Annotated in this window: 73 protein-coding genes and 9 pseudogenes (1 of these 82 running past the window's edge); 37 read left to right on the top strand and 45 right to left on the bottom strand. The window is 68.8% G+C overall.

Annotated elements, in window-relative coordinates:
* Positions 1-890: 890 nt before the first annotated feature.
* Entirely contained in the window at positions 891-1451 is a 561-nt protein-coding gene (locus ACF09J_RS30245; protein ID WP_392308644.1) for a hypothetical protein, read from the bottom strand.
* Positions 1452-1750: 299 nt separating this feature from the next.
* Here ACF09J_RS30245 and ACF09J_RS30250 point away from each other — a divergent pair, with 299 nt between their 5' ends.
* A complete protein-coding gene (locus tag ACF09J_RS30250) occupies positions 1751-2386 on the top strand; it encodes a hemolysin III family protein (RefSeq protein WP_392308725.1) in 636 nt (211 codons plus the stop codon).
* Between the two features lie 96 nt (positions 2387-2482).
* On the opposite strand, the gene ACF09J_RS30255 is transcribed toward ACF09J_RS30250, so the two are convergent.
* The gene (locus tag ACF09J_RS30255) at positions 2483-2821 is read right to left on the bottom strand and encodes a MerR family transcriptional regulator (protein WP_392308645.1); all 339 of its coding nucleotides are present in this window, start codon (positions 2819-2821) and stop codon (positions 2483-2485) included.
* Between the two features lie 1065 nt (positions 2822-3886).
* On the opposite strand from ACF09J_RS30255, the gene ACF09J_RS30260 reads away from it, so the two are divergent.
* Together ACF09J_RS30260 and ACF09J_RS30265 are read left to right on the top strand one after the other, a co-directional pair.
* Positions 3887-4246 (top strand): hypothetical protein, encoded by a 360-nt coding sequence (locus ACF09J_RS30260; protein ID WP_263232858.1) that lies wholly within the window; start codon positions 3887-3889, stop codon positions 4244-4246.
* A 176-nt stretch (positions 4247-4422) separates the two neighbouring features.
* Positions 4423-5601: pseudogene (locus ACF09J_RS30265) on the top strand (IS30 family transposase).
* Positions 5602-5657: 56 nt separating this feature from the next.
* Here ACF09J_RS30265 and ACF09J_RS30270 read toward each other — a convergent pair.
* The 4 genes from ACF09J_RS30270 to ACF09J_RS30285 form a co-directional block, all read right to left on the bottom strand.
* Positions 5658-5984, bottom strand: coding sequence for an SCO5918 family protein (locus tag ACF09J_RS30270; RefSeq protein ID WP_392308646.1), 327 nt, complete (start codon positions 5982-5984; stop codon positions 5658-5660).
* A gap of 49 nt (positions 5985-6033) precedes the next feature.
* Positions 6034-6435 carry a CBS domain-containing protein gene (locus ACF09J_RS30275; protein ID WP_392308647.1) on the bottom strand — a complete coding sequence of 134 codons (402 nt, stop codon included), beginning with the start codon at positions 6433-6435 and terminating at the stop codon, positions 6034-6036.
* A gap of 45 nt (positions 6436-6480) precedes the next feature.
* Complete coding sequence (locus ACF09J_RS30280; protein WP_392308648.1) at positions 6481-7977, bottom strand: DEAD/DEAH box helicase; 1497 nt, start codon at positions 7975-7977, stop codon at positions 6481-6483.
* A 348-nt stretch (positions 7978-8325) separates the two neighbouring features.
* A complete protein-coding gene (locus ACF09J_RS30285) occupies positions 8326-8529 on the bottom strand; it encodes a cold-shock protein (RefSeq protein ID WP_014145516.1) in 204 nt (67 codons plus the stop codon).
* A 507-nt stretch (positions 8530-9036) separates the two neighbouring features.
* Here ACF09J_RS30285 and ACF09J_RS30290 point away from each other — a divergent pair.
* A complete protein-coding gene (locus ACF09J_RS30290; RefSeq protein ID WP_392308649.1) occupies positions 9037-9390 on the top strand; it encodes a hypothetical protein in 354 nt (117 codons plus the stop codon).
* A 27-nt stretch (positions 9391-9417) separates the two neighbouring features.
* Here the strand turns inward: ACF09J_RS30290 and ACF09J_RS30295 are convergent, their stop codons facing one another.
* The 3 genes and pseudogenes from ACF09J_RS30295 to ACF09J_RS30305 form a co-directional block, all read right to left on the bottom strand.
* Positions 9418-9660: a DUF5302 domain-containing protein gene (locus ACF09J_RS30295; RefSeq protein ID WP_134028265.1), complete on the bottom strand. Its 243-nt coding sequence runs from the start codon at positions 9658-9660 to the stop codon at positions 9418-9420.
* A gap of 205 nt (positions 9661-9865) precedes the next feature.
* Positions 9866-10237, bottom strand: a pseudogene (locus ACF09J_RS30300) (RNA helicase); the annotation flags it as partial.
* A 293-nt stretch (positions 10238-10530) separates the two neighbouring features.
* Positions 10531-11583, bottom strand: coding sequence for an IS110 family transposase (locus ACF09J_RS30305; RefSeq protein ID WP_392308650.1), 1053 nt, complete (start codon positions 11581-11583; stop codon positions 10531-10533).
* 418 nt (positions 11584-12001) lie between these two features.
* Between ACF09J_RS30305 and ACF09J_RS30310 the strand changes: the two genes are divergently transcribed.
* The 7 genes and pseudogenes from ACF09J_RS30310 (at position 12002) to ACF09J_RS30340 (ending at position 18410) form a co-directional block, all read left to right on the top strand.
* Complete coding sequence (locus tag ACF09J_RS30310) at positions 12002-12208, top strand: hypothetical protein (RefSeq protein ID WP_392308651.1); 207 nt, start codon at positions 12002-12004, stop codon at positions 12206-12208.
* 209 nt (positions 12209-12417) lie between these two features.
* Entirely contained in the window at positions 12418-12828 is a 411-nt protein-coding gene (locus ACF09J_RS30315) for a hypothetical protein (protein ID WP_392308652.1), read from the top strand.
* Positions 12829-13126: 298 nt separating this feature from the next.
* The gene (locus tag ACF09J_RS30320) at positions 13127-14761 is read left to right on the top strand and encodes a hypothetical protein (protein WP_392308653.1); all 1635 of its coding nucleotides are present in this window, start codon (positions 13127-13129) and stop codon (positions 14759-14761) included.
* Between the two features lie 58 nt (positions 14762-14819).
* Positions 14820-15908 (top strand): hypothetical protein, encoded by a 1089-nt coding sequence (locus tag ACF09J_RS30325; protein ID WP_392308654.1) that lies wholly within the window; start codon positions 14820-14822, stop codon positions 15906-15908.
* Entirely contained in the window at positions 15909-16925 is a 1017-nt protein-coding gene (locus ACF09J_RS30330; RefSeq protein WP_392308655.1) for a hypothetical protein, read from the top strand. It abuts the gene before it with no gap.
* A complete protein-coding gene (locus ACF09J_RS30335; protein WP_392308656.1) occupies positions 16915-17424 on the top strand; it encodes a hypothetical protein in 510 nt (169 codons plus the stop codon). The genes ACF09J_RS30330 and ACF09J_RS30335 overlap by 11 nt, the downstream gene beginning before the upstream one ends.
* Positions 17425-17829: 405 nt before the next feature.
* Positions 17830-18410, top strand: a pseudogene (locus ACF09J_RS30340) (GNAT family N-acetyltransferase).
* A gap of 17 nt (positions 18411-18427) precedes the next feature.
* Here ACF09J_RS30340 and ACF09J_RS30345 read toward each other — a convergent pair.
* Positions 18428-19294, bottom strand: coding sequence for an abortive infection family protein (locus ACF09J_RS30345; protein ID WP_392308657.1), 867 nt, complete (start codon positions 19292-19294; stop codon positions 18428-18430).
* A 518-nt stretch (positions 19295-19812) separates the two neighbouring features.
* On the opposite strand from ACF09J_RS30345, the pseudogene ACF09J_RS30350 reads away from it, so the two are divergent.
* Positions 19813-20244, top strand: a pseudogene (locus ACF09J_RS30350) (hypothetical protein); the annotation flags it as partial.
* Positions 20245-20275: 31 nt separating this feature from the next.
* Here ACF09J_RS30350 and ACF09J_RS30355 read toward each other — a convergent pair.
* The 5 genes and pseudogenes from ACF09J_RS30355 to ACF09J_RS30375 all read right to left on the bottom strand — a co-directional run.
* Positions 20276-20803, bottom strand: a pseudogene (locus tag ACF09J_RS30355) (transposase).
* Positions 20800-21339, bottom strand: coding sequence for a winged helix-turn-helix domain-containing protein (locus ACF09J_RS30360; protein ID WP_392308658.1), 540 nt, complete (start codon positions 21337-21339; stop codon positions 20800-20802). Before ACF09J_RS30360 ends, ACF09J_RS30355 begins: the two are co-directional and overlap by 4 nt.
* A 386-nt stretch (positions 21340-21725) precedes the next feature.
* A pseudogene (gene dmpG, locus ACF09J_RS30365) lies at positions 21726-22383 on the bottom strand (4-hydroxy-2-oxovalerate aldolase); the annotation flags it as partial.
* Between the two features lie 326 nt (positions 22384-22709).
* Positions 22710-29474 carry a DUF4011 domain-containing protein gene (locus ACF09J_RS30370; protein ID WP_392308659.1) on the bottom strand — a complete coding sequence of 2255 codons (6765 nt, stop codon included), beginning with the start codon at positions 29472-29474 and terminating at the stop codon, positions 22710-22712.
* Positions 29475-29887: 413 nt separating this feature from the next.
* Positions 29888-30096 (bottom strand): annotated as a pseudogene (locus ACF09J_RS30375) (VapC toxin family PIN domain ribonuclease); the annotation flags it as partial.
* 244 nt (positions 30097-30340) lie between these two features.
* Here ACF09J_RS30375 and ACF09J_RS30380 point away from each other — a divergent pair.
* Complete coding sequence (locus tag ACF09J_RS30380; RefSeq protein ID WP_392308660.1) at positions 30341-33718, top strand: type ISP restriction/modification enzyme; 3378 nt, start codon at positions 30341-30343, stop codon at positions 33716-33718.
* Between the two features lie 172 nt (positions 33719-33890).
* Here ACF09J_RS30380 and ACF09J_RS30385 read toward each other — a convergent pair whose 3' ends face one another.
* The 6 genes from ACF09J_RS30385 to ACF09J_RS30410 form a co-directional block, all read right to left on the bottom strand.
* Positions 33891-34547, bottom strand: coding sequence for a transposase (locus ACF09J_RS30385; protein ID WP_392308661.1), 657 nt, complete (start codon positions 34545-34547; stop codon positions 33891-33893).
* Positions 34548-35402: 855 nt separating this feature from the next.
* Positions 35403-36443 (bottom strand): 2,3-diaminopropionate biosynthesis protein SbnB, encoded by a 1041-nt coding sequence (sbnB, locus tag ACF09J_RS30390; RefSeq protein WP_392308662.1) that lies wholly within the window; start codon positions 36441-36443, stop codon positions 35403-35405.
* A gap of 200 nt (positions 36444-36643) precedes the next feature.
* Positions 36644-38065 carry a condensation domain-containing protein gene (locus ACF09J_RS30395; protein ID WP_392308663.1) on the bottom strand — a complete coding sequence of 474 codons (1422 nt, stop codon included), beginning with the start codon at positions 38063-38065 and terminating at the stop codon, positions 36644-36646.
* A 48-nt stretch (positions 38066-38113) separates the two neighbouring features.
* The gene (locus tag ACF09J_RS30400) at positions 38114-38869 is read right to left on the bottom strand and encodes a thioesterase II family protein (protein ID WP_392308664.1); all 756 of its coding nucleotides are present in this window, start codon (positions 38867-38869) and stop codon (positions 38114-38116) included.
* Entirely contained in the window at positions 38866-40527 is a 1662-nt protein-coding gene (locus tag ACF09J_RS30405) for a condensation domain-containing protein (protein ID WP_392308665.1), read from the bottom strand. The genes ACF09J_RS30400 and ACF09J_RS30405 overlap by 4 nt, the downstream gene beginning before the upstream one ends.
* Complete coding sequence (locus ACF09J_RS30410) at positions 40520-45088, bottom strand: condensation domain-containing protein (protein ID WP_392308666.1); 4569 nt, start codon at positions 45086-45088, stop codon at positions 40520-40522. The genes ACF09J_RS30405 and ACF09J_RS30410 overlap by 8 nt, the downstream gene beginning before the upstream one ends.
* A gap of 445 nt (positions 45089-45533) precedes the next feature.
* Between ACF09J_RS30410 and ACF09J_RS30415 the strand changes: the two genes are divergently transcribed.
* From ACF09J_RS30415 to ACF09J_RS30425, 3 genes are all read left to right on the top strand, one after another.
* Positions 45534-48692 (top strand): amino acid adenylation domain-containing protein, encoded by a 3159-nt coding sequence (locus tag ACF09J_RS30415; protein WP_392308667.1) that lies wholly within the window; start codon positions 45534-45536, stop codon positions 48690-48692.
* 4 nt (positions 48693-48696) lie between these two features.
* Positions 48697-49986 carry an MFS transporter gene (locus tag ACF09J_RS30420; RefSeq protein WP_392308668.1) on the top strand — a complete coding sequence of 430 codons (1290 nt, stop codon included), beginning with the start codon at positions 48697-48699 and terminating at the stop codon, positions 49984-49986.
* Between the two features lie 133 nt (positions 49987-50119).
* Entirely contained in the window at positions 50120-53341 is a 3222-nt protein-coding gene (locus ACF09J_RS30425) for an amino acid adenylation domain-containing protein (RefSeq protein WP_392308669.1), read from the top strand.
* On the opposite strand, the gene ACF09J_RS30430 is transcribed toward ACF09J_RS30425, so the two are convergent.
* The 4 genes from ACF09J_RS30430 to ACF09J_RS30445 are packed head-to-tail and all read right to left on the bottom strand — an operon-like array spanning position 53334 to position 61547.
* Entirely contained in the window at positions 53334-54767 is a 1434-nt protein-coding gene (locus tag ACF09J_RS30430; RefSeq protein ID WP_392308670.1) for a hypothetical protein, read from the bottom strand. The two genes, ACF09J_RS30425 and ACF09J_RS30430, sit on opposite strands and share 8 nt — an antisense overlap.
* On the bottom strand, positions 54764-54976 hold the full coding sequence (locus tag ACF09J_RS30435) for an MbtH family protein (RefSeq protein ID WP_392308671.1): 213 nt from the start codon (positions 54974-54976) through the stop codon (positions 54764-54766). Before ACF09J_RS30435 ends, ACF09J_RS30430 begins: the two co-directional genes overlap by 4 nt.
* Before the next feature lie 50 nt (positions 54977-55026).
* Positions 55027-60300: an amino acid adenylation domain-containing protein gene (locus ACF09J_RS30440; RefSeq protein WP_392308672.1), complete on the bottom strand. Its 5274-nt coding sequence runs from the start codon at positions 60298-60300 to the stop codon at positions 55027-55029.
* Positions 60297-61547 carry a cytochrome P450 gene (locus ACF09J_RS30445; protein WP_392308673.1) on the bottom strand — a complete coding sequence of 417 codons (1251 nt, stop codon included), beginning with the start codon at positions 61545-61547 and terminating at the stop codon, positions 60297-60299. The genes ACF09J_RS30440 and ACF09J_RS30445 overlap by 4 nt, the downstream gene beginning before the upstream one ends.
* A gap of 209 nt (positions 61548-61756) precedes the next feature.
* Between ACF09J_RS30445 and ACF09J_RS30450 the strand changes: the two genes are divergently transcribed.
* Positions 61757-62257 carry a DinB family protein gene (locus ACF09J_RS30450; protein WP_392308674.1) on the top strand — a complete coding sequence of 167 codons (501 nt, stop codon included), beginning with the start codon at positions 61757-61759 and terminating at the stop codon, positions 62255-62257.
* 63 nt (positions 62258-62320) lie between these two features.
* Here the strand turns inward: ACF09J_RS30450 and ACF09J_RS30455 are convergent, their stop codons facing one another.
* A complete protein-coding gene (locus ACF09J_RS30455; RefSeq protein ID WP_392308675.1) occupies positions 62321-63022 on the bottom strand; it encodes a hypothetical protein in 702 nt (233 codons plus the stop codon).
* Positions 63023-63363: 341 nt separating this feature from the next.
* Here ACF09J_RS30455 and ACF09J_RS30460 point away from each other — a divergent pair, with 341 nt between their 5' ends.
* The gene (locus ACF09J_RS30460; protein ID WP_392308676.1) at positions 63364-64515 is read left to right on the top strand and encodes a glycine amidinotransferase; all 1152 of its coding nucleotides are present in this window, start codon (positions 63364-63366) and stop codon (positions 64513-64515) included.
* 209 nt (positions 64516-64724) lie between these two features.
* Here the strand turns inward: ACF09J_RS30460 and ACF09J_RS30465 are convergent, their stop codons facing one another.
* Together ACF09J_RS30465 and ACF09J_RS30470 are read right to left on the bottom strand one after the other, a co-directional pair.
* Positions 64725-67940 (bottom strand): amino acid adenylation domain-containing protein, encoded by a 3216-nt coding sequence (locus ACF09J_RS30465; protein ID WP_392308677.1) that lies wholly within the window; start codon positions 67938-67940, stop codon positions 64725-64727.
* Between the two features lie 144 nt (positions 67941-68084).
* Positions 68085-71495 (bottom strand): amino acid adenylation domain-containing protein, encoded by a 3411-nt coding sequence (locus ACF09J_RS30470; protein ID WP_392308678.1) that lies wholly within the window; start codon positions 71493-71495, stop codon positions 68085-68087.
* A 409-nt stretch (positions 71496-71904) separates the two neighbouring features.
* On the opposite strand from ACF09J_RS30470, the gene ACF09J_RS30475 reads away from it, so the two are divergent.
* Positions 71905-74088 (top strand): amino acid adenylation domain-containing protein, encoded by a 2184-nt coding sequence (locus tag ACF09J_RS30475; protein ID WP_392308679.1) that lies wholly within the window; start codon positions 71905-71907, stop codon positions 74086-74088.
* A gap of 47 nt (positions 74089-74135) precedes the next feature.
* On the opposite strand, the gene sbnA is transcribed toward ACF09J_RS30475, so the two are convergent.
* Positions 74136-75104, bottom strand: coding sequence for a 2,3-diaminopropionate biosynthesis protein SbnA (gene sbnA / locus ACF09J_RS30480; RefSeq protein ID WP_392308680.1), 969 nt, complete (start codon positions 75102-75104; stop codon positions 74136-74138).
* A gap of 725 nt (positions 75105-75829) precedes the next feature.
* On the opposite strand from sbnA, the gene ACF09J_RS30485 reads away from it, so the two are divergent.
* A complete protein-coding gene (locus ACF09J_RS30485; protein WP_392308681.1) occupies positions 75830-78316 on the top strand; it encodes an AAA family ATPase in 2487 nt (828 codons plus the stop codon).
* A gap of 121 nt (positions 78317-78437) precedes the next feature.
* Here the strand turns inward: ACF09J_RS30485 and ACF09J_RS30490 are convergent, their stop codons facing one another.
* Positions 78438-80498: a M20/M25/M40 family metallo-hydrolase gene (locus ACF09J_RS30490; RefSeq protein ID WP_392308682.1), complete on the bottom strand. Its 2061-nt coding sequence runs from the start codon at positions 80496-80498 to the stop codon at positions 78438-78440.
* A gap of 694 nt (positions 80499-81192) precedes the next feature.
* Positions 81193-81714: a DNA-binding protein gene (locus ACF09J_RS30495; protein WP_392308726.1), complete on the bottom strand. Its 522-nt coding sequence runs from the start codon at positions 81712-81714 to the stop codon at positions 81193-81195.
* A gap of 482 nt (positions 81715-82196) precedes the next feature.
* Between ACF09J_RS30495 and ACF09J_RS30500 the strand changes: the two genes are divergently transcribed.
* Positions 82197-82769 carry an MFS transporter gene (locus ACF09J_RS30500; RefSeq protein WP_392308683.1) on the top strand — a complete coding sequence of 191 codons (573 nt, stop codon included), beginning with the start codon at positions 82197-82199 and terminating at the stop codon, positions 82767-82769.
* Between the two features lie 101 nt (positions 82770-82870).
* Positions 82871-83437, top strand: a complete 567-nt coding sequence (locus ACF09J_RS30505) for a hypothetical protein (RefSeq protein WP_392308684.1) — start codon at positions 82871-82873, stop codon at positions 83435-83437.
* Here ACF09J_RS30505 and ACF09J_RS30510 read toward each other — a convergent pair.
* The 7 genes and pseudogenes from ACF09J_RS30510 to ACF09J_RS30540 all read right to left on the bottom strand — a co-directional run bounded on the left by ACF09J_RS30510 (position 83382) and on the right by ACF09J_RS30540 (position 89019).
* Positions 83382-83720: a helix-turn-helix domain-containing protein gene (locus ACF09J_RS30510; RefSeq protein ID WP_392308685.1), complete on the bottom strand. Its 339-nt coding sequence runs from the start codon at positions 83718-83720 to the stop codon at positions 83382-83384. The genes ACF09J_RS30505 and ACF09J_RS30510 overlap by 56 nt on opposite strands.
* Before the next feature lie 1231 nt (positions 83721-84951).
* Positions 84952-85260 (bottom strand): SCO5918 family protein, encoded by a 309-nt coding sequence (locus ACF09J_RS30515; RefSeq protein ID WP_392308686.1) that lies wholly within the window; start codon positions 85258-85260, stop codon positions 84952-84954.
* Positions 85261-85350: 90 nt separating this feature from the next.
* A complete protein-coding gene (locus ACF09J_RS30520; RefSeq protein WP_392308687.1) occupies positions 85351-85710 on the bottom strand; it encodes a CBS domain-containing protein in 360 nt (119 codons plus the stop codon).
* Positions 85711-85755: 45 nt separating this feature from the next.
* Positions 85756-87249, bottom strand: coding sequence for a DEAD/DEAH box helicase (locus tag ACF09J_RS30525; RefSeq protein WP_392308688.1), 1494 nt, complete (start codon positions 87247-87249; stop codon positions 85756-85758).
* Between the two features lie 340 nt (positions 87250-87589).
* A complete protein-coding gene (locus ACF09J_RS30530) occupies positions 87590-87793 on the bottom strand; it encodes a cold-shock protein (protein WP_042169227.1) in 204 nt (67 codons plus the stop codon).
* A gap of 465 nt (positions 87794-88258) precedes the next feature.
* Positions 88259-88429 (bottom strand): annotated as a pseudogene (locus ACF09J_RS30535) (GNAT family N-acetyltransferase); the annotation flags it as partial.
* Between the two features lie 95 nt (positions 88430-88524).
* Positions 88525-89019 carry a substrate-binding domain-containing protein gene (locus tag ACF09J_RS30540; protein WP_392308727.1) on the bottom strand — a complete coding sequence of 165 codons (495 nt, stop codon included), beginning with the start codon at positions 89017-89019 and terminating at the stop codon, positions 88525-88527.
* A 20-nt stretch (positions 89020-89039) separates the two neighbouring features.
* Here ACF09J_RS30540 and ACF09J_RS30545 point away from each other — a divergent pair, with 20 nt between their 5' ends.
* The 7 genes and pseudogenes from ACF09J_RS30545 to ACF09J_RS30575 all read left to right on the top strand — a co-directional run bounded on the left by ACF09J_RS30545 (position 89040) and on the right by ACF09J_RS30575 (position 95610).
* Positions 89040-90080, top strand: a complete 1041-nt coding sequence (locus tag ACF09J_RS30545; RefSeq protein WP_392308689.1) for a SagB/ThcOx family dehydrogenase — start codon at positions 89040-89042, stop codon at positions 90078-90080.
* Positions 90080-91189, top strand: coding sequence for a cupin domain-containing protein (locus tag ACF09J_RS30550; protein WP_392308690.1), 1110 nt, complete (start codon positions 90080-90082; stop codon positions 91187-91189). Before ACF09J_RS30545 ends, ACF09J_RS30550 begins: the two co-directional genes overlap by 1 nt.
* Before the next feature lie 109 nt (positions 91190-91298).
* A pseudogene (locus tag ACF09J_RS30555) lies at positions 91299-91946 on the top strand (JmjC domain-containing protein); the annotation flags it as partial.
* 562 nt (positions 91947-92508) lie between these two features.
* The gene (locus ACF09J_RS30560; protein WP_392308691.1) at positions 92509-93552 is read left to right on the top strand and encodes an MFS transporter; all 1044 of its coding nucleotides are present in this window, start codon (positions 92509-92511) and stop codon (positions 93550-93552) included.
* A gap of 123 nt (positions 93553-93675) precedes the next feature.
* Positions 93676-93885: a hypothetical protein gene (locus ACF09J_RS30565; RefSeq protein WP_392308692.1), complete on the top strand. Its 210-nt coding sequence runs from the start codon at positions 93676-93678 to the stop codon at positions 93883-93885.
* A 252-nt stretch (positions 93886-94137) separates the two neighbouring features.
* Positions 94138-95379 (top strand): Ig-like domain-containing protein, encoded by a 1242-nt coding sequence (locus ACF09J_RS30570; protein ID WP_392308693.1) that lies wholly within the window; start codon positions 94138-94140, stop codon positions 95377-95379.
* 63 nt (positions 95380-95442) lie between these two features.
* Positions 95443-95610, top strand: coding sequence for a hypothetical protein (locus ACF09J_RS30575; protein WP_392308694.1), 168 nt, complete (start codon positions 95443-95445; stop codon positions 95608-95610).
* Between the two features lie 68 nt (positions 95611-95678).
* Here ACF09J_RS30575 and ACF09J_RS30580 read toward each other — a convergent pair whose 3' ends face one another.
* The 3 genes from ACF09J_RS30580 to ACF09J_RS30590 form a co-directional block, all read right to left on the bottom strand.
* Positions 95679-96524 carry an alpha/beta fold hydrolase gene (locus ACF09J_RS30580; protein ID WP_392308695.1) on the bottom strand — a complete coding sequence of 282 codons (846 nt, stop codon included), beginning with the start codon at positions 96522-96524 and terminating at the stop codon, positions 95679-95681.
* Positions 96525-96675: 151 nt separating this feature from the next.
* A complete protein-coding gene (locus ACF09J_RS30585) occupies positions 96676-97347 on the bottom strand; it encodes a response regulator (protein ID WP_392308696.1) in 672 nt (223 codons plus the stop codon).
* Complete coding sequence (locus ACF09J_RS30590; protein ID WP_392308728.1) at positions 97344-98573, bottom strand: sensor histidine kinase; 1230 nt, start codon at positions 98571-98573, stop codon at positions 97344-97346. Before ACF09J_RS30590 ends, ACF09J_RS30585 begins: the two co-directional genes overlap by 4 nt.
* Positions 98574-98752: 179 nt before the next feature.
* Between ACF09J_RS30590 and ACF09J_RS30595 the strand changes: the two genes are divergently transcribed.
* A complete protein-coding gene (locus ACF09J_RS30595; RefSeq protein ID WP_392308697.1) occupies positions 98753-99376 on the top strand; it encodes a hypothetical protein in 624 nt (207 codons plus the stop codon).
* Between the two features lie 284 nt (positions 99377-99660).
* Entirely contained in the window at positions 99661-100122 is a 462-nt protein-coding gene (locus tag ACF09J_RS30600) for an HIT family protein (RefSeq protein ID WP_392308698.1), read from the top strand.
* Positions 100123-100137: 15 nt separating this feature from the next.
* Here the strand turns inward: ACF09J_RS30600 and ACF09J_RS30605 are convergent, their stop codons facing one another.
* Complete coding sequence (locus tag ACF09J_RS30605; RefSeq protein ID WP_392308699.1) at positions 100138-102057, bottom strand: ABC transporter ATP-binding protein; 1920 nt, start codon at positions 102055-102057, stop codon at positions 100138-100140.
* Positions 102058-102388: 331 nt separating this feature from the next.
* Between ACF09J_RS30605 and ACF09J_RS30610 the strand changes: the two genes are divergently transcribed.
* Positions 102389-103672, top strand: a complete 1284-nt coding sequence (locus tag ACF09J_RS30610) for a M14 family metallocarboxypeptidase (RefSeq protein ID WP_392308700.1) — start codon at positions 102389-102391, stop codon at positions 103670-103672.
* Between the two features lie 127 nt (positions 103673-103799).
* Here the strand turns inward: ACF09J_RS30610 and ACF09J_RS30615 are convergent, their stop codons facing one another.
* On the bottom strand, positions 103800-105287 hold the full coding sequence (locus ACF09J_RS30615) for an MFS transporter (protein ID WP_392308701.1): 1488 nt from the start codon (positions 105285-105287) through the stop codon (positions 103800-103802).
* A gap of 337 nt (positions 105288-105624) precedes the next feature.
* On the opposite strand from ACF09J_RS30615, the gene ACF09J_RS30620 reads away from it, so the two are divergent.
* Positions 105625-106638, top strand: coding sequence for a YihY/virulence factor BrkB family protein (locus tag ACF09J_RS30620; RefSeq protein ID WP_392308702.1), 1014 nt, complete (start codon positions 105625-105627; stop codon positions 106636-106638).
* Positions 106639-106701: 63 nt separating this feature from the next.
* Complete coding sequence (locus ACF09J_RS30625) at positions 106702-107556, top strand: DUF2127 domain-containing protein (protein WP_392308703.1); 855 nt, start codon at positions 106702-106704, stop codon at positions 107554-107556.
* A gap of 137 nt (positions 107557-107693) precedes the next feature.
* Here ACF09J_RS30625 and ACF09J_RS30630 read toward each other — a convergent pair whose 3' ends face one another.
* Positions 107694-109910 carry a S8 family serine peptidase gene (locus tag ACF09J_RS30630; RefSeq protein WP_392308704.1) on the bottom strand — a complete coding sequence of 739 codons (2217 nt, stop codon included), beginning with the start codon at positions 109908-109910 and terminating at the stop codon, positions 107694-107696.
* A 362-nt stretch (positions 109911-110272) separates the two neighbouring features.
* On the opposite strand from ACF09J_RS30630, the gene ACF09J_RS30635 reads away from it, so the two are divergent.
* The gene (locus ACF09J_RS30635; RefSeq protein ID WP_392308705.1) at positions 110273-112468 is read left to right on the top strand and encodes a penicillin acylase family protein; all 2196 of its coding nucleotides are present in this window, start codon (positions 110273-110275) and stop codon (positions 112466-112468) included.
* 12 nt (positions 112469-112480) lie between these two features.
* On the opposite strand, the gene ACF09J_RS30640 is transcribed toward ACF09J_RS30635, so the two are convergent.
* Positions 112481-113197: an acetate uptake transporter gene (locus tag ACF09J_RS30640; RefSeq protein ID WP_392308706.1), complete on the bottom strand. Its 717-nt coding sequence runs from the start codon at positions 113195-113197 to the stop codon at positions 112481-112483.
* Between the two features lie 381 nt (positions 113198-113578).
* Between ACF09J_RS30640 and ACF09J_RS30645 the strand changes: the two genes are divergently transcribed.
* Together ACF09J_RS30645 and ACF09J_RS30650 are read left to right on the top strand one after the other, a co-directional pair.
* Positions 113579-114217 carry a DUF3558 family protein gene (locus tag ACF09J_RS30645; protein ID WP_392308707.1) on the top strand — a complete coding sequence of 213 codons (639 nt, stop codon included), beginning with the start codon at positions 113579-113581 and terminating at the stop codon, positions 114215-114217.
* 183 nt (positions 114218-114400) lie between these two features.
* On the top strand, positions 114401-115343 hold the 5' portion of the coding sequence (locus ACF09J_RS30650) for a hypothetical protein (protein WP_392308708.1). It continues 605 nt past the right edge of the window; the window shows 943 of its 1548 coding nt (coding positions 1-943); it begins with the start codon at positions 114401-114403; the stop codon falls past the right edge of the window.

Genomic DNA, 115343 nt, shown 5'->3' on the forward strand with positions numbered 1-115343 from the left:
TGCTCGAAGACGGTCATGTTGCGGCCGATCTCACCCAGGCCGCCCAGGGCGATGACCCGCAGCCCTCCTTCGGGAAGAGGCGGGGCGGCTTTCAGTTCGGGGTGCGGATGACTCATACCCTGACGGTACCTGGAGAGCGGGACAGGGTGATCCATCGCCTGTGTGATCTCTTCCTCCCGACAGGGTCGGGGCACCACAACGGGTGTCCGGGGACGATCCGATGACGCCGGCGGCCGGACAGGGAGGGGTAAAGGCGGTACCGCCTTCGGTGGGTCAGCCGTGCGCCCGGTGGTGCCGGCGAAGATCTCGTGCCCCTTGTCGTGGTGGCCGGCCTCCGCGGCCTCCTGGTGCGCCTCGCCGCTGGGCCACTCGGTGTACAGCAGTGCCCGAGTGCCGTCGGCGCTGTGCGGGAGGTGCGCCCGATCTTGCCCCGGGTGCCCGCCGCCCCTCGGCTGGGCGGCGATCACGGCGTCCGTGAAGGCGCGCTGCCACTCGACTCCATGACGTCCAAGGCCGCGGTGACCAGGCAGTGGCGTGTGAGTCTCGTCGGCTACGGCGAGACCGAGGTACCGGCGGCATCGAGACGGCCCCGCGAGGGCGGCTGTCAAGCCGCTGCCCCCGCAGGTACGGGTCGTAGGCGGCGTCACCGGCCCTTTGTGCGCAGGTCAGCACAGTGTCACCGTCGGTGCTCAGGAACCAGGACAGTGCGGCGAGCCCGTGCGCCCACGGGCCGCAGCCATGCCATTACGAACCCGTCCTCACGGCAAGGGCCAACTGACCGACGCCTCCCACCACCACCGTCCGAGTCGTGCCCGGATTCGTTCGATCAAAGGTCACTGCTCGAACGTCCCGAATAATTCGGATGCTTGTGTGTGCCGGCGCGGCCGGGGTCAGACACTCGTCCATGCTTCGATGAAGGCGTTACGTCCGGCCGCATCGGGCGACTTGTGGCCCGCGTGAAGGACGCGCCAGGCGGTGAGTTCCAGGTCCCGGAGCCAAAGTTCGCCGATGACCTGTGTTTTGAGATCAGGGAGGTAGTCGGACTCGGCGAGCGCCTGGCCGATCACCTCTGCGGCCGCAACGCGCTGGGGAGGCGTCATCTCGTCTACGGCCGAGAGGATCTGTCCGGCCAGACCGGTTCCCTCTCCGGCCAGCGAACGCAGCACCAGGTCCTTGATATTGGTCGGCAGCAGGTAGGCGGTGCCCGAGGATCTCCACAGGTTCGACCAGAAGCGTTCTCCTGCGTCGGTGGGGGCGGGGAGCGCAGCCAGCAGTCCGAGGAGATGCGCGGTGCCCGCGTAGCCATCGGAGTGGGCCGCCGCGAGGACCGCTATGCCGGCGACACGCTCCACGTCGAAACGGCCGGTTTCGAACTGTGAGGGCAGCCCCAATCTTTGATCCAGCTGATCTGCGAGGGGGGCGGATGCCTGGGAGGGGAACTCGGGAAGCATCGGCGGTCCTTGGGCGTAGGTGGGCGGAGATACGCGCTCGGGAACCTTGGTCCTTCCCATGGCCAGGCGGCTTACACGGCTTCCGGAGGTCCAGTTGGTGGCGAGACCGACCTTGAGGGACGCTGTCACGGGCAGGCTCTTAGCATGATCGGATGGTTGCCGATGATGCCCAGAAGAACGAGACAGGACGGGAAGTTGTGTCTGGGGACGCCGTAGCCGGTCTCCCCGGCGGATCACATCATGGCCATGCCGGGGAGGAGTTTCACCCGGTTGCCGACCTGGTCGAGTGGGCGGCCGACCTGGTCGAGCCGGTCAAGCCGAAGCTCCGTGGCTGGCTCCATGGCGCGATGGTCCCTGCCTCGGTGAGCGCCGGCATCGTCCTCGTCTGCCTGGCCCGGACCCAGCAGGCGGCCCTGGCCTGCACCGTGTACTCCGTCACCGCCTGGCTGCTGTTCGGGACGAGCGCCGTCTACCACCTGGGTACCTGGGGGCCAATGGGCGAGGCCGTCCTGCGTCGCCTCGACCACGCCAACATCTTCCTGATCACCGCCGGGACCTGCACCCCTCTGGCCGTGCTCCTCCTCCCTCCTGACCGGCGAACCCTGCTGCTGTGGATCGTATGGACGGGCGCGCTGACCGGTATCGCCTTCCGCGTGCTGTGGGTCAACGCTCCCCGCTGGCTGTACACCCCCTGCTACCTGGCCCTGGGATGGGCACCGGTGCGTTACCTGCCTGACTTCCTGCACACCGGCGGTGCGGCCGTGGTCACCCTGACAGTGACCGGCGGTCTCCTCTACAGCGCGGGCGCGGTGGTCTACGCCGTCCAACGCCCCGACCCCTCGCCCCGCTGGTTCGGCTTCCACGAGGTGTTCCACGCCTTGACCGTGGCGGCCTTCACCGCGCACTACATCGCCATCTTCCTCGCCGTCTACTGACGGTGGAGCCGTTCGGACGCGAGCACCATCTCTGCGCGCCGCAGCCCGGCCACGCGCGAGTGTGACAGCCCGCCGATACCGGCGGGCCCGCTCAGCTCAGGCTGCGGCCGATGGACTGGACGATCCGCCGGTGCGCCGGTATTCGGCGTTGATGCGCTGGGCTTCTTCGAGCTGGTCTTCAAGGATGATGATCCGGCATGCGGCCTCGATCGGGGTGCCCTGGTCGACGAGCTCACGCGCGCGGGCCGCGATGCGCAGTTGGTAGCGGGAGTAGCGGCGGTGTCCGCCCTCGGAGCGCAGTGGTGTGATCAGTCGCGCTTCGCCGATGGCGCGGAGAAAGCCGGGAGTGGTACCGAGCAACTCGGCGGCCCGGCCCATCGTGTAGGCGGGGTAGTCGTCGTCGTGGAGACGGCTTAGCGACTCGTCTGCTGTCATCTCACCTCTCTGTGGAACGAGTAGAGGGGCCTTGGTGCCGTTTGGCACCAAGGCCCCGAAGGAACTGCAACACCATCTGCCGGCCCTAGTGCTGCGCCGGCCTTCTGTTTCCGCCCAGCCGCCTGATACTCCGACGGAGGTGCGGGGATCGCGGATGCGTGACCGGAGACCACCTACCTATCGATGTCCTGCGGTACCCGGGCTCGCGTCTTCCGCCCGGGCGATCCTGATGGTGCTCGACTCCTCCGTTCTTCCCTCGGAACCAATCACTTGCAAACAGGGACTGCGTACTTCTTGGTACTGCAACCGCGTCAACTGCGGTCCTGCTCGCGGCGGCCCCTCATCACTTCGGGCCACCCGGTCCGGTCGTCAGTCCCGTCGCCGTCGTACAACAACCTGGCTTCGGAACTCCACCACCGCACCGTCATACGTGGACTGCTGCCCGGCAGTTCGTGTCTGCCGGGCCTTGCCCGATCTCGGCTACGAAAGAAACCATAATCACCGAGACATCGAATGTCTACTTCAGCGAGCATAGATTTGCTGCGGCTCGACGATGAGGTCTCCCGCTGAGCCGATCTGCGAATACTGGGGGCCGTCCGCAGCGCAGGTCGACGCACGGATGAGACCCAGAGCCGCCCGCGGAGCTTCCCGTGGCGGCGTCGACCGGCGCGGCGCGTCGACCGCGATTCTCAGCCCCTCCGGCGAGCACGGTGGCTCGGGTGGGTTGGCGGGCGGGGCGCAGGGTCGGGTAGGCAAGGGCCGGGCATGAACGATCCGCAGACGAGGGCGACCCTGATGAACACAATGTCCGTCAACGCCACAGCTGCCCCGTTCCACGCGGCCCTTGCCGACGCACGCGATACCGCGCAAGCGTTCATCGAAGACCTGCGGCAGCCGAACGGCAGCAGACCACTGCCGTCGCCGACAACGCCCCTGGCTCGCAGCCGCCGCACATGCGCACCCCCGGCCTGTAGTGCGGCACCAGGGGAGCCGTATGCGCCCGTCTCGCCCGGTTGCGCCATCGTCCAAGCCGCCCGGGCGGGCCGGTGCATAGAATCCGACCCCATGCCGAAGCTTGACGAGCTGCTCGTTGCGATAGCTGCCCTTGTGGAGTCCGGGCAGAGCAATCAGATGTCCCTGACAGTGGTCACCAGTGGTGCTGTCATCACCGGTCGGCTGGCTCCGGAAGCCATGTGGAGGCAGAGGGTGTCGGAGGTGCTGACGGACTCCGCCGACCTGGGCGAGTTCTCCGCCGTCTTCGACAACCCCGCGAGGAAGGACGGACCGCCCACGCATCTGCATTTCCACGTCGCCCGGATCCTGCAGGGTACGGTGGGGATCCCGGAGACAGGCGGGATGTACCGCGTCGCGATCGAGGACGTCAGTGCCTGGACCGTGGGCGACTTCAGCTACTCCGACCATTGACTCACCGACCCACGGCACACAGAGGCCCCACCGGCACGCTTCCGTTCTAGTGGTCGTCGCAACACCCCAGTCCAAGGGGTGCGATGGACTTCGAGATCCGGAAGGATCGACGGCCTCAGGGGCTCAGGAGGTCGGACCCTGAGCGGGAGGAACACCTTCGGCTCGTGGATCTTGGAATAGGGAACACGGAAGCCTGCCGGATCATCGGCATCAACCGCCGCACCGGCAAGCGTTGGCTCTACGGCCGGCAGGCATCCGGGAGGTACAGGGCAGCCCCGCCCCTCGTGGACACGGGGCTGCCCTGGCAAGCGCCCGAACCCCCGGCTCGCCCTGAGGAACCCGTCGGCCCGTCGCGCTACCTCAACGAGGCCGACCGCATCCACATCGCTGACCGGCTCCGGGAGACGGCGTCCGTCCGGGCCATCGCGGCCGAGCTTGGCCGCAGTCCCTCCAGCGTAAGCCGGGAGATTGCCACAACCGCACGCTCATGCCCAACGGCGGCTGGTCCTACCGTCCGTACGCCGCCCAGCGCCGCGCGGACGCCCGCGAACCGCGCCCCAAGCCCGGCAAGATCGGCCAGAACCCCAGGCTGCGGGACTTCCTCCAGGACCACGTGACCCGGCGGTGGAGCCCGGAGCAGATCTGCCACGCTCTACGGGCACGCTTCCCCGACCAGCCGGAGATGCACGTGGTCCACGAGACGATCTACCAGGCGCTTTCCGACCAAGGCCGCGGGGAACTGAGGCGCGAGCTGACCCGGGCCCTGCGGACCGGACGCGCGATACGCCGCCCGCACCGGCACTCGGCGGCTCGCCGATCGCGGTTCGTGCACCCCATGGCCATGATCAGCGAACGGCCCGCCGAGGCCGCCGACCGGGCTGTCCCCGGCCACTGGGAAGGCGACCTGATCGTCGGCAAGAACAACGGCTCCGCCATCGGCACCGTGGTCGAACGCAGTCCACCCGCCAGCACCCGCTACCTGATGCTCGTGCACCTCCCACGCGATCACGGCGCCGCCGCTGTCCGCAACGCGCTCACCGAGACCGTCCAGACCCTCCCGCCTCACCTGATGCCGTCCCTGACCTGGGACAGGGCATCGAGCTGGCCTCCCACCGCGCCTTCACCATCACCACGGACATCCCGGTCTACGTCTGCGCCCCGACCAGCCCCTGGCAGCGCCGCTCGAACGAGAACACCAACGGCCTGCTGCGGCAGTACTTCCCAAGGGCACCGACCTGTCCCGCCACACCCGCGAGGACCTGGACGCTGCCGCCACCGAACTCAACAGCCGCCCACGCAAAACGCTCGACTGGGAGACCCCAGCCGAGCGTCTGTCTGAACTGCTCGCGGCTTAATCAACTCACCGCCTGGACTTCGCCCACGCCGGTGGGGCCTCACGGTTCGGTTCGGCTCACACCTGTCCGTAAGTCAGGCGGACAGGCGGAGTGCCGAGCGTTGCGGAAGCCGGCCCGTACGGGTCGGCCAGGGGCGCAGATGCGGCGGTAGGGCGGGTGCGGCAGGTGAAGCCGAGTTGGGTCATGGCCCTGAGGACTTCGCCGGTGCTGAAATCACGCCGGTCCTGGCGGGTGACGACCTGGCCGACCTGCTTGGCGGGGTAGTGGCGTCGTCCGATGATGACGAACTCACCGGTGACCAGCTCAGGTGTGACACCCTTCATCGATTCCACCACGCCGCTCTTGGTCAGGTCGAACGGGAAGCGAGCGATGACACAGCGCATGATGCCTCCAGGGAGAAGAGAAGACGGGGCCGGGTGGGGTGACGGCGGTTCAGCGAGAGAGGGCGAGGACGCCCAGAGCGTTGCCGTGTCCGTCGACCACGGGCGGGGCCCCGAGTCGGCGGCAGCGCATCGCACGCTCGGCTTCGGCCGTCGTGGCCAGCGGCGAGGCGAAGGGCCCGATGACGTCGGCGATGTCACGCAGGCGGATCCGGTCCGTATATCCGGAGCCGTCACGAACGGCCGTGAGCCGGTCCCGGGTGACGAGGCCGGTGCACATACCGTCCTCGTCGCAGACGACCAGCTGACCTGTACGGGCGGCGGCCATCACGGACAGTGCCACCTCCACGGTCATGTCCTCCCAGACCTGCGGTCCGGCCGCGTCCGCGGGATCGGCCGCCGTCTGCACGGCGTTGGTACGTGTTGAGCGGAACTGCGTCTGGTCCAGCGTCAAAGGGTGCCTCCTGCGAAGTTGGGCGGGCTTCCTGACACGAAGGTTCTATGCCGCCGCACCGGCGGTGGACTGCCGTACGGGCGCGCGGCGGGCCGCCGAGACGGGGCGGCGTCGGCCGCGTGAGGTGGCGCCGCGCTTCTTGGGGCGTTCGACCACCGGTGCGGTGATGACGACCGGGATGCCGGAGGGGGCCTGGGCGCCGGTGATGCGGTGCAGGGCCTCTTCGCCGACGCGGACCTGGGTGGTCTGCGGGACGATGCCGGCCGCTGCCATGAGGCGGGTCATGCCGCGGCGCTGGTTGGGGGTGACCAGGGTGACGACGCTGCCGGACTCTCCTGCGCGGGCGGTGCGGCCGCCGCGGTGGAGGTAGTCCTTGTGGTCGGTCGGCGGGTCGACGTTGACGACGAGGTCGAGGTTGTCGACGTGGATGCCGCGCGCCGCGACGTTGGTCGCTACCAGCACATTGACGTGTCCGGTCTTGAACTGTGCCAGCGTGCGGGTGCGCTGTGGCTGTGACTTCCCGCCGTGCAGGGCGGCGGCCCGTACCCCGCTGTTCAGGAGGTGCTCGGTGAGGCCGTCGACGGCGTGCTTGGTGTCGAGGAACATGATCACGCGGCCGTCACGTGCGGCGATCTGGGTGGTTGCCGTGTGCTTGTCGGCGCCGTGAATGTGGAGCACGTGGTGCTCCATCGTCGTGACCGCGCCGGCCGAGGGGTCGACGGAGTGCACGACGGGGTCGCTGAGGTAGCGGCGCACGAGCAGGTCGACGTTGCGGTCGAGAGTGGCGGAGAACAGCATGCGCTGGCCTTCGGGGCGGACCTGGTCGAGGAGGGCGGTGACCTGCGGCATGAAGCCCATGTCGGCCATCTGGTCGGCCTCGTCGAGGACGGTGATGGAAACCTGGTTCAGCCGGCAGTCGCCACGGTCGATGAGGTCTTTGAGGCGTCCCGGCGTGGCGACGACGACCTCGGCGCCAGCGCGCAGCGCGCTCGCCTGCCGGCCGATCGGCATTCCGCCCACCACCGTGGCCAGCCGCATCCTCACGGAGCGGGCGTACGGGGCGAGCGCGTCGGTGACCTGCTGCGCCAGCTCACGCGTGGGTACGAGGATCAGCCCCAGCGGCTGCCTCGCCTCGGCGCGCTGCCCGGCCGTACGGGCCAGCAGCGCCAGCCCGAAGGCGAGGGTCTTGCCGGAGCCGGTGCGGCCACGGCCCAGTACGTCCCGGCCGGCGAGGGAATTCGGCAGGGTCGCGGCCTGGATCGGGAAGGGTACGGTCACGCCTTGCGAGCTGAGCGCGCCCAGCAGCGCCCCGGGCATGTCGAGGTCGGCGAAGCCCTCCACGGCGGGGAGCGCGGGAGTGATCGTCTTGGGCAGCGCGAACTCCCCCTGGACCGCGGCGGGCCGGCGGCCGTAACCACCGGAACGGCTCGATCCGGCAAAGCGGCGACTGGCCGACGAACCGAATCGGCTGCCGCCCCTTCCGGATTCGGCACTGCCGTTACGGGTGCGGTTGAAGCGGTCGTTCGTGCGTGTGCGGTTCATGCGGAACCTTCCTCGATACGGCACATATCAAGGAATTCCCGCAGCGATCAGCAGCACAGAGAATTGCAAGAATGGACCGGTGGAATGCGACAGCGAATCTGACCGACGGAAAATCCGTGCGGGCACAGGCGCTGGAATGAGTGGCGCGAAGCGGACGCAATGTCCGGGCGTCCGCCGCGATGAAGCCATAAAGGGATGCGTGCACCCCCTGAAGGATGCCCCGTATGCGGTGAGCCTACGGGTTTCCTGGTTGTCGTCCGCAGGCGAAACCACTGCGGAAAATGCGAGTAGCTGGGGCCCGCACCCCGAAGGACGCGGGCCCCAGCTACAACTACGCGACAGTCAGCGTCAGGCGAGAACGATGTTCTCGGCCGTCGGACCCTTCTGGCCCTGCGCGATGTCGAAGGTCACCTTCTGGCCCTCCAGCAGCTCGCGGAAGCCCTGGGCGGCAATGTTCGAGTAGTGGGCGAACACATCAGCGCCGCCACCGTCCTGCTCGATGAAGCCGAAACCCTTTTCCGCGTTGAACCACTTCACAGTACCAGCAGCCATATCATTTCTCCTTTGGGGCAGTGCATCGGGATCCGCACTGCACGGACCCCGTGTCGCCGCGATGATCACCCCGCCGGGAAAAAGACCGGATAACAAAAGTGCTTCCAGTGGCACAGGCGCCGCCCGGAGGGCACTTGAAGTTTTGGGAACCACAACTGCAACTGAGATCGACAGTAGCACGCCGAAGCGGCCTGTGTACGGTGAAGAATCCCACCCCCACTTAATGCGGTAGAGAATCTGTCTGCCTGTCCCGTTGAAAACCTCAGCTCGCGGGCACAGATTTTGACCCAGCCGGAGCGCAACGTTTCGGGAAGCTTTGGGGGCGCGCCCAGCGTAAGGGCTGCTCCCCCAAGGTATGGTGCGGGCGGGCGTGGAGATCAGGGTGGCTCAGGCAAGCGTCACGGCCCGTCTCCGGCGCACGCACGGGAGCGGCCATATCGAAGACCATCAAGGACCAGACCGTCGATCAGCTCGGTGGAAACAGCAGCATCCTGGTGCGGCAACGCCGTGAGCACGAGGAAACGGCGGCTGACGGATCAGTACCTGACCCTCGACGACCTTCAGCAGCGGGAACGCGTTCTGAAGCAAGCGGTGCAGCTGGTTTTCAGCCATGCCTTCGTGGAAGAGACGGTGCTGTGGCCCGCCGTACGAGCCTCAGGCCCGGACGGCGAGGAGCTGACGGCAGCCGCAGTCGTTTTCCCGGAATTCCAGTTCGGCCGCGCCACCGACCCGAGCCAACCGCATCTGGGCCATTCCCCCAGGCGAGTCCGCCGGCTACGCCCGCCCGCGACGCGCGCACGGGCATGCGCACGTCGCGGGCCGCTGGACGGGACGCGCGAGTGGATAGCGCGATGCCGCTGAAGCGGTCAGATCACGGGACTCATCGACTCAGCCGCCGCTCTTGCGCCTGAACGACCGCTGGCTCGCAGCCGGGCCGTGCGCCGAACGCACCTTCGACGCATCGGACTTGGCGGCAATATCAGCGGCGTCCGCCTGCGCACCGCGCTTGCGCGCCAGGGCTTCGCGGAACTTGCGCTTGAGGTCGTAGTTGCCGTCGCTGTCCGGCTCCAGAGGGGACGTCTCCGGGGCAGCCGGCTCCGAACCTTCCGTAGATACGGGCTCTGCGGTCATGGTGACCTCCTGGGTTCGGGGGTGGGCAAGCACAGCTTGTCATGCTGGGCGCAGTGCGAGGCGCCGGCAACATCATTCTGCTCCGTTTCGGCGGGTATCCCTCTCGCGGCCAAAGGCGTTGACTTCGTAGGTGAGGCGCACATGACGGCTTCGGGTCGGGCCGAGGGTTGTCGATCCCGTGGCCAGGCTGCCAGGGCAACGGCTCTCAGCCGTTGCGATGCACGAGGGCGGCCCTGCGGGCCTCGGCGAGCTTGCGGGCCTCGCCCGCCTTTCGGGACTTGCCGCCGGCGCCGCAGGAGGTGCCCTTGCTGGTGCCGAGGCCGTGGAAGGGAGCGTTGGTGTTCTTGGGTCGGGGGACGGCGGGCCCGCCGTCGAGCGGGATCCCGGAGGGAGTCTTGGCGCCGGTGATCCGGCTCAGCTCCGCCTCGCCCGAGCGCACCTTGGTGACGGTCGGCTCGATGCCGGCCCCGGCCATCATGCGGCTCGTCTCGCGGCGCTGGCCCGCCAGCACGAGCGTGACCACGCTGCCGGACTCACCGGCGCGGGCGGTGCGGCCCGCCCGGTGCACATAGTCCTGTCGCAGCTTCCGCGACCATGAACAGCCTGCGGACGAGAAGCCCGTGCGCCCCTCGGCGGGGGCAGGCATCGCCTCAGACGCCTCCAGGGGCGTTCGACTTTGCAGGGGCGAAGGCTATGACTGTTGGTCGCCAAGGGCCCCGGCCGGATTTGCCGAGCACTCGACGCGAGGGCGCAGGGAGGAGAACCCGAGGGCAACGGTGCCGACGCCGGAGCTGCAGCACACCCGCCCGAAAGCCCCCGCCGGCCGCGTCTGCAGGGGCTTGCCTTCGAACGCCTCTCTCACAGACGCCCCTATAACGCGGGATCGGTAGATGCCGTCCTGACCAGGTTGAAGACCTCTCGGGCGGCATATCGCTTGAGGCATCGGATGATCTCACGCCGGGTCTTGCCTTCCTGGGTGCGGCGTTCGTAGTACGCCTGGGTACGAGGCTCGTGGCGCAGCCGGGTGAACACGATGCGGTGCAGGGCAGCGTTCGCCTGCCGATCGCCGCCGTAGTTGAGCCGGCGCTTGCTCGGCCGGCCAGAGGAGTACTCGACGGGGCTGACTCCGCAAAGGGCAGCAAAGGACGCCTCGGTGTTCAGTCGCTCGGGGTTGTCTCCCATGGTGATCAGTAGAGTGACAGCGCTGTCCGGGCCGATGCCCACCGGTACGAGCAGCTGGGGGGCGTGGCGTTCGACGAGCCGGGTCAGGCGCTGGTTCAGCTCATCGATCTGCCCGGTGAGCTGCTCAATGCGCTCGGCGAGCATGCGCAACGTCAAGTGGGTGGCCTGGGTCACTGCGTCCTCGTCTCCCCCACCGCCGGGTAGGCCGAGGCGTGCGCAGGTGCGGAACAGCTCGCGGTTGCCCAGGCTGGACAGCTGTTCCCGAAGGACGGGGTCGGCGATGACCAGGACGGCTTTGAGCTGGTTGATCGCCTGGGTACGGGCCTTGACCGCGGAGTCCTTGGCAAGTTTCAACATCCGGGCGCTGTGCACCGGACCGTCGCCGGACTTGGCCCGGGCCCGGGCGCGACCGCTGAGCACAGCCCGCGCGGCGGCCTGCGCATCGAGTGGGTCCGACTTCCCCAGCAGCCGGCGGGCCGAGCGGTCGGGCCGGTTCACCTCATATACCTCGACCTGCTGCGCCAGCAGGTAGCGGGACAGGCCCGCGCCGAAGGTGCCCGTGCCCTCCACACCGGCCCGGCGCACCGTACCCCGCTTGCGGGCCCACGCGAGAAGCTGCCGATAGCCGGCCGCTGTCGCCGGAAAGGACGCGGTCCCCAAGATCTTCCCCAGCGAGGAGATCACGGCGGCGACGTGAACCTCGCCGTGCGTGTCCACACCCAGTACGACCTCTTTCCGCACGGGAGGGTCCGTGCTCGAGGAGGTGCTGCGCTGTCTGGTCGTCATGGTGGTTCTCCTCCCGCGTGGTGACGTGCTGGGTGGATGGCACCGGCCTGCTCGGGCGGTCTGAACCGTGATGGCGCCTGAACTCGGCAAGGCCCCTATTGGGACACGCCCTGTGGCTCGGTGGCAGGCAACATCCCGCAACGGCAGTCGACAGGTCCGTGACTGGACACTTCGGTCATAGATCTCACGAGTCAGACCTCCGCCCGGGACGGCACTGCACAACCGTCCCATCGATCCCGGTACGGCGGTATGACTCGATCACTGCCGGATGACTTCGGCCGAACCGATGCTCAACCTGACTGAGCGAGCTGACAAGGCGTTGACTCTCGTCCGCTCCTGACCGGGTATTGGCAGGGAGACGTCACGCAAGGAGGTGGTGCTCACCGGCTGCGGCAGCTGCCGCTCGTCCCCCGTGATCAGCACCCCGATGGCCCACTCACCGGAAGAGGACTCCTGGATCTGCTTCGACTGCGGATCGACCCACGAAGGCGTCTGTACCTTCTGCGGCCAGGCCGCCGCCCTCGTCTCAAATATGGGCATGTACAGCGACTGGTACCAGATCCGCCTCGCAAAGTTCTGACCTCGACGTGCAGCCCCGGCTCACTCGCCACCAGGGCCACCACGCCGATGATCAGGCCCAGCACGTCGACGGCGACGGAATTTCCTACGCCTGATCTGCACCGAGCTGCCGGTTCCATCGGCTCAGGGGGACTTGGTGTGTCAGCGCAGCCCTCTACGCTGAGATCCGACACGCGCACGGTGGGGCGGCAGGACGGTCAGAGGACGGCAGTGGCATCGAACGACAGCAGGGCACACAACTGGCAGAGCATCCGTGAATGGGACGGAAGCCAGCATCGCGCGTTCGAGGAACTCTGCTTCCAGCTCCGCACGCCGGCGCCTCCAGGCTGGGAGACGATCAAAACTGCTGCTCCGGACGGCGGCGTCGAATGGTACGACCAGGCGCCCGACGGCAGCGCTGCGCACGGATACCAGGTCAAGTTCGTCCACAACATCGACGATCTCATCCCTCAGGCGAAGAAGAGCGCCAAGACAGTCGGTGAGAACATCGCGAACCGGAAGATTGTCCGGCTTGAGTTCCTCACCCCCTTCGACCTCTCCGACCCCACCCCCGTCACACCGCGCGGGAACGCGCGTACCGGTGCGAGGGAGCGGTGGAACAACAACATCGCCCGGTGGTAGAAGGACCTGCCCGGTCTTGCCGACGTGGAGATCCGCTACGTCGGTGGCGGTGAGCTGCTGGAGCGGCTGACCCGCCCTGGAAATGAGGGACGTCAGTGGTTCTTCTTCGAACGGCGGGCGCTGGGCAGCGAGTGGTTCAGGGAACAGGTCACGTTTGCTGAGCGTCTGGCCGAGGCGCGGTACACACCCGAGCATCATGTGGCGTTGCCCCCTTGCGCGCGTGGCGGATGCGTGCGCCCTGCCACAGGAGTTTCTGAGGCAGGGCGTCCAGCGGTCCCGGGATCTGCAGTCCGCTGTGGTGACGCTCCTTTCCGAGATGACGCGCTGGTACGACAGCTATCCCGCGCCGGACAGCAGCCCCGACCATCAGGCGCTGTCGCGCTGGGTGCACGCGTGGACGCCCGCATTGCGGGAAGGCGCGGACACCTTGGTCCGCGACCTGTCCGCTGCATCCGCATCGTCCGGTTTCCCCGCCGAGCAGAGCTCGGCTGTGGCGGAGGACATGCTGGAACGGCTGGGTGAGTTCAGGGACATGGCTGGCCGGTTCGCTGAGGAAGAGTCCGAAAGCGACGACGCCACCTCTGCGGCCGGACAGGGCGCAGGCGCTCCGGTGACCGCGGCGCAGAGCGTGCAATGGTTGTGCGAGCGCGCTCTGGCTCGTGCCCTCGACGCCTGCGAGCGCTTGGGCAACTTGTTGCGGAGTCCCGCTGCCCAGGCAGCGGAGAAGAAGACCTGGCTGCTCCTAGGGGAAGCAGGGCAGGGCAAGACGCATCTGCTGGTCGACGCCGCGCGACGGGCCGTAGACGAGGGCCGTCCGGCGCTGGTGGTGTTCGGGCAGGAGCTCACCGGGCACGACACGTTGAGTGAGATCGCGCAGAAGCGTGGCCTGGGGCCGCTTGCCGAGCGGGACTTCCTCCAGGCGCTGGACGCCGCTGGCGCGGCCAGCGGCTGCCGCTTCCTGTTGATCATCGATGCGCTCAATGACTCCGACGACGCCGGGAACTGGAAGAGCGAACTGCTCGCACTGCAGGTGCGTCTGGCCGGGTACCAGCACATCGCTTTGTTGGTGTCCTGCCGCTCGACCTTCAAGTCGATCGTCGTGCCTGATCGTTTCGATGTGCCGGCTTCCGTGCACTCCGGCTTTGCAGGACGGGAGATGGAAGGGCTGGAGAGCTATCTGCGGGGTGTGGCGGCGGCGCTTCCCAACAATCCCCTGCTGGCCTCGGTCTTCACCAACCCGTTGTTCGTAAAGCTGTACGCGGACAGTCTGAGCAAGAGCTTGAAGCGTGGCGGGTCGGGCGGGCATCCGCGTGACCGGAGTGCGGTGTTCGACGCCTATGTCGACCATCGTGCGGCGACCATCTGCTCCCGGCTCGGGCTCGATCCTCTAGAGCGGCCCGTGCACCGTGCGGTGGACGCCCTGGCCTCGCGCATGGCCGCCGCACAGCGTTCCGTGCTGCCGCGTGAGGAAGCCCGCGCTCTTGTCGACGCGTACGCTCCGGCGGCGACCGCATGGCCGGAAACGATGCTCGGGCAACTCCTCGCCCAGGGGCTGGTGTCCAACGAGCGAACCTTCATGGCCGAACAGGCAACCGGTATCGGTTTTCCTTACCAGGCGTTCGGCGACGACCCGTGTTGTGCGGTCGGTCTTCGCTGCCCACCAGGACGAGATCGACGCGCTACGCGAGGGACGCCCGCTGGCCGCCGATTCCTCGCTGCGGAGCTGGCTGGGTCAGGCTGCCCCGAACTATCAGGAGGCGGCATCGATTCTCCTGCCCGAGCAAACCGGGACGGAACTCATCGACCTGCTGGCTGGCTCTCCCCCATCGGTAACGGCCGCCGCTGGCCCCGGCAGGCGCGCGGACGCACGAGGCTACCGGCTGGCCCGCAGCTTTCTGGAAACGCTTCCGCTGCGCAGCACACACAGTATTAACGAACGCACCATCGAACTCCTCAACGAGACCGCCGCACGTCACGGACGCAATTCGGACGTGCTGGAGGCCGCGGTGGCGGTGACCGCCGAGTCGGGGCATCTGCTGAACGCCGACCGTCTCCACCAGGTGCTACTGCGAAAGCCGCGACCCGAGCGCGACGCATGGTGGGGCGTCGAGACCTACTCATTGCTGTGGGACGTCACCGCACTGCACCGGCTGCTGCGCTGGGCCGAGCAGTACCCCACCCCGCGCCATCTCCACCCTGCGTCCCTCACGGCCCGGCCTCGGCTCGGTAATCGGACACGCCAGCCGGTGCAGGCGGCTGGAGCCGACGACGAGGAAGTCGTCCGGCTGGCGGCCACGACACTGGTGTGGACCCTCACATCCTCCAACCGGTTCCTGCGGGACCGGGCCACCAAAGCCCTCGTGCAGCTGCTCCTGGGACACGGAGACGTTCTCGTCTCCCTCCTGGACAGATTCCTCCACGAGGACGCGGAGAAGATCGACGATCCCTACCTCTTCGAGCGCCTGGTATGGGTCACCTACGGAGTCCTGGCCCGTCGCGGCGAGGACGCCAGCCAGCACGACCTCCTCGGCACAGTCGCCCGGCGGCTCCTCACGTACTCCTACGGTGCCATTGATTCGCCCGCGCATGCCTCACGGAACGCGCTGCGGTGCGAAGCGGCTACACGCGTTGTCACCCTGGCGCACCACGCTGGAGTCGTCACCGGCGAAGAAGCAGACGCGGTCAGGCATCCGCACGCCTGCGCTCAGATCGGGCAGGCTCCTGCGGAGGAGGACCTCGACGTACTCTTCCCGTTGCGGGAGCAGAAGGAGTCGCTGTGGGGGCCCCTCCGCTCGTCCCTTTCACCGCTGGGAGACTTTGCGGACTACCAGGTCCGGCCGGCCGTGCGCCATTTCAGTTTGCTGCCGTTGTCGACCGACTATCCCCGTCGGCCGGCGTGGCAGCGCGCCGACGATCCCGCCGTAGTCGACCCCGCCCGTATCCCAGCCTTCGCGCAAAGCCTTCCGGAGTCCGTCCGGCCCGCCTTGAGCACACCGGCTGCCGTTGAACAACTCCTCACCGGGAGGAAGGCGAGGGACGTCCTCGACGTGGACCAGTACGCGCAGCTGCGAGCCTGCTGAGTGCCCCCGGCAGACGACGAACGCCTCGCCGCTGCCCATGTCGACGCACAGTGGGCCGCACGCTGGATCCTCGCCCGCGTCGCCGACCTGGGCTGGACACCTGAACTCTTCGCCGAATTCGACAACATGCGTTCCCGCCACTCTGGCTCCCGTCAGTCTCACAAGGGCGAACGGATCGGCAAGAAGTACCAGTGGATGGCCCTCCACGAGCTCGTGGAACGCCTGGCGAACCATCGGCACCCCCACCGGCGGACCGAGCACGACGCCGCCGAATACCCCGGAGCGGCACGACTGTCGCTGCTCGACATCGACCCCTCCCTCCCCCCGGCCCGACACCCCTTCTCCGACACCGACGACGACAACAGTCGAGACGAAGCCGACCACGCCACCTTCGCGACCGCAGACCCCGCACACCCGCTGGCACCACCTGTCCCCGACCTGCCCGATGACGAGGGCGTCGACGAATGGATCAGCCGTCCGGACAACCTGCCCGACCTCGACGAACTGGGCATCCGCACTGACAGCCAGGACAGGCAGTGGATCGTCCTTTACGAACAGGCCGTGGACGACCACGACGGCCGAGGATGGAACGTCGCCCGCGGCCAGGCAGAGCAGTGGCACCGCATCCACAGCTGGCTCGTGCCCGCCCCTCAACTCACCAGCCTGCTCACATGGCTTGAGGGACGTTCGTTCACAAACCGGCTGATGCCCGAAGGAGCCGATCGCCACAGCCTTCTCCTGGCCGACTTCCCCACCGTGCCCGGTCCCTGGACCGATCCGGAACCCGACTCCTGGCATGTGAGTACCTTTCAGTACGACGAACCCGGTTCCGGTGGGGGACGACTCCCCTGTTCCAGGGGACGCCGATCTGTCCTCCCTGGAGCCAGCCCCTGGACCACCGGCTTCGGAGGAGAGCGTCGCCATCCCCGCCATCTGGCGGGAGCGGAGGGAGAAGCGCCGGGAAGAGCTGCTCCTGGAGCTCGCGGAGCAGTGGGCGGACGGTCCGATGGAAGATGACGAGGACGACTGGCTGGAGCGCATCCGCGCCGCACAGCCGCAGGGCCGGATGGTCCTCGCCACAGACCCCGACGGGGAACCCGTCACCGCTATTCCGACCGACCAGACCTACAACTGGAGCGGTCAGAGCCTTGATTGCTCCCTCGACGCGTCCGTCTCCGTGACGCTGCCCAGTGACCCACTCCTGAGAGACAGCGGGCTGCGGCGAGACCCGGACCGCCCCTTCTGGTACGACACCGACGGGCAACTGCAGGTGCAGTACCTGACATGGGACCGCCCAAGCGGCAGGGCTTACAGTCTCCTCGCGTCCAGAGAGTGGCTCGAGCACCACCTCGAGCGCAGCGGCCATTGCCTGGTCCAGGGCATGATCGGTGAACGGCAGCCAGTGACAGCCGAACGCCCGCGTGTCTGGAGAGAGTTCAGCCAAAGCGCCAGCCGCACGGCACAGGGTGGCAAGCCTGGGACCATCGTCACCGAAGTCAAGAGAAGCATCCGGTAGCAGGCCGTCGCCGGACTTGGCCCGGGCCCGGGGGCGACCGCGGAGTACGGCCCGCGCGGCGACCTGTGCGTCGAGCGGGTCCGACTTTCCCAGCAGACGGCGAGCCGTCCGGCTGAGCGGCTTTCCACAACCGTAGAACGCACACGGTGCATAGCATGTGGGTTGTGAATCTTCCGGCTCGCGTGCGGCAGGCTCTCAACGAATCTGTCCATCCAGCAGAGTTCGAACGGTGCGCTTGCGCCCTGTTGCAGTCCCGGTATCCGGGGTTGTCGGCGGTCGAGGGCGGTCATGACTTCGGCCGTGACGCAGACATCTACTTTCCTTCCGACAGCAATGATCCTCAGGCGCGGGGGCGCCTTATGGTCACCACTGGTGATCCGATCGCCAACGTGCGCAACGGGCCTGATGACCACCGACATCCGCGTCGTCGGGGGCGACGAACTGCTCGCCCATACCCGTGGCTTGCACTCCGTGTACGTCGACGCCTTCTGCGCCCCACCCTGGAACGAGGAGCAGGAGAAGGCAGTCGAATTCGTCGGTCGGCTGCCGGCAAACGTACGGCGTCCGGGGTTCACCGCCGCGCTCGCCATTCAAGGCGGGGAGGTCCTCGTCTTCGCCACCGCCTGGACCACCCACTCGCCCTTCCCCGCCGATCGCTGCTACCCGCAGGCCACCGCGGGCCTCGGACCCAAGCGCACGGTGGAGTGGCTATGCGGCTCCCGCGAGGTCGACGAGCTCGCCGTCCGCTCCGACGCGCGCGGCACCGGGCTCGCGGCCGGCCTACTGGAGGCGGTCACCGCTGACGCCTCCGAAGGCCGTTCCTGGCTGCTCACCTCCGTACGGTCGGGCCGGGCCATGGCCTTCTACCGCCGTCAGGGCTGGCAGGGCTGGACGCAGGCCACCCACCCCTCCCCGACGGCAACGGCATCGCAGTCTTCCTCGGCCCGTGCCACCCGGCTCGGCCCCTCGCTTCCCCCGCCCTATGATCGAGAAGGCCGCTAGGTCAAGTGGCGGGCTTGCGCCAGGGCGCTGCGGGGTCCGAGAGCGTGTCGAGAATCAGCTCACACCAAGTCACAGCAGCGTTGACCGTCAGACGTGCGTGACGGACCCCTAGTCCGGACGGCGCACTGGCTTGCCCGTGGCCGCTACCGAAGCCCTGGTTGCGTAGCTCGGCCACGCCCACGGCGATGTTCACCGAGCCGGAAAGAATCTTCTTCACGGCTTTGCTGCCGTCGGGCCCGTCAGGAGCCGACGCGGCATCGAGCTTCAGTGCCTTCTGGACATTGCTGACCAAAGCTGGGAGGGCGGCGTTCTTGTCGATCTCGATGCTTAGCTCCCGGAGGGCCGTCTTCGCCGTCGCCTCGATGAGTTGCTTGGCGGCTCCGATGGCCCCATGAGGGTCCGTGGTCAGGTCTCGCCTGATCCGCTCCAGCTCGACAACGATCCCCGAGCTGTCACTTAGTGCGCTCAGATCCCGGGAGAGGAGGGAAATGGGCGGGTGCTTCCACGAGATCCGGCCGCTCTTGTCGAGAAGGAATCCGTCCCGCTCCAGCCGAACGCCGATGTCCTCCAGCCACTTGGGGGTGCCCTGCTGGTCAGGGTCCCGGTACGCGCGGATGAAGTCCTCGAAGACGAGGAGCGCCCGCCGGACATGCTCGGGGTCAGACCAATCCACGCCTTCCGCGTAGAGCATGAACGTGGTCCGCCGCTGCCCGGGGTCGTCGTATTTCAGCTCCTCCGGAGGGATGGGTGCGAACCCATGGTCCTCCCACAGCTCCTCCACGATCCGGATGGTCAGATCCGTGGCGAGCGAGCGGAAAGCGTTGCGGGTCGCTGGACTCACCAGCTCCCGGCGGGCAGTGACGGTCATGGTCTGAAGATACGAGCAGCCCCTGACAACGTCATGGCCTTTTCCGACGAAGGCTCGGAGCCGCTCCGAACGGTACAGGTGAAACGGTGGAGAGCCGGGGCAAGGCGGGAGACCCAGGGCGCCCGGTGGAGGCCGTGATCTCAATGTCCTGATCCCCCTTCTCAGCTCGACGGCCCTCGGCATGATCGCGGTGATGGCCGCCGGGTGTCTGATCGGCACCGCCGCGGGGTTCCTGCTCGACACCAGCTCCCTCATGGGCAACTGGTCCCTGCGGGCCGCGACGGGCACCGGGGTCACTGCCCCTCGGGCCCGGCGTCAAGGAATGGCGAGGGTTCCTGCGAGGCTAGGGCTGCGTCGACGAAGGCCCGCACGAGCGCGACCTTCTCGGCTGCCGTGACGTCCTTTGGCGCGTACTCCAGCTCGCGGGCGTACGGCTTTCGCTGGCAGCGCCCGTGCCGCTCGGTCCGTTCCCCCACCGGTTGTGTGCCAACCGCAGTCCAGTTCGAACCGGTGCACGCCGTGTCAACCAGCTGCTGCGCGAGGCCGGCATCGAGTACGAACTCGCCGCCGAAGGAGAAGACCTCGGGCGCCTGGTCGCCGTCACCGACGACGCCCGCAGCACGCTGGTGCACCGCACCCTCAACGACAGCGTCCCAGACACCACCACCCGGATCCGCCACGCAGGACGCGGCACGTCAGCCGAGAGCAAGCGATCGGCGATCGTCACCCTCGCGGGCATCCTCGAAGAACGCCGCGCCCTGATCAAAGAGCAGGTCGGCAAGCCCGACGAAGGGGCGCTGTTCGAGATCGCCAACCGCTACGACCTGCGCCACCGCAGGGCCGACCAGCGCGGCGACTACGACGAAGCGTTCCTCGACTGGATCTTCTGGTGGTACCTCGCCACGGTGGAACTCACCAACCGGCTGATCGCGTCACGAGACCTCGACTGAAAGACCTACTGACCTTGAATGCGTGATGTCGTCATGGTGGGGCGGGCACCAGTCCGGTTCCGGTGAGGCAGCCGTCGAGGACGTCGTGGCGGTACTGGAGTTGGCGTAAGCCCCGCCGGACGGCGTTGATCAGGTCTTACGGGTCGGCGAAAGCACGGTTGGCGGTGGTGGTGCGCCGCAGTACCGACCAGATGCCCTCGACCGGGTTGAGGTCCGGGGCGTAGGACGGGAGTTGATAGACGGTGAGCCAGTCCCATTCGGCGATGTAGCGGCGCATCCCGGCTGTCAGGTGGGTGTTCAAGTTGTCCCAGATCAGCACGATCGGACCGCCGAGCTGCTGGTGGGCGGTCTGGATCAGATCGCGGTAGTCCTTCCAGGAGAAGCTTTTGCGTCCGTCGGGTCGGGCGTCCGGGCTGGGCCGGTAGATCAGCCGGGAGCGTTCGCCGGGTTTGTAGCAGACCAGGGCGGCGACGGATAACCGGCGGCGGGAGCGTCCCCGCACACGCACGACGGGAGTGTGGCCGCGGCGGGACCAGGTGCGGGTGGTCGGCGGCGTCATCGAGAAGCCGGCCTCGTCCTCGAAGACGAGCCAGGCGCCGAGCGCCGCCACGGTCCTTCCACCTGGGGCCAGGTCTCCTTCACCCAGCCGGCCACCGCCGCCTCGTCGCGCTCCACCGCCCGGCGCGCCGGTACCTGGCAGCTCCAACCATGCCTCTTGAGCAGCGCGGCGACCCCTTGCACGGTGTAGCTCTTGTGGAACCGACGCCCGATGAGCGTCTTGATCCGTGACAGGGTCCAGGTCTGGTCCGGCCAGCCATGCGCCACCGGCCCCTTGGCCAGCTCCTGCTCGAGCACGGTGAACAGCTCGTCACTGAGCAGCGGTAATGACGCCGGCCCTTTGGAGGCCAGGGCTCTCGGCCCGCCCTGGGACCAGGCCTTGCGCCAGCGCTGTACCGACCGGACGCTGACCCGCAGGTCGTGCGCTATGACCGCGTTCTCGTCACCCTGGACGAACCGCTCGGCCGCCGCCATCCTCAGCTTCTCGCGGAAGACCCGCCGCTCGTCGGTCAGTCCGCCCCCTTGCGCATACCGCATGCAGTCGGCATACCGCAAGGATCACGGGCCGTCAGCCCCTGCCGACACCACGCTTTGAAGGTCAGTAAGTGGAGTTCGGGCCTGCCGGAGGTGAGCTGTGCCAGCTTGAAAACCTCACGGCGTACCCGGCAGCCACGGTCACCGAGATCCGCATCTACATGTAGAAGGCGTACCGGGCTTCGGGTTCATAGGCGTCGGGGAGGTCGCGAAGGATGGCGCCAACTTCGCCGGCGAACCGCATCGTGACCGGTAGCCGCTCGGCGAAGCGGGCGGAGTTCCGCTGCTCCTGGACGGGGGCTGGCGGACTGAAGGATGTGGCCGGACCTACTTCGGACAGGTCCCAGCCGGTCGTGCGTCAGGCACCACGCTGATCGCTCCCGGTCAGGTCACCTGGCGGAATCGGCCGCCGCGAGGTCGAGGGCGATGTCCGTGATCATGTTCTCTTGGCCGCCGACCATCTTGCGCCGGCCGACCTCGACGAGGATCGCGCGGGTGTCGAGGCCGTGTCGGCGAGCGGCGGCCTCGGCGTGGCGCAGGAAGCTGGAGTACACGCCCGCGTAGCCGAAGGTGAGGGTTTCGCGATCGACGCGGACCTCGCGATCCTGCAGGGGACGTACGACGTCGTCGGCGGCGTCCATCAGGGGGACAGGTCACAGCCGTGGTCCCAGCCCATCAGGTCGGCGACCGCGATGAACGCCTCCAGCGGGCAGTTTCCGGCTCCGGCGCCCTGGTCGGCTAGGGAGGCGTCGACGCGGGTGACTCCGTTCTCGACGCTACGACGGAGTTGGCGACACCCAGGCCGAGGTTGTGGTGGGCGTGGATGCCGAAGCCGGTGTCCGGGGCGAGGGCATCGCGGTAGGCGCGGACGCGATCGCGGACGCCGTCCATGGTCAGGCGGCCGCCGGAGTCGGTGACGTAGACGCACCGAGCTCCGTAGGACTCCATCAGCTTGGCCTGGCGGGCCAGTTCGGCAAGTTCGGCCATGTGGGACATCATCAGCAACCCGGCCACGTCCATGCCCAGGTCGCGGGCGGCAGCGATGTGCGAGGTAACGCAGAAGCTCTGTTTCCACGGCTCGCGGACAGGCGTCCCTGATCGACAGGCAGCCGACGCCGAGGACCTCGCGCCGCCACCCGCTTCTACCGGCGGTCCATGCCGATCACCGGCGCGGCTTCTGGTTGGCTGACTGCGCCAGAAGCGCACCTGGGGACACCGCTGCGTCAACGGGCCACTCGGCAATCGACGTGTCAGGGTGGACGCCGCTGAGCGCGGCCTGCCCGTCTTCCCCTGCCCCTGCCCGCTCGACCAGGCCGCCGCGCTCCTGGCCCAGTACCGCGCAGGGCTTCAGAAGGCCGGCCAAGTACGCGCGCTCAGGCACTCTCTGCAGGCATCAGGCCACCCTCCGCCTCCACGAGGTGGCCGCCGGCGATCAACTTGTCGATGTCGGCGGTCAAGGCATCCCGGATATCAGACCCGAGCCGCGCCCACCCGAAGAAGCGGGCGGCTTCGCGCAGCAGGTCCTCTCGGTGTACGCCCGGACCTTCCTCCACCACCTTCCTCAGCACGAGCTGCCGCTCGACGGCCGGCACCAGGGCCACCTTCCGGTCGCAGCGGGGAATCGGCGTGCGAGCGACGGTCACCTCATGGTCCGGCCGATCGTAGGCCGTGGTGCCGATGCGGACGATCTTGCGCTGCCTGACCAGCTTCAGCAGTGCCCGGCGGATCCGGTCCTTGATCACTGGTCCGGAGCTGGCCTTGTTCCACACCGAGCGGACCCGAGTGAAGATCAGCTCCTCCTCGATCGGGCCTTCTGCTTCGACGACGCGCAGCGCGACGTCGGCCACCACGCCGACGGCATCGGGATCCTGGAGTGCGATGTCGTCGAGTCCGCGGAGGCGGGCGGAGTCGAAGCGGACGTTGACCAGCTCGCTGTGGTCGGCGACTTGGTACGGACGGCTCCACGACGACGGCCCGGTATCGACGGTCACGAACTCCACTCGCGGCGCCGGGTCACCACCCGCCGCCTCAGCGACCTCCTCACCGCCCGCAGTCGCGGCAACGTCAGCGGCAGCCGCCGTATCACCACCCTCTCCGTCCGCCCTGCCCTCCGCGACGTGCGGAACCCGCACCGTATGAGGATCCGCTTCACACGCCGCCTCCACCGCGGCACGCAGCCGCGCCATCGCGTCCCGCCGGTTGCGATACCAGTCCGTGCCCCAGATCCGGTGCAGCTTCCAGCCGAGGTCGCGCAGGACCGCCTCCCGCAGCCGGTCACGGTCCCGGGCCGCCCGCGAGGAGTGGTACATGGCACCGTCGCACTCGATGCCCAGCGCGTACCTGCCGGGCGCCGCCGGGTGACGTACGGCCATGTCGATACGGAAACCGGCGACGCCCACTTGCGGCTGCATCGAGTAGCCCCAGCCGCGCAGCAGGTCGATGACCTCCTCCTCGAAGGGGCTTTCCGGCGCCGCGTCCGGATCGGCCGCGTCGGTCTGGAGGATTTGCGGGCCGTGCTGGGCGTACTCGAGGTACCGCTTGAGGGCCTGCACGCTCCTATTGCCGCTGTCGCGCAGCTCGCCGCCGTAGAAGGAGGCGACGACCTCCATCCGGCGCCGGGCACGGGTCACCGCCACATTGAGGCGCCGCCAGCCGACGTCCTTGTTGTTCATGGGGCCGAAGGACGAGTGCAGCTTGCCCTGCTGATCGCGGCCGTAGCCGATGGACAGGATGATCACGTCACGCTCATCGCCCTGGACGGTCTCCAGGTTCTTGATGAAGAAGCCGTCGAGCCGGTCCTCCGTGAAGAAGCGGTCGAGGTCCGGACGGGCCTCCCTCGCCTTCTGCACCGCCTCCTCGATGGCCTCGGCCTGCGCCTTCGAGAGGGCTACCACGCCGAGGGTCAGCCGGGGTCGGGTATCGAAGTGGTGGATGACGCGCTGGGCCACCTTCGCGGCCTCGCCCGGGTTGTTGCTCCGGCCGCCGCGGTCGTAGATGCCGTCCGCTTTGATGAACTCCACGCCGATGTCCGGGCCCTGTTCGAGCGCACCCGGGAACGTCGTCATAGAGTCGTCGTAGAACTCGTGGTTGCTGAAGGCGATCAGATTCTCGTGCCGACTGCGGTAGTGCCAGCGCAGCGGCATGCCGCGCAGTACGCCGCTGCCCCTGCACATGTCGAGGATGGACTCGTAGCTGTCCACGCCCTCCTCGTCCCACTCGTCGTCATTGTCTCCGTCACCGCCCGCACTGAAGAACGAGGTCGGCGGCAACTGCTTCTGGTCGCCCGCCACGATGAGCGCCTTGCCCCTGTAGACGGAGTTCACCGCGTCCTGGGGCAGCACCTGGGACGCCTCGTCGAAGATGACTACATCGAACTCAAAGTCTGGCGGCAGGAACTGACTGACCGTCAGTGGACTCATCATGAAGCAGGGCTTGATCAGCTTCACGACCTCGCGGGTTTGCTTCAGCAGGTGTCGTACGGGCATGTGGCGACGCTGCATCTCGGCTTGCCTGCGGATCACAGCGGCCTGCCCGACCGACGTACGGCGCGGTCGGCGGGCGTTGCACGCGGCGATCACCTCGGCATGGGCCGCCTCCACCAGGGCCTTGTCGGCTGACTGGAAACGCTCCACCAACTGGTCGCGCTCGCCGGCCCGCATCGGCTTCAGCCGGGCGTCGGTGGCGAGCTGGTGCTCGAGCCAGGCGGCGAGCACCGCGCGCTCCACCGCCGCGGGGAAGTCCTCGGCCGAGACGTCACGGCGAGCCATCTGGTCGGGCAGTCCGTCAAGGTGATACCCGCCGAGGACGGTCAGCGCCTCGGCGCAGGCAGTCCAGGCCTCCGGCCCGAAGGAGTCGCGGTCCAGACGTGACAGGACGGCTTTGGCGGCGGGCAGCGTCCAGGAGAGCTCACGCCGAAGTTCCTCGGCCCGCTCGGGCTCGAAATACCCGACCAGCGATTCCCTTTGACGCCGCCAGTCCGCCTCTCGAGCCGCCACGGAGGAGTCGGCGGACGTCGTCAGGATCATCCTGGCCGCCGCCTCGGGGAGGGGCGCGGCGTGGCCGCCGTGTGCCGTACGGCGGACCTTCTGCGCCCAGTCCAACGCGTCCAGCACGCCGTCGCGGTCGGTGCCGATACCGCGGTAGAGAGAGCCGAGGAACCCCCGGTATGCGGCGTCGTTCTCCGCGAAGCGCGACTCGGCAGCGCGTGCCGAGACGACCGCAGTCACCGCTTCCCGCGCCCGGGTCAGAGTCAGGCAGGCGGTGTCGTCCATGACGCGGGCGACGGAGTGGATGAGATCAACGGCGTCCTCGAAGGGCTCTACATGCGATCGCAGCCATACCGCGGCTTGGTCCAGGGGGCGGTCGGCGAGCACCGGGCCGACTCCGGCGAGATGCGGCTGGTGGGCGTACTCGTGCCAGTGGTCGAGTTCGCCGCGGATCTGTTCCGTCTGTCCGAGGAGTTCGCGCGGCACAGGTCTGTCGTCGGCCAGTGTGTCCGCGAGGCGGGATCGACGGGCGGTGTCCGCGAGGTTGTCCGGCGCCAGGCGGGCGACCAACTGCGCGGCGTGCAGCGCTGCGGACAGCGCCCCGGTGTCCGGGTGTCCATCCGCGCCGTACCTGCCCAGCAGGTCGCGGTGGTCGGCCGTGGCGTACGAACCGGGCTGCTGCCGGGTCACGTCGAGCGCACGGCGCAGGAGTTCGCCCATCGGCTCGTAGCCCGTCATACCGTTCGGGGCGGCCTCACGCAGGCCGTCCGCGTTCGTGTCCAGCCCTCTGTACCAGGGGCCGAGGAGCCTGCGGTCGGTCATCGCCCGGGTGGCGAACGCGGCTGTCTCCCGCTGCGCCGCGTGCGCGACCGCGACCGCGGCCCGTGCGGACGCCAGCGTGGTGTGCTCGGCGCCGGGACCCTCCTCTCGACGCCCCACCGAGGTCACGGTGTCCAGCAGGGCGATGCCCTGGCGCAGCGGGGCGAGATGGGCGCGCAGCCAGCGTGCGACGTCCCCGAGCGGCTGCTTCGCCAAGTCTTCCGCGTACGGCAAGAACACGGGGCGAGCCAAGTCCCACCGCCACACTGAGAGTTCGCCACACAGGGCCGAACCCTCCGTCAGAACTTCCCGCCGAGGCACTCGGCCGTCGGCCAGGTGGGCGGCGAGGAGACCCCTGCGGTGCGGGTTCCCGACCGTGTCCGGTGCCAGCCGGTGGACTGCTTCCGCGTGCGCGAGCGCCTTCCGCAGGGCCGGGACGTCGGGCAGTTTCGTCCCCCTGTAGCGGCCGATCAGTTCGGCGTGCTCCGTGGCCAGCGACCGCAGGTTCTGGTACGCGGTGTACCAGGCATCGGCCAGGTGCAGCTTGTCGTACAGCTCGCCTCGCCATGAGCCGGCGTGCGTGAGCGCGGCGACGAGCTTACGGTCGGCCCGGATACTGCTGGACAGCATACCGACGAGTCCTTGCCTGCCCTCGGTGAGGCGCCGGACGGCGTCAGGGAGCCCCTGCGTGGAGAGGAGCTCGGGCAGGAAGACGCCGCTCGCCGCTTGCTCGGCGGCCTCCAGTTCTTCGGCAGCCACGGAGATATCGGCGACCGCAGCCTGCACGACTGGCAGTGTCTGAGGGTCCAGCCACGTTTCGAGAGCACGATCGGTGGTATCGGCTGACTCGATCAGCGCGGCCAGGTCTTCGGCCTCCGACGTAGACTTGGGTCGGTCGCAGCCGATCTCGGCGGCCATCGAGTCGGCGCGTCGGCCGGCGGTTTCGAGCGTGTCGGCCAGGGCTTCCAGCCAGTCCGCCAGTTCCGTGGCCGCTCGGCTGGACAGTGCCGCCATATCGATGCCGGGCGGCTCCAGTTCGGTGAGGGCCTGCTCGTTGACCGGTCGCTCGGCGCTGAGTTCGGCGCGCAGATCGGCCCAACCCGGACCCGCCTGCGAGGCTGCGAGAGCCTGAGCGGCCAGAACGTTGTCCCGTCGGCTGAAGAACTCAGTCAGCGCGTCGGCGATGACGCGTACCGCTGCCTCGTCCGCCTCCGACGCTCCGTCAGGGACCAGCCATCGCCCTAGCGGTCGGTGCTCACTCGCCGCCACCCCGATCACGGCGCACAGGTGACGTGCGTCCTCGATACTGCCTGGCGCGGCAAGCCCTGTCGTACGGCTGACGCTCATGAGGGTTTGATGAGCGCGCTCCAGTCTTCCCGCAGTCGTGTCGAACTGGTCGGCGAGTTCGCGAGCCCGCTCCTCGGTCAACGCTGCGGGGTCGAGCCCGGGTGGCGACATGGTCGTCAGCGACTGCTCGGCATCGCTCCGCTCCGCCGTAAGTCTGGTGGACAGCTCGCGCCAGCGCTCACCGACCTGGGTTCGAGCAGCCGTGCCTGCGCGATGGGCTGTGCGGAGTTCGGTCAGGAAGGCATCGGCCGGGTTTTCGACGTCGTCCGCGAAGGCATCCGTCGTCAACCACCTCTCCGGCACCGGACTGCGGGAGTCGAGCAGCCGGAGGAGCGCGATCAGACGGTCGAGGGCGGTCTGGTCGGTGGCAGGTGTGCCGTCGAGCGCGAGATCACGGTACCGGTCGACGGCCGTGGCGAGCCCGTCCAGCGCGGCCTGCGCTTGTTCGAGCACCGGTCGCGGGTGCGGCATGCCCGAGCGTAGATGGCGCCAAGGGAAAGACGGGTCGGCAACGGCCTCCCACGAAGCGGAAATGGCCTTCGTCGCCTCGACGATCGATCGCAGGTCGTCGGCGCTCAGATCTTCGGCCCGGAACACAGCGGACCCGGTAGAAGCGGGTCCGTCATCGGAAGTCAGATAGGCGACCGGCGCGTCAGCCAACTGCCCGACCTGGCCGATCACATCGTGCAGGGTCCGTCCGAGCGGTGCGCGCTCCTCGTTCATCGCCTCGGCGTAGGCGCTCAGCGCGAGGCGCAGCTCCCGGGCCTGTGCCAGTACCTGCTGGGAGAGCTGTGGTGCTCGCGGCTCCTCCGCGAGGGCCCGACCGAGTTCCTGGGCGACGGACTTGCGGCTCGTGTTGTGGCTGTGCAGGGCGAGGGCATATGAGTCGAGTCCGACCGAACGCAGCCGGTCGAGGACGACGTCGAGAGCCGCCGCCTTCTCGCTGACGAACAGGACGCTGCGGCCGGCGTGCATCAGCCCGGCGATCATGTTGGTGATCGTCTGGCTCTTACCCGTGCCCGGAGGACCGTCCAGGACGAACGACTGCCCGGCCACGGCCGCGACGATCGCCTGCCGCTGCGAGGCGTCCGCGTCGAGCACCAGCGGGCGGTCCTCGGGCGGGCTCAGTTCGTCGATCCGGTCGAGTTCGATCTCCTCGAAGTCGAAGCGGTCGGTCGCGAGGCCGGCATCCGGGCCGAGCGCCATCGCCCGCACGAGATCGCTGGCCAGGACCCGGCCCTCGTTCTCGAGCAGGTCCTGGTACATCGACTCCTTGTGGGAAGCGAAGAGTGCCACCACCACGCGGTCGGAGACCTGCCAGCCGCTCTTGCCCTCGACCGCGTGAGCGGCGGCCGAGAGCACCGCGCGCAGGTCCGTGGGGTCCTGCTCGGCGACATGCGTCCAGTCGATGTGGAACTGCTCCAGCTTCACCTTCAGAGCCGGGTTGAACCGCGGTTCCTCTTCGTCGTTGGCCCGGAGGCGAATCCTGCCGTTCTTCATGCGTTCAATGACGACGGGAAGCAGGATCAGCGGTGCGTCACTACCGGACTCGGCCGCGTCGTCTCGCCAGCGGAGCATGCCGACCCCGAGGTTTAGAGTCCACAGACCGTAGTCGTTGAACAGCTGAGTCGACTTACTGCGCAGGCTGTTGAGCGCGCGCAGGAGGGAAGGGGCCGTGCGCTTCTGCGTGACGATTCCGCCGGCGTGATCGCCTCTCGCCGCGGGCAGCGCACTGCCGGGCTCCTCCGACTCGTCGGGCTCCGGTTCCTCATCGGGGAGCGGCGCGAAGTCCCAGCCTCGGTCGAGTCCCTCGACGAGTTCCTCGGCCGACGGGTACGAGATCTCCAGGGTCGCCGATTTCGTGTGGCGGAAATTGAGCAGCCGGTTGCGTCCGCTCAGGTCCACCAGGGAGGTCCGCCAGCCCGCGAGCATTGTCTTGAGCCGCTGGAGATCTTCTCCGCCGCCGAAGCCACCCGTATTCGTCACGTTGGTCCCTGCTGATCGTTGCTCTCTGGGCCAACGGAGCACCGACGTTTCCAGCATCCTCTGCCGTCAACGCGAAGAGCGGCCATGAGTGTTCGAACAACGTCCCCGTGGCCGCGTAGGTCCCGCTGATCCCCCCTGAACCGGAATTCTACGATCAGCACTCCGGTGAGTGAAGGGTGGACTACAGATGACTCCGTATCAGCTGCCCGGTTGGGGCGTGGCGGTATCAGCCTCAGCTCTCACATCTCATGAGTCAGGCCCTCGCCCGGGACGGTCCGAAGCATGGATCAGCTGGGCAGCATCCACCGTCGAGCGCACACACCGCCCCGACTGCCCGACATCCCCGAACCACGAACCGACGACCTCAGGCCCTTACTCGGGCACTGGAGCCCCTACGGCCCTGAGCCGCGCTAGCGGGCGCGCACCGACTGGGTAGCACTCAAATGATCATCCGTGATCTCAGACAGAACGGCACGGCCTCGTCGCACGCAATGTCGGATGTCGTCGACCGCGCTGAGCGCCGCTGCACGGCCCAGCTCGCGGGTGGCGACGTGGTCGATCTCCGAGAGCAGCAGCGGGGACATACCAAGAGCCCCGCAGCCATGATGGCTTCGTTGGACGCACGCACGCTGCCCCGCGATCGCCCCGGCGCGCCGGCAAGATCGCCGTACCGTCCACCGATTGCGCTCCGCACGTTGACGCACGCCCGGGACGCACTCCCGGCTCACGCTCCAACCAACCTCCGTACGCGGGGCTTTGGCGGCTTGCCACTAATCAACCGACATCCACTGGTGTTTGCTGCTTGAGATGTCATGGGCATTCTGTATGGGTCTGATCGTCGGCGTGGGTGCAACCTTGGGGGGCCGATGGCAAGAGGGGACGTCTGGGCGGGAAAGGGCACGACCGGATCGGTAGCGGACCTCGTTGCCCAGTTCGGCGAGGAGGTCAGGGCCAAGCTGCAAGGTCCTGCAGGGGCGGTCAGCAGTAAGGAGGACAGCCTGACCGCGCCGGTGGAGCATCTGCTGCGCGGCATGGCCTCGCGGCAACGCCTCAAGCTCATCGTCCACGGTCAGAGTCGCATCAAGGAACTCGGGATCCGGCCCGACTTCGCCATCTCCTGCGGCGGCAGGACCATAGGGCACGTCGAGCTGAAGCAGCCGGGCTCGGGGGCCGATCCGGAGAAGTGGTCGGTGAAGAGCCACGACCGCAAGCAGTGGGAGAAGATCAAGGCACTCCACAATGTGCTGTACACCGACGGATACCAGTGGGCGGTCTACCGTTTCGGCGTACAGGTCGGCCCGACCGGGATCCTGGTAGGAGACCTTGATTCCGGTAGTCGGCAACTCGTCATGGCGGACACCGGGTTCGAGCGTGCCCTCACGCACTTCTTCCTGCCAGCGCCCATCGTCCACGACAGCATCAACGAATTAGTCAAGCGCATCGCGGGAATCTGCGCCCTGCTGCGTGACGAGGTCACCGAGCGTCTCACCCGCGAGGAGCACGGGGAGGCTGACGCTGCGTTCTCGATCCTGGCCGACAACTGGAAGGACCTGCTCTTTCCCGATGCTCGCCCGGAGGAGTTCGCGGACCAATACAGTCAGACGCTGACGTTTGCCATGCTCCTGGCTCGCCTTGAGCACATTGATCTGGGCAGGCTCACGCTTCCCGAGGTCGCGATCCGACTGGGCAAGCGGCATTCCTTGATGGGCAAGGCGCTGGCGGTGCTGACGGACGACGCCCTCGACGATCTGCGGGGCATCATCGACCCGCTGATCGACGTCTTATCGGCCGTCGACCCCGAGATGTTCAAGGACGAGACCGGAGACGCCTACCTCCACCTGTACGAGGGCTTTCTGGGCGCCTACGACCCGGAACTGCGACGGCGGACGGGTACTTACTACACCGCTGGCGAAGTCGTCCGCTTCATGGTCGGCTTCACCGACGAGGTGCTGCGTGACCGGCTCGGCCAGGAGGACGGCTACGGAAGCGAGGACGTCACCGTCGTCGATCCGGCCATGGGCACCGGGACCTTCCTCATCAACATCATCGACCACGTCGCCAAGTCCCTGTCACTGAAGTACGGCAGCACGCTCAAGTCCGGGCTTCTCCGGGAGCTCTCGGGCCGACTGGTCGGGCTGGAGAAGCAGACCGGGCCGTACGCCGTCGCCGAACTTCGTGTGCACCACGCCTTCCGGTCCCACGACGCCGACATTACGCGCCGCCCGCCGAGGCTTCTGGTGGCCGACACACTCGACGATCCCGCCGTCGAGCACCACCTGGGCTTCATGTACGAGGCGATCGCCCGCCACCGCCGAATGGCTAACAAGATCAAGGCGGACGAGAAGGTCATGGTGGTCATCGGCAATCCGCCCTACCTGCGGGGTGCGAGACAGTCGGGCGTCGGACGCTGGATCACTGAGGGCAACCCGAACGGCCAGGGCCCGATCCTCGCCCGCTTCCACCCGGAGGACAACGGACGCGTCGGATACGCCCTCGACAACTTCTACGTCTACTTCTGGGCGTGGTCCACCTGGAAGGTATTCGACCAGTTGACGGCCTCGGGAGCGCCGAAGGCCCCCAGCGGGATCGTCGCCCTCATCACCAACTCCGGATACCTGGATAGCGAGGGATCGGCCGGCATGCGCCACTACCTGCGCGAGGCCGCCGACGAGGGCTGGGTCATCGGTCTCTCCCCCGAGGGCGCCTACTCCGACACGCGCACCCGTGTCTTCCAGGATGTAAAGCGGGAGATCTGCATCGCCGTCTTCGTCCGCCATGGCGCCCCGGACGCGGGTACACCGGCGCGGGTCTGGCGACTTGACGTCCCCGCGGGCACACGCGAGGAGAAATTCAACTGGCTGGAAGGGCTTGGCCTCGACGGTCATCGCGACGGGACCTCCTGGCAACTATGCCCCACACAGTGGACCGCGCCTTTTCACGTCCTGTCCGACTCCGAGTGGTCGGCAATGCCACCGGTGGACGCCCTGCTGCCCTGGACGAGCTCTGGCAACAAGAACAACCGCAGCTGGCCCGTCTCACCCAGCCGGGACGTCCTGGAGAGCCGGTGGCGCAGGCTCGTCCAAGCCCCAGCGGAGGACAAGGCCGCACTGCTGAAAACCACCAGAGACCGCCGTCCGGATAAGCCGGAACCGCCACTGCCCGGGCAGCAGGAAAGGGAAAGCCTTGCCGCGGAGAAAGAGACGTTGCCGGTCACTGTTCCCTACGGCCGGATGACCTTCGACAGGCAGTACATCATCGCGGACAGGCGAGTGATCGACTTTCCGCGACCGGCCTTGTGGTTCGCCCACAACGACCAGCGTCAGATCTACCTATCCGAACTCCACACGGAATCAGGCCGTCCGGGGCCGGCGGTGAGTTTCACTGCCCTGCTGCCCGACATGCACCACTTCAAAGGCACCGAAGGCGGCCGCGTCGCTCCTCTCTACCGCCACCCTCACCAGGCTGAACCAAACGTCACCCCTGGCCTGCTGCGTCTTCTCACCAAGACGCACGGCGTGACGGTCACCGCCGAGGACCTCTTCGCGTACATCGCGGGAACAGCCAGCCACAGCGGCTACACCCGCCACTTCGCCGCGAACCTCGCCGAGCGCGGTGTCCGTATCCCTATAACACGCGACCCGGCTCTATGGGCGGAGCTCGTGGAAGTGGGCAGGCGCACGGTGTGGATCCACACGTACGGCCAGCGCTTCGCCTCCCACCACGACAGTTCACCTGGCTCGTCCCCAAGGCTTCCCCCGGAGGAACAACCGGAATGCGTCGTCGTGATCGGAGAGGACGACGGGTTACCTGCGGACATCTCTTACGACGCGTCCACGCGAACCCTCACGGTGGGCACGGGCTGCATACGTCCGGTGGCGCCGGAAGTCTGGGACTATCGGATCGGCGGGGTGCAGGTGATCCGCAAGTGGTTCAGCTTCCGCAAGCGCAAGCCAGACGTGGAACGACAGACCCCGTTGAACGACATCCTGCCCCCGACCTGGCCTGCCCGGTGGACCGTTGACCTGATTGACCTCATCAACGCGCTCGGGCTCCTCGTAGCCCTCGAACCGCGACAGGCCCGGCTGCTGGACGCAGTGACCAGCGGCCCGCTCATCAGCACCGACGACCTACGGGGCGAGGGCATCCTGCCCGTACCTGCCTACGCAACCAGGGAACCGAAACCGCCGCGGAAGTCTCGACGTGCCCCCGGCCCTGGTCAGAAGAGCCTCGACTTCTCGGACTGACACCCGTCCGGCCTGAGTGCCTGACGCCCGCAACATCAACGGACTATTTGCACGACGACGCCCCGCCACAGCAAGCCAGCGGGGCGTCGTTGTATCAGGTCCCCGTCTACGCAGGACCCCCGTCGGAGCGATCCGACGGGAATCCTCACCTGTCACGAGCGATCACACGCCCCTATAACGCGGGGGCGCGGGAAACCGGTCTGACCAGGTTGAACACCTCGTGGGCGGCATATCGCTTGAGGCATCGGATGATTTCGCGTCGGGTCTTGCCTTCCTGCGTGCGGCGTTCGTAGTACGCCTGGGTGCGCAGGTCGTGGCGCAGGCGGGTGAAGACGATGCGGTGCAGGGCCGCGTTCGCCTGGCGGTCGCCGCCGTGGTTGAGCCGGCGCGTGCTCCGCCGGCCGGATGAGTACTCGATGGGGCTGACTCCGCAAAGGGCGGCCAAGGACGCCTCGGTGTTCAGCCGGTCGGGGTTGTCTCCCATGGTGATCAGGAGCGTGACGGCGCTGTCCGGACCGATGCCCACCCACTCGAGCATCTGCGGTGCGTGGCGTACGACGAGCCGGGTCAGGCGCCGGTTCAGCTCATCGATCTGCCCGGTGAGCTGCTCAACGCGCTCGGCCAGCATGCGCAACGTCAGGTGGGTGGCGTGGGCCACCGCGTCCTCGTCTCCGGGCGCGGCCACTGAGCACGGCCCGCGCGTCGATCGGGCCGACTTGCAGGGCAACCGGCGGGTCGAGCGATCGGGCCGGTTCACCTCATACACCTGGACGTACTGGGCGAGGAGGTAGTGGGACAGGCTCGCTCCGAAGGTGCCGGTGCCCTCCACCCCGGCACGGCGCAACCGTATCCAGTTTGGCGGGCGCAGACGTCAGCTGCCAGCAGCCGGCGGCCGTCGCCGGAGAGGATTCGGTGCCCATGACCTTCCCCAGCCGGGGGGACCGGGGCGGCGACGTGAACCTCGCCGTGCGTGTCCACACCCAGGTCGACCTCACCCCGATTGGGCAGATCCGTGCTCGAGGAGGTGCTGCGCTCTCTGACGGAACCGGCTCTTTAGACGCATGTGCGAGTGCAATCGCAAAGTAGGCGCACCCCGAAAACGTTACAGGGACACGGGCCGCATGAGGCGCCGACCGCATCGTGCCCGACAGCGCAGCCGATCTCATGACGAAGCCGCGCCGGAGCTCTCCGGTGCGGCCTCGTCGTCTCACGGCTCCGCGCAAAGCCCCCAGGCGGGGCCTCGCCGTATCACTCGTCTATCACACAGCCATCACCAACTGGGCGGACCCTCCCGGACCAGCAGGCCCTGACCTGCTATTTCATGCCCGCGCTGGACTGGCGTAGACGCCCCTGGACGGTCTCTACAACCTGTGCCAGGTGGGACCGTCACGGATCAGGGCCGGAGTCCCACCACCCCGCGCGTCACGGCGAGTGGAGTGCCGCCCTCCGCAGGTCTCCGCACTTCGGCGCAGAGAGCGGTGTCGGCCGGCCCAGAGAGCCGCATCGATCAAGATCCGGACCTGTTCCGGGGCCTTTCCGGGCCAAGAGGACCCGTTGTCGCAGGTGTACGCCGCCGAGACCGCGGAGTCCATTTCGGCCGCCCTCGCGTGTGACTGCCGGGCTCACCGGTTCGAAATTGCCCTGACAGGTGTGCCAGAAGGCGGCCGACTCGGCCAGACCGACTCTAGCCATAGCGGTTCAGGTCATGGAAGAAGTCGGGGATCGCGTGCAGATTGTCCGTGGCGCTGAGCTGCTCGTGGACGTAGCGGGCAACGGCAAGGTCGAGGACGCCGAGACCGAACGGAGAGAAGACGACCGGCTGATCGCTGGGCGGCGTGGTCCTTCCCCGGAGGACGTCATAAAGCGAGCCAACCACGAAATCGCGGTTGCCGACGCGCTGTTCGGTCAGGTGAAGGGAGGTGTTGGCCTTCATGGAGTGCTCGACGTCGTCGACGACGTTGTACGACGACAGGACGATCTCGGGCGCGAGGTCGCGCAGCGAGATGTGCAGAACCAGCGGATTGTGGCTGAACCAGCTCGGGTCGGTGACGTGCGGCTCGCCCGCGACCGTGGCGAAGACTATGAGGTCCGAGCTGCGGATGAGGTCTTCGGGCGAATCGTGAACGGTGATGTGACCCTTCTCGGTGCGCGCAAGGTAGCCCCGGAAGCCCTCGGCGTGCTCATGAACCGAGTCGTGGACACCTACTTCGCTGAAGATGAGGCCGTTGCCCGCCAGGTAGGTGTGGATGTACCGCGCGATCAGCCCGGTGCCGAAGAAACCGACGCGGATCGGACGCCCCACGTCCGAGGGGTCCTGGCGCCTCGCGCCGAGTTCAACCGCGGCGAGGGCCGCGGATGCCGCGGTGCGGGAAGCACTGATGATGGACGCCTCAAGGCAGGCGAACGGATACCCGGTCTCGGTGTCGTTCAGGATCAGTACGGCAGAGGCGCGCGGAAGTCCGGAGGTCACGTTCTCGGGGAAGCTGGAGATCCACTTTATGCCGTGCACATCGGCCTCACCTCCGATCGAGGCGGGCAGAGCGATGATCCGTGAGGAGGGACGGTCCGGGAAGCGCAGGAAGTAGGAATCGGGGTTCACCGTCAGGCCGGCACCATGCAGCTCGTACGCTGTCCTCACGATGCGGGTGATCTCCTCTTCCCTGGCACTGGTCGCCGCCTGCACCTGGGCTCCGGAGATCACCACGAACGAGGGCGGTTGCAGCATGTCACGGCTCCCTTGGTATTCGTCCACCTCACACGGGCTGCCCGAAACGCTGCCCGCGGGCGTGGAAGCACTGTGATCAGTGCCGACTGGGCTCTTCTCCACGCCCGCCATGGATAGCAAGGTGCGGCGGAGCGCTCAAAGACCGTGCTTTTCCCTACAGGGCCACGGCCGTGATCGGACGGCCGTAGGAACTTCACGGCTCAGTCGGACGAGCGGGACAGCCGCAAATCGGGTGCCCGCGGCCCGAACACCTCGGCCTCGGGGCGGTCGAGGCATGCAGCCAGGACGCTGAAGTAGTCCCGGCCCAGGTCCTGTACGCGGGCCCCGGAGAAATCACGCCTCCGGTAGGTGAGGGCCAGATCTCCGCCACCCGGGCCATGGGTGAGGCGCACGCTCAGCGGTCGCAGGGCGTACTGCCAGCGGGGCGGCATCGGTGTCGCACAAAGCCCGCCGCCCAGTTCCTCCGCGTCGGCCTCACGCTCCGCACCGAACTCCAGCCCGTCCAGCAGGTCACTGGCCTCAGCGGGGCCTGCGAGACGGGGTGTGAGCAGATGCGGCGGCAGATCGGCGTGTTCGAGGTCCTGGGCGAAGGCGTCCCGCACCTGCGGCAGCAGCGAGGCGAAGGACGGGCTCGCGGAGAGGTCGGTACGGCACACCATGGCATGCGAGAAGTCGCCGATCACGTCTTGAAGTTCACGGCGGTCCCGGAAGGTCACCGGCGTCGGAACTGAGATGTCCCGCGATCCGGAGTACCGGGCGAGGAGGATCTGAAACGCGGCGAGGGCCCCGACGAACACGGTGGTGCCGCGATCACGCACGCACTCGCGCAGCGCCGCCGACAGCCCGTCGGGCAGTGGGAGCACCACAGTGTCCCCATGTTCCGGTGGCAGGTCCGGGTGCAGCTGGTCGAACGGGAGCGAAGGGGGAAGCGCGCCGGCGAGCCGCCGCGTCCAGTAGTCGGCCCGTTGGGACCGGTAGGCGTCGGTCGTCCGGGCACGCTGCCACACGGCGTAGTCGGCGTATTGAAGAGGCAGCGGGGACAGCGCCGCAGGTTGCCCGGCACGGGCAGCGAGGTAGGCAGAAGTAAGGTCCGCGAGGAGGATCTCAGTGGCCCGGGCGTCCGCGATCATGTGGTGGAGGATCACGATCACGATGTGGTCCTCGTGGTCAAGGCGCAGCAGCCGGACCCGGACGAGCGGACCACGTTCCAGATCGAGAGGCTGGTCGACCTCGGCTCGCGTCAACGCGTCGAAGTCCGCGAGCGTCCCCTCCGTGACCGGGATCCTCAGCCGCAGGGTGGGTGAGACGACTTGGGTCAGTCGGCCGTCTTCCGCCTCCCGCAGCACCGTGCGCAGGATCTCGTGACGTGCCACCACCGCGTTCAGCGCGTGCTCCAGCGCCATGGTGTCCAGCGGCCCGTGCAGCCGCATTCCGGCCAGCACCACCGGAGTCGGCCGCGGGCGGGCATGTGCCTTGGCCCATGCCCACTCCTGGGCCAACGACGCGGGGAACCTCGCGATCCCTCCGGGGCGCGGCACCACCGGGATGGAGACACGAGTGCCGCGCAGCCGCCGGAGAAGTCCGGCCTCGAGCTCGGCCCGCGCCGCGAGGCCGGGAGCCACCGGTGGAGTTCCGGGGGCGGCGGATCGCTCAGGTGACGGTGCCATGGTTCACCCTGCCAGGGAGTGGCCCGGGATCCGCCCCAGTCCTGTGACGAAAGTACGCATCAACTCGTCAGGCCCTTCCAGGAACCCGTAGTGCGGGCCTTTGAGGAGCGTGAAGGTCGTCTCTCCGAGCTCGGACCACTCGTGGAGGAGCTTGTGCGGGACCTCCACGTCGTCGTCCCACCCGAGCACAGTGGCGGGGCAGGGCAGGGGGTTCGGGTCCGCGACGCCGTAGCGCTTGTGCGCTGCCACGTCGAAGAGCAGCACCTCCAGGCTGAGCTCCACCATGTCCGGGCGCGGGACGCCGCCGAGTTCCGTGATGAGTCTGCGGACCTCTTCACGGAGTTCGTCGTCGCTCATGTCGAGGAACCGGCCGTGCGGGCCCTTGTGCGGGGCCACCTGAGAGGAGACGAACAGGCGCGTCGGTACAGGGTGGCCGCGTCGCTTCAGGCGGAGCGCCGTCTCGTAGGCGATCAGCGCGGAACTGCAGTGGCCGAAGAACGCGAACGGGCGGTCCAGATGGGGAAGCAACGCCTCGCAGAGCATGTCGGCGAGTGAGTCGAACGACATGAAGGGGTCTTCCCTGAGCCGGTTCTCACGGCCGGGGAACTGCACCGGGCAGATCTCGACGTCCCCGGTGAACCTGGGCCACTTCCGGTACATGCTGGCGCCGCATCCGGAGTACGGAAGGGCGAACAGGCGTGCTCCGGCATCCGGTGACGGCTCCTCGAGGAACCAGCGTGGGCGGCGGTTTCCGGTCACGAGTGCTCCTCGTTCGAGCTGGATTGCGGTGAGAGGGCGTTTTCTTCCTGCGCCAGGAGCCTTTCGAGTATGCGGCGCGCCAGGCTGTCGATGTCGACGCGCCCGAACAACTCCCGGACGGGGAACTCCACGCCGTACTGCTCACGTACACGGTTGCGCAGCTGGAGCAGCGACAGCGAGTCACCACCGATGTCGAGGAAGTCCTCATCGACTCCGATGCGCTCCAGCCCAAGCAACTCACAGAAAATCTCGTGCAGTTCGAGCTCGATCGGAGTGTGCGGGGCGCGGTAGGGAACCTCGACCACCGGTTCCACCAGCGCCTCGCTCCACGGTATCGGCTGCCGGTCCACGGGCTTGGTGGAGACCGGTGCGTCGGGGTCGGCCGCGATGCCTTCCAGGATCGTGACGAACCCCACGGCCATCTCCTTGATGGTCGCCGCGTCGAACAGCTCGCAGCTGTACTCGAGGAAGGCCCGGTAGCCCGCCGCGTCGTCAGGTTCGAGGTCGAGCGCCAATTCGTAACTCGCGGCGCGCGAGTCCGGACGCAGCGGCTCGATCACCAGATCAGTGGTACGCAGTTCGGGTACCGGCATGTTCTGGAGTACGAGCATGGCCTGGACCTGCGGAGTGCCCACCGTGGAGCGGCGCTGGACGCGCAGTATCTCCAAGGCCGACTCGAAAGGGAATTCCTGATTGTCGTAGGCCTCTGCGCAGGTGCTCCTGGCTCGCTGGATCAGCTCACGGGCTGTCGGTTCTCCCGATACGTCGGTGCGCAACAGCAGCGGGTTGACGAAGAAGCCGATCAGGTTGGCGAGTTCGGGCCGGGTCCGGCCGGCCATGGGGGACGCGACCGTGATGTCCTGCTGTCCGGAGTACCGTGAGAGCAGCACGTCGAACGCGGCCAGGAAGACCATGAAGGCCGTGGCCCGCTCCTCCCTGGCCAGCGTATCCAGCCGGGACACCAGTGAGGCCGGCAGGGTGAACGCGTGGGTGCCGCCCTCGAAGGTGGGCTCGGCCGGGTACGGGCGGTCGGTGAACAGCTGCAGTGGAGGAGCGCCGTCCAGTCGCCCTCTCCAGTGCCGGGTCAGCCTGCTCAGCTTCTCACCTTGCAGATTCTCGTGCTGCCACATCGTGAAGTCCGCGTACTGGATCTCCAGCGGCGGCAGTTGGGGCTCCTCTCCCCGCAGGTACGCCCCGTAGCAGGCCGTGAGCTCGGCGACGAAGACGGCGGATGACATACCGTCAGTCACGATGTGGTGCATGACCAGTACGGCGATGTGTTCCTCGGGAGCCAGCCGCAGCAGCCGCATCCGCACCAGGGGGCCTCGGTACAGGTCGAACGGTTCCGTCACCCCCGCGGTGACAGCTGCCTCCAGGTCCCCCCGAGCGATGTCGGTCACAGGAACGTCGAGCTTTGGGGTAGGGCCGATGACCTGTACCGGACCGTCCTCGTCGAGGTCGAAGACGGTACGCAGTGCCTCGTGCCGATCCACCACGGAGTTGAGGGCGCGTCGCAGTGCGTCGGAGTCCAGTCGGCCACGCAGGCGCAATGCCGCCAGCACGTGATAGGTCGGACGGCCAGGGTTGATCTCGTTCTCCAGCCACATACTGCGCTGGGCGAAGGATGCGGGGAAGACCAGCACCTCGTCGTCAGTCATGGGCAGCACGTTCTCCAGTCGTCGGGGTGCGCCCGGAGCCGCTCGGACGCTTCCTGCGGAACGCAGACCTGTCCCTGGAGCGGATCGCCGGTGTCTCCGCGGGCTCCGGTGCCTCCGCCTGCTCGTCGATATAGGCGGAGACCTCCGCGACCGTGGGAGTCTGGAAGAGCTGGCCGAGGGGCAGGTCCAGCTCGAACTCGTTCCGCAGGCGGTCGATGACTGCGGCTCCCATCAGCGAATGCCCACCCAGGGCGAAGAAGTCGTCGTGGATGCCGGGGTTGTCGACCCCCAGGATGTCCGCCCAGATCTTCAGGACCCGCTGCTGGGTCGTGGTCAGGGTCTTCACCGCCTCGCGGCCCTTGACCCGGGCCTTGGACGGCTCGTACGGCGGCGGGAAGACCGTTACGTCCAGGTGACCGTCGGCACGCAGCGGCCAGGCGGTCAAGGGCTCAATGGTTGCCGGGACGGCGTGCAGCGGCAGCCGGTCCCGCAGGTAGCCCCGCAACAGCGCCGGCATGGAGCGCGCCCATGCGCCGAACGCGGAGTCGGGTGCCGGCGGAGCGGCGGCCGACTCGGCCGGGGTGTAGCCGCCGGCCAGCAGCCGGGACAGCGGCACGACCCGACCGGGCTCGGCACTCTGCCGGCGCATGGCCACCGTCAGCTCGTCGAGGCGTGCTCCGGTCGGGCCGGCGACCGCTTCGTAACCAGCGGTGTGCGCGACGGCCAGCAAGGCCAGGGGGTCGACGGCCCGATCGGCCGGTACGGGACGGCTCAGGGCTCCGGCGATCGACCCGGCCGTGGTCGCCTCGCCGTTGTGCAACAACTCCAGCGCAGCCGCCATCCCGGCGAGGTCCGAGTGCGGTACGTGGCGGACCACGAGATGGTCCGGGGCTTCCCCAGACCGTAGCCGGTCACCGAACGTCTCGACAGTCAGCCGCTCAGCCACCCAGTCCAGCCGTTCCACGAGCAGCGGTACGGTGTCACTCGGGCCGACGTGCAGCACGGCGTCGTAGCGGAATCGGGTCAGTTCGCCCGGGTGCGGACCGATCCTGCGGACGATGGCGACATCGGTCACGCCGGGAAGCCGTTCCCCGACGTCCAGGAAGAACTCCGGCCGCAGCGCCAGCCCGTCCGCGGCGGCGGCGCGCCGGGCAACGGCTTCGCGCAGCTGCGCCACCGGGGTATCGTGCGCCAGCCGGTCCAACTCGGCCGGCAAAAAGATCGCTTCCTGTCCCCCAAGGTCCAACACGTCACTGACGAGGATCGTGCCACCAGGACGCACCACCCGGACCGCTTGGGTGACGATCTCTTCCAGGTAGTCGGCATCGGGACAGTAGGCGACGAGATTGTTCACGACCACGGTGTCGAAGGAATCGTCCTCGAAAGCAGTGAAGTCATCGGGTGCCAGGTCCAGGACCTCCACCCCATCGGCCTTGGACGCCAGACGGTCCCGCTGAGCGGCGATGTGCTTACGGGCTCGCACCGACAACTCGGTGGCTCGGTAGGCGTCGCAGCGCGGCGCCAGGCGGAACAGCAGAAGTCCGTTGCGGCAGCCGATTTCCAGGATCCGGCGCGGCCCGGCGTCGAGCACCTGCCGCACGGCCGCGTCGGTCCAATCCCGCAGGGCTTCCGCGGTCAGCTCCTCGCCGCTCCTCGGGCTGCGCCAGCCGGTGGGGTTGAGCGCGGGGTCGCTCTCCGGGTCACGCCCCAGATACGCCTGGGCGAAACGGTCACGCCATCGTTCGGGGTCCGGCGCGGGCGTCTTCTCCGGAAGGACGTGGGCGACGAGTACGCCTGCGTCCGTCACCGAGAGGTGGGCCCTGGCGGCAGCGGGATGCGCGGCCAGTTCGGCGGCTACGTCCCCCAGTTCGACAGGACGGCCCTGCAGAACCGTCCGTCCGGCCGGCCGGCCGAGGATCTCCAGTACGCCGGGAGTGACCCAGCGGGCCCGGTCACCGGTCGGCCTTGGCTCGTCCTCCGTCCAGCGGGGGCGGTCCAGATGGCCGCTCGCCCGGGAGGAACCCATTACGTACAGGTCGCCCGCGACACCGGCGGGCACCGGTTGGCCGTGCTCGTCCAGCACCGACAAGCGTGTGTCACCGAGGGGAGCGCCCACAGGGAGACGGCCGGAGGCGATGGGAGCGGGATCTCTCGGGCACACTCGGTGGGCGGCGACGGGGCCCGCCTCGGCGAGGGAGAGGACATTGAAGAGTTCGGCGTCGGGGAGAAGACGGGAGAAGGATTCGGCCGTGTCGGGCCACAGCTCCCCGCCCGCGCAGACCACGCGCCGGGGCGTGACCGTGCCGGGCTCCGCGCCCGACGCGGGCAGCTGGGAAGCGGTCAGCAGTGCTTCCAGCCGTGCGGGGTCCGTCAGCAGGACACCCTGCCGGTCGTCGAGTGCGGTCACCGGCGTCGCGGCGGACTGGAGGCACAGGCGGCCACCGGCGCCCAGCGGCCACAACAGCGCGGTGACCAGGAGGTCGGCAGTGACCTCGCCGGACACTGTCACCTGCTCGCCCGACTCCAGGGGGAAAGCGTCACGCAGGTTGCGGACACGAGCGGCCGTACTGGCATGGGTGTGCGCGTTCAGCGCCCCGCCGCGCGATCGGATGAGCAGCGCACGGTCCTGTGGTGCCGACGTCACCGTCGGCGGGGTGTCGGCGAACGAGCGGATGCTCTCGTTCTCTGCGTCCAGCGCACACAGGACCGCGCCCGTGTCGCGCGCGCTGTCGAGCAGTCCGGCGGAGATCAGCTCCGTCGAGGTCAGCACCACCGCTGGGGTGCAGCGCCGCACCGCGTCCGCGATCTCGTCCCGGGTGAGCGAGGCGTCCAGAGGCAGCGCGACGGCGCCCGCAGCGAGGGTGCCCAGCAGCGCGACGAGGAGTCCGGTCGACATCGGCAGGCGAATCGCGACGACGTCCCCCGGCCCGACGCCGTGTTCCTCGAGCAGGTAACGGGCCAGTCGGTGCGCCTCGCCGGTGAGTTCCCCGTGGGTCAGCTGGGTGCCACCCCCACGCACGACCGGAGCCTGGGCGCTATGGCCCTGGCGCTCGGCAATGAGGTCGAAGACGGTGTGTGGCGTCTGCGGGGCGCACTCCTCGGAGCTGTCCGCGACGGAGTCCTGCACGGGGCACAGCGGCAGGTGCCACAGCGACGCGTCCGGGTTCGCGACGGCGCCTTCCAGCAGGGTGTACACGGCGGTCAGCAGGCGCTGGACTGTCGCCGTGTCCATGATGTCGGCAGCGAACCACAGTTTGCCGTTGATACCGCCGCCCTCGGTGGGCGAAAGCTCGAATTCCAGGTCGAACCTGGCCTTTCCGGTGTCCAGCGTCTCGATGTCGACCGTGAGGCCGGGGATGCTCAGCTCTTTCCAGGGGGTGTTGTGCAGACCGACCATGTGCCGGATGAGGGGCGTGTGCGCGCTGGCCTCACGCTCCGGATTGATCTCTTCGATGATCTTCTCGAAGGGAACGTCCTGGTGGGCGTAGCCGTCCGTCGCTTCCTTCCGCACGTGGCGCAGGAACTCGCGGAACGTGAGCCCGCCGGTCAGCTCCACCCGGATCGGGAGCGTGTTGACGAAACTGCCGACCATGGACTCGGTCTCGGCCCTGTTCCGGTTGGCCATCGGCACACCCATGACGAGGTCCCGCTGACCGCTCCACCGGGACAGCACCGCAGACACACCGGCCAGGAGGACCATGAACAAAGTGGCCCGCTCGGACTCGCCGAGGGCCTTGAGACGCTGGACGAGCGCGGGAGGCATCTCCACATCGAGCGAGCCACCGTCCCAGGTGCGCTCCGGCGGGCGCAGTCGACCGGTGGGCAGCTCCAGCGCGTGAGCGTCGGTGAGCCGCTCCCGCCAGTACGAGAGGTGTCCGTCGAGGGCACCGACGGCCTGCCACTCCTGCTGCCACAGGGCGAAGTCGCCGTACTGCACGAGGGGCTCGGCGAGCGTGGGCTCGCGATCCGCCGCGTATGCCTCGTAGAGCGCGCTCAGTTCCTGGAGCAGGATGCCGAGCGACCAACCATCGGTGGCGATGTGGTGCTGGCTGAGCAGCAGCAGGTGCTCGTCGTCGGCCACCTGGAGGAGGACCGGCCGCAGCAGCAGGTCACGGGTCAGGTCGAACGGCCTGTCGATCTCCTGCTGGTGGTACTGGCGTACCGCTTCGTCCCGCCGGCCGGCGTCCAGGTCCCGCAGATCGTGGACGGGCATGGGGACGCGGCGCGGCGCGTTGACACGCTGCACCGTGTCGCCCCCGTCGCCGAGGTGGAAGGTCGAACGGAGTACTTCGTGACGCCTGACGAGCTCATCCACGCAACGCTGCAGCACCCCGTGGTCGACCCGTCCGCGCAGCTTGGCCACGCCCACGATGTTGTACATCGTCGACGTGGGCTGCAGCCGGTGGAAGAACCACATGCGCTGCTGAGCGAAGGACAGGGGGAGGTGCGTACGCTCCCCCGGCCTCGCGGTGATGCGAGCCTCTGCGCGGTCCAGTCCCTCATCATCGAGGAGCTGGTCCAGAAGCTTGCGCTGGTCTGAGCTGAGCCAGTCGCTCCCCATGGGTGTAAAACCACCTTCGCGCTGCTAGAAGATCGACGGTTTGTCCGCGCCACTCCGCACCTACCGCTGGAGCCAACACGCTCTGCCCGTGGGTCGCCCAGCCGGTAGTCGGTAGCTTCCCGGACGTGCCCTGACGCGGCCGCTTTCCCGGTCGCGTACGAGGATTCCCGGGGCCGACCGCCACGGCCATCGGTCGTTTCCCCGACTAGTGCCGCTTCTCGGGTGGCGAGAAGACTTCCCCCTACGCGGGTTCAGCGGCCACCCGCATACGGGGCACGTGCCTCGTGTCGGCAGGGACCGAGCGCGTCATTCGCAGGGAGTCGTCTTGTCCTCTGAGTCCCTCCCCCTCGCCAGGGGAGCGCAGCAGACTGCCACCGGAGTCCAGCCGGCGGAGGGCCCTCTCGGGACCGGCGGGCAAGCCGACGCCTTCTCACCGACCGTAGCCGTGGCTGTCCGCCTGCGAGGGCAGCTCGACCCTTCTGCGCTCCAGGACGCGCTGTCCGATCTGGTGGGTCGCCACGAGGCCCTCCGCACCAGCTTCACCTTCGGCCCCGGCCAGGAGCCGGCGCAGGTGGTGCACCCGCGGGATCGGGTGACGGTGGCGTTCAGCCGTGACGACGTCGAGCCGCGGAAGATCGCGGCGCGCGTGGCGAGCGTACTGGGTGGCCGGACGGACCTCGCCTCGGCGTCGTCGGTGCGCGCCGAGCTGTGGCGGGTGCGGTACGCCGACGGGGCGGTGGGCACCCCGGAGTGGGTCGTACTGATGCACGCCCCGGGGGTCATCGCGGACAGCCGGTCCATGGAGATCCTGATGGAGGACCTGGCGGCGGCGTACCGGGCGCGGCTCGCCGGAAGTCAGCCGGATTGGGCCGCGCTGCCCTCGGTGCCGGACGCGGCGGCAGGGGTACGCGAGCGGCCGGCCGGCCGGCCGGTGAAGGAGGGGTCGGCGTACTGGACGCAGCGGCTCGCCGGTGCGGCACCGCTCCAGCTGCCCACGGACCGGCCCGTCACGCCAGACCGGTCGGGTCACGGGGCTGCCGTTCCCGCCGAAATCCCCGCAGACCTCGCTGACGCGCTTCGCGCGCTGGCCGAGGCGGAGGGTACTGACCTGTTCACGGCGCTTCTCAGCGCAACTGCGGTCGTTCTGGGACGTTGGGCGGGGCGTGCGGACATCGTCATCGGCGTACCGGTCCTGGGCCGCAACGCGGACGGGCTCGACTCCCTTGTGGGGAACTTCGCCGGCGTACTGCCGCTGCGCGTCGGACTGACCGGTGGCGAGCCCTTCCGGCAGCTCCTGCAGCGGGCCGACGTCGTCCGTCGGGAAGCCTTCTCCCACGCGGACGCGCTGTCCGAGCCGCACGACGCCGGCGGCGTGACAGACGCGGGGCCCGCGCTCGCGCAGGCGCTCCTGACGTTGCACGGATCGCTGCCGGAGCCCCCGCACTTCCCCGGGCTCGAAACGGAGTGGCTCGACATACCGGCATCGATGGCCGGCACCCAAGTCCGCATCGAACTCGCCCCGACCGCTTCCGGGGCCCTCATCGGCTCGCTGGTCTACGCGACCGACCTGTTCGACAGCGGTACCGCGCACCGACTCGTCGAGTCCCTGCTGACGGTCTGCCGAGCAGCGACCCACACCCCCGACAGCCCGGCGGCGCCACCACTGCTGTCGGACGACCAGCACCGGTTGATCACCACCGATTTCAGTGGTGCCGCCCGGCCCGGGCCCGGCTCACCGCGGCACGTCCATGAATGGTTCGAGCAGCGGGTCGACGAGACACCGGACCGCATCGCGGTGATCGCCGATCTCGGCAGCTCCACCGCTCAACTGTCCTACCGGGAACTGGAAGAGCGAGCCAACCAGGTCGCGTGGTGGCTGCGTGGACGCGGCATGGGAGCCGAGGACCGGGTCGGCGTGCACCTGAACCGCGGCCTCGACCTCATCTCCGTACTGCTGGGCATCCTCAAAGCAGGCGCGACCTATGTACCGCTGGATCCGCAGTCGCCGCCCGAACGGCTCGACCACGTCATCCAGGACGCCGCCCCCGCGCTGTGCCTGTCCGACTCCGGCCAGGACCCGTGGTCCAGTGGCGGCGTCACCGAGGTCGTCCAGTTCGACGACGCGCGGGCGCAGTTCTCCGCCTGCCCGGTGAAACGGCCGTCGACGCGTCCCTTCGGCGCCGGCGCGGCCTCTGTGATCTACACCTCGGGGTCGACGGGGAAGCCCAAGGGAGTCGTGGTCACCCAGGACGGCCTGGCGAACCAACTGGGCTGGCTCTGCGAGTCGATGGGGTTCGGGCCCGAGGACGTCACACTGCACAAGACACCGCTCGCCTCGGACCCCTCTTTGTGGGAGATCCTCGTCCCGCTGATGAGCGGTGGGCGTCTCGTGCTCGCCGACCCGCTCAACCATGGTGACCCCGCCTACCTCCTCGACACGCACCACCGGTACGGCGTCACCGCGTGCGACTTCTTCCCCTCCCTGCTGCGGCACTTCCTGGCGGAGCCGGGGGTCACGGAGCGGGCCGGCGCTCTGCGCCTGGTCATCTGCGGCGGCGAGGAACTGAACGCCGATCTGTCGCGACGGTTCGCGGACCTGCTGCCCGCGGCCAAGCTGTACAACCTGTACGGGCCGACAGAAGCCACCATCGCCGTGACCTTCCACCAGGTGACCGGGGAGGCCGGCGAGCCGATCCCGATCGGCCGCCCGATACCGGGTACGGAGATCTACGTCCTCGACGAGCACGCCCGGCCCCAGCCCATCGGTGTACCGGGCGAACTGTTCATCGCCGGCGTGCAGCTCGCACGAGGCTACCTGGGCCGGCCAGGGCAGACGGCGGACAGGTTCGTCCCGCATCCGCTGTGCTCCGGTGAGCGGCTCTACCGCACCGGCGACCGGGCCAGGTGGCGCGCGGACGGCAGTCTGGAGTACCTCGGCCGACTCGACCACCAGGTCAAGATCCGTGGCTACCGGGTGGAACCCGCCGAGGTGGAGGCGGCATTGGCGGCGCTACCCGGGGTCGGCCAGGCCCTCGTCCTCGCGCGGCCCGCACCCGGCGGCGGACTTCGGCTGGTCGGGTACCTCACCCGGTCACACCCGGGAGCGAGCACCGACACCGCGTCGCTGCGCAGGGGGCTGGCCCGGCTGCTTCCGTCCGGAATGATCCCTTCGGCATTCGTCTGGCTGGATGCCTTCCCCCTGACACCGGTCGGCAAGGTGGACCGCGAGCGGCTGCCCGCACCTGCGGACAGCCACCGAGCAGTGGTATCCCCTGCTCCCCCGGAGAACGTCGTCCAGGAGGTTCTGCTGGGCATCTGGTCCGACGCGCTGCCTTCCACAAGTCCCCCGGGCATCCGTGACACCTTTTCGTCGCTCGGCGGCGATCTGGAGTGTGCCGAGCGTGTCGTGTCCCAGATCCGCGACCTGTTCCGGATCGAACTGCCACGGCACTGTGTCATCGAGGAGGCCACCGTCGAAAGGCTCGCCGGACTGCTGCGCGACCGGGATCCGGCGAAGGGCAGCGGTGTCGAACGCACCGCCCGGCTCATCCTGCGAGTCCGGGCCATGGCGCCGGACGAGATCACGGCGAAGCTGCGGAGCTGAGCGGGTGCGCCTCCGGAGAGCCGGCCCCGGACCACGTGCCCGCAGCCGTGCCACCGTAGCGACGGCCTCGCGCGGCGACCGCGCGTTCTGGTGCTTGTGGTGCGCCACCGGCGTCTCCGGCCTCGGCGACGGCGTCAGGTTCGCGGCCTTCGCCCTGTTCGCCGCGGTGCTGACGAGCGATCCGCTGCCGGTGGCCCTGGTCACCGTCGCCGGCCAGCTTCCGTGGCTGTGCGTGGGGCCCTTCGCCGGGGTACTGGTCGACCGGTTCGACCGCCGCAGGACCCTCTGGATATGCGATGTGGCGCGCGCCGCAGTGATGGTCTGCTTCAGCGTGCTGACGCTCCTGGGCCACGTGGACATCGCCACCTTGACGGTGACCACGTTCCTGCTCAGCTCGATCGAGACGCTGGCCGACAACCTCTCCCAGGCCATCACACCGGAGGTGATCGGCTCACGTTCGCTGGACTCGGCGAACAGCTGGCTCTTCGGCGGCCAGTTCATCACGAGCGAGTTCCTCGGCGCGCCGTTGGGCACCTTGCTGTTCTCCATGGCGTACGCGCTGCCCTTCACCGTCGACGCGGTGACGTTCGTCCTCTCGGCGGTGCTGATCCTCGGCATACGGGGCAGCGGAGCCGGCCCTCCGCCGCGCACGGCTCGGCCCGTGGTCACCGACATGGCGGACGGGATCCGCCGGCTGCTCCGTCATCGCGTCCTGCGGCCCCTGTGCCTGCTCATGGGAATGCTGAACTTCGCCGTTCTCGGTGTGCTGGGTATCGCCGTGCTCTACGCGCTGGAAGTGCTGCGTGTCAGCCAGACGACGTACGGTCTGCTGCTGACCGTCATCGCGGTCGGCGGACTGATCGGCCTCTTCGTCGCCCCGGCCCTGGCAGCGAGGATCGGTCACGGCCGCACTCTGCTGGTGGCCTTCGCCCTGTGCCCGCTGCCGCTGGCCATCGGGGGCGTCACCTCCAACCCCCTCGTCGCGGCGCTGGCCCTCCTGTTCGTCGGCGTCAGCGTGTCACTGGGCAACGTGGTGACGACGACGGTGCGCCAGACGCTGATCCCGCCCGACATGTTCGGGCGGATGAACGCCGCCTACCGGCTGTTCGTCAACGGCCTCGCGCCGCTGGGCGCGTTCGCCGGGGGAATCGTCGCCCAGCAGTACAGCCTGCGCGCGCCCTTCTACGTGGCGGCGGTCGTGTGCGTGCTCCTGGTCGTGGCCGCGCCCAGGCTGCTCCGCGACCTCCCGGAGCCCACCGCAGCCGCCAGGACGTCATCCGGCGAGCGAAGCTGAGAGCGCGACCGTCGGCCCGCCTCGGCTCTGCCCGCATCCGGGTTTCTCCCGACTCCCCGGCAGGCGCTCGGAAGATCACAATGAAGGCCCTCGTGAACCCGTGTCCTTCCCGTTCGGTGAACCGGAGTCCGCCTTGTCCTCCTCACCCACAGCGCAGTCGGACCACTCCGGTGCGCCCGACGCCAACGAGCAACCGCTGCGCGAGCGCACACTGCCGGACCTGTTGCAGGAGCGGGTTCGGGCCGATCCGCACGCCACCGCACTGGTCAGCGATACCGCCACGCTCAGCTTCCAGCAGCTCGACGTAAGGGCGAACCAGCTCGCGCACCTGCTCATCGGCCTCGGCGCCGGACCGGAACGCGTGGTCGGGGTGGTCCTGCCCCGCTCCATCGACGCGATCGTGGCCATGGTGGCGGTACTCAAGACCGGTGCGGTCTTCCTGCCGCTCAACCCGGACTACCCGGTGGAGCGCATCGCCTTCATGGTGGCCGACTCCGCGCCCGTCACGGTGTTGGTGGGCGACGCGGTGGGCCTGAAACCGGCGGACCTTCCGGGGACTCGGCTGCTCAGCTGGGAAAGCCTCAACACCGCGTCATACCCGACGGCCGATCCCACCGACGACGACCGCACACGGCCACTGCGAGCCGCACACCCGCTGTACCTCATCTACACATCGGGCTCGACAGGCGCGCCCAAGGGCGTGCTGATGCCCGCCCTCAGTCTGGTCAACCTGCTGGCCTGGCACGGGGAACGCTTCGCCGGCGGACCGGATGTCGTCGTCGCGAATCTGTCCGCGATCGGCTTCGACTTCTCCATGCACGAGATGCTGGCCGCGCTGGTGCACGGCAAGCGGCTGGCCGTCCCGACCGAAGAGACACGGCGTGACCCGGTGCGGCTCGTCCGCTGGCTCGACCACCACGGTGTGAACCAGGTCTTCCTGCCCAATGTCCTCATCGAGTCAATGTATGAGGCGGCGGCGGAGGTCGGCGTCGGGCTGGACAGGCTGACCGACATCATCCAGTCCGGTGAGCCGCTGGTGCTCGGCGAAGGCATGCGGCACTTTCTGCGCGAGCACCCGGGACTGCGGGTGCACAACCACTACGGTGCAACCGAAATGCAGGATGTCACTGCCTGGACCTCCGGCGCGGACACCCTGCGCCCGCCCGCGATAGGCACCCCCCTGTGGAACACCCGCGTCCACCTCCTGGACCAGGAGCTGCGTCCCGTACCGGATGGTGTCGCCGGTGATCTGTACGTCTCCGGCGTGGGTCTGGCCCGGGGCTACCTCAACCGCCCGGGGCTGACTGCAGAGCGTTTCCTGCCCGACCCGTTCGGCGAGCCGGGCCAGCGGATGTACCGCACGGGTGACGTGGCGCGCTGGAACGACGACGGCGAGCTGGAGTGCCTGGGCCGAAGCGACAACCAGGTCAAGCTGAACGGCTTCCGGGTCGAACTCGGCGAGGTGGAGGCTTACTTGCGTGGGCGTCCGGACGTGGCCAGGGCCGTCGTCCTGCCGCGTGAGAACGCCCAAGGCGGCAAGCAGCTCATCGCGTACGTGGTCCCGTCCGGCTCGGCGCGCCCCGACTCACGGACGGTCCGCCTCGAATTGGCGCGAGTACTGCCCGCGCACATGGTGCCCGCCGCCATCGTGACGCTCGACGAGCTTCCGCTGTCCCCCAACGGGAAGATCGACCTACGGGCCCTGCCCTCCCCCGTCACCGGGAGCGGCGGAGCCCGGGCCGGAACGCCTGACGAAGAGTTGATGGTAGACGCTTTCACCGAGGTACTCGGCGTCGCCGACGTCGGGGCCGACGACGACTTCTTCGCACTGGGCGGCGACAGCATCGCCGCCGTGCGGCTGGTGATCCGCGCGCAACGCGGCGGGATGGCCATCAGCACACGCGACGTGTTCGAGCTCGGCACGCCGCGCAGGCTCGCCGGCACCGGCACCGTCCAGGACGTACGGAACACCCCCGTGCGACCGTTGCTCTCCCTGCATCACCAGCACCTGGGCCGTCTGCAGGCTGCTCGACCGGACATCGACCACATTCTGCCCGTCACCCCGGTCCAGCAGGGGTTCCTGTTCCACCGGCTCCAGGACGAGGACGGACCGGATGTCTACACCCAGCAGCTCGTACTCCGGCTCGGCGGCCGGGTGAGCAGTACCGCGCTTCGCGCGGCGGCCCGCGAGCTGTTGGCCCGGCACGAAGCCCTGCGGGCGGGCTTCTTCACCGAGGGCCTGCCGGAGCCGGTTCAGCTCGTGGTGACGGAAGCCGAGCTGCCCTGGAGGGAGACGGATCTCTCCCACCTGGACACCCACGACGCCGATGCGGAGGTCCATCGGCTGGCGGAAGAAAGCCGCAAGGTCCCCTTCGATCTGTGCACGCCCCCGCTGCTGCGCCTGCACCTGATCCGCCGGTCGCCGCAGGACCACCAGTTGGCGATCGACTACCACCACATTCTGCTCGACGGCTGGTCCGTGACCCTTCTGGTGCGAGAACTGTTCGCGCGCTACCGAGGTGACAGCGATCCAGCGCCCGCCCCGTCCACTCGCGAGTGGCTGCGGGCGCTGCGGGCCCGGGACAGCGACGAGGCGACGCTGGCCTGGCGTACCGCGCTCACGGGGATACCGGAACCGACCGTCCTCGCCTCGACAGCCGACGACCGACGGCCGTCGGCGCCTTCGGCCCGGTACATCCTCGACCTCCCGGCCCACACCACCGAGTCGCTGGCCTCGCTCGGCCGGGGCAACAGGCTCACGGTCAACACCATCGTGCAAGCCATGTGGGGGGTATTGCTGGGGGCCGAGACCGGCACGCGGGACGTCGCGTTCGGCACCACCGTCTCCGGGCGTACGCCGGATGTGGAAGCGGTGGAGCAGATGATCGGGCTGCTGATCAACACCATTCCGGTCGCGGTCAGGATCCGGCCCGAGGAGTCCGTGTTGACCCTGTTCCAACGCCTCCAGCACGAACATCAGACGCTCGCGCCCCACCAGCACCTGAGTCTTGGGACGTTGCAGCGGCTGCTGGGCTGGTCTGCTGAGTTCGACACGCTGTTGGTCTTCGAGAACTCCGAGATGCAGTTGCACACCACGACAGGGACGGCTGAGGGACCCAGGGTCACGGGGGTGGAGCTCAGCGATGACACGCACTACGCCATCAGTCTCCTTGCCACACCGGGTCCGCAACTGCGGCTGAGTCTGACGTACCGGCCCGGCCTCATCGGCGTGAACCGGATCCGTTCCCTGGCCGAGCGGCTGGCGCAACTGCTGACGGCCGTAGCCGAAGATCCGCACCGGCTCGTCGGAGAACTCCCGACTGCCGCCGGCGCGGAGGGCGCCTCGCTCAGCTGACGGACAGCGTCGAACCGGCGGAGACCTCGGCGAAGGACCTGAGGTCCCGCACGCCCAGCGACCGGGCGAGCGCGGCAGTCACCGGCCCCAGGGCGCCTTCATGGGACATGTTGTCGCCGACGACGCCGTCGATCCACACACCGCCGCACTGCGGTCGATAGCGCACCTGGCACGTCACCTCTGCCGAGCCGTCCGTCACAGAGACCTCAGCAATCCCGTCCGTCCCGTCGAGCGCGACCACCGCGTCGGACGGCAGCGCCACCCACAGCGACGCGGACCGGCTGCGCAGGACCTCCGCACGGTAGACGTCCTCGATGTCCTTCCAGCTGACGTCGCGGCCCTCGGGCTCACCGTCCTGGATGGCTCGGTTGAGCAGCCGGGTCGGAAACTCCGGCCACCCCGGACGCACTCCGAGGCCCGACACGTGACGCGGGTTGAGCTCGGTGGCGGCGAATCCCTCGTCGCTGAGGAGCCCGTCGATGCTGAAGACGCCGACGTAACCGATGGAGTCGGCCAGTTCCTGGCCGACCCGCCTGGCGTACGCGCGCAGCTGCTCCCGCTGCTCGTCCTTGGCCCGCCAGTAGGTCGAGGTACCGCAGTAGACCAACTGGCCCGTGCTGGGGCGGTGCAGCGTGATGACCTCGATCGGGTCGAAGACCGCCACTCCGTCCGGGAGCACCATGCCCATGGCGCTGCAGGGCACGCCCGGAACGAACGCGGCGATGCGCACCTTCTCGGTCCGCCCACGCAGCTGCTCCACGGCCACGTCCAGCTCGCCACGGCTTCGGACCCACCGAAGTCCCTGTGAACTGCCCAGCACCTCCCGGGTCGTGTCGATGGCCACCATCACGCCGTGGCCCTGGTCCAACGCCACCGCTGTGCCGGTGAGTGCCGGATCGTCGATCGAGCACACCACGTGCGCCGGCGCCGGGATACCGACGTTCTGCCACAACTCGTCGATCCGCGTCTTGTCCTCCCAGACCTCCCAGCCCTTTCGCCAGTGGCCGTACGCGGGCCGGCCGCCCAGTTCGGCGTACTCGGCGTAGGTGGTGCCCAGCATGTGGCAGCTGCGACCGGGGTCCACCTGGTCCAGCCACTCCAGCAATTCGGCGGGCTGCGTGCTCAGCCACGCCTCGAACTGCCGGTGAGTCATCTCCAGGCCGCGCTCGGCGCAGCTCCACACATGCTCGGCCGGCGGGTCACCGGGGGCGGGCCGTGTGTTGATGACGACGGCAGACAGGCTCGCGCCGGAAAGGCCCAGCTCCTCCGCCAACGCCTTCATCCCGCCGTTGAACTTGTGCACCGTCATGATGACGCGTCGTCCGGCCCAGGTCCGGCGCATGTCGTCAATGACCCTGCTCAGCCGCTGCCGAGCCTCGTCCAGCTCGCTTTCGGAGGTCTTGTCCACCCGCCCCGCCGTACTCATGTCGCGCTCCCGTCCATCTGCCGACGCAGGCTGAGCGGCCGCATGTCGGTCCAGACCTCATCGATGTACGCCAGGCACTGCTCACGGGTTCCGGACATGTTGTCGGCCCGCCAGCCGGCCGGAAGTTCGGCATCCGCCCGCCAGATCGAGTACTGCTCCTCGTCGTTGACCACGACGGTGTACGTCTGTTCGCGCGCCTCGTCAGGCATCGGTGCTCCTTGTGAAGAGGGTTGAGCGGTCGTGGGCCGGGCGGACTGCGTCAGCTGTCATGGCCGTCCTGCGCCAGGAGATCGGTCACCTCGCTGTCCGACAGGTCTTCCAGGCCGGCCAGCAGCCGGCTCAGCTCCGTGGGGTCGGCCTGCGACCACTGGGCTTCCTGGACCGCGACCGCGACGTCCGCGATGGCCGAGCTGCCGCTGAGCAACTCGCTGACCGGTAGCTCCACGCCGAAGTCACGCTTGATGCGGGCCACGATCCTGGTGGCGAGGAGCGAGTGCCCGCCGAGCTCGAAGAAGCCGTGAGTCACGGATACTTCGGGCAGTTCGAGGACGTCGCACCAGATCTCCGCCAGTTGTTGTTCCACCAAGTCGCGTGGCGGGGTGAGTCCGGCGCGATCAACCAGCACAGTGGGCTCCGGCAAGGCCGAGCGGTCCAGCTTGCCGTTCGCTGTCGTCGGCAAGCCGGGCAGACCGACGAAGGCCGCGGGCACGAGAGCGGGGGGCAGTCGCTCAGCGAGGAACGCGCGGAGGGAGCCGTCGTCCGGCAGCCCGGTTCCCGCTCCGTCTCCGTCTCCGTCTCCGTCTCCGTCAGCGACCAGGTAGGCCACCAGGCGCGGTTCACCTGCGACACCGCGCCGGACGTCCACCGCCGCAGCGGCCACCTGCGGGTGGGCGGCGAGCGCGGCCTCGACCTCCGCCGGCTCGACCCGGTGTCCTCTGATCTTGACCTGGTCGTCCAAGCGACCGAGGAACTCCACCATGCCGTCCGCCGACCATCGCGCTCGGTCACCCGTGCGATACAGCCGGCCGCCGGGCTCGAACGGGTCCGGTTTGAAACGTTCGGCCGTCAACGCCGGGCTGCCTAGATATCCGCGGGCCACCTGGACGCCGCCGATGTGCAGCTCGCCCGCCACGCCGACCGGAACCGGCTGCCCCGCGCCATCGAGGATGTACACCCGGCATCCGGTGAAGGGGCGGCCGATCGGCAGCCGAGCCCGGGCGGTGAGACCGGGATGGATCTCGCAGCCTGTGACATCGATGGCTGCCTCTGTCGGGCCGTACAGGTTGTGCAGTTCGACGTCGGGCAGCAGTTCCCGCACCCGTGCGGCCACGGAGGGCGCCAGTTCCTCACCACTGCAGATCACTCGGCGAAGAACGCCGGCGCACTGCGTCACCCCGGGTTCGTCGAGGAAGGCTCGCAGCATGGAGGGAACGAAATGGCTGGTGGTGATGGCGCGTTCACGGATGAGCCGGGCCAGGTAGGTCGGATCACGGTGGCCTTCGGGGCGCGCGAGGACGACGGAGCCACCCGTGACGAGCGGCCAGAACACCTCCCACACCGCCACGTCGAAGCCGACCGGGGTCTTGTGCAAGACGCGTTCCGCCTTGGTCAGCCCGTAGGCCTCCTGCATCCAGGAGAGCCGGTTGACCACTCCGGCGTGGTGGTTCATCACGCCCTTGGGCGTCCCTGTGGTGCCCGACGTGTACATCACGTACGCGAGGCTGCGCGGCGTGGCGGTGGTCGGCGGCCTGGAGACAGGGAACCGCGCCGCCGGGTACGGATCGGCGTCGAGGCACACGACAGCAGGTCGTCCGGCCCCGTCCAGGGCGCGTTCGAGCAGACCCGACGCCAGGTCCTGGTTCGTCAGCACTACTCGTGGCTCAGCGCCACGCAACTGGGCGGCCAACCGACCGTGCGGGTAATCGGTGTCCAGGGGCAGGTAGGCTCCGCCGGCCTTGAGCACGGCAAGCAACGCGACGACCAGTTCAGGTGAGCGTGGCAGGCATACCGCGACCGGCTGGTCCACCCGTACCCCCAAGTCACGGAGCAGCCAGGCGAGCCTGTTCGCTTCTTCCTCCAACTGGCCGTATTCGAGGACGCGTTCCTCGACGATCACTGCCGGTGCTGCCGGATCCAGGTCGACCTGCCGCTCCACCAGCGCGTGCAGCACGTCAGGGGCGGCCGGCTCGCCGCGCACTCCACTGAATTCCCCGGTGACGCGGGCACGTTCGTCCGCGCTCATGACCGGAAGGTCGGCCACCGGCAAGTCCGTGCCCGGCAGCTTGGGCTGTTCGGCAACGGTGCTCAGCACCGTTGTGAGCGCGTCAGCGATCCGTTGAACGGTGTCCCGCTCCAAGATGTCGGCGGCGTAGACGAAATGTCCGGCAAGCCCACTGTCCGGCCGCTCGGTGAGGTGCAGCGCCAGCTCGAACTGGGCGCCTGGGGCCGGCAGTTCGAATGCCTCGGCCCGCACCTCGCCCGCTTCCCACGGGGCGAGCGGCACATTGAGCGTGAGAACGGCCCGGACGAGCGGCGCCCGCCCGTCGGGACGGTCCTGGCCGACCTGCCGCACGATCTCGTCGAAGGGCATCCCCTGGTGGGCGTAGGCGGCGAGGCAGCGGGTCCGCACCCTGGCCAGCAGTTCGTCGAAGGTCGGCGCGCCGGAGGTGTCGACCCGCAGCGGTACCACATTGACAAACAGCCCCACCTCCTCGGCCGTTTCATGGTCACGTCCGGCGGCTGGGGTGCCGATGACGAAGTCGTCCTGACCGCTCCACCGCTCCAGCACAGCGCCCACACCCGCGAGCAGCACCATGAAGAGGGTGGCCTGCCGGGACCTGGCGTACTGCCTGAGCCGGCCGGCCTGTTGAGGGGTGAACCCGATCTCCAGCGAGTCGCCGCGCCAGGTGGGCGACTGCGGCGGTGGACCGTCGAGAGGAAGGTCCAGCGGGACGGCGGAGGTGAGCGTGTCCCGCCAGAAGGCGGCGTCGTCCTCACACCAAGGGGGGCCCGGGGTGATGCGCGGCACGGCGGGGGCGGCCGGAACCGGCGGCGTGCCACCCGGCAATCCCCCGGCGTAGTGCTCGCCGAGCCGGCGCAGCAGCACACCGAGCGACCATCCGTCGACGACGATGTGGTGGGCCGCGATGCCGAGATACCAGTCGTCGACATCGCGCTGGACGAGAACGGCCCGCAGCAGCGGACCGGTCGCCAGGTCGAACTTCGCGGTGGCGAGCTCCTTGATCACCTGATCGAAGCGTTTGTCCCGATCGGCGGCGTTGTCCGTGCCGGTGAGGTCGACCCGGCGCAGCGGTGTCGGTTCAGCGGGCCGGACGACCGTCGTGAGCGAGCCCTCGGAGTCCTGGACGAAAGCTGAGCGCAGGATCGGGTACTGGAGTGTCAGGTCGTTCAGACACTGGCCGAGCAGGTCGGGATCGACCGGCCCTGTGAGCCGTACGCCACCGTGGACGTGATAGGCACCGCCGGCGCCCATGTGGTCCAACAGCCACATCATCTCCTGGGCTCTGGACGGCTTCGGGGTGTCCGGAGCAGCCGTCCGCTGTGGCGGACTCGCGATGGGCGGTGCGGCGGAGGTCCGCCGGGAGACCAGTGTCTCCAGTTGGGCGGGGGTCAGCCCGTCGAGCAGCCGGTCGACGGTGAGTTCCACACCGAACGTCCGGGACAGCTCGACGATCAAGCGGACAGCCCGCAGCGAGTCCAGGCCTTGGCCCAGCAGGCTTTCTCCGGGCATGACCTGACGGGGTGCCAGATCGAGCACCGCCGCCACGGTCTGGGTCAGGGCACTGTGCGTGACCTGGTTCCCGGCTTCGCCCCCGGGAACTCCGGGTACCGGAACCAGTGTTCCGTCCAGCCATTGTTGCCGCGTGGCGTTGCGCCGGACCTTGCCACTCGTCGTGCGGTCGATGGCACCCGAGCGGACCAGCACCACGTCGTGCAGGGCGAGTCCGTGCTCGGCGGCGATCGCCTCTCGCACCGCTGACAGCACACGGGGCACGTCACCTGCCGCGAGCCTGGGTGCGACTTCGTGGACGAGCACGACCCGCTCCTCGCCGTCGTCGTCCACCGAGAACGCGGCCGACCGGCCGGGCGGCAGGGCCGAATGGCTCCGGCCCGCCGTCTGCTCGATGTCCTCCGCGTAATGATTGCGCCCCCGGATGACCATCAGGTCCTTGATCCTGCCCGTGAGGAACAGTTCACCGTCGAGCTCGAAGCCCAGATCGCCGGTACGGAGGAAGGAACGGCCCGGGTGGCCGGGCAGTTCCACACCGAAGGCGGAGGAAGTGCCGGTGTTGCCCCAGTACCCGCCAGTCACGCTTGGACCGCTGACGCAGACCTCACCGACCTGGCCCGGAAGACGGGCACTGCCGTTCTCCGGGTCCACAACAACGACCAGGTCGTCGCCCTGCGGGCACCCGCATCCAGTGAACGACGCGGTCGGGCCACCGTCCGAGCGGGCGGCGAGCACCACCTCCCCCTCTTCCAGCTCGCGACGGCCGACTTCGACGACGCGCGGGCCGGCCGGGGACCTTCCTCCGGTCACGAACAAGGTGGCCTCAGCGAGGCCGTAGCACGGATGGAACGACGAGCGGCGGAAGCCTGTGCCCGCGAAGGCGCGGGTGAAGTCCTCGAGGGTGTCGCCGCGGACCGGCTCGGCGCCGATCATCGCGTGCCGCAAGGTACTGAGATCAAGGTCCGCGCGCTCCCGCTCACCGATTCGCCGGACGCATTCGCGATAGCCGAAGTCGGGCGCCGCCGTGGCGGTCGCCCGGTGCCGGCTGATCGCCTCGAGCCAGCGGTGGGGCTTGCGCAGAAAACTCGTCGGGCTCAGCAACGTGCAGGGGAAACCGGCGTACACCGGTTGCAGGATCCCGCCGATCAGCCCCATGTCGTGGTACGGCGGTAGCCAGCTGACGGCTCTGGTGTCGGCGTCGGGCTGAAGCACGCGGTTGATGACCGCGAGGTTGTCCATCAGATTCTCATGCCGCACCTTGACGCCCTTGGGGGCACCGGTGGATCCGGAGGTGTACTGCAGGAAGGCCAGGTCGGCCGCCTGAGCGGCCTGCGCTGTCCAGTTTGGCGCGGTCGCCTGCGCGGGCCCGTCGGTGAGGAGCCAGTCGAGCGAGTCCACGAGGGGCTGTGAGGCGTACTCGGCGCGGACGGCGGCGGTGGTCAGCGCGACCTTCGTACCGGCGTCACCGGCCACCGCCAGCATCCTGGTGATCCCGAGCCGCCCGGTCGGCAAGTACAGGGGAACGGCGACGACCCCCGCGTACAGGCAGCCGAAGAACGCGGCGACGTAGTCCAGTCCGGGCGGGTACAGCAGCAGCGCGCGCTGTCCGGCGAGCCCGTGCTCGCGGAGCACCGCGGCGATCTCACAGGCGCGCCGGTCGAGTTGCTGGTAGCTGACGACCCGCTCGGCCTCTCCGTCCTCCATGAACTCGAAGCAGGTCAGGTCAGGTGTCCGGTCAGCGCGTTCTCGCAGGACATCGACCAGCGTGCGACGGTCGTTCACCTGCTGCGGACCTTCCCGATGATGGGCATGTGCTTGATACCCGCCACGAAGTTCGACGCGAGGTGCTCGACCTCGCCGGCCCGCTCGATGTCGGAGAAGACGCTCAGGATCTCGTCGAACAGGGCCCGCAAGGTAACCCTGGCGACCGTGTGTCCGATGCAGTAGTGGCCACCTACACCGAAGGCGATGTGCCGGTTCGGCTTACGCCGGAGGTTGAAGGCGAACGGGTCTGCGAACGCCGCCTCGTCACGGTTCGCGGAGCCCAGCCAGACCACCACGGCGTCGCCCGATCGCACCTTGCGGTTGCCGATCTCCACGTCACGTAGGGCGTGCCGCATGAAGTGGTTGGCGGGCGAGGCCCACCGCAGTGCTTCCTCAACCGCCGACGAGACGGTTACTCCGTCGGCGCCGCCCAGCAGTTCGCGCAGGGTGGGAGTGCCGATGAGCGAGTCCAGAGCCGCCGTCGGCACGTAGGGCGTGGTGACGTTGGCACCGAGCAGCAGGCTGTAGCAGTTGGACAGGACTTCACCGAGCCCCAGCTTGCGGCCCTCGAACTCCATGGAGAGCAGGAGGCTGATCAGATCGTCACCGAGGTCCCGCTGCCGTTCCCTGACCACGTCGGCGAAATAGGCGAAGAGTTCGCGGTGGGCCTGTTGCAGCGCGGCGTCCGGACCGCCTTCCACCGTGTACTCCGGGTCGTCCGGAGCGATGGACATCAGGGTGAGCCTGGTCAGACGGGGCCAGTTCTCTTCCGGCAGGCCCATCAGCATGCCGGTCACGGCCATGGGCAGATGGGTGGCCGCTTCCGCGATGTCGAAGGGCTCCTGGGACATGGCCGGTTCCAGCAGCCGGCGCACGTGTGCCCTGATCTGTTCCGAGGAACGCTCCACCGACTTGATGGCAAGTGCGCGCTGCAGAGGCTCGCGCATTCTGGTGTGCCGGGGCGGGTCGGTGGCGGCCATCTGCTGGCCACCGGCCGGGTCGTCCTTGCCGAGCAGGTTGAGCAAGGTGCCGCGCTGGGACGTGAAGGTCTCGTGGTCACGTAGCACCCAGGAGCCGTGCTCCAAAGTGGTCACCGACCAGAAGCCCAGGTCGCTGCCGACGGGGTGCCAGCGCACTGGGTCGTGCTTGCGCATCGCGGCCCAGACGGGGTGCGGATCTCCCGTCGAGTACAACCGGGGGTCGACAAGGTCGACCGTGTCCAGGTCTATCTCCTCGGTGGCATCCACTGAGGTGGGTATTCTCATGCTGCTCGTTCTCCCGCGGGTCGATGGCCAGCCACCGCTCAACGGCCGGATTCCCATTGGATCGCCGTGACGGCGAATGCTGGAGTCCGGAGAAGCCCGGACTGCGGCACGGGCTCGGCCGGTCGTGGCCGGTCTTCCGTGCGAAGCCCCCTGTGCGCCACGACTTGGCCCGGCGGTGTGGTCGCCAACTATGCTGTTACGGTGCGTGCATGACTCAGCATGTGCCTGCCACAGGTGGCGAAAAGGACAGTCTGCGCATCAGCCTCGACCGGCACCGCGATGTGGTGCTCTGGAAACTCCAGGACCTCGACGAGGATCAGGTGAGACGGCAGATGACGCCGTCCGGGACATCGCTGCTGGGGCTCGTGAAGCACCTGGCTGCCACTGAGTACGGCTGGTTCAGCGAGACCTTCGGACGCGAGACGGAACCGCTCCCGTTCGATGACGACGACCCGGAAGCCGATCTGCGCCCGACGCCCTCGGAGACGACGGCTGACATCGTGGCCTTCTACGGTCGGGCCCGTGCCGCGTCCGACAAGGTGATCGACGAGCTGGACATCGACGCGGTGGGCACCGCGTGGCACGGCGAATCCGTGACGTTGCGATGGACGCTCATTCACATGATCGAGGAAACCGCCCGGCACGTCGGGCACATGGACATCGTGCGCGAACTCCTGGACGGGCAGACCGGCGACCACCCGCGGAACTGACCACCCAGCGCCGTACCCGCGGCCGGCCGCGGCGCCCGCGCCGCAGACACCTGCGGCACCGTCCTACGGAGCGAACCACCTCGTGGTGGCGCGTGCGAGCACCGTGCCCCGGCTGTCGTACAGCACCGACGTACTGGCAAGTCCGTGATCGTCGTACGTGTCGAGGCGGCCCACCACGACACACTGGTCTCCGGGGGTCGGCAAGGTCTCCAGTTCGGCGCGCATCCATCCCAGTACCTTCGGAGCGGTGACCAGGTCCGCGGTCCAGCCGGACGGGCAGTCGAGGACGCTCCAGACGAATTCCGGAAGCACCCGCCCGTTCTCGCCGGTCACCGTCGCGTCCGGAACCCATGGGCAGGCGACCGTGGCCGCCCGGCCCGGCACCGGCCCCGGGGCCAACAGCAGGCCCTCCCCCGGTTTTCGGTCCGGTCCGCAGACGAAGCAGCGCGGAAACGGGTGGTTCAACCGGCCCGGGTACTGTCCGGACGCCTGGATCGCGTCCGCCGACGACACGGGGTCGACGTGGCCCACCCGGTGCTCCGTGGGCGCGGCGGTCGCGATCAGCTGGTCGCCGTCCCACAGATGCGCTCTGCGGCCACCCACCTCAGCCCGCAGGGGGCGGTCCAGCCGGGGTGGCGCGTGCAGGGTCACGGCGACCGGCATCGGGCACAGCCGCGCGAAGGCGCCACACGCATAACCCCCGTTGGCGCTGCCGTCCGGCCCGTTGCACCGGCCGTCAATGGTCAGCTGTCGGATCTCTGGCACGATCACCCCTCATGGGCCGGGCGAAAGACCTTTCACTCTGTCAAGGCCGTGCGTGGAGTGGCAAGGCCGGCCGACTGCGAACCGTGCGCCGACGGTCCGACATTCCCCGGACACATCGCCCGACGCGGTGGCGTTCCCCACCGTCCGGGCTTCTCCGGACTGGAGCAGCCACGTCCGTGGCGATCGAATGAAGACCCACCCGATGGAGCCCCGGCACAGCCACCGGGTCTGCAGGAGAACGGTCCCGTCGGGGCCCGCGATGGCGGGTCCCGGAGAGAGGCCGAAGCACCCAGCCATCCCCGCCTGTCGCAGGGCGGTCGCATAAGAGAGGCGGCCGACGAGTGCACTCCGACGCCAAGATCGTCAATTCCTGGAACGAGTGGGACCCGCTGCAGGAAGTCGTTGTGGGCAGCGCCGACAACGCCTGCTTCGAGCCGACGGAACCGGGACACAAGCCTCAGGAACGCGGTCTGCCCCCTTCGGCCGAACGGCGGGCCTTCCCCACCGGGCCCAAGCCGCAGGCGACCATCGAAAAGGCGAACGAGGAACTGGCCGGGCTGGTGGCCCTCCTCGAGTCCCAGAACATCACGGTGCGACGCCCCGAGCCACTCGACTTCTCCGCACCCTTGAAGACCCCGACGTTCGAGGTTGAGAACCAGTACTGCGCCGTGTGCCCGCGGGACGTGATGATCACGTTGGGCAACGAAATCGTCGAGGCCACCATGTCCCGCCGGTCGCGCTACTTCGAATACCAGGCATACCGCAAACTCGTGTACGGCTACCTGGCCGCCGATCCCCGCATGAGCTGGTCGGTGGCGCCGAAGCCCTCCATGGCGGACTCCATGTACCGCGAGGAGTTCTGGGACTGGCCGCTGGAGAAGCGCCACAGGGAGATGCACAACTTCGAGTTCTGTATCACTCAGAACGAAGTGGTCTTCGACGCCGCGGACATGTGCCGTCTCGGCCGGGACATCCTTGTCCAGGAGTCCATGACCACCAACCGGGCCGGCATCAAGTGGCTCACCAGGCACCTCGAGCCGCAGGGCTTCCGGGTCCACCCGGTGCACTTCCCGCTGGACTTCTTCCCCTCGCACATCGACGCCACGTTCATCCCGCTGCGCCCCGGCCTGATCCTGACCAACCCCGACCGTCCCATCCGCGACGGCGAGGAGAAGATGTTCCTCGCCAACGACTGGGAGTTCGTCGAGGCGCCACAGCCGAGTCTGACGAACGACGAGATGCCCACCTACTGCCAGTCGACGAAGTGGGTGTCGATCAACGTCCTCAGCCTCTCACCCACGAAGATCGTCTGTGAGGAGAGTGAGAAGCCGCTCCAGGAGCTGCTGAGCAAGCTCGGGTTCGAGGTCTTCGCCATACCGTTCCGCAATGTCTACGAGTTCGGCGGGTCCCTGCACTGCGCCACCTGGGACATCCGCCGTGAGGGAACACGCGAGGACTACTTCCCCAACCTGGACTACGCCCCGCTCGTCTGAGCCTCGGCCGGGCCGGGGGGGGGGGGGGGGGGGGGGGGGGGGGGGGGGGGGGGGGGGGGGGGGGGGGGGGGGCGCCCGGGGGGGGGGGGCCCCCCCCGCCCCCCCCCCGCCCCCCCCGCGGGGGCCCCCCCCCGGCCCCCGCGCCCCCCCCCCGCCCCCCCCCCCCCCCGCCCCCCCCGGGGGGGCCCCCCGGCGCTGTCGACGCTCGCTCAGGGAGCGTCGACAGCGGTCACGATGATCTGGGCCACCTCGGCGGGCCGGGTCGCGAGGAAGTAGTGGCCGCCACGTTTCAGTGTGCGCACCGAGACGTCCGTGGCGAACCGCGTCCACTCCTTCGGGTCGCCGTTGACGCCCTCGTCGTCGTCGGCCAGCACGACCGTGACGGGCACGTCAATTGCGGGTCGCCCGTCCTGGCTCGCCTCGACGAAATACCGGCATGCCGCGGCCGTATCGTGCCGGTAGGACGCCGCAAGCGGTCCGACGTGCCCGGAAGCGGCACTGACCAGTTCATGCATTCCGCTCTCCAGGGCGAGCCCGGCGATGATCTCCGTGTCTCCCACCCGGTCGATCCCGGCGATCTGTGCCAACCGGTCGGCGACCTGGCCGGGCAGCTGAGCACCCAGGAAGACCCTCTCGACTTCCTGGCCCCGTCGGCGCAGCAGCCGGGCAGTCTCCAGAGCGCAGGCCGCGCCGGCGGAGTGTCCCCACAACAGCACCTTTCCCGCTTCCATGCCGGCCACCTCGGCCGCCACCTCCTCAGCCAGCTCCGCCACCTCCACCAACGGCTCGGCGAGCGGACCGGCGGCCAGGCCATGGCCAGGCGGTTCGACACCGTGCACCGCCCATCCGGAGCCGGCCAGTTCCTTGGCCAGCGGTACGTAGTTCATCGCGTTGCCGCCCGCGTGCGGGAAGCACACGAGCACCCCGCGCGCCGGTCCGCCAGGCGGCGTCAGGCGGTGCAGACGTCCATCGGCACGGTCCTGCTGCCCATCGAGGATCCGTGCCAGGTCCGCGAGTACGGGGTGGCGGGTGACGTCCCCCAGGGTGATCGACCTGTCCAGCGCGATCACCATCCGGAGAGCCGAAAGCGAAGAGCCTCCGGAGCCGAAGAAGTCATGGGTACGGCCGACCTGCACCCGCGGGATGCCCAGCACGTCGGCCCACACCGCGGCCAGCCGCCGCTCCGCCTCCGTCCTGAGTTCATCGCCGGCGACGGACGTCTGATGCAGCCCGTCAGCGATCCGCGCCAACTCCTTGCGGTCCACCTTCCCGTTGCTCGTCAACGGCAGGGTGTCGAGCCAATACCAGTCCGCCGGGATCATGTATTCGGGAAGGTGCTGGGACAGCGCGTTCGCCAGCGCGCCGACCGGCAGTGCCGGCGGGCTCGAGTGGAAGGCCGCAAGGCGCTGTTCGCGGTCCTTGGCGCCCGTGACGACGACGGCTGCCTCGCGCACCTCGGGGACACGCAGGAGCCGGTCCTCGATCTCCTCCGTCTCGATCCGGAATCCGCGGATCTTGACCTGCGCGTCCTTGCGGCCGGAGAATTCCAGCTTCCCGTCCGGCGCCCATCTCCCGAAGTCGCCCGAGCGGTAGAGACGCTGTCCCCGGTGGTGTGGACTGGCAGGAAACGCAGTGCAGGTACGGATCGGATCGTTGACGTAGCCGCGGCCGATGCAGACGCCGGAGAAGACGATCTCGCCGGGAGCACCGAGCGGTACCGGCATCAGATGGTGGTCCACCACGTACACCTTGGCGCCGGGGATCGGCCGGCCCAGCGACACGCGTGCCCCGTCCGGCGCCCGGTCCATCACCTCGTGGTTGGTGTCGTCACATGTCTCGGTCAGGCCGTAGGCGTTGACCAGCGGCACGGCTGGGAAACGTTCGAACCAGCGGCGTACCAAGGCGGCCTTCAGTGCCTCCCCGGTCGCTGAGACGCACCGCAACGACGGCAGTTCCCTCGGATGCCACGCCAGTTCGGTGAGGAGTACGTCCAAGTAGGAAGGAACCAACTGGACCACTTCGACCCGTTGATGATCCAGTTCCACCACGAATCGCCCCACATCCAGGAGCACATGCTGGGGAACGATCACCACCGTGCCGCCGGCCAACAGCGGAGCGACCAGCTGCCAGAGGGAGATGTCGAAGCACTGCGGCGCGGTCTGGGCGACGACCGTGCCGCTCCGCACACGCAAGTCGTCGAGCTTGGCGAGCATATGGTTCAGCATTCCCGCCTGTTCGCACATCACCCCCTTGGGCTCACCCGTCGAACCGGAGGTGAAGTAGATGTAGGCCAGCCGGCCGGCCGGCACATGGACCCCGGGGTCCGAGGACGGGTGCCCTTCGCGCAGGAGCCCGTCCACGGAATTCACCCGGAGACCCGGCAGCAACTCCGTCACCGCCTCCGCGACCTTGTGGCCCACGGGGTCCACGAGAACAACCTCGCATCCCGACCTGCGCAGCATGCCGGTGACCCGCTCGGCGGGAAACTGCGGCTCGACGGGGAGGTAGCAGCCTCCGGCCTTCAGAATGGCCAGCAGTGCGATCATCCAGCCCAGGTTCCGTTCCGTGACGACGGCGACGACGTCCTCCGCCTGAAGACCGTCGGCCAGCAGCGCGTGGGCGACCTGGTTGGCGCGGTCGTCCAGCTGCTGGTACGTCAACCGCTCCTCACCGAACACCGCGGCCACCGCGTCGGGACGGGCTCGGGCCATGTCCGCGACCAATTCGTGCACCCTGCGGTCGGGCAGCTGCCGGCAAGGCCCGCTGAGCTCATCGAGCTGGAAGCGCAGTTCCTCCTCCCCGAGCAGCGACCGCAGGGTGTGCGCGACGCCCGGGGCGGTCGTCAGCAGCCGCAACGCGGTGAGGTGGTAACCGGCGATCCGGGCCGCGTAGTCGGCGTCGATCACCTCCCGTCGGCACCGCAGTACGAGACACATCCGCCCAGCGCGCCGCCTCAGCCCGATCCGCAGCGGCAAGCCCACATGGTCCGGCCAGGCGCTGGTCGGCTCGCCCATACCGACCACCGTTTCAAACATCGGTGCATCACCGACGAGTTCGACGGGGAAATCCGTGTGCCGGGACATCACGGCCGTGAGCGTGCCCACGTGCTCGACGAGCTGCCGCCAGGTCGCATGCCGGAGATCCACCAGACAGGGCAGCGGTGGCGCGCCCTCGGGGTCCGCGAAGCCCACCCGCACTTCGTGTTCACCGCTGAGCGCACCGACGACCTTGGCGTGCACGGCCAACAGAACCGCGCTGATGTCGACGCCCAGCGTTCCGGCCAGCCGCAGCATCGCCTCGGACAGGTCCGCGGGCACCGTGAACTCGTGCTCGTCGGTACCCGCCGGCTGCTGCGACCAACGCGGAAGGGTGACGGCCCCGCCACCGAGCAGGACCTCGCGCCAGTAGGCGGTTGTTGCGTTCATGGAGCACCTCTCGTACGGGCGCCTTCGCGGCGGCTGCGGTGGGTCAGTGGAAGCCCGGGCCGGTCTGCGGCAGTCATCACGAGACGCCTGGTACGACGCGCCCCCCGGACGGCCGAGCCGGTCGTGCCGTACCGGCGGAGAACATCAGGATCCGTCTCCCGTGGACCGCAACTCCGACCCGACCTCCTCTGCCGACATCCCCTGGACTCGGAGCACCAGTTCGGCGATCCGGTCGACGTCGACGCCATCGGCGGTCCCGCGTTCCCGTACCGAATCGGCGAAGGCGGCCACGGTGGGGGTGTCCACGAAGAAGTGGAGGGGGAGATCCATCCTGAACAACTCACGCGTCCGGGACACGACCTGGGTGGCGAGCAACGAATGCCCGCCCAACTCGAAGAAGTCGTCCCGCGCACCAATGTGCTCGATGCCGAGGACTTCCCCCCAGATCCTGGCGAGCACACGCTGCAGAGCACCGGTGGGCTCCACGCGCTCGGCGCCGGGCGCGGGCTTGCCCCACTCGGGCTCGGGCAGCGCGTTCCGGTCGATCTTGCCGTTGGTGAGCCGCGGGAACTCGTCGAGGACGACGTAGGAAGCCGGGATCATCGGCGTCGCCAGCGCCCGGGCCAAGTAGCGGCGCAGTGTGTCACGGTCCGGCACTGGAGTCCCGTCGGGCGCCGTCAGGTAGCCGACCAGGTGGTATTCGCCCCCGGCCCGCGGCCAGGCGCGGACGACGGCTTCCTCGACGCCGGGGTGCGAACGCAGCAGGGCTTCGACTTCGCCGGGCTCTACCCGGTAGCCGTGGATCTTGACCTGCTGGTCCAGCCGGCCCAGGAACTCCAGGGTGCCGTCATCACGCCACCGCACTCGGTCACCGGTGCGGTAGAGCCGTTGTCCCGGCCGGAAGGGGTGCGGCACGAACACGGCGGCCGTCTGCCCCGGCCTGCCCAGATAGCCGCGGGCCGCCTGCACGCCGCCGATGAACAGTTCGCCCGGGACACCGACCGGCTGCGGCCGGCCGTCGGCGTCGAGTACGTAGAGTTCCACCCCAGCGGCGGGCCGGCCGATCGGCACGGACGCCGGAACCGGAAGGGTCACCTGGTGCAGGGAGGCGTCGCAGGAGCCCTCGGTCGGGCCGTACAGGTTGTAGAGGCGCACCTGCGGCGCCAGGTGCAGGAGCTGCTCGGCGACGGCGCGAGGAAGGTCTTCGCCCCCGCACACTATTATCCGCAAGTCGCCGGTGGAGTCGGCGAACTCCTGCTCGACAAGAGCGGAACGCAGCATCGAGGGTACGAAGTCGCAGGCCGTGACCCGGTGTCTGCGCAGCACCTCGAGCACATAGTCGGGCTCGATGTGCCGGCCGGGCTCAGCCATGACCAGCCGACCGCCGGTGAAGAGCGGGACGAGCATCTCCCATAGCGAGGGATCCGAGCTGATGGGTGTCTTCTGCAGCACCACGTCTTCTGGGCCGAAGGCGAGGGGGTCGCACATCCAGCGCATCCGGTTGGCCAGGCCGTGGTGGGTGAGCAGCACGCCCTTGGGCTTGCCTGTGGACCCGGAGGTGTACAGCAGGCACGCGGCGTTGTCCGGGAACAGCTCGACGTCGGGCCGACTCGACGGAAGGTCGTCCCATGGGACGGTCCCGGCGTCCAGGACCACGACTGTCGTGGGCCGGTCGGCCGTCGTGACGGAGTCGGCCAGTTCGGTGGAGGTCAGGACGAGGCGTGGTGCCGCGTCTCCCACCACCTGCTCCAGGCGCCTGGCCGGGTGGCCCGGGTCCAGCGGCAGGTAGACCGCTCCCGCCTTGAACACCGCGAGCATCGCCACTACCAGGTCGATGCTCCTGTGCAGTTGGACGCCGACCAGGTCCTCGGTGCGCACACCTGACCGGATCAGCCAGTGGGCGAGCCGGTTCGCGCGTTCGTCGAGCTCCCGGTAGCTCACCTGGTCGGCCGACGGCATGCCGTCGGTCACCACCGCCACCGCCTCAGGGGACTCGGCTGCCTGCTCTTCGAAGCAGGCGGCGAGCGGCCGGGCCGGGCCGGGCCTGTGCTGTGCTCCGCTGACCTCATCCACCAGGCGGTCCCGATCGGCCGGAGGCAGCGTCGGGAGCGCGCGCAGCGGAAGATCGGCGCTGTTCGCCCCCGCGGTGAGTACCGTCGTCAAGCTGTCGGCCATCCGTTGTGCGGTCTCGGGCTCGAACAGGTCGGTGGAGTAGACCAGCCAGCCCGACAGGCCGCCGGACGCGTCCGGCGCCAACTCGACGCTGACGTCCAGGTCGGTCCCGACCCGGGGCAGCTCCTTCACGGACACCTTGAGTCCGGGCAGGTGCGGCACGCCCAGTGGGACATTGCGCAGCGAGAGCAGTACCCGCGGCAGGTCGGGGCGACCGTGCTGCCGCCCGACATCGATCTGCTGGACGACACGCTCGAACGGCACGCCCTGATGTCCGTATGCGTCCAGGCACACGGCCCGTACCCTGCCGATGAGGTCCCGGAAAGTGGTCGCGCCCTCCAGGTCGACCCGCAACGCCAGCGTGTTGACGAACAGGCCCACCAGGCGTTCCAGCTCGGGGCGGGGCCGTCCGGCGACCGGCGTGCCCACGACCAGGTCGGACTGTCCCGACCACTGGTGCAGCACGACAGTGAAGGCAGCGAGCAACACCATGAACGGTGTGGCGTTCTCCGCCTGGGCGACCCGGCTCAGCACGCTGGTCAGCTCCGGGCCGATCACCAGCGGCAGCGAGGCGCCCTCGAAGGAAGGGCGGCTCGGCCGCGGCCGGTCGCCGGCCAGGTCCAACGGCGGAGCGTCGGCCAGTACACGGCGCCAGTAGTCCAGTTGTGCGGCGGCTGTCTCGCCCTCGAGCCGGTTCCGCTGCCAGACGGCGAAGTCCGCGTACTGCACATCGAGCTCGGGCAGCCGCGCCGGTTCTGCCGCAACGGCCGCCCCGTACAGCTCCGCGAGTTCGTCGACGAGCACGCCGAGCGACCAGCCGTCGACCGCGATGTGGTGCACGCAGAGCGCGAAGACCCACTCGTCGGTGCCACGGAGGTTCCACAGTCCCGCGCGCAGCAGTGGCGGATCGCCCAGGTCAAATGGCAGCTGGGTCAGCCGCCGCACGAGCTCGGCCACCTCCTCAGCCAAGCCGTCACCCACAGCGAGTTCCATGGTGAGCTCGCCGGCGGGCCTGACCACCTGGGTCAGCAGGTGGTTGGCGTCCAGCTCGAACCCGGTGCGCAACGTTTCGTGGCGGTCCACGATGGCGGAGAGGGCCGAGCGCAGCGCCTCGGGGCTCACGTCTCCCTGGAGCCGCAGCATGACGGGCATCAGGTAGGTGACGGCGGCCGGGTCCAGCTGGTGCTGGAAATGCAGGCGCTCCTGGCCGGGCGAACAGACGAACCGATCGGTGCCCGGGGCGCGCAGCGGGATGCGCGCGGCCTGCTCCCGTTGGGTGTGCCGGCGGCTCAGACTGCGGCTCAGGAGCGCCTGGCGCTCCGGCGACAGGTCGCGGAGGCCACGTCGCAGCCGCTCGGCTTCGGACAGCGGCTCGTCGGTCATCCCGTATCCCTCATAGCTCATAATAGGAAGCGACCGGCCGGGCCGGCGCGACGTGATCTGACAACGCAGCACACCGTGGGCATGACGAGACCGGGGCTCCTTCTACGCGGTGCTGGCACCGGCTGTCTGCACATCAGGGTGCTGGTGCGCACGTGACGAAGAAAAGTCGGGGAACCTTCGACGTCGGCCCCGGCGCTGCACGCGCTTATCATCCGACATCCGAAAGCCGAGGACACCGTCACGTGTACGGGTCAGGGTGTGTTCGGGGAATTCCCCGACTGGCCTGGGGTTTGCGGCTCCGGCATCCTTCTGCGGATCGGCGGCAGACACGCCGAGGCACGAGCACGCCTCACGGCGCCGCCATGCCATCACGCAGGAAGGTGACAATGCCATCGACGGGCGAACGCGCATGGAGCTGAGCGCCGAACTGGACTCCCGGGACGTGCTGACCGCACTGGTCGCTGTCATCAGCCGACGCACCCTCCGGGAGAGGATCCGGGTATCCGGTCAGGTCACGACGGAGCTGGACCTCACCGCGGACCCCACATTCGCCGAACTGTCGGCCCGCGTCCACGCGTTGGTGGACGATCGGTTCGCCGTGCGGGTGGACGACATGGAGCTGACGGCCTCGGACATGGGTACGGCGCTTGGGGGCGAGGCCACCGATGACCTCGAGCACGTCGTCAGCCAGGTCTGCCGGGCGTTGGCGGACGGCCTACGCGAGCCGTCCCGCCGGGTCTCCGTGTTGGAACTGGCCTCCGACGCCGACCGGGCACTCGTCGCGACCTTCGAGGGCAGCGGCACGGGGCCGGCGCCGGCCCGCTGCATCCAAGATCTGGTGGGCGAGCAGGCGCGCCGGACGCCCGACATCCCCGCGGTCAGTGCCGGGGCAGAGGAGATCACCTACCAGCAGCTCGTGGACCGTGCCGATCTGCTGGCCGAGCGGCTTGCCCACGCAGGGGCCGGACCTGGTCACATTGTCGGTGTGCTGGGAGAACGCTCGCCGGAGACGATCATCTCGCTCCTCGCCGTGCTCAAGGTCGGTGCGGCCTATCTCGCCCTGGCCCCCGAATGGCCGGATGCCCGCTTGGACGCACTGCTGAGTGACGCCTCGGTCAAGGTGGTGCTGACGCCCGAGAAGCTCGCCGGCCGGATACCGGGCGACCTTACCGTCCTGCCTTTCGACGCGTCGCCCGAAGTGCAGCGCACCGGTCTCCGCCGACCTCCGGTCGGCCTGACGCCGGACCATCTCGCGTATGTGAGTTACACGAGTGGTTCCACGGGCGAGCCGAAGGGCGTCTGCGTCCCGCATGCCGCTGTGTCACGGCTGGTGTGCTCTCCCGACTGGGCGGTATTCGGTCCCACGGATGTCTTTCTGCAGGTCTCGCCGATCTCGTTCGACGCTTCCGTCCTGGAGATCTGGGCACCGCTGTGCAACGGTGGCCGCGTCGTGCTGCTGCCGCCAGGTCGTGTGGACGTGGGCCGGATGGGCGAGGTCATCCGGACGGAGCGGGTCACGCACCTGTGGCTGACCGCAGGTCTCTTTCACCAGATGGTGGGCCACCAACTCAGCCAACTGAGCCGTGTACGTCATCTGTTCGCCGGTGGTGACGTGGTGAGTCCCCAAGCGGTGGCTCAACTGCTGGGCGCCCATCCTCGGATGTTGTTCACCAACGGCTACGGACCGACCGAGAACACGACCTTCACGGCCTGTGCGACCTTCCACGACCCGCCGCCCCAGGGCCCGGTGCCCATCGGCCGGCCCATCAGCGGTACGCGGGTGAAGGTGCTCGACGCCGAGGGCAAGGCAGTCCCGCCCGGAGTCGTGGGCGAACTCTACGCGGCCGGCGCCGGTCTGGCGCACGGCTACCTGGGTCGGCCGGCGGCCACTGCTGATCGGTTCGTGCCCGATCCCAGCGGTACGTCACCGGGGGCCCGGCTCTACCGCACCGGGGATCTGGCGCGTTGGCGGTCTGATGGAATGCTGGACTTCTGCGGGCGGGCCGACAACCAGGTGAAGATCAATGGCTATCGCGTGGAGCCGGACGAGATCGCGGCCGTGCTCACCACCCATCCTGAGGTCCGAAGCGCGGCGGTGGTCGATGAGGTAGGCAGCAGCTTCGGCAAGCATCTGGTGGGCTATGTGGTGCCGGTGAATTCCTCGTCCGATACGCAACAGTTGGGGGACCTGCGAGGGTGGTTGCGGGACCGGTTTCCCGAATACCTGGTGCCCGCCCGGATCGTGACGCTCGCCGAGCTGCCGTTGACCCTCAACGGCAAGGTGGCCCGGGAGGCCCTGCCCAAGGTCCACACCGTGGCGCGCAGCGTCCCCAACGACTATGTCGCGCCACGCGTGCCCGTAGAACAGCTCCTGTGCCAGTTGTGGTCGGAAACCTTGAACATCGAGATGATCGGCATCGACGACGATTTCTTCGAACTCGGGGGCCATTCGCTGATCGCCGCGGATCTGCTCGCCCGTCTGCAGAATGAGTATGGCATCGAGATACCCGCCCGAACGCTCTATCTGAGCCCCACAGTCGGCGAGTTGGCCGAACTCGCCGAACTGGAGCCCCTGCGGGCCCGTCTCGGGTGAGCGGGACGGGCGCCTGCCTACGACCAGAACTCGTCGTCGGGCGCTCGTCACTTCCAGAGGTGGGTCACCTCGCCGAAGTTCTTGACCACCCATTTGTCTGAGTAGATTGTGTCGAGGTACCGCTCCCCGCCATCGGGGAAGACAACGACGCATCTCGCGTCCGGCTGAATTTCGCCGGCCAGCCTGTTGAGCGCGGCAATCGTCGCTCCTGACGACCCGCCAACCAGTACCGACTCGCGAGCAGCAAGCTGCCGGCATGCCACGGTGCATTCAAGATCTGATACATGAACGACCGTATCGACAAGGTTTTCCTCGAGCAACGACGAACGCATCGATGAGCCGTGCCCGGGAATGAGCCGAGTGGCTGCCTTGTGGTTCCCGAAGATCACACTGCCGACCGCGTCCACAGCGATGACCTTGGTGGACATCCCCCGCTGGCGAATACGGTCGATGCACCCCCGCAGCGTCCCGCAGGAGCTGACGGCGCAGAACAGATAGTCGACCGTCCCGTCCAGGGCATCGGCTATCTCGTCCCACATTGATTCCAGGGCGTGGGGGTTCAACGGGTTGGAGTACTGGTTCGGCCAGTAGGCGTGAGGGGTCGCCGCGACGAGCTCACGGACACGGTTGATCCGAACGACCAGATATTCCCCGGTCGCGGGATCGGGCTCACTGACGCGCTCGATCGTCGCGCCAAAGGCACGCAGGATCGCAATGTTCTGGGCGGTCGTCTTGGCATCCACTACACAAATGAATTCGATGCCGTAGTAACGGCAGATCTGCGCGATACCGATCGCGAGGTTCCCCGAACTCGACTCGATCACGACGGACTTCTTGGGCTGGAGCTCACCACTGTTGATCTTACCGATCAACATGTTCAACGCGGTGCGGTCCTTTATGCTGCCGCCTGGATTAAATTTCTCCAACTTGGCGTACACGTGACCCTTGAATCCTGGAATGATCCTCCGAAGCTCCACAAGCGGCGTATTGCCGATCAAGGAGAAGATTCCACCCATGTGGCGTTCCTGCATATTTCGCCTTCCATCGAGATCCATGAATCGAACGCCCCAGCACTTTTCGAGGCCCGGTAGCCCATTCAGTCTGGTACGTCGTCGTCACTCTCAAATGTCGGGACTCCTCCTGACCGTCTTTCACTGCCCTCCCCTCACGCGGGGCGAGAGGGGCGCGGCGAGGGGGCCACGCACGCCCTGTATTACCCATATACGGACCCAACGGCACCACTGCCCGTTTTGTTTCAATTTCAAGCGATTTGCGAGGGTCTTTCGATGTCACCCTGGACGATTCGCGACTTCACCGACTTTTCGCCGAAGCAATTCTCGATCAACATCAAGGCGGACACGTTCCCGGACTGCCGAGGGAGCGTGGCGACGTCGCGAGGTACGCGCCGGCGCGGACGCTTCGCCCGGTTCGTCACCGTCCTGGACGGAGCGCAAGAGCTCGGAAGATCCCCCATTCCGACACCCGCATCATTGCTTACGGCTGCAAACATCCTCTGTGCCGCCAGACCTCACCGCAGGTGGCTCACCGGCGATAAAATACAGGACCTTGCGGAATGAAGTACAGGCGCTTACGATCTCCACCGAGTAACCTGACGCAAATAAGCCACTCCGCCCGGCCTTACCTCTTGCCGTCACCCCCTCCCTCGTCGACGCCCACCCGGCGGCGTCAGAGCAAGTAAGAATCCAGCACAATTACTTGAGAACAGGAGAGGTTATCTGCCTTGCAGCTACTCGAGAATTTAAGAGGCCGCATCCCGACAAAGGATTTCCTTTCCGGTGAGTTCGTTTTCCCTTGGACGAAGATTCGCCAGCCATCCGTGTTGCACGGAAGGGAACAAGAGGTCGTCCTGCTGAAGCGAATCCTGGATGAGACTTCGTCCCACTTACGCGCCATAGACATCAGCGGCGATCCGTGGATCGGGAAGACGCGCCTCCTCTCTGTGCTCGGCGACCTCGCCCATGCCCAGGGCTGGACGGTGGGCTCAGGAGCAGCCCGCTCCCTCTCCGAAGCCCTCCCTTTCGGGGTGTTCTCCGACGCCCTCTACGACGTTCTCGCGCGGCACCGAGGGAACCCGGTGGACGGGTTACCCGAGCAGCACATCTCCTGGCTGGCGGGCATCTGCCCAGCCCTGGCCCCGTACGCCCGGGAAGCGCTCCTGCCCAAGGACCCCATGGAGATGAACCATGCATTCCATGCGGTCCGCGCACTCCTGGACAACCTCGGCGCGGCCGGCCGACTGCTGTTGGTCATCGACGACATGCACTGGGCCGATGAGGCGTCCGTCCGCCTGTTCATGCATCTCCTGCGCCATTCCACCGGCTCTCCGGTACTCCTGGCCATCGCACGTCGGCCGCGACAGATCCACGCCGAACTACGGACGCTCCTGGAGGAGGGTGCGGCGACCGGACAAATCGCCCGTATCCACCTGTCACCACTGGCCGACGAGGATCTCGCCGCACTGCTCCCCGCCGGGCTCAGCCCGTCCCGCCGCCGTACTCTGCAGGAGGAATCCGGTGGGAACCCGGGACTGATTCAAGCACTCGCCGCCCAGCAGGGCACAGCCGGAGCACCTGGGGGCGACGCGGCTCTCTCCGGTACGGGGACGCCGGTCTCCGTCATCCGCGAGTTCCGCGGACTGTCCGAACTCGGCTGGGCCGCAGCCCATTCGGCTGCCTTGGTAGGGGAATCGATCGACATCGGGCTGCTCGAAGCGGTCGCGCAGTTACCCGAGGACCGGGTACGGGCGGGTGTCGACGAACTGGTACGGCACGACATCCTCCGTGTGGATGAGAGCGAGCGCACCTTCATGTTCCGCAACGCCTTGCTGCGCGAGACGGCTTACCAGGCGGCGGGCGCCGCCTGGCGGCTGGGCGCGCACACGCGTGCGGCGGCTGTCATGCGAACCCGCAACGCTCCCCCACCTCAGGTCGCACGGCATCTCCAGCGCTGCATCGTTGCCGGGGACCCTGAGAGTATGCGCCTCCTGTTGGAGGCCGCCCGGACCGTCCTGTGGGAGCAGCCGGAGACCGCAGCACTGTGGTCACAGACCGTGTTGGAACTCCAGCGGCACGACAAGAACGCGGACCGGACGGAGCACCTTCTCCTCTTCGCCACGTCCTTGGCCCTGTGCGGGAAACTCACCGAGAGCCTGGCGCTGTTCCGCAGGGCGTCCGACACCGGACGGGACGGCGACGCAGAGGCGGTGCTCTCGTACGCGCAAGTGCTCAGGCTGCTGGGGCGGATCAGCGAATCCGGCGACCTGCTGCGAAAGGCCCTGCGGACTATGGCTCCAGCTCAGCGTACGCAGGCGCGTTTGCACGGAGCACTGCTCGCGACGTCACTCGAAGCGGGCTGCATGGCGGACTTGCCAAACGACGCGCTCCTGGAACCGATCGCCGCGGTGGACGACCCCGCGCTCCGCACACTGCTGCTCTCACTGAACGCCCTGGCGGACCTCAACCAAAACGCCCCCGGGAGGGCCGAGGACCGGGTGAACGAGGCGAGAACGCTGGTCGACCACCTTCCGAACAACCTCCTCGCCCCGCAACTCGACTCCCTGTACTGGCTGGGACTCGCCGAACACCGGCTCGGCGAGTACGAGCGGGCGGTCCAGCACCTGGAGCGGGCACTCCACCTCGCGTCGCGGTACGGCCAGACCCATCTTGTGCCGCAGGTCGCGACCGTGCTGGGTTCCGTACTGCTGCGTCTGGGCGATCTCGCTGGAGCCGCCCTGCACGCGGAGCACGCCCAGGAGGCGGCACGCCACATCGGCAGCGAGGTCCAGTTGACGAGTGCTACGCGGCTGATGGAAGAAATCTCCCGCCCGCCCCCTCTCCAGCCTGCCCCGGTACAGGCAACGGCCGACGCGGCGGACCCGGACCACCTGACGGCCGGAGCCACGGCCGCCGGCCAGATCTCGGGTATGGGTCCGGGCAGCGCGAGCAAGCTCGAGGAGACCGGGCGCCGTACCGCACCCCCTTCGGAAGCCAACACCCATCTGGACCTGTTGAGCAAGCGGGAACGGGAGATATCCGGGCTGGTCAGCGACGGCAGGACGAACCAGCAGATCGCGCGGGCCCTGGGGCTGAGCCACAAGACGGTGGAAACCTACCTCGCCCGCATCTTCAAGAAACTGGACCTCTGCTCGCGGGCCCAGCTCGCCACGTTGGTGGGCAGAGCCGACGGTACCGGTCCCGCCTTCTCCTGAGGCGCCTCACGCCTTCCGTCGGGTCTCTCCTGTGCCGGGTGTACACCCGGCACAGGAGAGACCCGCGCACGGCTGACAGGCCCGCGCGCACGCATCACACCCCGGTCCGGCCTCAGCCTCCTCAGAGTGTTTTGGTCTGACGGACGACGGAGGAGTCGGCCGGGGCGAAACCATAAGGCACCGTCTCGTTCTCCTGGGGCCTCGGGCCGACCAGCGCGCCTACCTCGGGCGGCAGTCCGATGGTGAAGTCGGAGACATCGACGAGAAGCCGACTTCCGGCCTTCGTCTGGCAGCTCAGTTCGGTTCCGTCCGAGCTGCCGGTGAACTGGAAGACCACGCCGCCGGATTCCACGCCCTGCTTCGACAGCGCCTCTCCGTTCATCGGCACTCCCGCGACGACGCACGAAATCAGGGGCTCGCGCGGCAGGCGGACCTGTATCTGCCAGGCGTGCCGTTGTGAGGCCACCCGGAAACGCACCTTCCGGACACGTCCGGCGGTGGTGTCCTCAAGCAGCTTGACGCTGGGCGCGGGGAGGTCCAGCGCAGGGGCCTTCGTCTGGAGGACAGGCAGGTCGCCGTACTCGGAGAAGTAGCGGGCCGCCGTCCCCCGGTCCGGGTCATCGCCCAGCACCCTCCGCGTCCAGTCGTCGGGCGACGGGTCGGTGGTGACCCACATGCTGGTGCCCCTGGCCAGGTCACGCACGTACACCAGCGAGTCCGGCAGCGGCTGCCGTGGGCTGAACTCCAGGCCCACTGCCCCAGCTCCGACCAGGACCACAGAGGCCGCGGCGGCTCCCGAGGCCAGCAGTCCCGGCCTCGGGAGCCGTGCCAGCAGCGGAAGCGACAGCACGCCGCCGATACCCGCGAGCACCACGGCCACTGCTGAGAGGGAGACACCCAACGCGATCAGCAGGCTGTCCACCAGGGACGTGAAGAGCACCACGGCCACCGCGGGCGCGAGTGCCGCAAGCAGCACACCCACTACGTCGTCCCGGGCCACGGTGTCCCGGCAGGCGAACCCCAGCGCGGGCAGGCCCGCCAGCAGCGGCCACTGAAGCAGATAACTCGCGCCGGGCACGGCCAGCACCACCACGGCCAGCAGCACGGCCATGACGACCAGCCCGCCGGCGATCAGCTCCGCCGGTTGCCGACCGCGCGTCAACCGACCCGCGACCAGCAGCGTCCCGGCCAGCAGCACCAGGAATCCGGCGACAAACCAACCGCGGTCGTACGGTTCCGACATGGGCAGCGCCGCCATGTCGGGGCGCACGAGGGTCACGGCATACCACAGGCCGAAATCGACCAGGGCCGCCGTGATCACCGCGCCGGCGGCGATCCCGGCGGTCGCCAGCACACCACCGATTCTCAGGGCCGACCGGCGCGTGCCAAGGACCAGCAACCATCCGAAGCCGAGGAGCGTGACCGCCGCCGTCGGCACCGCCCAGCCCACCGGATAATGCACGAGAACCCGGCCGAACAGGTCGAAGTAAATGCTGTCCTGACCGTGCACGTCCCGCAGGTCGGCGTCGCCAAGACTGCGCACCAGGCCCAGCATGAGCTCGCCCTGGTGCTGCACGCTGTCCGGGCTCAGCCGGTCGAGGTCGTCACGCGGCGAATGATAGTCATGGAGGCCGTGCATGAACGCGGAATTGAGGCCGATGGCTCCGGCGTCCCGGAACACGGTGAAGTCGCTCCCGTTCGGCATCCGCTTGTACACCTCGTACGCCAGCGATGTGCTGACGAACCGGGTGCCGCCCTGAGCGAAGGCATCGATCAGCGGGCCGTTTCCGTCACTCGTCTCGAACATCATCACAGGGCCGCCACTGCCGCGCGCTTCCCAGTTGAGTACGGGCCCGTAATCGTCGACCTTGTGCTTCCGCACGAACATCTCGGCGCCGAGTGAGCCGATTTCCTCTGCGTCGGTGAACAGAAATACGACGTCGTTACGTACGCCGCCCCCTGCTCTGAGCGCCCGCATGGTCTCCAGCATGGCGCCGACCGCGGAACCGTCGTCAGCCGCTCCGGGGCCGGTCGGAACCGAGTCGTAGTGGGCCACGAGCAGAAGTGCCTTACCACCACTGGTCCCCGGCATGTTGCCGGTGACCTTGGCGACCACGTTGTGCACCGTGCCCGCCGGAAACGGGCTGCCCATCCCCGTTCGGATGGCGTCGCCCGACTCCACGCCGACCTCCGCGCCCAGGGATCTCGCGGTGTCCACGAGATACTGGCGGACCCGGGCATTGTCACGCGTGCCCGACGGGTGCGGGCGCTGAGCTATGACCCTGACGTGCCTGAGCGCCCGGGCTGCAGCGAACTCCTTGGCCGGCGTGCCCTCCGAGCGGGCGGCCGGAGGTGTGGCGGCGAGCAGCGCCAGAGCGCCGAGGAGCGTGAGACCGATGAGGACCAGAGGCAGCAGGGGACGGCTCATCACCCTGCGCTGCTGCGCCTGACCGGTCTTTTGGTCCGCTCCGCTCTGTTCCGCGTCAGTGGACAGCGACATCACTATTCAGACCGTTCGTCACAAGGATATGTCTCACCGTTCCTGGCGGGGAATTCCTAAGAGTCATGGAGCACTGTTCCCCCGCCTCAATAAATGGCATCCCGAAAAACAGGCCGAGGATACAGCTTCAATAGAGATCCGAATGAACCGATGGTTTCCACCATTCCGGACGGGCCCATAGTTCCTGCACTTCTCCCTCTCCTCATGATCGGTGCATCAGCGCAGCACACCGAACACTCTGCTCCGCCACCACCTCGAAGTCTTGTGGTTGGTTCCCCGGTATTGACATGAGCGCCAAGGGCGTCGAGGCCGTGGTAGAGGGTCAGGCCGGGGCGTGTGCGACATCAGAACGGCTGAGGTTCGCGGAACGGACCCCTCAGCGCCGCTGGTCGGTGGGCTCTGCCAGTTCCTCGGATGTGCTGCCCGGTTCGGCGGTGTAGAGGCTCAGGTCGTGCACGGCCCGCTGGGACACGGGCAGGTCCACGGACTGGTAGGTCAGCTCCAGCTCGCCGACCTCGGGGTGCTGCAGCCGCTTGACGCCGTCGTGGCGGATGCGGACGTCGTGGGCGGCCCGCAGGGTGCGGAAGTCACGGCTGAGGGTGGACAGTTCACCGATCAGTTCACGCAGGGTCCGGTCGTGCGGTTCACGCCCGGCCTCGGCGCGCAGCAGCGCGACGGTGGCGGCGGCGCCTGATTCCCAGTCGACGAAGAAGTCGTGGGAGCCGTCGTCGAGGAAGTGGTAGCGGGCGAAGTTGGGACGACCGCGCTTGTCGGTGGTGGGGCTGTCGAACATCGGCGCATGCAGGGCCCGGCCGAGCGCGTTGTGGGCGATGACGTCCAGGCGGCCGTTGCGGACGAAGGCGGCCGACATCGTGATGGAGTCGAGCAGCCACTGGATGCGGGGCGGGGCGGGACGGCGACGTCCCGGCGGCGCGACGGGGTGCGGCGGGCGGGGCGTGCGGCGCGGGCCAGGTCGAAGAGGTAGGTGCGTTCGTCCTCATCCAGTTGCAGGGCCTGGGCGACCGCGGCGAGGACGTCTTCGGACACGCCGCTGATGTGGCCCTTCTCCAGGCCGGGTGTACCACTCGGTGCTCACCCCGGCCAGCACGGAGACTTCCTCGCGCCGCAGGCCCGGGACCCGGCGCCGGCCGCTGGTGGGCAGCCCGGCCTGCTCCGGGGTGATCTTGGCGCGGCGGCTGGCGAGAAAGTCCCGGATCTCGGTGCGGTGATCGTGCTGGTCGTCCATTTCTTCCACGGTAGCCAGCGGCGGGCGGGGAGGGAGGTTGAGCTTGTACCCCCATAAACGCGACCTTCCTCAAGGGTGGGGCGGCCGGTTTCCTGGATGACGCACCCCGATCACAACCCCTATGGAGATGCACCGTGAGTACGCGAGGAGGAACCCTCCAGGCTCCCGCCGATGTACGGACCGAACCGGCCGGGCAGGCAGCATCATCGGCCCGGCTGCCGCTCGTCGTCTACATCCTGGCGCTCGGCACGTTCCTGATGGGCACGACCGAGTTCGTCGTGGCCGGACTGCTGCCCGAGATCGCGGGCGACCTGAACGTGAGCGTGGCCCGGACCGGCCTGATGATCACCGTCTTCGCGGTCGGGATGATCATCGGCGCGCCGCTGATGGCGATGCTCACCCTGCCGCTGCCCAAGCAGCTCACCCTGATGCTCGCCCTGGGTGTCTTCGCCGTCGGGCATGTCATCGTCGCTCTCGGCTCGGACTTCACTGTGATCCTCGCGGCGCGGTTCCTGACCGCGATCGCCACCGGAGCGTTCTGGGCGGTGGCCAACGTGGCCGCCGCGAACGCCGCGGGCCCCGCCGCAAGCTCGCGCGCCCTCGGTCTCGTCGGGGCCGGTGCGATGCTCGCCAACGTCGTCGGCGTGCCGCTGGGCGCGTTCGCCACCAACCCAGTCGACGCAGGTCAGCGCGCTGCGCACGACTAACTTCGCTGTCGAAGGACAACTGCTGTCCCGAGGCATTTCGCGTCGAACTCACGAAGTCACCCGAAAGGAAAGGGGGTGGCCGACAAGGGGCCTGTAGGTGCATGCTGGCCCGCAACCCCTACGGGCTCGGCGGCCGTATGAGGCCCGAGGACGCTGCGGAGTTTCAGCAGCGGCAGATCGCCGACTGCGACCTTGCGGCAGGTGTCGCGGCTGGAACACGCGACTTTTTCCAGCGGCTGCGCACCGTCTTCGCCTACGGCGTGCTGAGCTGGAACACTTCCGGGCGGACGCGGATGGAGCCCGCCGGCGCGCTCACCGCCTCCGACCCCATGGAGGATCAGGAGGGCGACGAGTACCAGCACGTCGTGGTGCGGGCCATCCCCTTCAACCCGGGCAGTCGCTGGAATGATGCTCACCGGGCGGAGTCCGATACCCGCTACGAGACCACACGGTTCCCGACGGATTACCTGTGGGGTCCGGGCACCCGAGCGGAGGCCCGGGCGTGGCTGGAGCACGAACGCCCCGAGACGGACAGCGTCGACTTCACCGACCGGGTCTTCCTCGCCGAGACCGTGCGTGCGATGCCCGCCGGCGCTGACGGGCACGCTCATCTCATGCTTCTGCCGTCGGGTTCACTGATTCGGCGGCGCGGCGATATTCGGCGTTGATGCGCTGGGCTTCCTCGAGCTGGTCTTCGAGGATGACGATCCGGCAGGCAGCCTCGATGGGGGTGCCCTGGTCGACGAGTTCCCGGGCGCGGGCGGCGATACGCAGTTGGTAGCGGGAGTAGCGGCGGTGGCCGCCTTCGGAGCGCAGGGGGGTGATCAGGCGGGCTTCGCCGAGGGCGCGGAGGAAGGCAGGGGTGGTGCCGAGCATCTCGGCGGCCCGGCCCATGGTGTAGGCGGGGTAATCGTCGTCGTCGAGACGGCCGAACGTGTCGTCTGCTGTCATTGCACCTCTCTGTGGAACGCGTTGAGGGGCCCTGGCGCCGTACTGGCACCAGGGCCCCGAAGGAACTACTACACCATCTGCCGGCCCTGATACTGCACCGGCCCTCTGTTTCCGCGGACCCGACCGAGACGCTGTCGGGGGCGCGGGGATCGCGGTTGCTTGACCGGAGACCACCTCACTATCGATGTCCTGCGGTACCCGGGTCCAAGACTTCCGCCCGGGCGATCCTGATGGCGCTCGGCTCCTCCGTTCTTCCCTCTTGATCAACTACTCACTGACGGAAACTGCGAACTGCTGATACCGCGAACTGCTGGTGGCCTCGAACAGCGCCACCCTTCGGCAGCCGGCCCCGTCGCCCGTCCTGCGTCTGCTCCGGCTTGGAACCTCACTGCCGAACCTCCCGGTGCGCGCGCCCGCAGCCGACGCCTTCACCGAGGTACTGCTCACTGACTTCACTGCTGGGTACCGCGATCCTTCATTTGCGGGTACTGCCACTGCGGTACTGCTCATGGTGGCACCTGATCACTGCGTGCCACCCGGTCCGGCCGTCAGTCCCGTCACCGTCCTGCAACCGCCTTGGCTTCGGAACTCCACCACCGCACCGTCCTGCGAACTGCAACTGCGTTACTGCTGCCCGGCAGTTCATCTCTGCCGGGCCTCTCTCGATCTCGGCTACGAGAGAAACCATAACCACACCGCCACCCAATGTCTACTCCGGCTGGCACAGATTTTCGCGCGCTCGAAGATGAGGAATCCGCCTCGACCGGTCCATGGGTGGTTCAAGCAGCTCCGAGCCTTCAGTCCGGCGCTCACAGCCGCCCCACCGCCGCGCAGCACGTCGGGCTGAGCGTGACGTCGCCGACTGCGCCGCGGCTACCGTCGGCGGGCACCGGCCAACACTGCGTCTCGCGAAGAACACCACCGCCCGGGACGGACGCTTCCAGCCGCGACGCCTCGCAGGTCGGCTGTTGACGGGCGCGGCACGAGGAACTGCGCCGCCCTCGACGATCCCGGGATGATCGAGCAGTCCGCCCAGAGCAAACAGAGTCCCTGACCGTGGTCACCAGTGGCACTCCCGGATCCTGCAGCGCCCACTGGGGTGGGGGGACTTCAGCTGTTGCGACCACTGAGAGACGGCGACGGGAACCCGCTGCACGCAGTGTGGGCCCGACCGGCGTACCGGTCGGGCCCACACTGCTGGTCAGATGTCGGCTCGTGCCTGTTTACCCGCTCAGACCGTCACGGAGGTGCCGAGCATCGCGGAGGCGTGCTGCAGCGAGCCGGGGATGCCCAGAGGCGCGGCCTTGGGGAGGGCGCGGCAGGTGAAGCCGAGCTGAGTCATGGCCCGGAGGACTTCGGCGGCGCTGAAGTCACGCCGGTCCTGGCGGGTGAGGACTTGGCCGACTTGCTTGACGGGGTAGTGGCGGCGGCCGATGATCACCGATTCTCCGGTGACCGGTTCGGGCTTGATGCCCTTCATCGATTCCAGCACTCCGCCCTTGGTGAGCTCGAAGGGGAAGCGGGCGATGACGCAGCGCATGTGGCCTCACAGGGAGAGGGAAGAACGGTCCGACCAGGGACGACGCGTTTCAGCGGGTGGCGAGGATGCCCGGGTCGCTGCCTTGCTCGTCTACGACTCGCGGAGCACCGAGCCGACGGGAGCCCATCGCGTGCTCGGCTTCGCCATCGTGGTCACGGGTGAGGTGGACGATCCGTGGTCGCCGATGAGGTCGCGCAGGCGGACCCGGTCCGTGTGAGCGCCGCTGTCGCGGACGGCGGTGAGGTCGGTTCGGGTCACCAGGCCGATGCGCTGGTCGTCCTGGTCGCAGACGACCAGTCGGCCCGTGCGTGCGGCGGCCATGACGGCCAGCGCCACCTCGACGCTCATGTCGTCACAGACCTGCGGTCCGGCCGCGTCCATGACCTCCACCACCGTCCTGTGCACGGGGTTGGCGTCCGCCGAGCGGGGCTGCATCTGAATCAGCGTCAAAAGGTGCCTCCTGCAGAGATGGGTCAACTTTCCGATCATGAAGGTCTAGGCCACCGCGTCGAGGACGGGCTGGCGTACGGGGGCGCGCCGGGTCGCCGAGGAAGGGCGGCGTCGGCCTCGGGAGGAGGCGCTGCGCTTGGGGCGTTCGACCACCGGTGCGGTGATGACGACCGGGATGCCGGACGGGGCCTGGGCGCCGGTGATCCGGCTCAGGGCCTCGCCTCCCGAGCGGATCTGGGTGATCTGCGGCCGGATTCCGGCGTCCGACATGAGGCGGACCATGCCGCGGCGCTGGTTCGGCGTGACGAGCGTGACGACGCTGCCGGACTCACCGGCGCGGGCGGTACGGCCGCCGCGGTGGAGGTAGTCCTTGTGGTCGGTCGGCGGATCGACGTTGACGACCAGGTCGAGGTTGTCGACGTGGATGCCGCGCGCCGCGACATTGGTTGCCACCAGCACGGTGACGTGCCCCGTCTTGAACTGCGCCAGCGTGCGGGTGCGTTGCGGCTGCGACTTGCCGCCGTGCAGCGCGGCGGCGCGTACCCCGCTGTTGAGCAGGTCCTGGGTCAGCCGGTCGACGGCGTGCTTGGTGTCCAGGAACATGATCACGCGGCCGTCGCGGGCGGCGATCTCGGTCGTGGCGGCGTGTTTGTCGGCGCCATGGACGTGCAGGACGTGGTGCTCCATCGTCGTGACCGTACCGGCCGAGGGGTCGACCGAATGCACGACGGGGTCGGTCAGATAGCGGCGAACCAGCAGGTCGACGTTACGGTCCAAGGTGGCGGAGAACAGCATTCGCTGCCCCTCCGGACGCACCTGGTCGAGCAGTGCGGTGACCTGCGGCATGAAACCCATGTCGGCCATCTGGTCGGCCTCGTCCAGCACCGTGATGCTCACGTGGTTCAGCCTGCAGTCGCCACGGTCGATGAGGTCCTTGAGCCGTCCGGGCGTCGCGACGACGACCTCGGCCCCGCCGCGCAGCGCGCCGGCCTGCCGGCCGATCGACATCCCGCCCACGACCGTGGCCAGCCGCAGCCTGACGGAACGGGCGTACGGTGTGAGCGCGTCGGTCACCTGCTGCGCCAGCTCACGCGTCGGTACGAGGACCAGCCCCAGTGGCCGGCGGGGTTCAGCACGCTGTCCAGCGGTACGGGCGAGCAGGGCGAGGCCGAAGGCGAGGGTCTTGCCGGAACCGGTGCGCCCGCGACCCAGAACGTCACGGCCCGCCAGGGAGTTCGGCAGCGTCGCGCCCTGGAACGGGAACGGTGTGGTCACCCCCTGCTTGCCGAGTTCGGCCAGCAGCTGCTCGGGCATGTCGAGATCGGCGAACGCCTCGACGGCGGGCAACGCGGGGTTGATCGTCCTGGGCAGCGCGAACTCACCCTGCACTGCGGCGGGTCGGCGGCCGTAACCACCGGACCGGGCAGGCCCGCCCGAACGGGGCTGTACCTGCGAGCCGAAGCGGCTGCCGCCCCTTCCCGCGCCGGCACTGCCGTTACGGGTGCGGGCGGAGCGATCGTTCGTGCGTGTGCGGTTCATGCGGAACCTTCCTCGATGTGGCGCATATCAAGGAATTCCCGCAGCAATGAGCGGCATGGAGAATTACAAGTATGGACCGGTGGCAAAAAAACAGTTTTGGGCCGGCGGAAATATCCGGGGCACAGGTGCTGAAGGGGGACGCGATGGGGAGGTCAGATCCGGGCGTCGGCTGCGGCGCAGCTCTTCAGGATGCTCCTGCATCACTGAAGGAGGAACCGCGCGTGGCGGGACTGCGGATTCCTTCGAGTCGCCCCGCAGTTGAAATTGCTGCGGGGGATGTGTGCAGCTGGGGCCCGCACCCCGAAGGATGCGGGCCCCAGCTACGGATTGCGCGTGAGCGTCAGGCCGGAACGATGTTCTCGGCCGTCGGGCCCTTCTGGCCCTGCGCGATGTCGAAGTTCACCTTCTGACCCTCGAGCAGCTCACGGAAGCCCTGCGCGGCAATGTTCGAGTAGTGGGCGAACACGTCGGCGCCGCCACCGTCCTGCTCGATGAAGCCGAAGCCCTTTTCCGCATTGAACCACTTCACGGTACCAGTAGCCATGTCATATCTCCTTCGGGGCAGTACATCGGAATCCGCACTGCGCGGACGCCGGGTCGCCGCGATGATTACCCCGCCCGGAAATGACCGGAAATACAGAAGCACTCCCATCCGACAGAACCGGATGAGGCACTTGAAGTTCGGGAACCACAACTGCAACTGAGATCGACAGTAGCACACTGGAACGGCCCGTGCGCATTACGCAATTCCGCTCTGCTCGGTGCGGCAAAAACCCTCACTACGCGACCCAGTCAAAGCCTCACTTCGCGAGCACAGATATTGTTCCACTCCGGGTGCTACGTTTCAGGAAGGGGGATCTCACAAAGTGCAACCCTGACCGCCAGGGGACGACCACGTACGCGGCTGTGAGGCCGCCGGCGCAGGCGATCCCCCCGCCAGGGCAGAGACGACGGCACACACGGAGCGCGCCATGCAGGCGAAGCCGGTGCCCTGCGAACCCGCACCGCGTCATTCCGAACGAATGCCGAACTCGAATTCGGGACGGTCCCACGGCACGGCGGGCGGGTTCGCCCGCGCGGTCCCGGTCCGCACTGCACCGACGCGGTGGTAGAAACCCTCGGCGGGAAGATGCGACACGACCATGACACGGTCGAGCCCGGCGGCACGGGCCTCTCTCTCCCGCGCCCGCGGCCGCTGCGGCCTGCTGGTCCTCCCGTCGGGCACGGCCGCACGCCGACGAGGTCCGACCCCGCGCCGGGGTCCCGGGCGCGCCCTCAGTGGGCGTACTCCTCCGAGAGGAAGCGGACCGCCTGGTCGATGAAGACGCGCATCCCCCGCGTGAGCGTCTTGCCGCGGCGCCAGGCGATCTGGGTGAAGACCTCGAAGGGGATCGGCCACGGGAGCGCCACCAGGGTGCCCCTCTCCAGGAAGTCGGCCACGGTCGCCGTGGGCAGGAGGCTGACGCCGAGGCCCGCGGCGACGCCGCGCTTGATCGACTCGATGGTGCCGAACTCCAGGAACGGCAGCGACTCCCCGGTGCCGTCGTTCAGTTCGGCCTCGAAGAGCTCGCGGTAGGCGCAGCCGGCCTCCGCGGAGATGACCTGGACGCCGCGGAGGTCCTCGGTGGTGACCTTCTCGGCCCGGGTCAGCGGGTGGTCGGGGGCGGCGAGGACCGTCAGCGACTCGGAGCCGAGGACCTCGGTCTGGACGCCCGGGTGGCGGGTCTCGGCCTCCATGAGGAAGCCCATGTCGAAGAGGCCCTGGCGCAGGGCATCCGGACGGACTGCGCATGGGAATTCCCGGGCAGCGTCGCTGGATCCAGGTCACCCCTCATCTCCTCGACCTCCTCGAGCGTGCGGGCGAGGGAGCCGACGCGGCCGAGCTCGCCGAGAGCTTCCCCGCCGGCGAACGCGACCGGGTGCGCGGCGCCGTGGAGACCCTCACCGGCCTCGGCATCCTCGTCCCGCACGAGGACGCGCCGCCGCTGCCCGCGTTCTGGGAGCGCTGGGGCGCCGTCACCGAACGCTTCCACGACGAGGCGCGCAACGCCAACTACCTGGTCGACTCCCCCGAACGGGCCGAGCTGGTCGAGGACATCGTGACCGAGGGCGGCTCCCCGGACCTCTTCAAGGAGTACCCGGGCCACCCGGTCGTGATGCTGCCCCGCAGGCCGCGGCGCCTGGACGCGCCGGTCGAGGAGGTCTTCGCGAGCCGCCGCACCCACCGCAGGTTCACCGGAGCCCCGGTCTCCCTGGACCAGTTGGGCACTCTGCTCTTCCACAGCTTCGCGCCGCACGGCTTCATCCACGGCGGCCCCTTCGGAGCCCAGCAGTGCCGGGTCAGCTCCTCCGCCGGCGGCCGGCACGAGGTCGAGGCGTACGTCGTGGTGTACGACGTCGAGGGCGTCGAGCCCGGCCTCTACCACTACAACGCCGCCCGGCACGCCCTGGAACTGCTCGACGCCGACGCGTCCCGCGCCCGCGTCGCCGACTTGACGTGCCATCAGACACCTTCGTACGAGGGTGCCTTCACCGTCTTCACCACGGCCGTCGCCAACCGGCTGGCCTGGAAGTACCGTCACCCGCGCGCCTACCGCCTGTGGATGTACGACGCCGGCCACTACGGCCAGACCTTCGTGCTGACCGCCACCGCGCTGGGCCTCGGCCCGTTCCAGACCGTCGCCTTCGCCGACGACGAGGTGGAGCGCTTCCTCGGGGTCGACCCCGCCGAGGAGTTCGCCGTCTACCTGCTCGCCGCGGGGATCCCGGACCGCCCCGGACCGCTCGTCCCCGCCGACTTCGCCTTCCCGCCGCCCTCGGAGGTGCGCTGATGAACCCGGCCGCCGACCCGGTCGTGACCGCCGCTCCCGCGACCGGCACGCCCGCCGCCCCGGCGGCGGCAGCCCACGGGCTCGCCCCGCTCGTGGGCGACCCGGAGTCCTTCCTGCGGTCCCACTGGACCCGGACCCCCCTGCTGCGCCGCGGGGCCTCGGCCGACGCCTTCGCCGGCCTGCTCACGCTGCCCGGCGTCGCCGACCTGCTCACCACCCGCGCCCTGCGCCTGCCGCACTTACGGCTCGTGCGCGACGGGGTGCAGGTCGCCGAGAGCCAGTACACCGGCGTGCGCCGGATCGGCCACGGCACGGTGACCGACGCGATCGTGCCGGAGAAGGTCCTCAGCCACTTCAGCCTCGGCGCGACCCTCGTCCTGGACGCCGTGGAGTTGCTCGTGCCCGCCGTACGCGAGGTGTGCGGCCGGCTCGCCCGGGCCCTGGCCTGCCCGGTGGACGCCGTCGCCTTCCTCACCCCGCCCGACCGCAAGGGCCTCGCCCCGCACATCGACGACGAGGACGTCTTCGTCCTCCAGTTGTCCGGCACCAAGCAGTGGACCGTGCACGACCAACTGCGGCCGGTGCCCCTCACCCCGGGCGCGCTTCCCGCCGGCTCCCTCGGCCCCGTCGCGCTCACCCCGCTGCTCTCCCCCGGCGACCTGCTGTACGTCCCGCGCGGCACCCCGCACCACGCCGCCTCCACCGGCGGGCACTCGCTGCACCTGTCGATCGCCGCCCGGCGGCCCACCCTCGGCGCCCTCACCGCCGACACCGTCCTCGCGGCGCTCGCAGCCGCCGGGCAGGACCGCGACCTCGACAGCCTCGGGCCGGCCGAGGAGACCGGCGCACGCTACGAGGCGACCGGCGCGATCGGGCTGCGGGACGCCGAGGACGGCACCGTGGAGGCCGACTTCGGCCGATTCCGCGCCCGCTTCCCGGCCGTCGCCCGCCCGGTCCTGACCCGGCTCGCCGCCGGGGAGGCCGTCCTCGCGGAGGACTTCGTCACCACGGACGGGGAGGGCGCAGCGTCCGGCGTGGGCCCCTCCGGCGGGGGCAGCGGACCGCTCGGCCAGCTCCTGGTCCGGGGCGCGCTGCTGCTCGCCTCCTGACGCGCTGACGGGCCCCACCCGCCACCCGCGCGCCGCCTCCGCACCCCACCGCCCCTGGCCCCGGCCCCTGCCGGCATCCGACGATCCGACCACCAGACGGGAGCAGACCATGGCCCTGGATCGCTGCACCTCGACCTCCGCGGACATCTTCCGCAAGCAGATCTTCGGCCGTCGGCACCTGCACAGCACCGCCGCCGAACTGCCCCGCGACTTCTCCGACCTGTTCTCCCCAAAGGCCCTCGACGAGGTCCTCGCCGCAGGTCTGCGGACCTCCTCGGTCCGCCTGCTGCGCGACAACGTCGAGGCGCCCGCGGACCGCGGCAGCGTCGCCGAGGAGGGCGACGCCCCCGGCGCGCCGCCTTTCGTGTCCACGGACACTGTGCGCGCCGCGCTCGCCTCGGGACACACCCTGATCATCCGCTCACTGCAGCGGGTGCACCCGCCGCTGCGCCGCTTCGCGCACGAGCTGTCGGCCGAACTGGGCCACCCGGTCCGCATCAACGCCTTCGTCACCCCGCCGCACTCGCAGGGCGTCGACCTGCACTACGACATCGAGGACGTCCTCGTCCTCCAGATCACCGGCAGCAAGAGCTGGGAGCTGCGCGACCAGCCCTTCACCGCACCGCTGCCCCGGCACGCCTGGTTCCTCTCCACCGACCGCCGCCGCGACGAACTGCGCGCGGCGAGCGAGCCGCTCGCCGAACTCGTGCTGCGCGAGGGCGACTCGCTGTACTTCCCGCGTGGCACCTTCCACTCGCCGCGCACGCGGGAGGAGCTCTCCATCCACCTCACGATCGCCGTCCCGCCGGTCACCCGGCACGACCTGCTGGCCGAACTGGTGCGCCGGGCCGTCGACGACGACGTCTGGCTGCGGGAGACCGTGTCGCTGGACGTCCTGGAGGACGACGAGGACCTCGCCCGCTCCGTACTCGCCGAGGCGGCGGAGCGGCTGGCCGCGGCGGCGAAGAAGGCCGAGCCCGGGGACGTGCTCTGGGCCGTGCGCCGCGACGCCTTCCGCACCCACGTCCCCGCGCCCGTCCCCGTGCTTCCGGTGCCGGACCCGGCGGAGCGGCCCCACCGGCTGCGCGACGGCGTGGTGTTCCGGGTGACCGACGAGCCGGACGGCAGCGCCCTGCTGACCACCGGCACCCGCTCCGCGCGGCTGCCCGGGGCGGTCGCCCCGATACTGCGCGCGCTGCGCCGCGGCCCCGAACTGGACGTCGCCGGACTGGTCGAGGCGCTGGGCGCGCAGGACGCCGGCAAGGTCGCCCGGGCCCTGGTGACCATCGGCATGGTCGGCCCGGCGGACTCCCCCGCGCGTGACGGGGGTGTGGCTCGGGCAGGCCAGCGGCGCCGTCGGCGACCAACTGCTGCCGGTGGCGCTGAGCCTGTACGTGCTGCACGCGGGCGGCGGGGTCACCGAGATCGGCCTGGTCCTCGGCGGGCGCGCGATCTCGCTCGTGGTGTGCCTGCTGGCGGGCGGGCTGCTGGCGGACCGGGCGCGGCGCACCCGGATCCTGTTCGGCGCCGACCTGTTCCGTGCCGTGCTGATCCTGGCGGCCGCCACGGCGCTGCCCTGGCTGCCGCTCGCCCTGCTGCCGCTGCTCACCATGCTCATGGGCGCCGGGGAGGCGCTGTCCCGGCCGGCCGCGCGGTCGCTGATCCCGACGCTGCTGCCCGACGCGTTGCTGGAGCGGGGCAACGCCCTGGTGGCCGCGGCGCACCGCAGTTCGGCGGTGCTCGGCGCGCTGGCCGGGGTCTCGCTGGTGGGCGCGCGCACCGCGCTGGTGCTGGCCGGGGTGGTGTTCGCGCTGGGCGCGCTGACGGTGCTGCGGGTTCCGGAGGACGCGCCGTCCTCGGGGGCGGAGCGCCGGTCGGTGCTCGCCGACGCGGCGCACGGGTTGCGGGCGACGCGCCGCAGGCCGTGGGCGATGGCCGTGATGTTCACGGTCTGCCTGCACCTGTTCGCCGGGAGCGCGACCGCGCTGACCCTGCTGCCGGTGGTGTCCCGGGAACACTTCGGCGGGGATGTCGCCTACGGCGTGGTGCTGGCCTCGATGGCGGTCGGCGCGCTGCCGGGGATCGCCGTCGCGGGCCGCTGGCGGCCGAAGGCGCCGGGCACGGTGGCGATGCTGAGGTCCTTCCCGAGCAACGTCCTGGGCAAGGTGTTCGCGCTGGACCAGTTGAGCGCGTACGCCCTTCTTCCGCTGGGGTACGCGCTGGTCGGCCCGGTCGTGGACATGGTGGGCGCGGGCGCCACGCTGGCCGGCGGGGGAATCGTCGTCGCGGCGTCGAGCCTGCTGGTGCCGGGAGTGGCCCGTTTCGCCGACCCGGAGGACCGCCCGGCCGCGGGCGCCGGGTGAACACCCCAATCGATCACGAGTGCGAACGATGACCACCGAGGCCTACCGCAGCGTCTCCGCGCCGTCGCCGCCCAGGCCGACGGGTGGGAGCCCGGCCGCGCCGCATCGGCTGATCCTGCGACCGTGGTGGCCGGCGTCTTCATCACCACCCTCGACTTCTTCATCGTCAACGTCGCCATTCCCTCTTTGCAGACCGACCGGAGCGCGGCCTCCGGCGTGCTCACCACCGGCCTGCAGATCGGCAACTCGATCGGTGTCGCGGTGATCGGCGTGATCTTCGCGACCGCGGCCCTACTGGTCCAGGCGCTGCCCCGCACGAACGCCGGCACGTGATCCACGCCTGGACGAGCCCGGGTGGCCGCTCGCCCCAGCCCTCGTACCGGAACCCGCTCTGCTCGACGTCGAGCAGAGCGCCCTCGTCCGGCCATCGAGCAGGCCCTCGGCGACTTGCCCGACGGCGCGTGGCCTTCGCCACACTTTACCCATTTTGGGACGGATCAATGTGCATAAGTAGTTTTAGAGCTAGTTGCACCCCTCGGACAACCAGCTCCAGGGATCCGAAGAACAGCGGCATGGGAGAAGCGCTTGATCACCGCACGTACACGACGCACCGGACTGGTCGCCACGGCCGGCGTACTCGGCGGCGTACTCGCAGTCACGGCCCTCGGCGGTACCAGCAACGCTGCCACCAGCGGCAACGCCGCCGGGGAGCACCGGAAATCGCAGACGCGGGAGGATCAGCCGGCCGCCCAGGACGCTTCCGAGGCCCGAGTGAAGATCACGCCCGCACAAGGTGCCCACAGGGTCGGGATCAGCGATCCCGTCAAGGTCACCGTCAGTGACGGAAAACTCACCAAGGTGACCATGACCGCCGTCGCGACCGGCGCGGAGATTCCGGGCACCCTGTCCGCGGACGGCACGTCCTGGAAGCCGGACGGCCGGCTGGAGCGGGCCACCAAGTATCAGGTCGCAGCGGAGGCAGAGGACGCCAAGGGGCGCTCCGCCACCGGAAACGCCACGCTCACCACGGTCTCCCCGGCCAACGGCTTCATCGGGCATCTCTCCCCCGAGGACGGCTCCACCGTCGGCGTGGGCATGCCGGTGACAGTCAACTTCGACAAGGCGATCAGCAACAAGGCCGCCGTACAGTCGAAGATCCAGGTCAGCTCCAGCAGCGGCCAGCAAGTCGTCGGTCACTGGTTCAACAACGACCGCCTGGACTTCCGCCCCAGGAACTATTGGGAGCCCGGCTCCACCGTCACCGTCAAGCTCGACCTCCACGGCGTCCGGAAGACGGTCACATTCAAGATCGGCCGGAGCCAGGTCAGCACCGTCGACGCCGGCACGAAGCAGATGACCGTCGTACGGGACGGCAAGACGATCAGGACCATCCCGATCTCCTCGGGCAGCCCTGATCACCCGACGTACAACGGTCAGATGGTCATCTCCGAGAAGTTCAAGCAGATCCGCATGAACGGTGCGACCGTCGGCCTCACGAAGAAGAACGGCAAGCCCGCGTACGACATCGCGGACGTACCGCACGCCATGCGCCTGTCGGCCTCGGGCACGTTCATCCACGGCAACTACTGGGGTGCCGACTCGATCTTCGGCAAGGCCAACACCAGTCACGGCTGCGTGGGCCTGAAGGACGTCAAGGGCGGCAACGACGACAAGCAGCCCGCCGCGTGGTTCTTCGACAACTCGATGATCGGTGACGTCGTGATCGTCAAGAACTCCGATGACAGGACCGTGCTGGCCCCGGACAACGGCCTCAGCGACTGGAACATGCCATGGAGCCAGTGGGTCGCGGGCAGCACGACCGGCTGACGTCACCTCACTCCCTCCTGCGAGGGGCACGGCTGCCGCGACCGCACGGAGTAGAAAGGAAGGATGGCAAGACAGACAGCTGTCGTGTTCTACGTGGTCGCGCTGATAGTCGTCGTGGTCGGCGTGGACGTCCTGTTCTTCAGGCACCAGTTCTGGGAGCGGCTGATGGTGAACATCGGAATCGTCCTGGTGTTCGTGGCGTTTTATTTGAGGTTCCTGAAGCGTTCATGAGCGCAGCCGCCGCGCCGCCCAGGTCCCGCGAGCCCTTCGCCGTAGTCTCCGCCGACAACCTCGATCGGCTATGCGGCGAGTGTCGCCAGCGTCCGCTCGGGTGCGGCGAGGATCGAGAAGTGGCCTTGGCCGGGATGGATGTGAAGGCGTGCGCCCGGTATCGCCGCGGCGAAGCGGCGGGCGTGCTGGAGCGGGACGGTGGTGTCGGCATCCCCCTGGTGGATCGACGTGGGCACCCTGATCGACTCGAGGTCGAAGCCCCAGGGCCGGGTCAGCACGCGCAGATCCTGCCCGACGCCCCAGCCGCCGCGGTGGAACGCTCGCAGGTAGTTGGTCAGGAAGGCCGCGCGCACGTCAGACTCGGCGAGGGCACGCCGGTCGCCGGCGGGCATCTCGCTGGTCGCCAGGCGAAGGAACAGCCCTGGTGCCCGGCGCGCCAGCGTGGCCAGGCGGTCCAGAAACCAGCCGCCGAAGGCCGGAGCGTGCCGGGCGATCCGCAAGGACGCGCGCTGCCCGGCTGCCATCCCGCGAGTGGGCCAGGCAGGCGGGCCGAGGGGCGCGACGAGCAGCAGGTGGCGGACGCGATCAGGCAGCTCGGACGCGCATGCGGCCGCGAACGCTCCGCCACCCGAGACGCCGAGCAGCGCCACCGAGCCGACATCCAGCGCGTCCAGGACCAGGGTGGCTTCCGCCGCCCAGTCCACGACCCGTGGCAGGCGACGGGCGTCGGTGCCGCCGATGCCGGGGCGATCCGGGGCGATGAGGCGCAGTCCGAGCGCGTGGGCCGCGTCCGCGAAGTCGTACGCGGCCAGCCGGGAGTCGGCCAGCCCGTGGCAGAACAGCACCGCAGGCGCGTCCGGCTCCCCCACCACGTCGACCGCGATCACCCCGCCGTCGGCTCGCCTCACCTCCACCCCCATATCGTCTCCCGTGACCTTGCTCCCCGGCAGTTGCGCGCAGGACTTCTGGAAACGCGCTCAGCGGGTCTTGCCGCGTCCGAGGGCGGGTGCCACCTGTACGGCTGGACGCGCTGGGGCGAGACGGTGCCGGGGAGCCGTGGGTTGGTCACTCGTGAGGCGAGTGGCCGGGTTGGACGAGACCGTGCTCGTAGGCGAAGACGACGGCTTGGACTCGGTCGCGCAGGCCGAGCTTGGCGAGGATGCGGGTCACGTGGGTCTTGACTGTCGGCTCGCTCAGGAAGAGTTCCGCGCCGATCTCGGCGTTGGAGCGGCCGCGGGCGATGAGACCGAGCACTTCATGCTCGCGTGGGGTCAGTTTCTCCAGCCCGGTGGGCTGGTGCGAACCGGGGCGCGGGCGGCGTACGTATTCCTCGATCATGCGTCGGGTGATCTCCGGGGCCAGTAGCGCCTGGCCGGCGGCGACGGTGCGGATGGCGCCGGCGAGTTCGCGCGGTGGTGCGCTCTTGAGGAGGAAGCCGCTGGCTCCCGCGCGCAGTGCTTGGTAGACGTACTCGTCTTCGTCGAAGGTGGTGAGGATGAGTACCTGTGCGGGGCAGCGCCCGTCCTGCAGCAGGCGGCGGGTTGCTTCGATGCCGTCCATGCGCGGCATCCGGATGTCCATGAGGATGATGTCGGGCAGCAGGGTGAGCGCACTGTCGACTGCCTCCGCGCCGTTGGCCGCCTCGCCGACGACCTCGATGTCGTCCTGGCCGCTCAGAATGGAGTGGAAGCCGCCGCGGACCAGGGCTTGGTCGTCCACAAGCAGGACGCGGATCATCGGGGGGCCGCCTGCAGTGGCAGGCTTGCGGTCACGGCGAAGCCGCCGCCGTCGGCGTGTCCCGTCTCCAGGGTGCCGCCGTAGAGTCCGACCCGTTCACGCATTCCCAGTAGCCCGTGGCCGATCCGGTTCGAAGCCGACCTTGCCGGCGAGCCTGTGCGCCCCGTGTCCCGCACGCTGACCCGTATGGACTGCTCGTCATAGTGCAGCAGCACGTGGGCTGTGGTGGGTGTGGCGTGCTTGAGTGCGTTGGTGAGTGCCTCCTGGACCACCCGGTAGACGGTCAGGTCCATGCCGGGCGGCAGTGGTCGGGCCGGGCCTTCCAGGGTGAGTGAGACCGGTAGCCCGACGCCGACCATGTGCTCGATGAGTTCGGCCAGGTTCGCGGTGCCCGGCTGCGGCTCGAGCGCGGGTCGTGTCGCTTCCCCGCGCAGTAGACCGAGCATCCGTCCCAGTTCGCCGACCGCTTGATGTCCGGTCTCCTGAACCGAGCGCAGTGGCGCGTGCGCCTGGGACGGATCGCGGTCGAGCAGGTCTTCGGCGGCGCCCGCCTGGACGACCATGACGCTGACGCAGTGGGCGACGATGTCGTGCAGTTCGCGGGCGATGCGGGTGCGTTCCTCCGCGAGCGCGACATGGATCGCCTCTTCGCGCTCGGCCTCCAGCCGCTGGACCCGGTCCTGGTTGTCGGAGTGGCTGCGGGCCCGGGCACTCAGCACCCGGCCGGCGACGAAGACGATGGCGATCGGCACCGCGGCGAACGGGATGTTGCTGACGGTGCCGGCGTCCGGGTTGCGCAGCATCACGAGTACGACGGTGGTGGCGGTCGCCGCGACGCCGAGCCACGCGGACACGCGTTCACCGTGCCGGGCCACCGAGTAGGTGGCGAGCAGCAGGGGCAGGAAGTCGCCCCACAGAGTGAACGTCAGCGGGGTGGCCAGCATCGGTCCGGCGATCGCGACCGCGACGACCACGGCCGTGGCGAGCGGGGCCAGCCTCCGCAGCGCCAGCACCAGCGTCGCCACCAGGGTGGACACGACCAGGGGCGGCATGGGGCCGTACCGGGTCGAGTTGTCGAGATCGAAGACGATGTCGAGCAGGGCGAAGCCGGTGATCGCGAGCGCGAGCAGAGCGTCGGGCAGCAACCCCGCCGGCGCGCGCCGCAGACTCGCCGGCGCCTCCGACTCCTCTCGCGCCGGCGACTTGGCGCGTGCCGTCTTCAGCATCACATCCGCAAGCTACCGGCGGGTGCAGCCGGGCGGCGTCATCCGAACGTCGTATTCGCCTCGTGCGGATCGCGACCCGCGAACGACCCGGTGCCGACCGGAGTACGACGACGCCCCGGCACCGCCGGGCCGACGCTGACGGCGCACCGCCGAGTGGCGGCACAACGCAGGAGGAGACCATGACCATGAACCTCAAGCGCCTGGCCGGATGGGCGCTCATCGTCGGCACCGTCGTCGCGGCGTTCGGCTACCTCGCCGCCAACCTCCTCGCGCCGGGCAGCGGCGACGAGGTCTTCCGCTACCACCTCTGGCCGCTGTTCGAGGGGATCGCGGTCGGTGGGGACGTCATCATCGCGCTGGGGCTGCCCGTCATCCTGACCTTCGCGCATCGGGCACCGAAGCTGCACGTCGTCGGCTATGCCGGCATCTTCGCCGCGCTGGTGATGCTGAACATCGGCGAGGGAGTCATCGAGGGGTTCGTCAAGCCGTACCTGGTCGACCACGGCGGCATCCCCACCGAGCAGCCGTCCGGCTTCGCCGTCTTCGAGGGCGTCGCACTGCTGTGCCTGCTCGTCGGCGCGGTCTGCCTGGGCATTGCCGTGCTGCGTGCCCGGACGCTGCCCTGGTGGATCGGTGTCGCGCTGATCGTCTCGTGTCTGCTCGGCGCCCTCGGGCTGCCCGGACGCTGGTTCCTCCTTCCCGACGACGTGTTCTTCGCCGCGCTGTTCGCCATCGGCGTCCACGCCGTACGCGGGCGCAGCGAAGTCGCCACGGCGAGCGTGGTCGAGCCGGCCGCGGTCTGACGCGAGTCCCACGGGCAGTGGGGGCTGATCGCCGCTTGCTCCGGTGGGCTTCCCGGGCCCGCGGGGTTCAGGACCGGACGAGCAGCCGGAAGGCGAACGTGCACCGGGACGCAAGGTACGAGCCCGCTCGACCGCGCGTCCCGTGTCGCGCCATGCGCTGCATGGTGAGCAGGACGGCCCCCGGACAGGACCGTGCCGTTCACGTGGCAGGTACGACCAGTGATCGGGGGTGGGAGGCGGCCCGGCCAGGAGCGGCAGCAGAGCCGCTGTCGCATGCTGTGTCCATGGGGCTGTTCGCCGGGGATCCGGCCTGTGCCTTCTGCGGCATCGTCTCCGGCCGGGTGCCGGCCAGCCGCGTGTACGAGGACGAGCTGGCCCTGTCCTTCATGGACATCCACCCGGCTGCGCCTGGAGACCTCCTCGTCATCCCCAAGACGCACGCGGCAGGTCTGGAGGACATCGATGAGACCCTGGTCGCCCATCTGTTCCGCGTCGTCCACCTGCTGGCGCGGGCTCTGCGGCGCTCGGGGCTGCCATGCGAGGGAGTGAACGTGTTCCTGGCCGACGGTGAGGCCGCCGATCAGACGGTGTTCCACCTCCACGTGCACGTCTTTCCCCGCACCGCGGACGACCGGTTCCGCTTGGAGGTCAGGTGGCAGGAGCGGTCCCGTGCCGCCCTCGACCGCGACGCCGCACTGATCAGGTCGTGCCTGGACCGCGGCGCAGACCGCCGTGGCTCTTCCTGACGGGTACCGACTCGGTCACGTCGACCCGGTGCTCGTACGAGCGTGCGACGACGTCCTGCGGCCCCCGTCCGGCGCCGGGTCGGTTGGTCCTGGCGGCCCGATGGGACCGGCTTCTGGGACCGGGCTTTCGAGGGCCGACTCGTTGCTCTCGCCGAGGAAGCCGCCCGACTGGTGCTGCCACAGCTTGGCGTAGGCACCGTCCGCCGCGAGCAGTTCCTCGTGGGTGCCCTGCTCGACGACGCTTCCGCGGTCGAGGACGACGAGACGGTCCATGCCGGCGACGGTGCTCAGGCGGTGGGCGACCACGAGGGCCGTACGTCCGTCCATCAACCGCCACAGGGCGTCCTGGACGAGGAGCTCGCTCTCCGAGTCCAGCGCACTGGTCGCCTCGTCGAGCAGCAGGATCGGGGCGTCGCGCAGGATGGCCCTGGCGAGGGCGACGCGCTGGCGCTGGCCGCCCGAGAGTTTGACTCCCCGCTCCCCCACCAGAGTGGCGAAGCCGTCGGGGAGTTGGTCGGCGAACTCCGTGACGTGCGCGGCCGCGGCCGCCGCGCGGATCTCCTCGTCGGTAGCGGCGGGCCGGGCGAAGGCGATGTTGTCCCGCAGGCTGCGGTGGAACATGGCGGGTTCCTGCGGGACGTAGGCAATCAGTGAGCGCAGGTCGGTCTGGCACAGTCGGCTGATGTCCTGACCACCGATCAGGATGCGTCCGTCGTCGATGTCCGACATCCGCAGCAGGAGCCGGGTGAGCGTGGTCTTGCCCCCTCCGGACCTGCCGACGAGACCGATCCGTGCGCCTGCGGGCACGTCCAGGTCGAGTCCCCGGAAAATCGGCTTCGCACCCGTGTGGGCGAAGGTCACCGCCTCGAAGCGGATGCCTGTGTCCCTCGGTGCGAGCGGTTCGGGTGTCGCCGGGTCGAGCACGGTGGGCGGATCCAGCAGCAGCTCCGTGAACTGCGCGGCCTCGGTCATCGAGCTTTCCAGGCGTCGGTAGATCTGGTTGAACTCGAACATGATCTGTGTGGCGTTGGAGTAGTAGGTGAAAGCGACGACGATCTCCTCGACTCCCTGGCCCGAGCCACCGAAGGCGATGGCGACCAACAGACCCAGCACGTTGGTCAGTACGGACATGGGGGCGACCAGGGTGTCGACGCGCAGATTGCCGTAGTCCCACGACCTCAGCGTCAGGCGTCGGGAGTCCGCGACACGGCTGCGGTGTTCGTCGGCCTCCCGCCGCTCGGCTGCGAACGCCCGGATGGTCTCCATGTTCACGAGGCTGTCGGCAACGTGGCCGGAGACCCGGGCGATCGCGGCCTCACGGTCGTGGACGAGCCTCTGCCGGCGACGGATCAGAGGGGTCGCGGCCACCACGGTCAGCGCGATCATCACGAGAAGGCCGGCGACGAGCATCGGTTCGTAGCTCCACAGCACCACGGCACCGAACAACAGAGGGACGAGACTGCCCACGATCCGGTACGTCACCGTGTCGACGAAGTCCTCGAAGCGTTTACCGAAACTGAGCACCCGTTTGGTCAGGGAGCCGGCGAAGTTGTCGTGGAAGAACGCCGCGTCCTTGGCGAGGAGTTCGTCCATGCCGCTCACGTACAGGTGTTCCATGCCGAGGGCGTCCACGCGGTTCAGACAGTGCTGCCCGATCCGCCACACGGTCTCGGCGAGCAGCAGCGTCACGCCGAAGCCCAGCACGTACGGCAGCGCCGAGCTGAGGGTGAGACCGCCGTCGCCGGCGGCCTGTCCTGCCAGTTTGGCGATCAGCAGGGGGGCGACGTAGCGGATGCCGATGTTGCCCACGGCCGGCAACAACAGCGCGGGCAGGGCCAGCCGTCGTAGCCGCAGCAGTTCCCGGCCGTAGCGGCGTAGTGCCAGAACGAACGCGCTCGTGCCCGGCGTCGGGCCTCGCGTATCGGTTGTCCCCATCACACTCCCGGAGGTTCGGAAGTCGGAAGTCTCCCGCCGTGAGAGCTTCTCAGTCCAGGCATTTACCGCGGACTGGCGAGAACCGGACACCGCTGCGTTCCGCCTACGCAGCGGACGTATCCGGTGGTGGCCTTGTCCGGTGAGGAGCCGCACCGTGGTGCTGGTGCCGGCCCGGTTGCGCCCCGTTTGACGTGTTCATGGTGTGTCTGGAAATCATCTTCAGTGGAATTGATCTTCCGGGCTAGGTTGCCTGTCACCCCCCCCACGCGTTCCGTTCCGAGGGCGTGGCCCCGCCGCGCCCGGTCCACCGCATCCCGGGAGGTAGTGTCCGATGACACCCCGCCGTACCCGCACCCTCGCCCTGGCCATCGCGACGGCCGCGCTCGCCGCACCCCTGGTGGCGGTGCCCGCGCAGGCCGCCGACTCCCCGCCCCGTACCGGCTTCGAAACCTCCGGCGGTGCGCGCTGGACGACCCAGCCCGAGGAGCAGGACTTCCTCGCCGCCGTCGACAGGGCCAGCGTCCGGATGTCCGTGTCCCGGATCGGCAGCACCAAGCAGGGGCGCCCACTCCAGCTCGTACGAATCGGCGAACACCGCACCGCGGAAACGGTGTTGCTGATCTGTTCCCAGCACGGCAACGAGCCCTCCGGACGCGAGGCCTGTCTGACCACCATCCGCGACCTCTCCTTCGCGCAGGACGCGCGGACCCGCGACTGGCTCGCCCACAGCACCCTCCTCGTCGTGCCCACCGCCAACCCGGACGGCCGCGCCGCCAACACCCGGGGGAACTCCGACGGCGTCGACATCAACCGCGACCACCTCGCCCTGCAGACCGCCGAAGGACGAGCCATGGCCGCCGTGATCCGCGACCAGAAGCCCGACGTCATCTACGACCTGCACGAGTACGGCGCCACCCCCAAGTACTACGACAAGGACCTCTTCGACCTGTGGCCGCGCAATCTCAACACCGATCCCAAGGTGCACGAGACGGCCGAAGCCCTGTCGGGTTCGTATGTACGGCCGGCCGCGAACCGTGCCGGGTACTCGACCGGCACGTACGGCATCTGGACCGACCCGGTCACCGATGAGCCCCTCCAGCAGACCGCCGGTGACGGGCAGGAACGCATCCTGCGCAATATGGCGGGGGTCAAGCACTCCGTCGGCCTGCTCATCGAGAGCCGCGTCGACGCGCTCAGTGACGCCGAGAAGGCCGACCCGGCGCTGAACCACCGTCGTCGCGTGCAGTCCCACCTTTCCGCTCTCGGCGGACTGTTCGACTTCACCAGGGAGCGGCACGGCCAGATCGTGTCGGCCACCCACTCCGCCGGGGCGGCGGGCTACAGCGACCGCGGCCCGGTCTACCTCGGCGGCGCGGACAACGAGCCCGCCCAGCCCTCCGAGGTACTGAAGAACACGCCCTGCGGCTACCGGCTCACCGCAGCCCAGTACGCCGACGTCAAGGACGCACTCGCCCTGCATGGCGTGACGGTGCGGCCCGAGCGCGACGGCGCGTTCGTGCCGCTGCGGCAGTCGATGCGCGCGCTGGTGCCGCTGCTGCTCGACGCGCGTGCGCAGTACGAGCTCGTGGCGGGCACGCCCGTGGACAAGTGCTGACGTCCCACCGCAACCGGGTCCTCGTCGTGCCTGCCCCTCGGGCGCACGACGAGGACAGGGACCTGCTCGACCAGGACAGAGGCCACCGAGGCCGCCGACGGAATCAAGCCGCCCAGCCGCCGCCGGTTCAGTTCTCCCGCTCGCGGTGTTCGCGGAGGGATTCTTCGATCCGTCGGGTGGATGCCTGCGCCGTGGCCACGTCACGGGGGTAGCTGCGCATCGCGGCCAGTCCGAGCAGACCGGCGGCGATCAGGGTGAGGAGGAAGAACAGCAGCGTGTCCTGCAGGCCCGTGCCGCTGTCGCGGCCGTGGTCGGCGAAGACGGTGGTCGAGAAGTAGCCGAACAGGGTGGGTGCAGCGGCCTCGCACAGGGTTCGCAGCATGGTGCGCACCCCTTCGCCCGTGCCCCACAGGAGTGGGGGGAGGATGTCGAGCCGTGCGGCGTCCAGGGGCGGGTTGGCCGCGCCCAGCAGCAGCGTGCCGGCGACCAGCAGTGGCAAGGCCACGGCCAGGGAGGAGACGTGGATGGCCGGCGCGAGCAGGAGGGGGACGCCCAACATGCACACGGCGGGCACCAGGGTTCGGGCGTTCACCCTTCCGCCGCGCAGTAGCCGGTCGGCGATCCGCCCTCCGGACAGGACGCCCGCCAGCGCTCCGATGCCCACGACGAGCACCAGGGAGGTGGCCACGGAGGTGGAGACGCGGTAGTGGCTGGTGGTGTAAAGGGTGGCGAACGAGCGCAGTCCGGTGAAGTAGAAGTAGCCGAAGGCGGACGCCGCGATCAGGACCAGGTTGGTGCGTACCCGCAGGACGTAGCGGATCGACCACCACTTGGAGGCTCTGCGCGGGTCCGAGTGCAGAACGAGGTGCTCGTGGGGTTCGACGTGCGCGCGCCGCGCGGCTCTCCCGGCCAGATCGGCGTCGTGCCGGTCCGAGCCGGCCGGCTGCGCCCTCTGCGGGGCATCGTCTTCGGTGCCGCACTCGGGGCGTGACTGGCCGCCGCGCGTGGGTTCAGGCAGACGGAGCAGGAACCGGACCAGGGCACCGGCGGGGATCACCAGCCACCAGAAGGCGAAGCGCCAGGTGAGGAAGGACCCGATGGAACCGGAGAAGGTGAAGCCGAGACCCGTGCCGACCATTTCGCCGGCGAGCACGAACCCGTACATGCGAGCCCGGTCCTTGACGGGGAAGTAGTCGCCCATCAATGAGGCGATCGTGGGCCCCGCGGTGGCACTGACTGCTCCGAGCGCGGCGCGCGAGAACAGCAGCCACATGTAGGAAGTGCTCGCACCGGCCAGAATCATCGCCACGGCCCACAGCGACACGCTGATGGCGAGCAGCCGGGTACGGCGGGTGCGATCGGTGAGCAGTCCGACGGGGACGGTGAACACGGCACTGGACAACGCCACCACCGAGACCAACAGCCCGATCTGGGTGTTGTCGATATCGAAGGTGCGCTCCAGCTGGGAGGCCATGGCCGACACGGTGCCCTTGTCCGCACCGTCCACCGCCAAGGTTGCAGCCAGGGCCAGGACGACCCTGGCCCGGGCGGGACCGCCCAGAGCCTGGACCCCTCGTCCCAGGAGCGCCCGGGCGGCCGTCGCCGGCCCCTTCATCCGCGCCTCCTCTGCGGCGCTTCCGTCTCGCCTCGGCTGTCCGAGCCGGCGCCCTTGCGGTGGCCACCCTCACCGGCGAGCAGCGTGGGCAGCCCGGCGGCGCGCCGGGACGGTGATCGGCGTTTTCCCGTTCCCTTCCTCCATTTCGGCATCGGGCCTCTCTCATACGAAAGGCGATTACGGTGTTTCCCGGTCGGTCTGCGGTGAAACGAGAGGCGGTCCGGGGCCGTGGTACCAGCGTTGTACGCGTGCTGCCTGGGCGGGCGCGCGGGGGTGTTCTTCTATAGCGTTTGAGCATGCGGTCCGCCCGACAGCCGGCGCGGCGCAAGCGCGAGCCATGACATTCCTCGAGCGCGCCGACGGTTTCCAGAGACGCCACCACTGGGTGGGGCTGCCGCTCGCCGTCCTGTACAAGTTCTACGACGACCAAGGCATGTACCTCGCGGCCATCCTCACCTACTACGGCTTCCTCTCCCTCTTCCCGCTGCTCCTCATCCTCGTCGCCATCCTGAGCACCTTCCTCAGCAACGACCCCGCACTGCGACAGCGGGTCCTGGACTCGGCCCTGAGCAAGTTCCCGGTCATCGGCGACCAGCTCGGGCACAACATCCACTCCTTCCACAGCAGCGGGGCCGCACTCGCCGCAGGCATCGCGGGCAGCCTCTACGGCTCACTGGGCGTCGGCCAGGCCGCGCAGTACGTCCTCAACAAAATCTGGGCCGTCCCCCGGCACGCCCGCCTGGATCCGTTCCACTCGCGGCTGAAGGGCCTGCTTTTCCTGCTGGTCCTCGCGGTCGGGCTGTGCGCGTTCACTCTGCTGTCGGTGGCGGCCTCACAGACCTACCTGTTCGGCGCGCGGCTGAGGGGCGGAACCTGGATCGCCGCCACCGTGGGATCCATTTGCCTGAACACCCTTTTGCTGCTCCTGACTTATCGGCTGCTGACGCACCGGGCACTGCCGCTGCGCCGCCTGGTCGGCACGGCACTGGGTGGAGCCTGCGCGTGGCAGGCGCTGCACTGGGCAGGTTCCTACTACATCAGCCATGTCCTGCGCGGGGCCACCGCCACCTACGGCCTGTTCGGCATCGTCCTGGGCCTGCTCGCCTGGCTCTACGTCGGTGCCCTGATCTTCATCACGGCGGCCGAGGTGGGGGCCGTACGGGTCATGCGCTTGTGGCCCCGAAGCCTGCTGACGCCGTTCACGGACCGGGTGCACCTGACGCCGGCGGACCGCCGTGCCTACCGGTCGTACGCCGCCACCGAGGCATTCAAGGGGTTTCAGAAGATCCGGGTCCGCTTCGAGCCACCACCGGAGCCCCTGCACGAGGAACGGCCCGACGACGCCTCCTGAAGGGGAGCCCTCGGCCGTCCGTCCGGGCTGCGCTGACGTCTTCGAGGCAAGACGATACTGACCATGACGGAAGACAGTGGCAGGGATTCGCCCGCCGGCGTCGGCTCGAAGCGCCACCGGTTGTTCTGGTACGAACTCCTCGAGTGCGCACGGCGCGGTCACCGCCTGGAGGGCACGAGCGCGGCGCAGGTGCGCAACAAGGACGCGGTCCTGGTCAAGGACTTCGGGGACGGACTTCACTGGCACCGGTGTCTGCGCTGTGACGCCTGGCTTCCGGTACGACCGGCCGCGCACCCGGACCGGGAGTTCCCGCCCGAGCGTCAAGAGATCGAGATTCCGCTGCGCGGCAAGCCGCTGCGGGACCGATATGTACTGCGACTGATCGCGCTCGACCGCTTGCTTCACTTTCTGGTGCTCGGCGTGCTGTCGATCGGCGTACTGGCCTTCGCACACGAACGCGGGCGGCTCAGCGGCGCCTTCTACCGAACAATGGACCTGCTGCAGAACGGCATCGGTGGACCCACCGGCAGATCCGGGCAGGGGCTGCTGGGCGAGCTGAGCAAGGCCTTCGCAGTCCGCTCGTCGACCTTGTGGGCAGTCGGACTGATCCTCGGCGCCTACGCGGTGCTCGAAGGCATCGAGGCGATCGGACTGTGGCTGACCAAGCGCTGGGCGGAGTACTTGACGTTCGTGGCCACGACGGTACTGCTCATTCCGGAGATCTACGAACTGGCCGAAGGGCGCATCACACCGACCAAGATCCTCACACTGATCATCAATGTGGCGATCAGCGTCTACCTGCTCGTCGCAAAACGCCTGTTCGGCCTACGTGGCGGCGGACAAGCAGAAGCGGAAGAAAAAGCCCGCGACACCGGCTGGGAAGCCCTGGAACGCGTATTGCCGGGACCGCCACAGTGACAGCGTGCGCCCTCCTTCTGCATCGGGGATCCTGTAGGCCCCTCAAAACGAGCGAAGCAGACTCTCCCCGAGGCCCCGAGGCCCCGAGGCCCCGAGGCCCCGAGGCCCCGAGGCGAGTCGAGTCAACGGGTCACGGGTTACTTCCCGTCGTTCGGCACCGCGTCCATGACGGTCAGCGTCATGCTGTTCTTCTTGTAGGAAACCCGGAACAGGTAACCGCCCGCGTTCAGGGCCCGGTTCTCCGGCAGCGCGTGGAAGGCGCCCTTGATCGAGCTACCGGTCATGATCGTGAACACGGTGCCCGGGGTCAGCCTGCCCCGCACGTTCAGGTCCAGCTCACCGTCCAGCACCAGCTTCCCCGCCGCCCGGACGCTCGTGTAGTCCCGGTCGCCAAAGATCGTGACGGCAACGCGACCCTGCTTGCCGATGGTCGCGTTCCCGCCGACGTTCAGGACATTGCCTGTGGCGCCGGAAGCGCCGGTGATCTGCGTGGCCTCGTCGGCCGTGAGACCGGGCCGCAGCACGCCACCGCTGACGTTGATGCTGTCACCCACGGTGCCGCTGCCGCCGAGCGTTCCGCCGCGCACGTCGACAGCGCTGGCGTGCGAGCCGACGACCGAGAGTTTGCCGTCGAGGACGGTGCTCGTCCCGTGCCAGGTCTCGCTGCCGGTGAGGAAGAGCGTGCCGGCGCCACGCTTCGTGAGGCTGCCCTCGTAGGCGCGGGCCTCGCGGGCCTGCTCACGGCGGACCCCGATGGCGTAGTCCGACTTGTCGGCGTCGCTCGCGCCGGCCGGCAGGCCCTTGGTCCAGCCCTTGGCGGCCTTGGTCGCCGCCCAGTCGGCCGCCTCGGCGGCGTCCTCCTGCTGGCGGGCCCGGATCGCGACGTCCGAGATGTCGTTCGACCACACGTCGTCGCGCCCCTGCGTGTCGACGACGAACGGCCCCAGGAACTGGCCAGGGCCGTTCATGGCCTCCCGCAGGCTGACCGTGCCCCAGCCGTTGCGGCTGTCCGGCACCTGCACGATCTGGCCGGCAGTGGGGTTCCGCACGGCGTTGCCCGCCGCGTCACTGATCGTGTTGTTCTGCCGGCCGGTGGTGAACATCGTGTAGAGCGCCTGCTCGTTGGTCATGTACGGGAAGCGCTGCATGACCAACGACAGTGCGGCCGCCGAGTGCGGGCCGGCCATCGACGTCCCCGACGAACTGCCGTAACGGGGCTCGGGCACGCCGTTGACGACCGACACGGTCGTGCTGTTGATGCTGTTGGCCGGCGCCGTCACGCAGGACCACTTCGCGACGCCGCACTGGTTGAACGTCTGCTGGCCGGGGACCAGGACGGAGCCGTCAGGGTTGAACGTGCGCCCCTGGGTGGGGTTGATCCCCGACGTCGTGAACCAGCTGCCCTCCAGCTCGGGCATGAAGTACGGCGCGGCGCCCCGCGGCGACGGGTTCACGTAGCCGCTGTTACCGGCGGTGAACTGGATGACCGTGCCGGTACGCGCGGCCTCGATGGCACCGTTCAGCCAGTGGGCGGCGCTGCCGTTCGCGTCGACGACCCCGTCCGGAGTGGACCACAGGCGCCATGCCGTGTTCAGACCGAAGCCCGCCGGGCTGCCGGGCGGCGTGTCATACGTGTTGTAGTTCTCCGTGTTGGGCTGGCTGCCCCAACTGCTGGTGATGATCCTGATGGGCTCGCCGTTCGCCGTCTTGGCGGAGTTCACGGCCCGGTAGACATTGCCGATGTAGGCGTCGTCCGGCGTCTGCGCGGCGCTCGCGTTCGCCGGCAGGAGACCGTAGAGCACGCCGTCCGTCTTGCCGGTGTTGCCCATGTACACGTTGCTGTTGAACGCGACGCCGTGCATGTTGGCATCCGGCCCGGCCGGTTGCGTCTCGCCGACGCCGTCGCGGCTCGCACCGATGGTCCCGCTGACGTGGGTGCCGTGGCTGTCGTTGAACGCCGGGTTGTAGAACCCCGGAGTGGGACCCGTCCGGCCGCCCTGGGCCTCCACTGAGAAGTAGCGGTCCCCGACCGCGTAGTTCGTGTCCAGGCTTCCGTGCTCCCGGACGTGCCCGGCGAAGACGCCCGAGTCGACGACGCCGATGTTCATCCCGGTGCCGGAGTAGCCGTCGGCGTAGGCGAATTCGGCTCCCATCGACACCAGGCCGGCGTCCCGGTTGAACTCAGGTGTACGCCAGCTCGCCGCGTCGCCGAGCCGGCCGGGATCTCCCTCGTAGGTCTTGATCGGCGGTGGCGCGGGCACCTGCCCCATCGCCGGCTGCGCGGCGACGCCGAGCACCACTACGGGTATCAGCGCTGCCATCAGCGCCGGCTTCAGGCGTTTTCTGTTCGGCACTCCGACCCCTTCCAAGATCGATTGCGCCGGATGCTATTCCTGCCTTCCGGAGTGGAACAAGGGGTCGTCGTCCGCACAACAAGCTGGCATATTCGTGGCGTTGGCACCTGGGCTGGGAAATGCGTGACGGCATTCCGTTCACTGTTGTCGAGGTCTTGTCAGTGGGCCGTGTCGCGGACAAGACTGCCGATGTGAGTGATCAGCCGGGGGCGCCTGTGCGTGTCGACGGCCGAAGGCGCCGGGGCCCCGCGCGCGGACCGCCCGCCTCCCGAGCGTGTGAACTGCACGATCCGTTGATTTCCGGATGGAAGGTGGAGCAGATCGTGGATCAGGTGCGCACAACGGGATTGAGTCGGCGGCGCGTGCTGGGCACGGCAGCCGGACTGGCCGCGGCCGCGGCGGGAGTACCGTCCGCAGCCGCGTTCGCGGCACCGCCGCAGACGTTGCCCGAAAAGGCCCGCTGGAACCAACACGCCGCCCATGTGACGATCACACGGGACGACTGGGGCATTCCGCACATCGTGGGCAAGACCGATGCCGACGCGGTGTTCGGAATGATGTACGCGCAGGCGGAGGACGACTTCAACCGGATCGAACAGAACTACCTCGTCGCCCTGGGCCGCCTCGCGGAGGCCGAGGGAGAAAGCGCCATCTGGCAGGACCTGCGGCAGCGGCTGTTCCTCGACCCGGAGGAGCTGAAGAAGGAATACGCCAAATCCCCCGCCTGGCTGCGCACGTTGATGCAGGCCTGGGCGGATGGGCTCAACTACTACCTCGCGACACATCCCGAGGTACGTCCGCGGGTGCTCGACCGGTTCGAGCCGTGGATGCCGCTGAGCTTCTCGGAGGGCAGCATCGGCGGCGACATCGAGTCGGTGCTGCTCACCCGGCTCGAAGCCTTCTACGGCAAGCGGGACGTGCCGATGACCGACGAGGAACGCGCGCTGGTGCTGCGCGAACCCACGGGGTCGAACGGCTTCGCCATCGCGCCGAGCCACACGCGTGACGGCCACGCGCTGCTCCTGATCAACCCGCACACCAGCTTCTTCTTCCGCTCGGAACAGCATGTGACAAGCGGCGAGGGCCTGAACGTCTACGGTGCCGCCACCTGGGGCCAGTTCTTCATCTACCAGGGCTTCAACGCCCATACGGGGTGGATGCACACGACGAGCGGCGTCGACAACGTCGACGAGTTCACCGAGACGGTCGTGACGGGGGCCGACGGGATCCGCTACTACCGCTACGGCAACGAACTGCGCCCCGTCACAACGACGACGATCACCTTGTCCTTCCGTACCGAGGAGGGCGGACAGGACACACGCAGCTTCACGACGTTCGCCACCCATCACGGCCCCATCGTGCGCGAGGCGGACGGCGAGTGGATCGCGTGTGCGCTGATGAACAAGCCCGTCGAGGCGCTCAAGCAGAGCTTCCTGCGCACCACGACGGGGAACTACGCGGACTATCTCCGGGTGGCGGGCCTGAAGGCGAACAGCTCGAACAACACACTCTTCGCGGACTCGAAGGGTGAGATCGCCTTCCTGATGCCCCAGTTCATGCCGGTGAGAGACGATCGATTCGACTATCGCAGACCCGTCGACGGCAGTGATCCGGCGACCGACTGGCACGGACTGCACAGCCTGGACAGCATGCCGCACGTCGTGAACCCGAAGAACGGCTGGGCGTTCAACACGAACAACTGGCCGTGGACCGCTGCCGGTGCGGACAGTCCCAAGGCGGCGGACTACCCCCGGTACTTCGACAAGGTCGGTGAGAACCCGCGCGGGCCACAGGCGGAGCGGGTGCTGTCCGCGCGTGACGACTTCACCCCGCAGACACTGATCGAGGCCGCGTTCGATCCTTATCTGACGGCTTTCGCGCGGCTGGTTCCCGGGCTCGTCGCAGCGTGGAACCGACTGCCCGAGGACAACGGGCAGAAGGCGACGCTGGCCGGCCCTGTCGCTCTGCTGCGTGACTGGGACCACCGGTGGTCCGCGAAGTCGACCGCGACGTCAGTGGCCGTGTTCTGGGGTGAGGACATGTGGGCGCTCACGTCCCAGGCGGCGGCGGACGCAGGAATGCCGGTGTGGGACTACATGGCCGACCGCGCCAGTGACGGGGAGCGACTCGACGCGCTCGAGACCGCAACACGGCGACTGGTACGGGACTTCGGCGGCTGGAAGGTGCCCTGGGGCGACATCAATCGCTACCAGCGCAACGATGGAGCGATCGTCCAGCAGTTCAGCGACGCCGAGCCGAGCATTCCGGTGCCCTTCGCCTCATCGCGCTGGGGCTCTCTCGCCTCGTTCGGAGCGAAGGCCTACCCGGGAACGAAGCGCTACTACGGCACCAGCGGCAACAGCTTCGTGGCGGTGGTGGAGTTCGGGCCGCGACTGCGCGCCTGGGCGGTGACGGCGGGCGGCGCGAGCGGACACCCCGATTCACCGCACTTCGACGACCAGGCCGAACGCTACGCCAAGGGTGACCTGCGGCCGGTCTACTTCTATGCGGACGACCTCAAGGGTCACATCGAGCGGAGGTACCGTCCAGGCGGATGAGGCCGGGCCCTGCTACTGCCCGGCCTTGGCGCCGGGTTCGCCGACGGTGTACTCGATGGGTCGGGTCTGCCTGTGGCCGGGCAGGTTGCCGCGTAGGCTCCACCGGCCCAGCGGCAGGATGATCCGGCCGCCGTAGGACTGCTCCAGCATCATCGCGCCCGCCGTGTACCAAGCGGCGGCCGAGGAGGCGATCAGCACCCAGCCCGCGGCCAGCACCAGGCCGTGGATCGCGCCGATGATGCCTGCCGCGAGCAGCGCCGAGCCTGCGGCGAGCAGGCCGAGGGTCAGAAACATGCCCAGGTTCCGCCCGAGTGAGGCGAGTGCGCCGAAGATCGTGGTCACGGCGAGAACGATCCACCAGAAGCCGAACGCCCGGCTGAGCGCGCTGTCCAGGGGCAGCAGGCCATTGGCCACCATCAGCTGCATCATGCCCCAGGCAAGCCAGAATGCTCCCCAGGTGCCGTGCATAGCCGTGGCCACGGCGTCGCGCGCCCGGTAGGCCCACATGGCGGCCGCCAGTTGCGCCAGCCCGCCGAAGAAGATGACCAACGGGGCGAGGATCACCGGCGACACGAGCCGGTTGCCCCACCACTCGGCCAGGTTGGACGCCACCATGAACGTCGAGGAGGCGAAGCCGAACAGACCCAGGATCGACGGTGCGGCGATCGGGGTGAGCACGATGCGGCTGCGGCCGAGCCATGCCTCATGGTTCTCCGCCTCGTCGGCCAACGGCTCGGACGGTGGACGGGACGGTCCCCGCCCCGGCACAGCCGATGCCTCGGACGGCGGCCGTTCTCCCGGGTGTTCGGTCATGACGGGTGACTCCTTCAGGGTGGGTGGAGCTGGACCGCCGGTCCGCCGATGGGGCCCGTCGCTTCGGTCCTGCGGCATTCGGCGTGGCGGCGGATGCCGTTGCCATCCGGCCGTGAACCCTTCCAGGAGATCCCAGGAACACGAAACGTGCACGTCCATGTACTCAAGAGGGTGGGGTGGCCCGACTCGCCCGCAGCAGTTCCGCGCGAGTGCGCGGGCCGCGCTCGCCGAGTCAACGGCGAGCGGCGCCTCCGGTCACCTGAAGAATTCCCTAACCGGGCGCGAACACATGCGTTCATGCTGATCAGGACGGTGGACCGGGCCGGACGGTACGGGGCCGGAGCCGCCGCCCTCGCACGGCGCCGGTTCGGCGGCGGTGGTGACAAGGAGGTCTGGCTGATGATGTCCCGAAGACGCTCGCGGTGGGCGACGCTGCTGACCGCGACCCTGCTCGTGACGCTCGCCGTGTCCGGGTGCGGCGGCTCCGGCGACGAGGTTCCCGCGGCCGCCGGCCGGCCGCCGTCGGACGCCACGGGCGACAGCGGCGGATCCCCGGCGAAGAAGCCGCCGGCGGACCCCTGCGGGCTCATCTCCGTCCAGGAGGTCCAGCAGTTGGGAGGCGTGTCCGTCACGGCGAAGCCGAGCGAGTTCAACACCACGGGCTGCGAGTACTCGCACGAAGGGGTGCTGATCTCCTCGACCGTACAGGGCGCCGAAGCCAAGGCCTTCGCCGACGACATGCTCGCGGGAGCCCAGAAGAAACCGCTCTCCGGCGTGGGCGAGGAGGCCTACTCCTACAACGCCTCCGATCACGGGACTTTCGCCGTGCTCTTCCGGAAGTCGGGCACCTGGGTCGCGATGACCGTGGTGGCGGACAGGGCGGACAACGCCGGACGGCTGAACGAACTCGCCCGGACGGCGGCCGCCCGTATGTGAGGAGGCGACGGAGCGACCGGGCCCGAAGGATTCCTGAACAGGACGCGAACACGCCGGTCGAAGATGGTCCAAGGGGGGCGGCGCGGCGCGCGTCGGCCATGGCGAACGGGTCACGGCATGAGAATCATCCGGCTGCTGTCGGCTGTGTCACTGGGGGCCGCGGCTCTCCGCCGGAGGGGGGCGGTGAGCGCGCCGCGCCCGGGGAGGCGGGTCGCAGCGTTCGCGACCGCGCTCCTCCTGACCACTACGGCGGCCTGCGGTGGCGTACCCGGGCGTGGGCACGAGGGCGCCGGTCCGGCCGGCACCTCCGCAGCCGCGCTCACTTACGGGACCGGGCCGCTCCGTGATCCGTCGCTCACCTACCAGCCCGACGTCGTGATCGTCGAGGACGGACCGCGAGCGATCCGGTCGGCATCCAGTGACGGTCTGACCTGGACCATCGACGGAAACGCCCGCGGTGCCCAGGACGTTCGGCCCGGAAAGGTCCTGTACGCCACCAGCCGCGCGGTGGGGCGGGTGCAGGAGGTGCATCGGGTGCACGGTGACGTCGTGGCGACCCTGGGTCCGGTGGAGTTCACCGAGGTCTTCCGCGACGCCCACCTCACCCTGGACCAGGACATCGACAGCGGCGCGCTTCACTACCTGGAGATTCCGGACCTGCCCGGGGCGCTGACCGTGCCCGCGGATGCCCCGACGGACGTCGCGGCGGAGGCGGAGAAGGACGTTGCCACGGAGAAGGGCGCTGTGAAGGACGCCGCGCGGGGCGTCCCGGCAAACGTGCGGGCGGTCGGACGGACGTCGGTGCGCGCCGCGCATTCGGGAGGCGTCGGCGCCCTGGTCGCACGAGGACCGGTCCGGCGCGCCACGACGGCCGGGGGCACACTGCCGCCGGCGACGTCGAGCAGCGTCACAGCGGATCTCGGGGAATGGAAGGCCCAGCCGTACAGCGGCCCGGGGGCGTACGGCCTGAAGTTCGATCACAAGGCCGCGGCCGGACTCAAGGTCTTCGTGGACTTCTCGCTGAAGACGGAGAAGCTGCACATCCGTTGCGATGTACCGATCTCCGGCGGTCGGGTCGCCGACGGAGCCACGTTCGCCGTCGAGGGGATCAAAAGCGTCGCGATCA

Source organism: Streptomyces sp. NPDC014889 (assembly GCF_043081205.1).
Classification (GTDB): domain Bacteria; phylum Actinomycetota; class Actinomycetes; order Streptomycetales; family Streptomycetaceae; genus Streptomyces.

Coding starts and splice junctions, on each gene's coding strand:
- ACF09J_RS30605 (WP_392308699.1), bottom strand. CDS start 102,057: ATGGGGACAACCGATACGCGAGGCCCGACGCCGGGCACGAGCGCGTTC.
- ACF09J_RS30295 (WP_134028265.1), bottom strand. CDS start 9,660: ATGACCGCAGAGCCCGTATCTACGGAAGGTTCGGAGCCGGCTGCCCCG.
- ACF09J_RS30615 (WP_392308701.1), bottom strand. CDS start 105,287: ATGAAGGGGCCGGCGACGGCCGCCCGGGCGCTCCTGGGACGAGGGGTC.
- ACF09J_RS30645 (WP_392308707.1), top strand. CDS start 113,579: ATGCTGATCAGGACGGTGGACCGGGCCGGACGGTACGGGGCCGGAGCC.
- ACF09J_RS30410 (WP_392308666.1), bottom strand. CDS start 45,088: ATGGGGAGCGACTGGCTCAGCTCAGACCAGCGCAAGCTTCTGGACCAG.
- ACF09J_RS30545 (WP_392308689.1), top strand. CDS start 89,040: ATGGGAATTCCCGGGCAGCGTCGCTGGATCCAGGTCACCCCTCATCTC.
- ACF09J_RS30260 (WP_263232858.1), top strand. CDS start 3,887: ATGCCGAAGCTTGACGAGCTGCTCGTTGCGATAGCTGCCCTTGTGGAG.
- ACF09J_RS30430 (WP_392308670.1), bottom strand. CDS start 54,767: ATGAGTACGGCGGGGCGGGTGGACAAGACCTCCGAAAGCGAGCTGGAC.
- ACF09J_RS30475 (WP_392308679.1), top strand. CDS start 71,905: ATGGAGCTGAGCGCCGAACTGGACTCCCGGGACGTGCTGACCGCACTG.
- ACF09J_RS30515 (WP_392308686.1), bottom strand. CDS start 85,260: ATGCGCTGCGTCATCGCCCGCTTCCCCTTCGAGCTCACCAAGGGCGGA.
- ACF09J_RS30525 (WP_392308688.1), bottom strand. CDS start 87,249: ATGAACCGCACACGCACGAACGATCGCTCCGCCCGCACCCGTAACGGC.
- ACF09J_RS30585 (WP_392308696.1), bottom strand. CDS start 97,347: ATGATCCGCGTCCTGCTTGTGGACGACCAAGCCCTGGTCCGCGGCGGC.
- ACF09J_RS30405 (WP_392308665.1), bottom strand. CDS start 40,527: ATGACTGACGACGAGGTGCTGGTCTTCCCCGCATCCTTCGCCCAGCGC.
- ACF09J_RS30345 (WP_392308657.1), bottom strand. CDS start 19,294: ATGACCGTCACTGCCCGCCGGGAGCTGGTGAGTCCAGCGACCCGCAAC.
- ACF09J_RS30255 (WP_392308645.1), bottom strand. CDS start 2,821: ATGACAGCAGACGAGTCGCTAAGCCGTCTCCACGACGACGACTACCCC.
- ACF09J_RS30280 (WP_392308648.1), bottom strand. CDS start 7,977: ATGAACCGCACACGCACGAACGACCGCTTCAACCGCACCCGTAACGGC.
- ACF09J_RS30625 (WP_392308703.1), top strand. CDS start 106,702: ATGACGGAAGACAGTGGCAGGGATTCGCCCGCCGGCGTCGGCTCGAAG.
- ACF09J_RS30610 (WP_392308700.1), top strand. CDS start 102,389: ATGACACCCCGCCGTACCCGCACCCTCGCCCTGGCCATCGCGACGGCC.
- sbnA (WP_392308680.1), bottom strand. CDS start 75,104: ATGGGTGGAATCTTCTCCTTGATCGGCAATACGCCGCTTGTGGAGCTT.
- ACF09J_RS30550 (WP_392308690.1), top strand. CDS start 90,080: ATGAACCCGGCCGCCGACCCGGTCGTGACCGCCGCTCCCGCGACCGGC.
- ACF09J_RS30285 (WP_014145516.1), bottom strand. CDS start 8,529: ATGGCTGCTGGTACTGTGAAGTGGTTCAACGCGGAAAAGGGTTTCGGC.
- ACF09J_RS30600 (WP_392308698.1), top strand. CDS start 99,661: ATGGGGCTGTTCGCCGGGGATCCGGCCTGTGCCTTCTGCGGCATCGTC.
- ACF09J_RS30245 (WP_392308644.1), bottom strand. CDS start 1,451: ATGCTTCCCGAGTTCCCCTCCCAGGCATCCGCCCCCCTCGCAGATCAG.
- ACF09J_RS30445 (WP_392308673.1), bottom strand. CDS start 61,547: ATGAGAATACCCACCTCAGTGGATGCCACCGAGGAGATAGACCTGGAC.
- ACF09J_RS30620 (WP_392308702.1), top strand. CDS start 105,625: ATGACATTCCTCGAGCGCGCCGACGGTTTCCAGAGACGCCACCACTGG.
- ACF09J_RS30575 (WP_392308694.1), top strand. CDS start 95,443: ATGGCAAGACAGACAGCTGTCGTGTTCTACGTGGTCGCGCTGATAGTC.
- ACF09J_RS30380 (WP_392308660.1), top strand. CDS start 30,341: ATGGCAAGAGGGGACGTCTGGGCGGGAAAGGGCACGACCGGATCGGTA.
- ACF09J_RS30510 (WP_392308685.1), bottom strand. CDS start 83,720: ATGACAGCAGACGACACGTTCGGCCGTCTCGACGACGACGATTACCCC.
- ACF09J_RS30470 (WP_392308678.1), bottom strand. CDS start 71,495: ATGACCGACGAGCCGCTGTCCGAAGCCGAGCGGCTGCGACGTGGCCTC.
- ACF09J_RS30505 (WP_392308684.1), top strand. CDS start 82,871: ATGCTGGCCCGCAACCCCTACGGGCTCGGCGGCCGTATGAGGCCCGAG.
- ACF09J_RS30335 (WP_392308656.1), top strand. CDS start 16,915: ATGGAAGATGACGAGGACGACTGGCTGGAGCGCATCCGCGCCGCACAG.
- sbnB (WP_392308662.1), bottom strand. CDS start 36,443: ATGCTGCAACCGCCCTCGTTCGTGGTGATCTCCGGAGCCCAGGTGCAG.
- ACF09J_RS30450 (WP_392308674.1), top strand. CDS start 61,757: ATGACTCAGCATGTGCCTGCCACAGGTGGCGAAAAGGACAGTCTGCGC.
- ACF09J_RS30465 (WP_392308677.1), bottom strand. CDS start 67,940: ATGAACGCAACAACCGCCTACTGGCGCGAGGTCCTGCTCGGTGGCGGG.
- ACF09J_RS30435 (WP_392308671.1), bottom strand. CDS start 54,976: ATGCCTGACGAGGCGCGCGAACAGACGTACACCGTCGTGGTCAACGAC.
- ACF09J_RS30530 (WP_042169227.1), bottom strand. CDS start 87,793: ATGGCTACTGGTACCGTGAAGTGGTTCAATGCGGAAAAGGGCTTCGGC.
- ACF09J_RS30270 (WP_392308646.1), bottom strand. CDS start 5,984: ATGCGCTGTGTCATCGCTCGCTTCCCGTTCGACCTGACCAAGAGCGGC.
- ACF09J_RS30360 (WP_392308658.1), bottom strand. CDS start 21,339: ATGCGGTATGCGCAAGGGGGCGGACTGACCGACGAGCGGCGGGTCTTC.
- ACF09J_RS30590 (WP_392308728.1), bottom strand. CDS start 98,573: ATGCTGAAGACGGCACGCGCCAAGTCGCCGGCGCGAGAGGAGTCGGAG.
- ACF09J_RS30595 (WP_392308697.1), top strand. CDS start 98,753: ATGACCATGAACCTCAAGCGCCTGGCCGGATGGGCGCTCATCGTCGGC.